Below are 86,564 nucleotides of genomic sequence, written 5' to 3'. Positions count from 1 at the left end.
GGAACACCCTTCGGGTATCCCTCTATGTCCAGAAATCGTGGACAATAATAAGGAACACCCTTCGGGTACCCCTTTATGTCCAAAAATCGTGGACAATAATAAGGAACACCCTTCGGGTACCCCTTTATGTCCAAAAATCGTGGACAATAATAAGGAAAGAGGAATGAGATGAGTAAAAATATTAAAGAACTGGAAGAGCGGATTGGCTACCATTTTTCAGACAAGCATCTTATAACACAAGCTATGACACACAGTTCCTACGCCAATGAACACCGTCTGAACAAAACCGAGTGCAATGAGAGACTTGAGTTCTTAGGTGATTCGGTACTGGAGGTTGTTTCCAGTGACTGCCTGTATCACAAGTACCCCCAAAAGCCGGAGGGCGATTTAACCAAGATACGCGCAAGCATTGTCTGTGAGCCCACGCTTGCTTATTGCGCAGAGGTGATTAAGCTTGGTGAATATCTGCTTTTGGGCAGAGGTGAAGAGTCGACCGGAGGCAGGGGGAGAGCTTCGATTGTTTCAGATGCGATGGAAGCGCTGATAGGGGCCATTTATCTGGATGGTGGTTTTGCTAATGCAAAAGAGTTTATCCTTCGTTTCATTATGAATGATCTGGAACATAAGCAGCTCTTTTTTGATAGCAAGACTATCTTACAGGAGATTGTACAGAGCCAGACGGAAGAGGCTCTGAGCTACGAACTCTTAAAAGAAGAAGGACCGGATCATAATAAGATATTCGAAACTCAGGTGAAAATTGGAGATACTCCCATCGGACAGGGGACAGGGAGAACCAAGAAGGCTGCGGAGCAGGTGGCGGCTTATCATGGGATTCTTAAGCTACGTGGAAAATAAGGAATATCCTTCGGGTATCCCTTTATGTCCAGAAAACAGGACAATAATAAGGTAACACCCTGCGGGTATCCCTTTATGTCCAAAGAGCAGGACAATAATAAGGTAACACCCTGCGGGTATCCCTTTATGTCCAAAGAGCAGGACAATAATAAGGTAAAGAAAGGGCAGCTGGTAATGGCTGTCAGCGTGGAGTATGTATTTAAAAAGTATAGAGATTCAGGGGTTTAAATCTTTTGCCAACAAAATAGTATTCGAATTTCATAACGGAATAACAGGCATTGTAGGCCCTAATGGAAGTGGTAAAAGCAATGTTGCTGATGCGGTGCGCTGGGTACTGGGAGAACAGAAAGTAAAGCAGCTGAGAAGCTCCAGTATGCAGGATGTCATTTTTTCAGGAACAGAGATGCGAAAGCCCCAGGGATTTGCCTATGTGGCCATAACGCTTGACAATTCAGACCACCATTTAGCCATTGACTACGATCAGGTGACTGTTTCGAGAAGAGTTTACCGTTCCGGTGAGAGTGAATACATGATTAATGGAAGTGCCTGCCGTTTAAAGGATATCAACGAGCTTTTTTATGATACCGGAATTGGTAAGGAAGGCTATTCCATTATCGGACAGGGTCAGATTGATAAGATTCTAAGCGGGAAACCCGAAGAACGCCGGGAACTTTTTGATGAAGCAGCTGGAATTGTCAAATTTAAACGCCGGAAATCCATCGCTCAGAAGAAGCTGGAAGATGAAAAGCAGAATCTGGTCCGTGTCAGTGATATTCTGACGGAACTGGAGAAACAGGTTGGCCCTTTGGCAAAGCAGTCCGAGGCAGCGAAAGAGTATTTGCGGTTAAAGGAAGAACTGAAAAAGTATGATGTAAATCAGTTTTTGATGGAGACGGAAGGATTGCGTTTCCAGTTAAAAGAAGTGGATGAGAAAGAGGTAATTGTCAACCGTGATCTGGAAGATGCAAAAAACATATCTGAAGGCATAAGAGAACAGTATGAGGCACTTGATACATATTTATCCCAGTTGGATGAATCTATTTTAGAAAGCCGTAATGAAAAAAATAATTCTGATATAGAGACTGGTAATTTACAGGGCCGCATTAACGTATTGAAAGAGCAGATTAACACAGAACAGATGAATGCGGAACATATTGCAGGCAGGGTGAGATCCATACACTCTGAGATAGATATGAAAAATTCTCAGGCAGCTTCCTATGAGGAGGAACGGTCTGTTATTGCCGAGTCAGTAAAAGCTGCGTTAGAACAGCTAAAGCAGGGAGAGGCGGTTCTTGCTGCAGAAGATGAAAAAATTCACAATCTGGAACAGCGGATTGAGTCAGGGAAAGGGAGTATTATTGAACTCCTGAATGAAAAGGCCACATTAAATGCGAAGCAGCAGCGTTATGAAACTATGCTTGAGCAGGTGAATGTGCGTAGGTCTGAAGTGCTTCAAAAGCTTCTTAAATATAAGAGCGATGAATCCGAGCAGGATCAGCAGCTTTTAGTGCTTCAAAAAGAAGCAGATGAGATCGATGCTGGTATTCATAAGTACAATGAACTTCAGGAGCAAAGCGAAAGCCGGGTAGAGGAATTAGAGCATGAAGTAAAGCGGCTTGGAAAAAACTTAAACGACAGACAGCAGGAATACCATACCAGTTACACAAAACTGGAATCACTCCGGAATCTGGCAGAGCGGTATGAAGGATATGGCGGCAGCATCCGCCGGATCATGGAAGTGAAGGACCGGGTAAGGGGAATTCATGGAGTTGTGGCAGATTTGATTACTGTTTCGAAAAAGTATGAGGTCGCCATCGAAACAGCTCTGGGAGGAAGCATTCAGAATGTTGTTACTGACTCAGACCAGACAGCCAAACAGCTGATTGAATACTTAAAGAAAAACAAGTACGGTAGAGCCACATTTCTCCCACTTACCAGCATTGGCAATAAAAATACTTTCAGTCAGGAGAAAGCGCTTAACGAGCCGGGAGTGCTGGGACTAGCCAATACTCTGGTTGAGGCAGACAGCCAGTATCAGGGATTGATGAATTATCTCCTTGGCAGAGTCGTAGTTGTAGATACCATTGACCATGCAATTGCACTGGCCAAAAAGTTTCAGTATTCTTTAAGAATCGTCACTCTGGAAGGGGAACTTTTAAGTGCAGGCGGTTCCATGACAGGCGGTGCTTTCAAAAATACCAGTAACCTGCTGGGACGTAAGCGTGAGATGGAGGAACTGGAAGCTCTCTGCGAAAAAGCAATAAAAGAAACGGGACAAATCGAAACTGAGCTGGTTATGAACGAAGGTCTTCTGAGTGAATGCAAAGAAGAACTGGAAAAAATCAGAACTGAGAAACAAAAGCTTTATTTAAGACAAAATACGGTTAAAATAAATCTGCACAGGATTGAAGATAAGAAGGCAGAGATTATAGAATCCTATGGAGACCTGGAACTGGAAAATTCTCAGCTTGAGGTCCAGAAAAAGGAAATCGGAGAAAACAGGCAGGATCTGATTCTTTCTATGGAGAAGCTGGTTTTGCGAAGCGGTGATATTGACGGTGAACTGGAGGAGTTCAATGCAGAACTTGAGTTGGCAAGATCCAACCGGGAAAAACTCTCAAAGGACTTATCCGAGGCACAGCTTAAAGCCTCCGGTCTGAAACAAAAGGATGATTTCGAGCTGGAAAATATCCGGCGGGTAAAAGAGGAAGTGAGCAGGCTGGAAGAAGAACTTGCAGCACTGACTCAGGGTTCAGGCAGCTCCGGTCTGATTATAGAAGAAAAACAAAAAGAAATTGAAGCATTAAAAACCAGAATTGCAGAAATCAGTACCGTTAAAGAAACACTGGATCAGGATATCAACAATAAACTGGCAAGAAAAGAAATGAAATCCAAAGAGCAGAAAGAACTGTTTCAGAAAAGGGAGGAGCTTACCCAGCGCATCAGTCTGCTGGATAAGGAATTATTCCGCCTTCAGAGCCAGAAGGAGAAGATGGAAGAACGTATGGACAACCACGTAAATTATATGTGGAATGAATATGAACTGACGTTTTCAAAAGCCGAGGCTTTAAGAAATGAGGAATGGACTTCTCTTCCGGATATCAAGAAAATGATTGCTTCCTTAAAGGATGAGATCCGTAAGCTGGGAAATGTCAATGTCAATGCCATTGAAGATTATAAAGAAGTATCTGAACGATATGAATTTATGAAAACTCAGCATGATGATCTGATTACCGCAGAAGAAACCCTGCTGAAAATCATTGACGAACTGGATAGCGGAATGCGTAAGCAGTTTGAGGAGAAATTCAGGGAAATCAGAGTGGAGTTTGACAAGGTTTTTAAGGAACTCTTCGGAGGAGGCAGGGGTGCACTGGAGCTTGTAGAAGATGAGGATATTCTGGAGGCAGGAATACAGATTGTTTCCCAGCCGCCTGGTAAAAAACTGCAGAATATGATGCAGCTATCCGGTGGGGAAAAAGCACTGACTGCAATTGCTCTGCTTTTTGCCATTCAGAATTTAAAGCCGTCCCCATTCTGTCTGTTAGATGAGATCGAGGCAGCGCTGGATGACTCTAATGTAGACCGTTTCGCAAAATATTTGCATAAGCTTACAAAATTTACACAATTTATTGTTATTACTCACAGACGCGGCACCATGGTGTCTGCGGACCGTCTGTATGGTATTACCATGCAGGAAAAAGGCGTTTCAACGCTTGTATCTGTTAATCTGATCGAAGATGATTTAGAAAGTTAAGGAGGCCGACTATGGGAGAAAAAAAGGGATTCTTTGGAAAACTGGTAGCTGGACTGCAGAAAACAAGAGACAACATTATCGCAGGTGTGGATTCCATTTTCAACGGATTTTCGGCCATTGATGACGAGTTTTATGAGGAAATTGAAGAAATTCTGATCATGGGTGATCTGGGTATCCAGACTACGATGTCCATTATGGAGGACTTAAGAAAAAAGGTTAAGGAAAATAACATCAAGGATCCAGCCGAATGCAAGCAGCTTCTTATGGATAGTATCATGGAACAGATGGATCTGGGAGAAAATGCTTATGAATTTGAAAAACGCCGTTCTGTTTTATTGATTATCGGAGTAAACGGAGTAGGAAAAACCACTTCTGTGGGAAAGCTGGCTGGACAGTTAAAGGATGATGGAAAAAAAGTAATTGTAGCTGCGGCAGATACATTCCGGGCAGCTGCGATTGAACAGCTGACCGAATGGGCAAGAAGAGCAAATGTGGATATAATCGCCCAGCAGGAAGGTTCAGACCCTGCAGCTGTTGTCTATGATGCAGTTGCTGCGGCAAAATCCAGACAGGCAGATGTCCTGATCTGTGATACGGCAGGACGTCTCCACAACAAAAAGAACCTGATGGAGGAATTGAAAAAAATCAATCGAATCATTGATAAAGAATATCCGGAAGCATACCGGGAAACGCTTGTGGTCTTAGATGGTACCACCGGTCAAAATGCTCTTGTACAGGCGAAACAATTCATGGAAGTGGCAGACATTACCGGAATTATTCTTACCAAACTGGATGGTACCGCGAAAGGAGGAATTGCAGTAGCAATACAGTCTGAACTTGGAATCCCGGTAAAATATATAGGTGTTGGAGAGAAGATTGATGACTTGCAGAAATTCAATGCAACTGAATTCGTAGATGCATTGTTCCACGTAGAAGAGAAAGATGAGGCGTAAATTATGTTGACATTGGAAAAGTTTGAGGAAGCATCAGAAGTCGTTGGTAAGGTTACTCTGGAAACAAAGCTTGTATACAGTGAGTATTTTTCCGGTCAGACTGGAAATAAAGTGTATTTTAAGCCGGAGAATATGCAATATACAGGGGCATACAAGGTGAGAGGTGCTTATTATAAGATCAGCACTCTGACAGAGGAAGAAAAATCCAAAGGGTTGATTACTGCCTCTGCCGGCAATCATGCACAGGGCGTTGCCTATGCGGCAAAGCTTGCCGGAATTCCCGCTACCATTGTCATGCCGACTACGACTCCTCTGATGAAGGTTAACCGGACAAAGGGATATGGAGCAGAAGTAATTCTGGAAGGAGATGTCTTTGACGAGGCCTGCAGTCATGCCTATAAGCTTGCAGAGGAGAGAGGACTTACCTTTGTCCATCCCTTTAATGATTTAGATGTGGCGACTGGACAAGGCACCATAGCCATGGAAATTATCAAAGAACTTCCCACTGTTGACTATATTCTTGTACCGATCGGCGGAGGCGGTCTTTGCACCGGCGTTTCCGTACTGGCAAAGATGTTAAATCCTAAGATTAAAGTAATTGGTGTGGAACCTGCAGGTGCAAACTGTATGCAGGAATCATTACGCCAGGGAAAAGTAGTATCTCTTCCCGGTGTCAATACCATTGCAGACGGTACTGCAGTGAAATGCCCCGGAGACAAGCTGTTTCCTTACATCCAGGAGAATGTTGACAGTATCATAACAATTGAAGATTCTGAACTGATTGTGGCGTTCTTAGATATGATGGAGAACCATAAAATGGTGGTTGAAAATTCCGGTCTGCTTACTGTTGCTGCCTTAAAACATCTTGATGTGGATAATAAAAAAATTGTATCAATTTTAAGCGGCGGTAACATGGATGTGATCACGATGGCGTCCATCGTACAGCTGGGACTGATTCAGAGAGACCGCATCTTTACTGTTTCTATTCTTCTCCCGGATAAGCCCGGTGAACTGGCGAAGGTATCGGCACTTCTTGCAAAAGAACAGGGCAATGTAATCCGTCTCGAACATAACCAGTTTATCAGCATTAACCGGAATACAGCAGTAGAATTAAGAATTACTCTGGAAGCATTTGGAACGGAACATAAGAATGCGATTATGGCTGCCCTTACTTCTGAAGGATATCGGCCGAAGCTTGTAAAATCCAAGGGAACTTATGGGGAATAAGAAAATAAAAAAGCCGGGATTAACCGGCTTTTTTATTAGTTAATATTATTTAAGGCTTTTTGCACTTTCCCCATCATACGAAAAGATACGGAATAAGTTTCTTTGTTATCCATAATTAGCAGAGCGTCCTCTCTGGAATATTTAATTACATGTTTCAGATTTACAATAGCAGAACGGCTGCATTGAAGAAAGGCAGAGTTTAGTATTGAGTTCAGTTCCTTTAAAGTTCCGGTTATTTGTTTTACACCTGTTTTTGTATGTATTATAATTTTATGATAGTCTTCTCCGGTTGTAACTGCAATTATATCGTTCTGATCAAGAATGAGAGAAGTTTTGTCAATTTTAACTGATAAAAAATGGTTTGATATGTTTAACTGGTTTTTATAGTTTGTTTCAGCGTTTCGTATACAGGCGCATATCTGGTCTGGTAAAGTTTTCGTCACATCTTTTATAATAAAATCCATAGCCTCCACTTTATATTGAAAAGTGAGAATTGCCATTTCGCTATGAGTAGTTACAAAAACAATGTATCCGCGTGGATCGTATTTACGAATTTCCTGAGCCAGTTCAATTCCGTTTAATTTAGCGTGTAAATCAATATCAAGAAAATAGAGCCCTGTAATGCTGGACTTTTTTCTCAAAGATAATAATTCTTCCGGATCAGAAGTGCTACAATAAAGGACAGATTCTGTGGAATTCATTAACAAATATTTATCGACAATGTCTTTCCATCTTAATAATTGTCTCTCATCGTCTTCACAAAGATATATATGAATCATCTATCACACCTGTTTTACACCTTTTCTTAAAATCAGTTTTTGAGTAAAGTAAGGTTCTTCGTAAGTCATATCCCAGATAATATTATCGTAATTTTGTAGTATGAGGGAAACGTTATAGAGTCCTACTCCACGATCTTCCCCTTTTGTGGATACTCCATGGCTGCTAAGCTGCGAGATTGCATGATTTAGAGGAGGAGAAGTATTTTTAATAACGATATAAAGGTCATCTTCCTTATAAAACATGCAGAAGTACAATTCTTTTTTTGCAGTATCCATAGCTGCTTCTATGGCATTATCCAAAAAGATTCCAATGATTCTTGACAGGTCCAGACAATCCAGGAATAGATTGTCAATTGTTTCTGTTAATTCAATTTTCAGATCTATTCCTATCTCCATTACATAAATAAATTTTGATGAAAGCAGGCTTTTTAAAGCTGTGTCTCTAATTTTTGACAGTGCACCTAATTTTGTGTCTGATTCTGAAAACTCATGACTGATTGGAAGGACCTTTTTCTCATAATATTCAATTAATCCATGCATATCATTTTCATCCATAAAACCACTCATAGTGCTTAATATGTTTAAGTAATCATGCTTGAATTTTCGCATTATACCGTAGGATTTTTCCAACCGTTCTGTATAAAGCTGTAGATTCTCATACTGCGCCATACGGAATTTATAGGCTTGTTCGCTCGCAGTCACTTTGTAAATTGAATACATAAGAAAAGCGGTGATAGAGAATAGCAGCAAAAAAATAATTCCATTAAGTCCAATTACGCCATAATTATAACCTAACCGTTCTCCATATGAAAAATTAAAGACGAAGAAAAAAACCAGTAAAGATAAATCAATTAATATTGCTTTCAACATATGCTGGTTAGTTAAATATTGAGTTATATTTAGTCTTTTGTGAATAAACCATCCGATTAACTTTGTTGTAACTCCGCAATATGTACAATATATAATAGAAAAAGCAATATTCAGCATATCATGTTTCAACATAGATACCATATCCATTTTAAGTACTTCACCGGCAATGTACATGAACAAATAATTGAATGCTATGATATATAAATATCCAAACATATAACATCCCAGGCTTAAATAATCGCTTCTTGTAAGTACATATACAATCAGCAATATACCTGAAAGAGTGATAAAAGTACCGGCCTGCCCATAAACATGGTTAAAAAGATAAAGAGAGCCAAACGCGTATAAGAACAAAAGTAATCTTTTTAACGCAGACGGTTTTTGGGGCAATAAATTAACACAGGAGAAATAATTACACAGGCCTCCTGTAAAAGTATAAATAAAATATGTCATGGTGTCTCACCTCGCTAGTAAATACTATTATTGTACCTTGTTAGATATAGAAAGTAAAGTTAATTGTGTGAAAAAACGACGTATTTGACGCTTAAGATAAAATATGCTACGAAAATTGCAAAAACATTTTTTATTTAAAAGTTATGGTAATATAGGCATAAATGGTGGTGGTAAAATGGGCATAAATAAAATGGCATTAATGCTGAATAATTGGATGAATCAAATAAGTCCCAAAAGCAAAGAAGAGAACGATGTAATACAATATGGAATTGAATTATTATTGGATAATATCGTTAAGTTTATCTTCATACAAATCATAGGAATTATGATTGGAAAAGGTCTGGAAACTCTTCTTATATTAACAGCTTTTTGCGGACTCAGATTGCAGGCTGGAGGTATACATGCAAAAACAGGGGCTGGCTGCGGGTTTAGTATGTTACTTATATGGGCTGTATCTTTAACCGGGCACATATATTTACCAATCAGGCTTTCCCTACTGCCATATATCTATATTATATCGGTGATTACTATTTTAATCTTTGCTCCCAGAACCATCAACATAGAATATTTTACACCAAAAGATATTCGTAAAAAGAAACTGTATTCTATTGCTGTTTTAACCATTATCATGACGGCTGCTTATTTAGATCCGTCGATGAGAGAACTACTTATTTATCCGGTTGTTTTGGAACTACTAACGTTGTTTCCTAAAAACAAAACAAATAAAAAGGAGATTGAGGATGATGAAGAAAGAAGTAGTAAAAGAATTGCAGAAAGCATTAGTGAAAGTATCTCTTAATTCTGTAGGGAGAAGCATTCCGGCTGGAGTTTATGAAAGAAAAATCCCAGAAGAAGTGTTAAAAATGCGCAATGCAAAGTAGATTAAGAAAAAAAGACATCATCAGAGATTCCGGTATGAGTAATGCAACAAGAGTTAAAAATGTTGTTTAATGAAAAAGCATATAGTGTAAGTAAACATTAGTTTCCTTGCACAAAAAAGGGGAGTATCTGCTGTCTTTGGCATAGTTTAAAAGACAGCAGATTTATGTATATTAGAATAGTTTTTTAGGTATGCATGTAGTTTTTTTTCCTACGTAAACAGATGAAATGTTAGGAGAAAGGTCTATGAGAGAAAACTTATTTGTTAAAATATTAAAGAAGGAAAACAATATTAAGAAATTGGATATTTTTCCAGAGCAAAATATGTGCAAGATTATTCCAGAGGAATACTGTATCGAGGTAATAACCACAATTCCGGAAAGAAAGAATATTATAGAAATGATAGAACTTTAAATAGAAAATAGGTGGAGTGTTATAAATAGATTGATAGATCTGTTTTGACACTCCTATTTTTATGAAAAAGCGGACTCTTATGAGCCCGCAATCATTTCAGTTCATTTTCTGGAATTTTTGGTTCTGCAACCATAGAATAATTTGTATGATAAATAACAAATCCAGGAGCTGCACCTGCCACTTTTTTGATCTGTTTTTTCTGTATATAATCTACTTCAACTTTATCATTTTGCCGGCCTTTGGAATAGTAGGCAGCCAGCGCCCCGGCTTCTTCAAACGTACGGTCAGGAAGTTCTTTTCCTTCGGATTTCACGATTACATGGGAACCTGGAATTCCTTTTGCATGAAACCACCAGTCATTGCCGTTTGCGACTTTAAAGGTCAGTTCTTCGTTTTGATAGTTATTTTTCCCTACATACATATGAAAACCATCGGATGAAACATAATGGAAAGGCTTACTGGTGACTTTTGGTTTCTTGTCTCCGGTCCTGCGGTGCTTGACATAGCCGTACTCCATCAGTTCTTCCTTAATCTGAACAAGATCTTCTTCTAACAAAGCGATATCCAGTGCTGCACTGATGGACTCTAAGTGGTCGATTTCCTGCCTGGTCTCACTGATTTGTCCGGTAACAGCTTCAAAGGTACGTTTCATCTTATTGTATTTATCAAAATATTTCTTGGAATTTTCTTTGGCGGAAAGCTGGCTGTCCAGTGGAATGGTGATGTCCTCGTTGGTGTAATAATTGAAACAGGTAAGCTGTTTCTCACCACCTGTCAGTTCATAACCGTAGGTATTTAAAAGTTCTCCATATACTTTGTATTTATCCTTTTTTTCCGTGTCTTTTAACTGTTTTTCCTGCAGATCGTATTTTTTATAATTACGTTCTAAAGCTGTCTGTACAATCTTCCTTAAATCAACAGATTTCTGACGGATTCTGGTTACCATATTTTTGGCAGCATAGTAGGTTTCTAACAGTGTGCTGATAGATTCAAATGACTTTGCTTCATAATCACTGCCTTCATAACAGGTTAAGGGGACAGCTGCGAATTCAACCGGCTCTTCATTTCTGTAGATAATATTGGGGTTAAATAAACCCTTTTTGATATCTTCAATCATAAAAGAGAACATGCGGTATAAATGCAAAAGTTCCGTTTCAGAAAGTTCATTGGCAGAGTGATCACCATCAATAGAAGCGAGATGGCACAGCTCATGGCCGATTACAGGACTCAGCCCTGTAAGATTTAAATAAAGACTCTTTTGAACCGGTGCGGCCGCATGTCCTACAGAAGCAATGAATTCTTCTTCTGTAACCGTCAGCGGATCCTTCTTCTCCATAGTTTGTGGAATAAAATATTTTCTGCCGGGCAGAACCTCGCGCACAGAACTGACCTGGGCAGAGATGTGCTTAATGCTGTCCAGAATCATATCATCTTCATTGCAAAAGATGATATTACTGTGCTTGCCCATGATTTCAATTATGAGCTTTTTGGTCCGCCTGTCCCCTAATTCATCCAAATGCTCAATTTCCATGCAGAGAATTCGTTCCAGACCTGGCTGGCTGACTTTTACGATCCGCCCGTTTCCAATATGTTTTCTTAAAAGCATGCAGAAATTAGGTGCGGTTAAGGGACTCTGCTTGTTGTTTTCCGTGAAATATACCAGTGGTAAGCTGGCACTGGCGGAAATTAAAAGCTTCCATGTATTTTTTTGATTTTTAACAGTAAACAGCAGTTCATCTTTTTCCGGCTGAGCGATTTTGGAGATCTTTCCGCCTTCCAGCCGGTCTTTCATTTCTGCCGTGAGATTTGCCATAACAATTCCATCAAATGCCATTGTTTGTGTCCTCCGGTAAGGTTTATAGATGGAGATAGTATATCACAGAAACATGGTTCTGTAAAATTTAAAACCATTTGACTTGTTTTTTATTATGACTTATAATGGTTTATATCTATGGCGAAAGAGAGGCATTTGTAATGATTAAGAGCATGACAGGTTTCGGCAGGTACGAAACCGTCACGGATGAATATAAAATTTCCGTCGAGATGAAGGCTGTAAATCACAGATATTTAGATTTAAGCATAAAGATGCCGAAAAAGTTTAATTTTTTTGAAGCAGGGATCAGGAATTTGTTGAAGAATTATATTCAGCGCGGAAAAGTAGACGTTTTTATCAGTTATGAAGATTATACGGAGAACAAGTTGTGTCTCAAGTATAACAGTGCGCTGGCTGCTGAATACATGGGCTATTTTACGAAAATGGAAGAGCAGTTTGGAATTCAGAATGATATCAAGGTTTCTGCACTCGCCAGATGTCCGGAAGTCCTTATTATGGAAGAAGTACCGGAAGATGAAGATCAGATGTGGAAGCTTCTGTCGCAAACAGTAGAGGAAGCTGCAAAGCGTTTTGTGGAAACAAGATTAACCGAAGGCGAAAATTTAAAGGCGGACCTTTTAGGCAAGCTCAGCCAGATGAACGATATTCTCGATTTTGTTGAAGAAAGAGCTCCAAAGATTCTGGCTGAATATCGGGCAAAACTGGAAGATAAGGTAAAAGAGCTTTTGGCTGGAGCTGCTATTGATGATAGCAGAATTGCCGCAGAGGTGACGATTTTTGCAGATAAGATCTGTGTTGATGAGGAAACTGTCCGGCTGAGAAGTCACATTGAACATACACGCTCGGAACTGGAGGCAGGAGGAATTGTGGGAAGGAAACTTGATTTCATCGCACAGGAGATGAACCGGGAAGCCAATACCATTCTTTCCAAGGCCAGTGATCTGGAAGTTTCAGACAGGGCTATTGTATTAAAGACTGAGATAGAGAAAGTACGGGAACAGATACAGAATATTGAGTAGGAGAATCGCAGGATGAACGAGAATGGTATGCTGGTAGTTGTATCCGGTTTTTCCGGTGCCGGAAAGGGCACACTTATGAAAGCGCTTCTGAACCGGTATGAGAATTATGCATTATCTATTTCCGCCACTACCAGAGCACCCAGAACGGGCGAAGTGGATGGAAAAGAATATTTTTTTGTTACTGAAGAACATTTTAAGGATATGATAGAAAAGGATGCATTGATTGAGTACGCACAATATGTCAATCATTCTTATGGAACTCCCAAGGAATATGTTTTAAACCAGATGAAAAAGGGGAAAGATGTTATTCTTGAAATAGAAATTCAGGGAGCGCTGAAAGTTAAGGAGCGGTTTCCGGAAGCGATTCTGCTGTTTGTTATGCCGCCCAATGCACAAGAGCTGAAACGCCGTTTGATCGGCAGAGGTACAGAAAGCATGGAGGTAATTAACGCCAGGCTGCGCAGAGCTTCAGAAGAAGCAGAGGGCATGGAAGCTTATGATTATATTCTGATTAACGATGAGATCGACAGATGTGTGGAAGAGATGCATCTTATGATTCAGGTACAGCATAAGCGTGCTTCCAATAATATGGCATTTTTATCCCAGATCCGGGAAGAATTAAAAAATATATAGATTCGGTTGAGAAAGGGGAATGGAAGATGTTACATCCATCTTATTCTGATTTGATTAATGTAGTAAACAGTGAGGTTGAGCCGGGAGATGCTCCGGTTGTACAGAGCCGTTATTCCATCGTGATTGCCGCAGCAAAGAGAGCTAGGCAGATCATCGGAGGTGCTGACACTGAGGTTCCGGGAGCCGGCAAGAAGCCGCTATCAGTTGCCGTAGAAGAGTTATATGAGGGCAAAGTGAAGATTTTAAGCGAAGCGGACGCAACAGAAGAAGACGATAATTAGGAAGAGGGCCGTCTCCGTTTTGGTAGATGGCCTTTTCTTTCAGGAAAACCAATGACAGGAGTTTAAACATGAAGTTATTATGCATTTCACTGGGCTGTGATAAGAATCTGGTAGATACTGAGATGATGTTAGGCCTTTTAAATAGAGACGGGTATACGTTTACAGATGACGAATACGAAGCAGACGTCATTGTCATCAATACCTGCTGCTTTATTGGCGATGCCAAAGAAGAAAGTGTAAACACCATTTTGGAGATGGCTCAGAGAAAGACAGATGCAAACTGTAAGGCTTTAATTGTAACCGGATGTCTCGCACAGCGCTATAAGCAGGAAATTATTGATGAGATACCTGAGGTAGATGGAATTCTGGGTACCTCAACCTATGATGAGATATCCAATGTTTTAAAGGCTGCACTGGGGGGTAAAGAACCGGTGACCTGTTTTCATGAACTGGACATACTTCCCCAGACAGAAACGGATAGAATTCTTACCACTGGCGGTCATTATGCATTTTTAAAGATTGCAGAAGGATGTGACAAGCATTGTACGTACTGCATCATTCCCACGCTAAGAGGGAATTACCGCAGTGTACCCATGGAAAATCTTATAAAGGAAGCTGAAAAGCTGGCCGAAAAAGGAGTGAAAGAGCTGATCTTAGTAGCTCAGGAGACGACACTATACGGCGTTGATCTCTATGGCAAAAAGTCACTGCCTGAATTATTGAAAAAGCTTTGCAGGGTTTCCGGTATTCAGTGGATCCGCATACAGTACTGCTATCCTGAGGAGATTACCGATGAGCTGATTGAAGTAATAAGGGAAGAGGAAAAAATCTGCCGCTATCTGGATATGCCGATTCAGCATGCAAGCGATCATATTTTAAAGCGCATGGGAAGAAGGACGTCCAAAGAGCAGCTGAAAGAAATTGTTAATAAGCTGCGAAGGGAGATTCCGGATATTGCACTGAGAACCACGCTTATTTCCGGGTTCCCCGGAGAGACGGAAGAAGACCATGAAGAACTGATGGAATTCGTGGATGAGATGGAGTTTGAACGTCTGGGGGTTTTTGCTTATTCTGCGGAAGAAGACACACCGGCAGCAGAATTTCCGGATCAGGTACCTCAGGAATTAAAAGAGGAACGAAGGGATGCGATTATGGAACTCCAGCAGGAGATTTCCATTGATCATTCCCAGTCCATGGTTGGAAAAACACTGGAAGTTATAATAGAAGGAAAAGTGGCTGATGAGAATGCTTATGTAGCCAGAACCTATATGGATGGTCCGGGAGTGGATGGAATGATTTTTGTCCAGACGGGTGAGGAACTAATGTCTGGTGATTTTGCTAAAATCCGTGTAACCGGAGCGATGGAGTATGATTTAATAGGAGAGTTGGAAGATGAATTTACCGAATAAACTGACTGTTTTAAGGGTTATCATGATTCCGTTTTTTGTTCTTTTTTTATTGCTTGACGGAGGTACCAATGTGACCTACCGTTATATCGCTGCAGCTGTATTCATTGTTGCCAGCTTTACAGACCTTCTGGATGGGAAGATTGCGAGAAAGTATGGTCTGGTTACGAACTTTGGAAAATTTATGGATCCACTTGCTGATAAACTTCTGGTATGCGCCGGTCTGATCTGTTTTACTGAACTGGGTCAGCTGCCTGCATGGATTGTTATAGTGATTATCAGCCGTGAATTTATTATCAGCGGCTTCCGCCTGGTTGCATCTGACAATGGTGTGGTCATAGCAGCAAGCTATTGGGGCAAATTTAAAACCGCTTCCCAGATGGTTATGTCTGTACTTCTGATTTTAAACATCCCTGTATTGACCATTGTAACCAATGCTTTTATCTGGATTGCGGCAATCCTCACTGTGGTTTCTCTTGTTGATTATATAGCAAAAAATTATCGCGTTCTTATGGAAGGGAGTATGTAATCATGGTTGTAGAACTGATTTCGGTTGGAACCGAGATTCTTCTGGGTAATATTGTGAATACCAACACCCAGTATCTCGCAGAAAAATGTGCTCTTTTAGGGCTTTCCATGTATTATCAGGTAACTGTAGGAGATAACAGGGACCGCCTTGCGTCGGCTTTTGAGACAGCACTTGGCCGCTCTGATGTGGTTATACTTACCGGAGGACTCGGTCCAACGGAAGATGATCTGACAAAGGAAGTCTGTTCAGAAGTGATGGGCTTTGAACTGGTAGAGGATGAGAATACCAGGGAGCGGATTTCGAAATATTTTAAAAACAGCATTTATAAAGAAATACCGGATAATAACTGGAAACAGGCTATGGTTCCCCAGGGAGCCACGGTTCTTGACAACAGCAATGGTACGGCTCCGGGTCTGATTATGGAGAAAAACGGCAAGACAGCAATTCTGCTTCCAGGTCCGCCCAATGAATTAAAACCTCTGTTTATAGAACAGGTTACTCCCTATTTAAAGAAACTCCAGCCGCAGGTCATACGCTCCCAGATGATTAAAATATGCGGTCACGGGGAAAGTCAGGTAGAAGATAAACTTATCGATTTAATCAACACCCAGACCAATCCTACCATTGCCACCTACGCCAAAACAGGGGAAGTCCATTTAAGAGTGACAGCGAAGGCAGACAGCGAAGAGGATGCAAAGAATCTTTTAAAACCAGTTGTAAAAGAGATTAAAAAGCGGTTTGACACAGATATCTATACAACCAAAGAAGAAGAAACTCTTGAGATGGCAGTAATAAAGCTTTTAAAGAAATACGAGCTGACAGTCACAACTGCGGAGTCCTGTACCGGAGGTCTGATTGCCGGCAGACTGGTTAATGTACCGGGAGCATCTGAGGTCTTTAGGGAAGGCTTTATCACATATTCCAACAAAGCGAAAAGAAAATATCTTGACGTAAGCAAGAGCACTTTGAAAAAATACGGGGCAGTCAGCGAACAGACAGCCAAGGAGATGGCGACCGGAGTTGTATTTGCTACAGATGCTGATGCATGCGTTGCTGTAACAGGAATTGCCGGACCGGATGCAGAAGGTGAAAAGCCGGTTGGCCTTGTGTATATTGCCTGTTATATGAAGGATAAAGTAAAAGTGGAGGAATACCATTTCAAAGGAAACCGTGAGAAGATCAGGGAACAGACAGTAGTGAAGGCTCTGGACTTCTTAAGACGGTCCATTTTATCCAATTATCATTAAAAGATCCCGAGAGGAGACGATACGTGGAAACCCGTTTAATAAAAAAGCAGATGACTGCTGCTTATCAGTATTCTTATGTAAGGCTTGTACTAAATTACTATACATTGTTGGAGACTGTTGCAGAAGAAACACCCAAATCCCAGAAAATTACTGCCTGTGTGAGACGGTTTAACAACCTTATGGGAGAATATTTTTCCGGTAATGAAATCAAAGCTGATCTGCTGGAACTGAGAAATGATATGACTCAGGAAGTGGAGGTGCTGACCTCCTATGCAGACTGCTTTCAGATTTACGAGTATATTCTAAACCGCATGGAGCGTAAGTTTGTACCTGCCGGTGTGCCAGGTACAACGGAAGACGAATTTTTAAAAAGGCTGTTGGAATTTATTACAGGTGCTGGTGATTCGGCTGTTATGAACGGCCGGATCAAACAGATTATCGGACAGCTTCCGGTAAGACTGACAAAACAGAAGTTTTACAGTCTTCTTATGGAGGGGCTTTCAATCTATATTGGTTCTCCAAGAGAAAATCTTCGGGATATGATGTATACGCTTAGGACGGAGTCCATGGTTTGTCTTCCCGAGGGTATGGAAAACGGTCACAAGGATATCTATGAAATTCTACAGCAGTTTAAGCACAGTGATTACCGGAATATGACGTTTGACAGCTATAATGAAGCTGCTGCCAAATTGTCCTATGCAAGCCGGGTACTTACGGATGAATCCGGTTATTACGTGATGATTCAGGATCTGATTAATGATCTGCTTGTGTTACTGTTTGCCCAGCCGGATGCAGTAATAGATGTGAGTGAGGAAGAGTTTTACCGTTCTGTGATAAATCATATTCTGGTTAAATTTGAACAGGAAGATCTTTCCATTTCAGAAGAGGAATTTCTTGATCAGCTGACCCAGATGGAGGGCAGGCAGGAAGCTTACTACGAACGTTATTTAAAAGTAGAAGTTGTAAAGGAAGACCAGCAGCCGGTCAATGATCCGGATTATATCCGTTCTATGAATGTGGACAGGCTGCTATCGGGCAGCAGTTTTGCACAACTTCTGATTCCGAAGGAAGTAACAGCTTTTACAGGTGATACAGAAGATATTGTGGACCGGTCTTATTTAGACAAAGAAGCGGAAGCTTACATTCATGAACTGGATGAGCTTTTTGCAGATGCTCCAAAACCGGTAGTCCGTGCAGTGATGGCTAAGGTTCTGTCAGACCTGCCTGTTTATTTTAACTCAATCGATGAAATAAAGGAATATATCAAAGGCAGTCTTGGCAGCTGCATGGATCAGGCTGAAAAAGAAACATGTATGGAATTATTGGAAGAGCTGATGGATTATGAAAATAAGCTGGTATAACCGTTTATACGTCGGAGAAAAAGCAAAGAAGAAACGTTACCGGATCATTCAGGGAATCAGGAAGGGAAAACCAGGATTGGAAATTTATGTGATTACTCCCGCTTCAAATGGGAATAATATACTTGATATCTATCCGGCTGCTGAACTGAAATCTCCGTTTTATAAGGAAAAAGAGTTCTTTATACTCGGCATTGCTGCTGATTACTGGGAGGCTCTGGAAGTAGCAGGACGTGTGATCCATGACTTGTACCGGAAAACAGAGGGATTTCATCTGTCTGATTTAATTGACTCCGGTAAGATGTGAGGTGTTCATGCTTCATATAATTTTATTTATTTTAAAACTGTTAGGGCTGCTGATCCTGATTCTGTCAGGACTTATTTTACTGGCAGTTCTGCTGGTACTTTTCGTTCCGGTCCGTTACCGTGGGGAAGGATCTTATTATAACCGAGTGAAGGGAAATATGAAGATTTCCTGGCTGCTACATATCCTTTCTGTCACGGTCCGGTATGAGAATGAAATTCTGATTGTTGTCCGTTTGTTTGGATTTCAAATTATGAAACCAAAAAAGATGGATGAGGAGATGAAGGAAGCTGAGGAAATTATGGTTCAGGCTATGGAGGTAAAGGAGCCGGAAACCGTAAAGGAAGCAAGACGATTGGGAGAGGATGTTAAAGATACAATCCTTAAAGATTCAGAGCCCCAAGAGCCTCAGCCGTCAGAACATGTTAAGAGAATGTCCTGGATTCGGACCTTATATTACAAGATAAAGAAGAAATTCATTCATATTCTAAACAAAATCAGGCATTTATACATGAGAATTTGTGACACTTGGAAGAACATGAAGAATAAGAAAGAGGAAATTCAGGCGTTTCTTACCAACACTCAGAATCAGAAGACAGCAAAACTGCTTTTCAGACAGGTAAAACGTCTGATTCATCATATTTTCCCTGTGAAGGGACATGGAACTGTGACCTTTGGTTTTGAGGACCCGGGTCTGACCGGACAGGTACTTATGGCGGCCAGCATGCTTTATCCGTTCTTTCATAAGAATTGGAATCTGTATCCGGTTTTTGACCAGCCCGTGTTTACCGCTGAGGGAACATTTCAGGGCAGGGTACGACTGGGAACAGTCCTTGTTATTGGTTTGCGGATGTTTCTTGATAAAAACTTCAGGGTTCTGTTGAAGAGATGGCTTCGATAAAGGAGGAATTGCGTTCAATGGCAGATAATTATTTTACGTCTACGGTAGAGGCACTGTTTAAAGGTATGGATGCCTTTGTTGCGACAAAGACGGTTGTGGGAGAAGCAGTAAAATTGGATGATACCATTATTCTGCCTTTGGTGGATGTGACCTGCGGAATGGCCGCCGGATCCTTTTCAGAAAATGCAAAAGAGAAGGGTGCCGGAGGAATGCATGCAAAGATGAGCCCCAGTGCCATACTGATTATACAAAATGGTGTGACAAAACTGGTTAATATCAAGCAGCAGGATGCGGTGACAAAGATTCTTGACATGGTTCCGGATTTTGTCAATAAATTTACGACAGGAAGTAAAGAGGTGTCGCCAGAGGCAATTAAGGTGGCAGAGGAAATGGCTGCTGCTGCAGAGAAAGAAAAAGCAGAAGAAGAATAAGAAAGGGATAAGCCGCATAGGATATTATATATAGCCTGAATGGATTGAGGGATGATATGAGAAGAGTATGCGGACTTATGCTGTTTTGCTTTGGAGCAGGTATGGCTATCCTACTGTTTATCCCGGCGACGATCGTTACAATTCTGTTTATAATTGGATGTCTGGTACTGGGATATAATCTGTTTTGTTGTTGACAGCTGATGTTATTATTGAGGCCCGATTGGATCAACCGGGTCTCATCATTATAAAAAAATACTCCTGACTGTCACCAGCCAGGAGTTTCCTACGATTAAGCTCTTTCAACTAATCCGGATCTTAAACAGGAAGTACATACGTACATCTTCTTAGCGCCGCCTGTTACTTTAACTTTAACGGACTTTACATTTGCTTTCCACATCTTATTGGATCTTCTATGGGAATGGCTCACTGCGTTGCCAAAGTGAGCAGCCTTTTCACAAATTGCACATTTAGCCATGATTGCACCTCCTTAAAAGTAACTTGGATTTTTATTGGTTGAAAAATCCACAACAAGTGTATGATAACAGAAATTACAACGATTTGCAAGTGAAAATTAAAAATTTGTTTCTTTTTTTGGAAAAATCATGTATAATCAAAACAGACAGAAAGAACGGAGGTAGAGACTATGAAGGGTTATATCAATAATAAACTGGGCGAAATCCAGGTAAGCCCCGATGTTATCGCTATGTACGCCGGAACAACTGCAGTTGAGTGCTTCGGTATTGTCGGTATGGCGGCTGTCAGCATGAAGGATGGACTCGTTAAGCTGTTAAAACGGGAAGGACTGACACATGGAATCAATGTTTTGATTCAGGACAACCATATCACTATTGATTTTCATGTGATCGTAGCATACGGAATCAGCATATCTGCAGTGGCGGATAATCTGATTGAAAATGTAAAATACAAAGTAGAAGAATTCACCGGTATGACGGTAGATAAGATTAACATCTTTGTCGAAGGCGTAAGAGTGATTGATTAAGGAGGAAACTACCTGTGGGTATGAAGTATATAGACGCAAAGATGCTGCAGAAGGCATTTTTAGCAGGTGCAAAAGAACTGGAAGCAAAAAAGGACTGGATTAATGAATTGAATGTATTTCCGGTACCAGATGGAGATACCGGAACAAACATGACAATGACCATTATGTCAGCTGCAAAAGAAGTGGCTGCTATTGAGAATCCGACTATGGAATCTCTGGCAAAAGCTATTTCTTCCGGTTCTTTAAGAGGCGCAAGAGGAAACTCCGGCGTAATCTTATCCCAGTTGTTCCGAGGTTTTACTAAAGAGATCGCAGCCGCTGACCAGGTGACCGTTACTATTATGGCTAATTCCTTTGTAAGAGCCACAGAGACAGCCTATAAGGCAGTTATGAAACCCAAAGAAGGAACCATTCTGACAGTTGCAAGAGGCATGGCAGAAAAAGCTGCTGAGCTGGTGACTGAGACAGAGGATATTATCGATTTCTGCCAACAGGTTATTGAACAGGGCGATTATGTGTTAAGCCAGACACCTGAGATGCTGCCTGTTTTAAAACAGGCAGGTGTTGTGGATTCCGGTGGTCAGGGACTGATGCAGGTAGTAAAAGGGGCATTTAATTTCCTTACAGGTAAGGAAGTTGATCTTACGGTAGAAACTGCCGGACGCAAGGAGACGGTATCAGGCTCCGAAGGTGTTGCTTTAAAAGAAGCAGATATTAAATTTGGATACTGTACAGAGTTTATTATTAATTTAGAAAAGCCTTATAACGAAAAGGCAGAGCTGGAATTTAAAGGTTATTTAGAATCCATAGGTGATTCTCTTGTCGTTGTATCAGATGATGATATTGTAAAGGTACATGTTCATACCAATGATCCGGGACTTGCTATTCAAAAGGCACTTACCTTTGGTTCCCTGTCCCGAATGAAGATTGACAACATGAGAGAAGAACACCAGGAAAGACTGATTAAAGAATCAGAAAAACTGGCAGCACAGCAGAAGGCAGAAGAAAAGAAATCTGAGCCAAGAAAGCCATATGGTTTTATCTCAGTATCTGCAGGAGAAGGGCTTGACGAGATCTTTAGAGGCATTGGAGCGGATTACTTAATTCAGGGCGGTCAGACCATGAATCCCAGTACAGAGGATATGTTAAACGCCATTGAACGGGTAAATGCGGACACAATCTACATTCTGCCAAATAATAAGAATATCATTCTGGCTGCGGAGCAGGCAAAAAGTCTGGTCGAGGGAAAGAAAGTAATCGTTATCCCCTCCAGGACGATTCCACAGGGTATCACTGCCATTATAAATTTTGCACCTGATTTATCCCCCGAAGAAAATGAAGCCAACATGACGGAAGAGATGTCACGTGTAAAGACCGGACAGATTACTTATGCAGTCCGCAATACCACCATCGATGACATTGAAATCGAAGAAGGTGATATTATGGCTCTGGGAGATCACGGCATTCTTTCAGTGGGAAAAGAGATTGAAACAACTGCTCTGAAATCACTGGAAGCCATGGTTGAAGAAGAATCGGAATTGATTACTATTTATTATGGTAAAGACGTGAGCGAAGAAGCTGCCAGTGCATTAAAGGAAAAAGCGGAAGAACAATTCATAAATTGTGAAGTGGAACTTCATTCCGGCAGTCAGCCAATTTATTATTATCTGATTTCCGTAGAATAAAAGGGGATCAGAGCATAGGATTCCGGGCAGACAAAACAACGGTCTGCCCGGTTTTTTTGAATTCTTCTAACTGAATTGAAAGGAGGCAGCTAAACGAATGAATCTAAAATCCATTGAAACACTAAAGGGAATTGGTGAAAAAACCAGCAGGCTCTTTCAAAAGATTGGAGTAGATACGATAGAAGATCTTCTGGAATATTATCCAAGGGCATATGATACGTATGAGGAACCCTCACCTATCGCCGAAATCAGACCGGATACCGTAATGACAGTGGCCGGAATGCTTGAGAGAACACCTGATGTGAAACGATACAGCCGTGTACAGGTTGTTACAGCCAGTTTAAGAGATGGATCCGGTACACTGCAGCTGATCTGGTACAATATGCCTTACCTGCATGCGACGCTGAAAGCGGGTATGCGGGCAGTACTGCGCGGCAGAATTATAAAGAAAAGCGGACGGCTTGTTATGGAACAGCCGGAGGTCTACACGCCGGAAGCCTATGGAGAAATACTTCATTCCATGCAGCCAGTTTACGGTCAGACGAAGGGACTAAGCAACAAAACTATTGTACGCGCTCAAAAACAGGCACTGGCTTCGCGCCGTATGATACGGGATTATCTGCCTGCAGATCTGCGAAAAAAGCATGAGCTTGCAGAATACAATTTTGCCATTGAACATATCCATTTTCCAGCCGACAGGAAGGAACTTTTGTTTGCAAGAAAAAGGCTGGTTTTTGATGAGTTCTTTCTCTTTTTAATGGCTGTCAGACGATTAAAGGATAAAAGAGTGAACAAGACCAGTCCCTTTGAAATTCAATTGTCAGAGGAAGTGAACTCCTTTCAGGCCAGTCTGCCTTATTCTTTAACAGGCGCACAGCAAAAGGTACTGGATGAAGTCTATGCGGATATCACCGGCGGCCAGGTTATGAATCGTCTGGTACAGGGGGATGTGGGGTCAGGAAAAACTATTATTGCCATACTCGCTTTGATGCAGGCCGCCTTTAACGGTTATCAGGGCGCGTTAATGGTTCCTACGGAAGTTCTTGCCAGACAGCATTATGAATCAATGATGGATCTGTTTGACAAATATCAGATCCCAAAGGTGCCTATTCTTGTTACCGGCTCCATGACTGCAAAGGAGAAGCGAATTGCTTATGAGAAAATAGCAGCCCATGAAGCGGATATTATAATAGGAACGCATGCGCTTATTCAGGAGAAGGTCATCTATGATAATCTTGCACTGGTTATTACCGATGAACAGCACCGGTTTGGTGTGGGACAGAGAGAACTTCTTGGAAAAAAAGGAAAAGAGCCTCACGTAATGGTTATGAGTGCAACTCCCATACCCCGAACTCTGGCTATTATTATTTACGGTGATCTGGATATCTCTGTAATTGATGAGCTTCCTGCCAATCGTCTTCCTATAAAGAACTGCGTGGTGGATACGGGATATCGGAAAAAAGCATATGATTTCATAAAAAAAGAAGTTTCAGCCGGTCGCCAGGCTTATGTGATCTGCCCCATGGTAGAGGCAAGTGAAATGATCGATGCGGAGAATGTTATTGATTATACAGCATCTTTAAAAAAGGCGCTTCCGCAAATCAGTATCGAATATCTTCACGGTAAGATGAAAGCAAAGGAAAAGAATTCTATTATGGAACGGTTTGCAGCCGGTGAAATTTCCGTTCTTGTTTCCACTACGGTAGTTGAGGTTGGAGTAAACGTACCCAATGCGACAGTCATGATGATTGAGAATGCAGAACGGTTCGGTCTTGCCCAGCTTCACCAGTTAAGAGGCAGGGTCGGTCGTGGCAGACATCAGTCTTACTGCATTCTGGTGAATGGTTCCGGTCAGGATGGGACGAAGGAGCGTCTGGATATCTTAAACAAGTCCAATGACGGTTTTTTCATTGCTTCGGAAGATTTAAAATTAAGAGGACCAGGCGATATATTCGGCATCCGGCAAAGCGGAGAGCTGGAATTTAAACTGGGTGATATTTTTACAGATGCAAATCTGTTAAAAACGGTATCAGACGAAGTAAAGCATATTTTTTCAGAAGATCCGGATCTTAAAAAAGAGGAAAATACAGAGCTGAACAGAAAGCTCAGTGAATATCTGGAGAAAAGTTACGACAGGCTGAATCTGTAAGTAAGAAAGCATGAAAAAGGAGGCGCAGTATGAATAGGGAAGCTTTAAAAACAGATGCGAAAGATGCTATGAGTCAGGCATTGGTAAGCCCATATCTGGTTACTGTTATTATGGGAGTAATCCTCACGGTTTTATCTGTAATCCAGCTTTTTCTGGATAAATGGGAGGAAATACTAGAAAATACCCATGCAGATCTGCACCAATGGCAGTCATTTATTATATTTAGTATTGCTTTCTTTGTAATATATTTTATTATAAGTACATTACTGGAATTTGGTTATTCCACTTACTGTTTAAAAGTGGCAAAACGTGATGAATCCATGTCCTATGGAGACTTGTTTTCCAGTGCATACTATTTACTAAAGGCACTGGGACTTTCCCTGATGATAGTGATATTTATTACGTTATGGACCCTTTTGCTGATCATACCGGGAATTATTGCTGCTTTGCGCTATTCCCAGGCTGTTTTTATTATGGTTGAAAATCCTGATAAAGGAATTTTCCAATGTATCAGGGAGAGCAAGGAAATCATGGACGGACATTTATGGGAATATTTTGTTTTAAATTTGTCTTTTATATTATGGATTTTACTTGCAGGAGTCACATGCGGTCTAGCATATATTTATGTATATCCCTACATGACTGTCACACTGGCAAATTATTATATTCAGATAAAAGATTAAATGCAGATACAGCCAGGAAAACCATTGAATTTGGCAGGGCTTTCTGTTAGAATAAATTTTGTGTGAACAGGACCAGATAAGTGGAGGATTGCGGAAGATGAATTGTGTTATAATAGGAATTGCCGGTGGCACCGGATCAGGAAAGTCAACATTTACCAACCGGTTGAAAGAAGCATTTTGTGATAATATAGCAGTTCTTTACCATGATAATTATTATAAACGTCAGGATGGGGTTCCTTTCGAAGAAAGAAAAAAGATGAATTATGATCACCCGGAAGCATTTGAGACAGAGCTTTTACTGGAACAGCTGGCTGCACTGCGAAACGGAGAATCGGTTGAGTGTCCGATATATGATTATTCCAAACACAACCGTTCTGACAAGTTCGTTAAGGTGGCGCCTAAAAAGGTTATTTTAGTTGAAGGTATTCTGGTATTTGCAGATGAACGATTAAGAAATATGTTTGATATTAAGATTTTTGTTGAGGCGGATGCAGATGAGAGGATCTTACGCCGCGTGATCCGTGATGTGAAGGAACGGGGAAGAGATATTGAAGGGGTTGTGGAGCAGTATCTGACTACGGTTAAGCCTATGCATTATCTCTATGTAGAACCTACCAAGCCAATGGCAGATGTAATTATTAACAGCGGCATGAATGAGGTGGCATTCCAGCTTGTTAAAACGAATATTGAAAAGATACTGAGCTAAGGCTGATTTGAAGTGTTTAATATTTTCCTTTAAATAACATTTTACGAAAAACCTTCTAGTGTATTTCACCTTATTAGAGACATAATAGGAGTGTAGCACAAAACACACCATGAAAAAAAGTTTTGACATGGTGAATAGATGAAAAGGAGGCATTTTATTATGTCAGGAAAATCTAACACTACAAATGTACCAGAAGCAAAAGAAGCAATGGATCGTTTCAAAATGGAAGTAGCAAACGAATTAGGAGTACCGTTAACCAATGGTTACAACGGCAACTTAACTTCCGCACAGAACGGTTCCGTAGGCGGATATATGGTTAAGAAAATGGTTGAAGCCTATGAAAGACAGGTTGCAGGTAAATAATCTGTAAACATCAAAAAGGAGCTACAGTCCGGTAATCATTCATTTGATTAAGAAAGGAGCTGCGGCTCCTTTCTTTTTGTGTTGTATAATTTCTATATTCATACTATAATAGTCTGGAAAAACAATGTGAGGAAACTATATATGAGAGTAATCGCCGGAAAAGCCAGAAGGCTTATTTTAAAAACAATAGAGGGTCTGGATACGAGACCAACAACTGACAGAATAAAAGAAACACTTTTTAATATGATTCATGACCAGATCCCGGACTGCTGTTTTCTGGATTTGTTCTCCGGAAGCGGAGCTATCGGAATTGAGGCCTTAAGCCGGAGTGCGAAACTGGCAGTAATGGTGGAACAAAACCAGAAAGCAGCGGAGTGTATCCGGGAGAATTTAAAGACAACACGTCTTCAGGATGATGCAGTCGTCATGAACTGTGATGTTTTAGCAGCCTTGAAGCGTCTGGAGGATAAAGATTATCTGTTTGATGTTATATTTATGGATCCTCCCTATCGTATGGAATGGGAAAAACGGGTTCTGGAATATCTCGCCGCTTCCTCCCTGATCAACGAAGACACTACCATAATTATCGAAGCTTCTCTGGATACGGATTTTGATTATCTGAAGTCCATGGGATATGAGATTACAAGAGAGAAGAATTACAAAACCAATAAGCATGTATTTGTAACAAGAACTGAAAAAGAATAGATAAAAGGAAGAGACAATATGAGAAAAGCAGTATATCCGGGAAGCTTTGATCCGGTGACCTATGGTCATCTAGATATTATTGAGCGCTCGGCAAGAATGTGTGACCATTTAATTATTGGAGTTTTAAATAATAATTCAAAAACTCCGTTGTTTTCTGTAGAAGAACGTGTTAATATGTTAAAGAGCCTGACGATTAATTTAGAGAATGTAGAAGTAAAATCTTTCGGAGGGCTGTTAATCGATTTTGTACGAGCCAATCAGGCGGAAGCGGTAATCCGCGGGCTTCGGGCTGTAACGGATTTTGAATACGAATTACAGATTGCACAGACAAACCGGGTGATTGCACCAGAGGTGGACACTGTGTTTTTAACAACGAATTTAAAGTATTCCTACTTAAGTTCCAGCATTGTGAAGGAAATTGCCTCTTATGGCGGTGAGATAAACGCGTTTGTGCCTCAGGAGATTGCAGAACGTGTAAGGAAGAAAATAGAAGATAGAACGAAATAAAGCAAGGAGTGTCCGTATTATGATGAGCAGAATTGAACAGTTAATCGGTGAAATAGAAGAATATATTGACAGTTGTAAGTACCAGCCCCTTTCTAACAGTAAGATTGTGGTGAACAGAGATGAACTGGAAGAGCTGCTGGTGGAACTGCGTCTTCGGATTCCCGATGAGATCAAACAGTATCAGAAGATTATCAGCAACAGGGATGCCATTATGGGCGAAGCCCGTCAGCAGGCTGATTCTATTCTGGCCCAGGCCAATGCCCAGACCAATGAACTGGTGAATGAGCATGAGATTATGCAGAAAGCATATGCCCAGGCCAATGAGATTATAGAACAGGCTCAGGTCCAGGCACAACAGATCGTGGAACAGGCTGTTGCTGATGCGAACGGGATCCGCCAAAGCTCCGTTCAATATACAGATGATATGTTAAAGAGTCTGCAGACGATCATCAGTCACTCCATGGAGGGTGCACAGGGGCGTTTTGACGCTTTTATGACTTCCATGCAGTCAAGCTATGATATTGTATCATCTAACCGTCAGGAGCTGACAGGAGCTGTTATACAGACGGCAGAAGTACCGCAAGACGGGTCAGCAGAATAAAAAGTAGGATTGTAAGGAGAGTATGTATTGCTTTCCATGCTACATAGTGCCGGATGGATAATCCGGCATTTTTTATGACACTCTTTGTCTGAAAGACACCGGAGAAGCCGCCGAATGCTGTAACTGCACTGATCCATAATCCGCCCCCCATTCCAGTAAATGCATGGGAAACTGCCTGGATCCCTGTAGTGATTTCCACAAATCCAAGAAGTACTGCCTTATATTCCGGTGAAAGGAAGCCAAGCTTCATGATATAAAAGACCACGATGGAAAAAAGCATGATATATCCGCCGATTTTCACCATTACCTCACAGGAATCCATAAGGCTTTCATCAAAAGATTTTACGGATTCTTTTGATACGGGTAAGGAACGAAACGGACGTTCCACCCGGTAACAGATGCGGGCTGCAAGGGATACCGGTATAACAGGGAGATAGATACAAAGCAGAAGAATCCAGACCGGTACAGTTTTTGGAAGTGCAGAGGCTGCATATCCCAGAAGAAACATGGGGCTGGGATGATTACAGACTGCTAATAAATATTTCCCCTCCTTTTGCGTAATCCTGTTTTCATCCATAAATTCGCTGCAGGTTTTGGCGCCCATGGGATAGCCGCAGAGCAGGCCGGAAACGAAGGTATAACACCCGGCATCAGACAGGCAGAAGAACCGGTGCAGAAGCTGTCTGACCGGAAATATCAGAATATGTATGGCATTTAAGGAAACAATTACATTGGAACAGATCATAAAAGGAAGAAGCGTGGGAACTACAACACTGCCCCAAAGAATCAGTCCGCTTTTGGCTCCTTCAAATGCGGTATCATGTAAAAAGAGCAGCAGAAACAGCGCAGCGACAGAAAGAAGACGGATGAAGGATTTTTTCATACCCACCTGAATAGATTGTTTTATACAATATATTGAGAAGGCAAGATTGATATGATGGTGATTGTTTTTTTAATCCTGATCCTTTCCGTATTTCATGTGACCATGATTGATTATCTCTATAATAATCCCACGTTTTATCAGCTGAATGCCTACACATGGGAGAGTGATGATTTCAGAAGTATGCAGCTTGGGAAAATAGTAGCAGGCTGGGAGGAGATCGACTATGATACCCTCACCTCCCTGATGGTAGAACACCAGTATGATTTAACAAAGGTGAAGGATGTAACCGTACATACAAACAGACTTTTAAAAGTAAAGCCTGCAGAATACCGAAAGTTAAAAAAGGCGTATGAAACCATACTGGGTGATCTTAAGTATTTTCCTGTTCCTGAAAATACTGATCCGGATTTTCCTCGTGTTAAATTTGAAGATGGCTGGATGGAAAGCCGCTCTTATGGCGGAGAACGGGGACATGAAGGCTGTGATGTAATGGGAAATGAAAAACCCAGAGGCACCTATCCCATCATCAGCATCAGTGACGGAGTCGTGGAAAAGGTGGGCTGGCTGGAAAAAGGCGGCTGGCGGCTGGGGATACGGACTCCGGGGGGAGCCTATTTGTATTATGCCCACCTCTATGGTTACAGCAGAGAGTGGAAAAAAGGAGATAAGGTGAATGCGGGTGAGCTGCTGGGGTTTATGGGGGATACCGGTTACAGTAAAGTGGAAGGAACCACCGGGAATTTTGATGTGCATCTGCACCTTGGAATTTATATCCGGACAGATCACAATGAGGAGATGAGTGTTAATCCTTACTGGATCCTTAAATATCTGGAGAAATACCGGTTGAAATATTCATATTAGTATATTAAGATTGCTTACATAGAGAAGAAATAGGAGTAAAAAAGTGAAGGAAATTAAAATTTCGGAAGAATTTTTAAGCAGGATGAAGGACTTGCTGGGGACGGTAGAATATGAAGCCTATCTAAAAAGCTTTGAAGAAGAACGGCTGTATGGCCTGCGTGTCAATACGTTAAAGATCTCCCCGGAAGAATTTCAGGATATAACAACATTAAAGCTTCATCCGGTTCCCTGGATCAGCAATGGTTATTATTATGAAGGTGTGGAGCGTCCGGCAAAAGATCCCTATTATTATGCCGGGCTTTACTATCTGCAGGAACCCAGCGCAATGACACCGGCCCATATGCTTCCGGTTGAACCGGGAGATAAGGTTCTGGATCTTTGTGCTGCACCAGGTGGAAAAAGCACGGAGCTTGGCACAAAACTGAACGGGAAAGGACTTTTGGTATCTAACGATATCAGCAATTCCAGGGCACGGGCACTATTAAAAAACCTGGAGCTATGGGGAATCGAAAATATCTGTGTTACCAGTGAGGAGCCGGAAAAATTAAAAACGGTATTTCCAGGCTTTTTTAATAAGATTCTGGTGGATGCACCCTGTTCGGGAGAAGGAATGTTCCGAAAAGATGCAGATATGGTGAAAAGCTATGAAGAGCATGGACCGGAATATTATGCGGCGATACAGACTGAAATCGTTGGACATGCGGTTGAGATGCTGGCACCAGGCGGTCTTTTGATGTATTCTACCTGTACCTTCTCCATCTGCGAAAATGAAGATATTATCCGCCATATCCTGAAAAACCATGAGGATATGGAACTGGTGAAGCTGCCGCTGTTTGAAGGAGCTTCAGACGGTATCGGACTGTCAGGCTGCTTTCGCCTGTTTCCCCATAAAATCAAGGGAGAAGGTCATTTCATGGCTCTCTTAAAGAAAAAGGGGGAACCGGTTTGGGGAGAGAAGGAAAAGCCAGAATGCAGAAAAGCAAAAGAATTGCCGGAAGAATTATCTCAGTTCCTCTCAATGATATCAAAGCCGTTTATCACCTCCCGAATCGAGATTAAGAATAACTGTGTCTATTACCTTCCGGAGTATTTTCCGGAAGCTGGACGGAAGCTCCGTTTTCTTCGTACAGGTCTTTTACTGGGTGAGATGAAAAAGGAACGTTTCGAACCATCCCAGGCACTGGCTCAGTCTCTCACATGTGAAGAATTTAAGCAGACAATCTCGTTTCAAAAGGAAGATGAGAGAGTGATACGGTACTTAAAAGGGGAAACTGTTTTTTTGACAGAATCAGATGGAAGAAAAAAAGGCTGGATCTTAATCTGTGTAGACGGATTTCCTCTGGGATTTGCCAAAGGAAATGGTGATACGCTGAAAAATAAATACAATCCGGGATGGCGGTGGCAGTAATGAAAGAAATCCGATTAGATAAATATTTAGCTGAAATGGGAGAAGGAACAAGAAGCCAGATTAAGGAAATGGCACGAAAAGGAAGGATTACCGTAGACGGCATTCCTGAGAAAAAGCCGGAACGCAAGCTGATTCCAGGGCAGAATGTAATCGCAGTTGACGGAAGAACAATCTCTTATGCAGAATTTGAATATTATATGCTGTGCAAACCTCAGGGGGTGGTGTCAGCCACAGAAGATAACCGGTACCAGACTGTCATTGATTTGATTACGGACCGGAAACGGGGAGATTTATTCCCGGTGGGAAGACTGGATATCGATACGGAGGGTCTTCTTCTCATTACCAATGATGGGGATCTGGCTCATCAGCTTTTGTCCCCTAAAAAGCATGTGGATAAGGTGTATTATGCCAGAATAGAAGGAGTAATTCCTGCAGATGCAGTCAAACGCATGGAAGAGGGAGTAGTTCTGGAAGACGGAACATTAACGATGCCTGCCGGTCTTGAAATTCTGGAATATGGAACTCCTTCCTCGATTCTCCTGACGATCAGGCAAGGGAAATTTCATCAGGTAAAACGAATGTTTGAAGCTTTGGGGTGCAGTGTGGTATACTTAAAGAGACTCTCTATGGGCAGCTTAAAGCTGGATGAAAATTTACAGCCTGGTGAGTACCGCCCCCTTACCGGGGAGGAAATTGATCTGTTAAAGCGTCACGGAAAGGAAGAAAGAACAAAAGATGTTAAATCAGAAAAAAGCGGTAATTTTTGATCTGGATGGAACCTTGGTGGATTCCATGTGGATGTGGAAATCCATTGATATAGAGTTTTTAGGCAGCAGAGGCATTGCCTGCCCCGATGATCTGGAACGGGAAATTGAAGGAATGAGCTTTACGGAAACTGCCTTTTATTTTAAAGAGCGGTTTCATCTGGAGGAATCTCTGGATGTGATCAAGGGAATCTGGACAGATATGTCCCTTGATAAGTATAAAAATGAAGTTCCCTTAAAACCGGGGGCAGGGGAGTTCCTCGCTTACCTTGCGTCACAGGGCATTCATACAGGAATTGCCACCAGCAACGGAAGAGAGATGGTGGATGCTGTGATTGAATCCTTAAAAATAGGGAAGTATTTTAAAATAGTGGTCACCTCCTGCGAAGTAGCGGCAGGAAAGCCTGCACCTGATATTTATTTAAAGGTGGCAAAGGAACTGGCTGTATTGCCGTCCCAGTGCCTTGTATTCGAGGATGTACCTGCAGGAATTATGGCAGGAAAAAGGGCAGGCATGACAGTCTGTGCGGTTGATGACGAATTTTCCAGGGGACTGGAAGACGAGAAACGGGAACTTGCGGATTATTTTATTTACGATTATTACCAGTTGTTAAAAAGAAATGGAGTTAACTCATGATGCACGACTATCTTCCAATCACCAGGGCGGATATGAATATCCGGGGGTGGAAACAATGTGACTTTGTCTATGTAACAGGAGATGCCTACGTAGACCACCCCTCTTTTGGACCCGCTATTATCAGCCGTCTGCTAGAAGCTCACGGCTACAAGGTAGGGATGATAGCCCAGCCCGACTGGAAGGATCCTTCCAGTATTTCTGTTCTCGGTGAACCACGGCTTGGATTTCTGGTTTCCGGCGGAAATATGGATTCTATGGTAAACCACTATTCTGTATCAAAAAAGAGACGACAACAGGATTCCTACACTCCGGGAGGCGTTATGGGAAAGCGCCCCGACTATGCAACTACCGTATACTGCAATCTGATCCGTTCCGTTTATAAAAAAGCACCGGTGATTATCGGTGGTATCGAAGCCAGTTTAAGGCGTCTGGCTCATTATGATTACTGGTCGGATCGTTTGAAGCACTCTATTTTAATCGACTCCCAGGCAGATTTAATCTCCTATGGAATGGGAGAAAAATCCATTGTGGAAATAGCAGATGCATTAAACAGCGGCATTGATATCCGGGATATAACTTTTGTGGAGGGAACTGTCTACAAAACAGACAGCCTGGAGTCTGTATATGATGCCCAGCTTCTTCCGTCTTATGACAGTATGAAAAAAGACAAACTGGAATATGCAAAAAGCTATTATATTCAGTATAGCAACACAGATCCTTTTATTGGGAAGCGTCTTGTGGAACCATACAAGGACAATTTATACGTGGTTCAGAATCCTCCGGCCAAGCCGTTGTCTACAGAAGAGATGGACCGGGTTTATTCGCTTCCTTATATGCGTAATTACCACCCGTCCTATGAAGAACTGGGCGGAGTTCCTGCTATCAGGGAGATTAAGTTCAGCCTTATAAGCAATCGCGGATGTTTCGGCGCATGCAGCTTCTGTGCACTCACATTCCATCAGGGAAGAATCATACAGGCCAGAAGCCATGAATCTCTCATTGAGGAAGCAAAGTGGCTGACTGATGAGCCTGATTTCAAAGGCTATATCCATGATGTTGGAGGCCCTACTGCGGATTTTCGGTATCCAGCCTGTGAAAAACAGATCGGGAAAGGTGCCTGTCCAAATAAACAATGCCTGTTTCCGGAACCATGTAAGAATTTAAGAGCGGACCATTCTGATTACATTGAACTTTTAAGAAAGTTAAGAAATCTGCCCAAGGTAAAAAAAGTATTTATCCGTTCTGGTATCCGTTTTGATTATGTGCTTGCGGACCCGGGTAAGAAATTCTTAAAAGAGCTTTGTGAATACCATGTCAGCGGTCAGTTAAAGGTAGCACCGGAACATGTGGCAGACAAGGTTCTAAATAAGATGGGCAAGCCGAAAAATGATGTCTACCGCCGGTTTGTAAAGGAATATAACGATATGAACGGACGGCTGGGATTAAAACAGTATCTGGTCCCTTATTTAATGTCCTCCCACCCGGGGTCTGGTCTTTCGGAGGCCATTGAGCTTGCCGAGTATTTAAGGGATCTGGGTTATATGCCGGAACAGGTACAGGATTTTTATCCTACGCCTTCAACAATATCCACCTGCATGTATTATACCGGCTATGATCCCAGAACGATGGAACCGGTATATGTCCCTACTAATCCTCATGAGAAGGCCATGCAGAGAGCATTGATCCAATACCGGAATCCGAAGAATTATGACCTTGTGGCAGAGGCACTTACGAAAGCAGGAAGAACTGATTTAATAGGATTTGACAAAAAATGTCTGATCCGTCCCAAATATGGACAAAAACCGGGTTTTTCCCAGGATAAAACCGGGAAAGATTATGGAAACAGGAAAAAGGGGGAGACAGCGGGAGGTCAGCGGGAACGCAAGAAAAAGACCATCCGTAATGTTCATAAAAAATCAACAAAGAAATAGAATAAATGTCTGATTGAAAGAAGGGATCATGATGAAGATTGCTATCGTAACTGGTGCGTCTTCCGGTATGGGAAGAGAGTTTATCATGCAGATTGCCGACCGCTTTGGCGGCATTGGGGAGATCTGGGCGATTGCCAGAAGGAAGGACCGGATAGAGGAATTATCCCCTCTCGTACCGGTAAAAGTAAGATCGTTTGCAATTGATTTAACTGATGACAATAAGCTGATGAGCCTGCAGGATGTATTATTTGAAGAAAAACCGGAAGTAAAATGGCTGATCAATGCGGCTGGCTATGGAAAAATCGGGGACGTTGGATCAGCCAGTTTAAATGATGAACTGGGAATGGCAGATTTAAATTGCAGAGCGCTTTGCGCAGTGACTCATATGGTTCTTCCCTATATGTCGGAAAACAGCAGAATCATACAATTTTCTTCTGCAGCAGCGTTTCTGCCACAGCCTGGTTTTGCTATCTATGCAGCGACGAAAGCATTTGTATTAAGTTACAGCAGAGCCTTAAATGAGGAATTAAAGCCAAAGAAAATCCTTGTGACGGCGGTTTGCCCAGGACCTGTCAGAACGGAATTCTTTGAAGTCGCTGAGACAACAGCCAGAATTCCTCTCTATAAAAAAGTTGTGATGGCTGATCCCAAAAAGGTCGTACGTCTGGCTTTGCGTGACAGTATGATGGGACGGCCGGTTTCCGTTTACGGCTCTACGATGAAAGCGTTCCGGCTTTTATGCAAATTGATTCCTCATTCCGCGATACTCCGGTTTATGAAAGGATTTATGCGGGTGGTGAATACCAGAAGATAAAAGAAAGAGGGTTACAAAAGTGAAACGATACAGCAAAGGACAGCCTGGTTACCGTGATTATCATAAAAAGAGAGAGCTGTTTAAGGTGCTGATTGGTGCAGCTGCGATTGTTATTCAGTTACTATTCCGGGAATTTGCTGCCAGCGACGCATTAAAGAATGTTTTAACCGTGATGTCAATCCTTTCTGTTCTGCCTACGGCCAATATAGCGGCTCCCCTGATTGCTTCTTTCAGGTACCGTTCTTTATCGCCGGTTTTTGGAGAAAAGGTCTCCGTATTTGAAGACAAAGGGATTGTCTTGTATGAACTTATCATTTCTTCAAAACAACAGCTTCTGCCAATGGATGTGCTTGTGATCCTTCCGGATGAAATCTATGCGTACTGTTCAGACGGAAAGACTGATGCCTCCAGTGCAGAACGGTATATAAAACAGATGTTAGGCCGGCATAAGCTGGATTACAATGTAAAGGTGAGCCTGGACGAAAGGGCGTTTCTTAAGCGCTTAGGGAGTCTGAAACCAAATGAAACGAATGAAGAGAATGACGGAGCTAATCAGGCAGCAGCTCTGTTAAAAAGTCTGTCTATGTAAATTTTATAAAAGAGGGAACCATTATGCAGTCTGTAATTGTATCGACAAATGAAGCAGGGCAGCGGCTCGATAAGCTGCTGTCCAAATATTTAAATCTGGCAGGAAAAAGTTTTCTTTATAAAATGATGCGCAAGAAGAACATCACTTTAAATGGAAAAAAATGCGACGGTTCTGAAAAGCTGTCCCAGGGAGATGAAATCAGACTTTTTCTTTCCGATGAGACCATTGAAAAATTCTCCCAGGTTAAGGTTCCCAGGGTAAGTAAAATTTCTTTAGATGTTATTTATGAAGATGAGCATATCATCCTTATTAATAAGCCTGCAGGAATGCTGTCGCAAAAAGCAAAAGATTCTGACGAATCTCTTGTGGAGTTTTTGATTGATTATCTGCTTTCAAAAGGCGAGTTGTCCACAGAGCAGTTAAAAAGTTTCCGCCCCGCAGTCTGCAACCGCTTAGACCGTAATACCAGCGGTCTTGTAGTTGGAGGAAAATCCCTGGCAGGTCTTCAGGTGATGTCAAAGGTGTTTAAGGACAGGACAATTCACAAGTATTATCAGTGTGTGGTGAAAGGGCATGTGCCCCGGAAACAGATGATTACCGGGTTTCTGGCAAAGGATGAGAAAACCAATCAGGTCACTGTCCGTCCCAGTGAATTTAAAGACAGTGTGCCGATTTCCACGGAATATTTGCCGTTAAATTATTTCGGCGGCTACACGCTTCTAAAGGTGACTCTGATCACTGGGCGTACGCATCAGATCCGGGCTCATTTATCTTCCATCGGGCATCCAATCGTGGGGGATTACAAATATGGAGATAAAAAGGTAAATGATGAGGCCAGGAGGCTTTACAAAGTCCAGTCACAGCTTCTTCATTCCTATCAGCTGGTACTGCCTCAGCTGCCGGAACCCCTTTCTTATCTCTCTGGTAAGGAATTTACGGCTCCCCTGCCTCCCATTTACGCTGCCATATGCAGGGAATGGAGGTAGATACGATGGGAACCTGGAAAACAAGAGGATTAAGAGGATCAACATTAGAAGAGCTGATTAATCGAAGCAATGACAGTTACCGGGATAAGGGACTGGCTCTGATTCAGAAAATCCCTACACCCATTACGCCTATTTCTATCGATAAGGAGAGCAGGCATATTACCCTTGCCTATTTTGATCAGAAAAGTACGGTGGATTATATCGGTGCTGTTCAGGGAATTCCCGTTTGCTTTGATGCAAAAGAATGTGCGTCTGATACGTTTCCGCTGCAGAACATTCATTCTCATCAGGTCACTTTTATGGAAGAATTTGAAAGGCAGGGAGGAATCGCCTTTATTATTGTATCCTATACTCAGAAGAATGAAGTTTATTATCTCCCCTTTGATCAGATAAAGTATTTTTTTCAAAGAATGGAGGCGGGGGGAAGAAAAAGTTTCACTTATGAGGAACTGGATAAAACCTGGAAAATAGCAAGCTGCAGGGATATCCTGATTCATTATCTGGAAATGATACAGAAAGATTTGGACAGAAGAGATTGACAAGAATATCTTTCTCGCCTATAATATACTACACGTTATTAAATTATCACTTTACTACATGAAAGTAAGAGAAAATGATATTCCATGAAAGAATTTTTCTTGAACGTTTGGAGGTTGTTATGGCGAATAAACTGTTACATACGCCGGATGGAGTCCGGGATATATATGGTATAGAGTGTACGAGAAAAGCAGTCATCCAGGAAAAGATGCTGAAAGAGTTTCACTTATGCGGTTATCAGGACATCGAAACGCCTACCTTTGAATTTTTTGATATCTTCAACGAGTCCAGAGGAAGTGTAAAAGCAAAAGAGATGTTTAAGTTTTTTGACCGGGATAATCATACGCTGGTGCTGCGTCCGGATGAGACGCCTGCAATCGCCAGATGTGCAGCCAAGTATTTTCTGGATGAGGATATGCCCATCCGGCTTTGCTATGTAGAACGTACCTTTATCAACAATTCCAGCTACCAGGGAAGGCTGAAAGAAGCCAGCCAGACAGGAGTTGAGTTAATTGGTGATGATTCACCGGATGCAGACGGTGAAATCCTGGCTATGGTAATTCAGGCACTGAGATCTACCGGACTGACTGAGTTTCAGGTGGAACTGGGAGAGGTAGATTTCTTTAAAGGGCTGTTAGAAGAAGCCGGTATGGATGAGGAGATGGAAGAAACTCTTCGGGAACTGATTGAAAACAAGAATTATTTTGGTGTGGAAGAGTTAGTCATGGCCCAGCCCATTTCCCAGGAGCTAAAACAGGTATTTTTAAAGCTTCCCGAGCTTTTTGGGTCTTTGGAGCAGATACAGGCTGCCAGGGAACTGACTGCCAATAAGCGGGCTTTAAGGGCAATCAGCCGTTTAGAAGAGGTGAACCGGATTCTGGAACATTACGGACTTTCTGACTATGTGTCTTATGACCTTGGAATGCTCAGCCAGTATCAGTATTATACCGGAATTATTTTTAAGGCCTATACCTATGGTACAGGGGATTACATTGTAAACGGAGGCCGGTATGACAGCCTTTTAAAGCAGTTTGGCAAGGATTCCCCGGCTGTGGGATTTGGTATCTCTGTGGATGAGCTTTTGCTGGCTCTAAGCAGGCAGAAGATTGAGACAGAGGTTTCCATGACCAATACCATGATTCTTTATGAACAGGAGTCAAGGGAGAATGCCATTTCTCTCGCCGGACATTTTCGGGATTTAAAGGTTCCGGTCCAGCTCCAGTGTAAGAAAACGGAACGGTCCATGGAGGCTTATAAAGAATATGCCATGCGCCGCGATTTAAAGAATGTATTGTATCTGGACCAGGAAGGAATATCGGTAACTGTAATCAATCTTGACTTAAAGCGCATGGATGTGGTTCCGCTTTCAGAATACTTAAAATAATGGGGGTACTTATGAGATATCTGACATTTGCCCTGGCAAAAGGGCGTCTGGCCAATCAGTCACTTGAAATGTTCGAACGGATCGGAATCACCTGCGAAGAGATGAAAGATAAGGACTCCCGAAAGCTGATCTTTACCAATGAAGAACTGAAAATCCGGTTTTTCCTGGCAAAGGCCAGTGATGTTCCAACCTATGTGGAATACGGTGCCGCAGACATCGGTATCGTTGGGAAGGATACGATTTTAGAAGAGGGAAGAAAGCTTTATGAGGTCATGAATCTGGGAATCGGAAACTGCCGTATGTGCGTCTGTGGCCCCCAGTCAGCCGGTGAACTTTTAAAGCACCATGAGCGGATCCGTGTAGCAACAAAATATCCGGCCATTGCCAAGGATTATTTTTACAATAAAAAACATCAGACTGTGGAAATCATTAAGCTGAACGGTTCCATAGAGCTGGCTCCCATCGTTGGTCTTTCTGAGGTCATCGTTGACATCGTGGAGACGGGAACAACCTTAAAGGAGAACGGGCTTACGGTACTGGAAGAAATCTGCCCCCTCTCTGCCCGTATGGTGGTGAACCAGGTGAGCATGAAACGGGAAAATGAAAGGATCACAAAGCTGATTCGGGATTTAAGACTATTGCTGCAGGAGGAAAACCAATGAAGATTGTAAAATTAGATGAAACATCCAAACAGAATATTCTTTCCGGATTGTTAAAGAGAGATCCCAATCAATACGATACGTATGCCAAAACCGTACAGGAGATTGTGGACCGTGTAAAGGAAGAGGGAGACAAGGCGGTTTTTGCCTTTACCAGAGAATTTGACAAAGCAGAAGTGAACGAGACCAATATCCGCGTAACAAAAGAGGAAATTGATGAAGCGGTGAAGTCAGTTGATCCTAAGCTTTTAGAAGTCATGGAAAAGTCTATGAATAATATACGGCTGTTTCATGAAAAACAGAGACAGTACAGCTGGTTTGACAGCAAGCCGGACGGAACAATACTCGGTCAGAAGATAACTGCGCTGGAGAGTGCAGGCGTGTATGTGCCGGGCGGAAAAGCCGCTTATCCTTCTTCTGTTCTGATGAACATTATACCTGCTATGGTGGCAGGAGTGGACAGGATCGTTATGGTAACGCCTCCCGGAAAGGATGGAAAGGTAAACCCGGTTACACTTACAGCCGCTCATCTTGCAGGGGCGACGGAAGTCTATAAGGTGGGGGGAGCCCAGGCAATTGCTGCTCTGGCTTTTGGTACGGAATCCATTCCAAGGGTTAATAAAATCGTAGGTCCCGGTAATATATTTGTGGCACTGGCTAAAAAAGCAGTTTACGGTCATGCCAGCATTGACAGCATTGCAGGCCCCAGCGAGATTTTAGTGCTCGCAGATGAAAGTGCAAATCCAAGGTTTGTAGCTGCGGATCTGCTGTCCCAGGCGGAGCATGATGAGCTTGCTTCTGCAATTCTTGTAACGACCAGTATGGAGCTGGCGGAAAAGGTATCAAAAGAAGCGAGATTACAGGCTTCTAAACTTTCCAGATCCGAGATCATAAATAAATCTCTGGATAATTACGGCTGCATTCTTGTTGCGGATGATATGAAGGATGCGGTTTCAGCGGTCAATGAGATTGCACCAGAGCATCTTGAGATTGTTACGAAAAATCCCTTTGAAGACATGACAAGGATTCATAATGCAGGCGCCATTTTCATTGGTGAATACAGCTCTGAGCCTTTGGGCGATTATTTTGCAGGACCCAATCATGTTCTCCCTACCAATGGAACGGCAAGATTCTTTTCTGCTCTCAGTGTAGACGACTTTATTAAGAAATCAAGCATTATTTACTATTCCAAAGAGGCACTGGCAGATGTGTACAAAGAGATTGACTATTTTGCCCAGGCTGAGCAGCTGACAGCCCATGCCAATTCGGTAAAAATACGGTTTGAAGAGGACGAAATCCAGGAATAAAGGGGAAAAATATGGAACGAAGTGCAGTGATATCCCGAATAACCAGGGAAACTGATATTCAGATGAAGCTCAATATTGATGGAAGCGGAATTGCCAATATTCATACAGGGATCGGTTTTTTTGACCACATGTTAAACAGCTTTGCACGTCATGGATTTTTTGATCTGGAGGTGACGGTGAAGGGAGATCTGGAAGTAGATACCCACCATACCATTGAAGATACGGGAATTGTACTGGGTACTGCCATCAAGGAAGCGCTGGGTGATAAAAAATCCATAAAGCGTTACGGAAATATGATACTGCCCATGGATGAGACTTTAATATTGTGTGCTGTAGATTTATCCGGGCGCCCTTATCTAGGCTTTGATGTTTCCTTAACAGCGGAACGGGTAGGTGATTTTGAGACAGAGATGGTGAAGGAATTTTTCTACGCCGTATCTTATTCTGCAGAGATGAATCTTCACATCAGAAAGCTTTCAGGGGATAACAATCATCATATAATTGAAGGGGTATTTAAGGCATTTGCCAAGGCACTGGATGATGCCACTTTGCCGGATCCCCGGATTACCGGAGTTCTATCTACAAAAGGCACATTATAAGGAGAATCCATATGCAGCTTTATCCAGCAATCGATTTAAAGAACGGACAATGTGTCCGTTTAAAGCAAGGTGAATTTAAAGAGATTACCGTATATTCTGATAAACCGGAAGAGATAGCGGCACTCTGGCAGGCGCAGGGAGCAACTTATCTTCATCTGGTTGATTTGGACGGTGCACTGGCCGGACATTCGGTTAATGAGGAAGTAATACGAAGAATTGTCGATACGGTTTCAATCCCTGTTGAGATCGGCGGTGGAATCCGCAGTGAAGAGGCCATTGCTTCCATGCTTTCTTTGGGAGTTGCCCGGGTAATTATCGGGACCAAAGCGGTGAAGCAGCCGGAGTTTATCAGGGATATGATTCATAAGTTTGGAGCACACCGGATCGTGTTAGGCGTGGATGCAAAAGACGGAATGGTGGCGGTAGAAGGCTGGGAAACAGTAAGCGAAATTACCGCCTCCCGACTTTGCTCCCAAATGAAGGAATACGGAATCCGCCATATTGTGTATACGGATATCTCCAGGGACGGAATGCTTTCCGGTCCCAATGTGGAATATACAAAAAAACTGACGGACGAAACAGGTTTGGATGTGATCGCATCCGGCGGCATGTCTTCCATGGAAGATTTAAAAGAATTATACGAAGCAGGCGTCCGGGGCGCGATTATCGGAAAAGCATTGTATGAGAAGCGGATAGATCTTTCGGAAGCGGTAAAGACCTTTGAATTGCAGGACCATCAAGGGAGGAAAGTATGATGGAATGTAAAAAATTAATTGCAGGTTTCGGAATACGTGAAGGGAAAGCTTGGAGACTTGATGATTTATCAGCCTGTTATGGGGAACGTCCTCTTTCTCTGGCTTGTTTTTTCGGAGACAATGGTGCAGATGAGCTGTTTCTCTATGACATTTCAGAAACAGAAGCAGATCATGAGCGCACCATCGGTCTGATGAAAGAGATTGGAAGAGTTTCGGATATTCCTGTTCTTGCGGGCGGAAGGGTAAAACGTCTGGAAGATGTAAAAAAATATCTGTATGCCGGTGCCAAAGCAGCCTTTCTCGATGTAAGTATAGAAGAAAATGTGGATATGATGAAGGAAGCTTCAGACCGGTTTGGAGACGATAAAATTTATGCCTATTTACCGGATATTTCCTATCTGTCTCATACGGAAGAATATGCACAGCTGGGAGCCTCTGTTATGATCTTAGGAGATACCTCCCTCACAGAAGAAGGACTGGATGCAGTTACTGACCGGGAAGAAGTATTTATGGTTACAGGACTTAGAGATGATCCGTTTTTTCTGTCAGATGCTTTAAAAAGAGAAAACATTATGGGGATTATTGACATTTCAGATGGAAAAACCGGCTGTATGGAGCTGAAGCAGGAATTGAAAATGCAGGGAATTGCAGTGGAGACTTTTGAAAGTGCGATACAATTCTCTGAGTTTAAATTAAACGGAGATGGCCTGATTCCTGTTATTACCCAGGATTACCGCACTGGGGAAGTTCTCATGCTTGCATATATGAATGAGGAATCGTTTAATAAAACATTAAAAACCGGACTGATGACCTATTATAGCAGAAGTCGTCAGAGCCTTTGGTTAAAAGGTGAGACTTCCGGTCATTATCAGTATGTAAAATCACTGTCTCTGGATTGCGACAATGATACCCTTCTTGCCAAGGTAAATCAGATTGGTGCTGCCTGTCACACAGGTGCCAGAAGCTGTTTTTATCAGGAACTGGTAAAAAAGGAGTATCAGGATTCCAATCCCCTTAAAGTGTTTGAGGAAGTATTTGAAGTGATTCTTGATCGAAGAGAAAATCCAAAGGAAGGCTCCTATACCAATTATCTTTTTGATAAAGGAATTGATAAGATTCTTAAGAAATTGGGGGAAGAGGCGACAGAGATTATTATTGCTGCGAAAAACCCTGATTCCGAAGAAGTGAAATATGAGATTTCTGATTTTCTTTACCATATGATGGTTCTGATGGCGCAGAAAGGTGTGACCTGGGAGGATATTACCAGGGAACTGGCAAATCGTTAGATGTCGTTAAGAGTAAACGGTACCTTGATAAGTTACCTGTTAAGGTACCGTTTACCTGTTTTTATTTCAACACATTTAATTGTTATCCACGACTGGCAGAATATAATCAATAATAACCTTTTCGCCCCGGCTTAAAGGCTCACAATAACGTTCGTTTGTGTATACTTCACACCAGTAAAAATGTTCGTGATCAATTTGTTTACCAGTCTTCTCAATTGCTTCCGTGATTAATAAATATGCGGAATCAATTATTTCTGCTACATTACTTCCTTCAATCTGAATATGGGCAGCTAACCCAGCAGGAACATGTTTCGCAGTCAGACCTTCCGGAATCTGAGTACCAGTATTTATAAAATCTCCAATAATGAATTCAAAATTATTCATATCTTTAAAATCATACATCATACCTATACCCGCATTGGGGTCGATATCTTCACAACATGTTGAATCGGAGAGAGAACCCAGTTTATCAATGGCATCCCCTTCAAAAAATTCTCTCCATACATTCCCCGCTTCAAAAAATGATGTTTCACGGCCCAGACCTACCATAAGGCGTTCTTTTGTTTCTTTGTAAATAATCTTTTTCATATCTGCCATGATCCGTTTCCCTCCTATAAATCTCATTTCCAGGTAATTAATCGGAAGATAATTATTGAGCTTCGCAGTTTCAGACTTCGCTTCGGATGGAGTAATTCCATGGTGCTCTTTAAATGCCCGCGAAAAGGCAGAATGGGAGTGAAATCCGTACTTTATAGCTACATCCAAAACAGTAATATCACTGTTTTTCAAATCATATCCAGCTAATGTTAATCTTCGCTTTCTTACATAATCGGCAATACTGATACCTGATACAAATATAAATATGCGCTGGAACAAAGCTGCCGGACTCAGGGCTATTTTGGATATCTCGTTATAATCGATTTCAGAACCGTCAATTATGCTTTTCTCAAGGTATTGTATTACATCATCAAAAGTTTTACTGCTGTTCATATATCGTTCCTCCGTAATTCCTATTATAAGGGATTGAAGCGTAGTTTGCTGTACAATGTGTGTACAGATTTTGTACATTCATTATAAACGTATATGAAAAGAATTACAATGAGCATAATTCCAGGGTTGTTTCAAGTTTACAAATATGATTAATTTTTCTTTCTTATTATTGAATTTGCAAATTCAAAAAATAATAGAAGGAGAATTATTATGGAATTAAATTATTGGAGTAATGGAAAAAAAATACCTTTAAAAATATCTGAATCATATCGAGCATTTAAAGATAATGGTTATATGGAAAGTAAATACAAATCTTCAACTTCTAACCTGAATTCAAAAATGACTGATTTGGAAAATGGTATTATTTTAGAAAGAATAAGTGAGAATCAAGTTTATAAAACTAATTCATTTTCAAGCAAAAACCAGCCGGAAGAAGATGATTTTCTGGTATTAGAAGCAAAAGATAAAACACCAATGATACTTACAAATCAGTTTATTATCCAATTCAAACCAGATGTAACAAGAGAAGAAATTAATAAGATTAATGATTCTAATAATGTTAAAATTATCGAAAATATTAATTGGGAAGAGAATTCTTATCTTGTGGAAACCACAGAAGGGAAAGCAGTAAGTGCATTGGAGATGGCAAATACTTATCATGAAAATGATAAGGTAATATATGCACAACCTAATTTTGTTCGGTTGCTAAAGCCTATGGCAGCAATAAGTAATGATACATATGTAAATAAGCAGTGGGCTCTTAACAATACTGGGCAAACTGGAGGAATTGCAGGCGAAGACATCCATATTTCAGAAGCATGGGAAATTACGAAAGGAAATAAAGATATTATTATTGCTATCATTGATGAAGGTGTGGATTACAAACATGAAGATTTAAATGTATCTGATAAACTGGTAACCGGGTATGATGCATGTTACAAGCGTAATGATCCAACTCCTAAAAGTGCTGATGCGCATGGAACGGCTTGTGCAGGCATAGCGGCCGCAAAATGTGATAATAATAAAGGAATAGCCGGCGTGGCTCCGGAATGTAAAATAATGGGAGTAAGAATTGCATATGGAGTTAATTATGGATCCGGAACCATATGGGTTACTGATGATGCAAAAATTGCAGATGGAATTGCTAAATCTGTGGAAAGAGGAGCGGATGTCCTTAGTAACAGCTGGGGAGGCGGAGAAGACAGCCAAACAATTACAAATGCAATAAATAATGCCAAACGAAATGGCCGAAACGGAAAAGGATGCGTTGTTTGTTTTGCAGCTGGCAATGAAGATGGCAGTGTTTCTTATCCTGGTAGTCTGGATAATGTTATAACTGTTGCAGCATGTAATGAGTATGGTGAAAGAAAAAGTAAGACAAGTAGAGACGGCGAATATTGGTGGGGTAGTAATTATGGTCCGGAAGTTGATGTAGCAGCCCCGGGTGTTCATATTTTCACAACTGATATTATGAATAAGAGCGGCTATAGTTCTAATAATTACGTAGAAGATTTTAACGGTACATCTGCAGCGACACCGCATGTTGCAGGAGTTGCAGCACTTGTGCTTTCCGTTGCTCCAGAACTAAAAGCAAGTCAAGTCGAAGATATAATCCGAACTACTGCAGATGACATTGGCGCGAAAGGTTTTGATAATTATACCGGTCATGGAAGAATAAATGCATTTAAAGCTGTTTCAAAAGCATATGAAATGCATATGCGATCCGGCAGGAGCTGATGACGGTCCAATGCGAATTCAGAAACTATATCGAAAGAGTCAACCTTTCATCATAATGGAAGGTTGGCTCTTTCAATATACACAATTAAACTAATATTTAAAAATTCAATCTGATATTTCCAGCATTTCTTGAGGTCATAAGAAACTGTTATATAAACAATAGAAGACTTATAGCCATTACAGCCATTCCTGCGATCAATCCATAAATAGAAAGATGATGTTCTCCATATTCTCTCGCAGATGGAAGTAATTCATCAAGACTTATATATACCATAATTCCTGCAACAGAAGCAAAGATAAACCCAAACATGGTATCATTAAAAAACTTGAATAATAGTAAATACCCAATTAATGCACCTATCGGTTCTGACAATCCGGATAAGAAAGACAATTTGAAAGCTTGTTTTCTGCTTCCTGTCGCATAAAATATGGGTACTGCTACAGCAATTCCTTCCGGAATATTATGAATTGCAATCGCAATAGCGATTGGTATTCCAAGATTTGGATCACTTAATGCTGCGGTGAATGTAGCTAATCCTTCTGGAAAATTATGAATTCCTATAGCTAAAGCCGTGAATAATCCCATTCTCATTAAACTGGATTTATGGGCTTCACTATTTCCATCCATCTCTTCTACCGTATGTATCTCATGGGGGTTTTCAGTAGAGGGAATCAGTTTATCGATTATTGCTATAATTAATATACCAAAAAAGAATCCGCCAACGACAGCCCAGGAACCGACTTTAACCCCTAGAGCAGAAGTCAGGGCATCTTTTGCTTTTACAAGAATTTCAACAAAAGAAACATAAATCATTACTCCCGCTGAAAAACCCAAGGCAATAGATAAAAACTTAGTACTAGTCCTCTTTGTAAGTAATGAAAGAGCGCTACCTATTCCTGTTGAAAGACCGGCAAAAAGTGTTAATGAAAATGCAAAAATTATACTGGAAAATTCCATTAGTCTCCTCCTTAGAATATTAAACTTATTATTATATTATATAAAGGATATACCTTAAATGACAAGATAATTATTCTTGAGTTTTCGCAGATTTATCTCAGACCTCATGTTCCTGACATCGTAATAAATAATTTTCAAAAAAAGATCCCTGTTTACATGATAAATCAGATGTAATGTGCAATTTCGGAAGCTAACGTGTACAATTTTGGCATATGGGTTGAAAATAATGTCATAAAATAGTAAATTTTATTAGATACATATCGTTTAAAAACAAATAATTTAGAAAATTTCAGTAACAGATCTGAGGGAGGCAGGATATTGATTGGGATTAGTATGGATAAGATTTTTGTGACAGGTGCAATAGAATTGAATCAGGTGTTACATTTCGAAATGATAGCAGAAATGAATGAACACGCTATTCTTAAATTAGATGGGTTGATGAATAACATAAGTGATGAAAGCCACAGTGATTTAATTGGGAAAAAAATGTTCCTTATCTGTGAAGAAGATGAGGTAAATATCCCTGTGTTCACTGGAATAATACTAGAATCGAAACTCATATTTAAAGGAGAAGAATGTCATATAAAGTTGAAATGTATATCATCAAGCTACGAATTTGATAAAGTAAAAAAATGTAATTTTTATCAAAATAAACATATGACCTATCGGCAAATGCTTAATCTTGTTTCCGGAAAAGGACGCAATATTTTATTTACATGTGGGAGCGGATTAGAAATAAATAACCCATTATTGCAATATGAGGAAACCGATTGGGAATTTTGTAAAAGAATTGCCAGCCAGTTTGGTTCCGTTGTTATACCTGAGATTACCGGCGAGTATCCCCAGATATCAGTTGGGGTTATCGGAGGAAAGCAATATCAGTTAGATGACACTAATGACTATAAATGTCAAATGGAGTGGGGGGAATATAGAAAGAAGAGATTACTCTTTCAATGTAATTCAGAAGATTTTTGTGTATATACTGTTTCCGGAAGCCTGAACTATATGCTGGGAGATAAAGTATGGTTTAAGGATTCAAAAAAAATAGTAGTTTCAAAACACGTAAGTTTTAAAAATGGTTTAATTCAAGTAGAATATAAACTTGGTTCAGAAGCGGTAGCAGGGATGCCCCCTTTTTATAACCATAAAATATGCGGATTGTGTCTGGGAGGTACTGTTAAATGGACATCCAAGGAGAAAATAAAAGTGAAACTGGATTTAGATCAAAATAAGAATCCTCTTGATGAGGAATTATTTGCATTCGAATATGTTCCGGTATCAGGCAATATTATGTATGCGATGCCGGAAAAAGGGACAAGAGTTCAATTGTATTTTTCAAATGAAAAGGAAAACAGCGGGATTGTGATAGGAAGTGTAAATGAGAAGATCGATTATCCGGAAGCCTCTGTAAAAACTTTTCAAACAAAAGAAGGAAAAAGATTAGATATCCAATCACCTCAAATAGAGTTAACAAGCGAAGTCAGTCAGATAAGTATGGCATTATCGGATCAACTGGGAATTAATCTGTTTTCCCAAAAGGATATTTGCATTAATGCTAAAGATAATATTAAGATACGAACAGGTGGTAACGTAACAATGGATACTCCATTGGGATACCATTTTGAAAATAAGAAATCAGGAGATAGTATTGATTTATCAGGAAATGAAATGCGAATGACAACCGAAAAAGCGGTTATCAGCGGACTTCCTCACAAGCTAGGGCATAAACCGGAACAGGGATGTAAGGACTTTGGCATCAGCAATTCATACCAATATGCAACGAATATTATAGCCGGTATTCCCCAGGGAGTTGTTGATTCAGCTGTTTCATCAGCTATACTAGGCGGATTACCTTCATTTCAAAATCCCAGTAAAGAGCATCAAGTATCTGATTTGATATTTTTAGGGAGAAATTAGTGAATTTTTTAATTGGGAGGTACCATGAAATATAAGGACGAACAAATTGCATTCATGCGAAATGAGCAAAAGAGAAGTAAGTATATAAACAGCGAAACAGGAATGTATGTCGGCGACAGGCTGATAAAATTTCATCAAATAGAGCTGCTTTCCTTTTTTAGAATTATGATGCCAGAAGAGTTTACTCAGATGGACCCGGAACTGGCATCAAAAAAGTACCCGTCAGTTGACAGACCACAGATCATTATGACAGATGAGGCAGGTGAGGTTAACTTTACCTTTAGCCTGTTTGAGCAGGAGATTGAAGCTGAAAAGATTGATGGTACATTAAATCAATTTCAAATTATGATTACAACTGCCCAGCCTGCAAATAAATTCATGGGTAAAGGGCATGTTGAAAACGATGAATACCGGTGTGGCTGGATGGAATTTAAGAGCCATACTCTGGACGGAGCTGTATATAATCTTTTATCCATAACAGTAATAAATCAAAGATTTTTTTTAGGTCTTTTTAATTGTCCTTATGAAGCATGGTTGGAATGGAAACCGGTTATGCTGGAGCTGCTAAATACAATTCACGGAAAGGAAAAAGTATAATGAAAGCGATAAGTATCAATGTGAAACCATTTTCTATGATAGAAATTTTAGACTGCCAGATAAAAAAAGAGGTAAATGAACATATGCTGGCCTATATATCAGGTTATATTAGCGAAAAGGATGTTTTGGGCAAATTTACACCTGATACAGAAATTACAATTGAGATTACAGACGAAGATGGAGAGATACATACAATTTTTCGAGGGCTACCTGATAAAATATCCAATACGGAAGAAGGTTATTTAACTAAACTGGAAATACATGCAATTTCTAAAACAACTTTATTAGACACAGAAGAAAAAGTGCGGTTTTTTTATAATAAGAATCAGACATATAAAGAAATTGTACGTTACATTGTTTCTGAGAATGAAAATGCCAGTGTTATTATGAACCATGTTAGCGAACAATCTTGCAATATTATAGCGCAATACGGGGAGACAGACTGGTTTTTTTTAAAGAGACTGGCAAGCTGCTTAAATACGGTATTGGTTCCAGATTGTACGAACAGCCATATCTGCTTCTTTTTTGGATTACCCACAAAAGATGATGCAGAACTGGATGTGGAATTTTATGAAGTAAATATTACGGATCATGTACGGGAATATATTGTGGAATCCCGTGAGATACTTAATTTGTGCACACCTGTGGAGTTTCACGGTCACAGATTATATGTACATGGAATTGAGAGCAGACTTTATAAGCAGGAATTAATACATAAATATTGTTTACGAGAAAAACAAGGCTTTCAGGTAAAACCCTATGGAAATGAAAAAATAATAGGGGCGTCTTTTATGGGGGAAGTTTCAAAAGTAAAAAATGATGTTGTACGAATTAATTGTAACTATGGTTGCAAAGTTAATAATGAGGATACTGTTTGGTTTCCATTTGCCTCCGTTTATTCATCGCCAGAAGGCACCGGCTGGTATTGTATGCCGGAGAAGGGAGACAGAATCCGAATACATTTTCCTGATGAAAACGCAAATCAGTCATACGTAATAAATGCAGTTCATACGGAAAGTGATGGTGATATGCGTAAAAATCCTGAAGAAAAATCCATAAGAACAAAACACGACAAAGAAATACGTTTCACCCCTGAAAAAATAATGATTACAAACCATAAAGGATTATCAATTGTACTGGATGATGAAAAAGGGATTATGATTAATAGTAACAGGGTAGTAAAAATAACAGCATCAGAATCCGTAGAGTTTGCCAGTGGAGGGGAAACCAGCATTGTTGCAGGAAGAGGAATCATTTTCCGGGAGAATAATAATTCATTGATGATCTCTGATGGAATCAGCCATACAGGACTCACGATTCAGTATCAATAGGAGGTTTCATGGATTACTTTTGGATAAAAGAAGATAAGACTTACATGCACACTCCAGTTATAACAAACTTAAATGATATTGTTAATCGCAGAGCAGCCATGTCATTAGAGAATGCTATCAATATACCTGATATTAATGTGGGTTTTGCAAGATCCGAACGGCCGCTTGATTATATTGATGTATTGGATGGTCAATTGTTCCTGGTTAATGAGGGTGTAAAAAAGGTGTTTTCCATCTATGTGCGTTCATTGCAATTTAAGACGGTGTGTATTTTAAATAATTTGGATGGGAGCAGCTGCAATTACTATGCGCCTTTATTTGTTAATGTAGACTGTCTGCCTGACGAGTACAAGGCTGTAAGAAATAGAAATAAACTGGAAAAGCTGATTATTAAAGCAAGTTCTGTCGAGGATTACAGTGTATTTAAGATTGCTGGTATTGATACAGATATTGTTATTATTCGCCTGGATGTGGCGGAGAGTCTTCTTAGAAGAGATATCAGAAAACTGACACTGGAGCGTGTTCAGTTGGTATATTAATACATATAATTGATAGGGTAAGTGATTATGAAAAATTTGAGTGGAAAGATGAAGCCTAATTATCTTTTAGATTCGTCATACGTTATGTGTTCCTGTGCAAAACAGGCTCCGGCAAAATGTAAAAAGCTGGATACAGAATGTTTTGAGTATTACAGACTTTTAAGAGCAACCGATAAGAATAATGGTGTATTTGGTAAGGACAGTCCGTTTATCAGGGATATTGACTGCGAGCCTTTTATAAATCTGGATAAATTCGGGTGCTGTCAGGCAGATAATTATGTCAATGCAATGAACGACATTGTTTGTAATTTAAACAAGACTATGAAGCTTTACCCAGTGGACAGTCCTCAGTATCAGGCATTACAGAATAAATTTTTGTATTATTCCGATTGTGTAACAGCTGCTATGAATCAACAGGGTATTCCAAAACTGGGGCGTAATTATCCTTGTGTACTGGAATTAATAGACAGTTGGTTTAATACAGATGATAAGACCAGAATGAGCAATAAACTGGAAGTAATAGCACAAATGAAAAAATTGCAAGTAAGTTATATGAAACAAATCAGGGAATCGCTTGCAAAATTGAAACAGGGCTCTAATAAATATATAAAGGATGAAGGCTTTGCTCCAGAACTTGCATATGCATTACCAATGGGCAAAGAAGGACAGGGAAATTTAAGTTTACCGAATTGGAATGATACAAAGCCGGAGGTCTCTAAGAACTTATTAAACTATTTTGATGAAAATGAAAAGAAAAAAAGAGAAAGAGAAGAAGAAAAAAGAAAAATTCTCAGTAAGGAATTGAATGCACAGTCTGACATGATCAAGCATGTGAATGATTATTTAAAAGTTGTTAGTGAATGGGCAAATTCAAATAATACAACAGTATATAACGCAGATGAAGATAATGATTCAGATCTTGTTTATATCGATGACTTAGATGCTGTCTTGTCAGAGATTAGTAAATTAAAAAGTAAATCCTCCGTTGCCTTAACAAGTATCAAAGGTTTTGAAACTATTGCCAGAAAACACGGAATTGAAGATAAAAGAAGTAAGTTGGAGCAGGAGATACAGAATATTAGTACTAATTTTAATACACTAAGTACAGAGATAGGTAAGTTAAGAAGTAATATTTATGAGCGGCCTATTGTGACTGAGGATTCCTTTTTGGTCTGCAGATGTGGCGGTATTATTAAGGTAGTACAGAATGGAAGTTGGGTGAATATTAGTAAAGGCAGGATAGAGGGGAATATTATAGATCTGCTTAAGTTTGCTGAGGATCGTATATATAAGGATTATATAAAAAGTTCCTATGGGGATCAGCGGTTTTCTAAAATTAAAGCGTATAATATAGTTCACGGGATTATTTTATATGCAACAGGATTAGAAGAAGCAAAGCCTTATTATATTATTGATGAGGAATGTGAAAAGGCAAGAAAGCCTGCTGCACATGTAGAGATTAATATAAGACCTGCTAAGGATGTCTTAAAACAGGCAAAATATGGGGAAGCAGCTGCTAATGCGATGTCTTTGATGTCGGGTCCTTATTCATGGGTTGGAGTCGGTGTAACTATGGTTTTATCAGTTGCTGATATAATCGAATCAGAAGACTTTTTAACATGGGACAATTTTAATTCTTTTGAAGCAATTGGTAGTACTTTATTCGAGACTATTCCGATAATTAAGAAAACTATGGATAACGTGGTTCATAAAGTATTTGTTGATTTGCTTGGATATTATGCTAAAATTGCAACAGTTTTCACTATATTTGAGGATCTTTTTTATAATTCACATGCTTATTTTGCTGGCGAGATCAAAATTACAATTAGTACGTATTGCGAAGAATATCAATTTAAAGGTACATATAATATTATGGGAGATAAAGAAGGAGTTTATTCGGGTAGTTGTAAGCCTATAGAAAAATCTAAATTTTTACTACAAGTACCCGAAGATAATAGGACAGCCATAAAGTATAAGATCTATGAAGATGGTATATTTCAAAAAGGTGAATTTAACGATATAATGTATTAACTTATAAAAAGGAGTATGAATGTATGATTATTATTTGTTTAATTTTTATGGGGTGCTTTTTATTATTTATAGTATCTTTAATTAATAATGCAAAAACACGTAAATATAAAGGACGTGCAGAGGGTGAAATAGTTAGTATAAATAAAACTATTAGCAACGGAAAAAATATGAAAATTTATACTTATTATCCTATTTACAAATATGTTGTAGATGGTATTACATACCAAAGAGAATTTCCATTTGGTGAAGAATCACCAAATGATATTCCTATAGGCAGTAAAGTGATTTTAAAATATGATATGAAAGAACCGGAAAAATTTATTGTTTCTGGTAAAGAGAATGTTTGGTTAGGTCAAGCTATTATTGGATTAATAATAGCACTTATTATGCTAGCTATGTTAATCGGCAAATATTTAGGTAATTAATCAACAATTTACATAAGAACTAAACATAAGATTGAGATATGTAAAGCCGGGAAATATTTATCAATAATTATTGTAAGGTAGTGTAAAAATGTTTGGAGTTATTTTAAATTGTATCATATTCCTAATTGGATTTACCGATACATTTATTGAATGTACAATAATGATAATTAGAACAAAAAACTTTAAAGTTTTGCTGACGAGTCAAAACAAGATGTGTTTATAGGTAAAAAAGTAACACTTCAATATGATAAGAATAATCCTTTTAAATATGTACCAATAAATAAAGAAAAATTTTGGAAACATAAGGCAATTGGAGCATTTATGGAAATGATTTCTGTTCTTATTGTTATGATTTGATATTATTCAAACAATTGATGCTACTTCTTGATATGATTTGTGTAAATAATTTTAGTTTCTGTTAGATCAGGGAATGGATATAGTAATTTGGGGAGTATTCTATAGAGATAAGTGGATTAAAAATATAAGGAGAAAGCCCAGTGTTTATTATATATGTTTTACTTTTATGTTCTATTTTATTATTTTTAATATCATTTATTAATAATATAAAATCTCATCAATATGATGGAAGATCAGAAGGAAAGATAATTTCCCTAAATATAGTTTGTCATAATGAGAGAAATAGTAAGGTTTATATATATTATCCAGTTTATGAATATACTGTGGCTGGAATCACTTATTAGGAAGAATTTCCTTTTGGTGACAAATGTCCGAATAATTTAGTAATAGGAGAAGAAACAATTATAAAATATGATAAAAATAATCCAGAAAAATTTATTGTTTCTGGAAAAGAGAATGTTTATTTAGGTCAAGCTATTTTCGGCTTGGTTATGTCAATTATTATACTTGCAGTAATAATTGCTAAGCATTTAGGTTTATAATAAAATATTTATTTGAAGAATGCATAGGAGATATGATGAGAAAATGTTTTAAATATTTAGTTTTTATTCTCATTATCAGTATCCTACTTACAGGCTGTCATAAAAGAACGCTAACGCTAGCAGATGATACCTGGTATATCGTGGATAATAACTGGATTTTAATGCTTTGTGAGGAGGCGGAATAGGAAAACTACAAGAGCCTTGTCATACAGTTGAAAGAAAATGGAGATGTACTGAATTCTGTAATAGAACAATTGCAGGAAATAGAGCGCGACGCAAAAACAGAAAATGCGTTAGGTGTTGCTTATTTGCGGCTCAGAAAAATTGATGATGCAGAACGCCACTTAAAAACAGCTCTAGATCTGTCGGTTACGGAAGAAGAAAAAGCCTGTGCATTAACAAATTTATCAGAGTGCTGCCTATATCAAGATAAAAGAGATGAAGTTGATCGCTATGCAGAAGAAGCTTATGAAATAGATATCTCAGATCCAGTAAAACGCCTGATTCTGGATACCAATATGTTAAAAAAGAAATACCTGAATAGTGAATTAAGTTATAAGCAGGTGATTAAAACCGCAAAAAAACTAATAAAACGAGAAAGAAAATTATTAGGATCAAATCAGGCAATCGGGGCCTACACTTATTATATGATTGCACTTGCCAATTTTAACTATGTTGGTAATGACGTAGGTATCCATTATATGAAAAAAGCATTACAATTAAATCAGAATACTCATCAGTATAAATCTGTAGAGGCAAATCTCTATCTTGAATTGGGAAATTATTATTATAATAATTCAGAAGATTTTGATAAAGCATTGAATTGTTATAATAAATGCATAGAAATTTTGGAGAACTGGCAGGCAAGAGATCATTACGATTTACTATTTGCTTATGGCAGAAGAGGTGCTCTCTACTCCTTTATAAGACAGGATCAATATAAAGCAATTGAGGATTATGAGAAAGCTATAGCTCATTGTTCATCGTACCCAGAGTTGGCATATTCAACCTATATTGAGTTAGCATGGGCATATGAAAACTTAAAACAACCTGAGCAAGAGGTTAAGTGTTATGCCAGAGCATACTATCTTTGGCAGCACGAAGGATTTAATGATCCATTTGGCAGGTATAAAGACATACTAATATATGCGTACAAAAATCTTGTACAAACAGATTTGGATTATGAAACTTGGTCACAGGAACAGCTTAAACAGGCAGAGGCAGATTTAAAAGAAAAATGGGGAGAAGTGAGGAGTGACGAAAATGGACTATGATGAAAGCCAGATAGGCGGATATTCAATATCAGAGATAAGAGAATATCTGGAAAAAAATCAAGAAGAGTACTTAAATAGATTCAGACAAATTGATAGAAAGAAAAAATTCAATGGAGCCGCTGCATTTTTTGGCCCATTATGGTTTGCTTATCGAATGATGTGGATAGAAGGATTCTTATTATGGTTCATTTCTTCTGTAATAACATTATTTGCTTCGTTTATTATTTATATGTTAGTTTTAGCAAATATAATTTATACGAAAGATTCTGTGGGGGTGTTGTTATTTTTACTTTGGATTGTAAAATTTCTGATATTAGGAAAGCTGGCTGATTCCATCTATTGGTGGAAGATAAAAAAAAGAATAGATGCTTCTCATTGGGAAGATGGGAAAAAACGAAGTATCATTCAAAAGTTAGCGAATTCTGTAGAGTGTAAAGGGGCATCTATATGGTGTGCAATTGTTTTTTTCTTTTTATTAGATTTTGGAAACGTTGTCGTAGGAGCAATTGGAATTTCAATGGCTTCAGTAATGGCTCATTTCTAGACGGGTTTATTAAAAGGAGGAAGCTTGATCATTGATTAATGAAGTAAATTTAAAAAATAAAGTTATAAATGAGCTGCAGACTATTGCAGATGATCGTTATCTTTGGTATTCACAGAAGATAGAAAAAGAAATTGATACTTATATTGCTGAGATTACTGAAGGTCTGAAAATTGTACTTAAGAATATTTACAGCCAATACATAAAATTACAGGATTTTGGCGAGGTAGGGACTCTGAACTGGATATATTTATCGTTTTTGCATACAAGCTTTTTAGATCATTCCCCATGCTATAAAATCGATTTCTACGATAAAAGAGACTGCATTTCAGAAATTGAGTGTACAGAATTATGGGATTTTAAATATATATTTGATTGCTATTATAACATTGAAAATCAGATTATTGAAAAATTGAATAAACAGACCCGCGTTATAAGGCATGAAATAAATGATATGCTAATACAGCTGCAGCAAAAGTTTCACAGTTTAGCAAATGCGTGGATTATCACTATTATAAATAATATTTTAAAAGAGGATGATGTGTTTATCTTAAGGGAGTCTAATGTGAAATTTATGCTGGGTGATTATTTAGATAATTCTGAATTGATTGCGGTATACGGCGATGAAACAGAATAGAAACCCGAGAGAATAATATTCAGATATGGTTTTTCAAGCTTAATAGACATTAAAAGCGCATTATGGTATAATAAGGAAATCCAATTGGTCCTTTCTGGTAATTTTTCCGGATGATCCGGAGAATACTACCTGAATATACAGAACCTTCAGGAGAACTGGACCCGGCTGAATTCCTACATGCCGTTACCAGAAATATATTGAAAAAGAGGCGATTAACAATGTCAGAAGTGATCAATCATTTTTTAAAATATGTATCCTATGATACCCAGTCAAAGGATGAGGTTGACGCTGTTCCAAGTACTTCAAAACAGCGGATCCTTGCGGAAGAACTGGTGAAAGAGCTACAGGCTATGAAGGCTGCAGATGTAAGAATTGACGAGCACAGCTATGTGTATGCTACCATTCCGGCTACCATGGAGAAAGCGGTTCCTGTACTGGGATTTATCGCTCACATGGATACCTCTCCAGCCTACTCTGGCGCTGATGTAAAACCACAGATCGTAAAGAATTACGACGGTAAAGATATTCTGATGAATGCGGATACAGGACTTACCATGAGCCCGGAAGATTTTCCGGATTTATTAAAATATATTGGACAGGATATTATAACTACAGATGGAACAACCCTTTTAGGAGCTGATGACAAGGCCGGCGTGGCTGAAATCATGACTATGGCAGAGTACTTACTTGCCCATCCGGAGATTCCTCATGGAACCATCCGAATCGGATTCACACCGGATGAAGAAGTGGGAAGAGGAGCAGATTTCTTTGATGTGAAAGGATTTGCCGCTGATGTTGCTTATACCGTGGATGGCGGTGGGTTAGGAGAGCTGGAGTATGAAAATTTCAATGCAGCTTCTGCCAGAGTTTTAATCCATGGCTCCAGCATTCATCCCGGTTCTTCCAAAGGAAGGATGAGAAATGCACTTTTAATGGGAATGGAATTTCATAACATGTTACCGTCAGCAGAAAATCCAATGTATACGGAAGGATATGAAGGATTCTTCCATCTGGATTCCATGAGCGGAAGTGTGGAGGAAGCCAGACTGGATTATATTATCCGTGATCACAGCAAGAAGAAATTTGAAGATAAAAAAGTATTTATGACCCGTGTGGCAGATTATTTAAACCAAAGATATCAAAGCGGGACAGTAGAACTTATCTTAAAAGACAGCTATTTTAACATGAAGGAAAAGATTGAACCCCATATGTATCTGATTGATATTGCAAAAACAGCGATGGAAGATCTGGGAATTGAGCCGTTAGTAACTCCGATCAGAGGCGGTACAGACGGAGCACGCTTATCCTACGAGGGACTTCCCTGTCCCAACCTTTGTACCGGGGGATATAATTATCATGGAAAATTCGAATTTATCCCGGTACAGTCCATGGAAAAGGTTGTAAAGCTGCTTCTTAAAATTGTTGAAAAGTTTGCTGAAAAGTAATTGTTAAAAATAAGTAATTGTTAGTATAAGTAAATGTTAAATAAAAATCAAAGCGTCCGGAATCGGTTTCAGGATACACTTCCAAAACCAGATCCGGACGTTTTTTGCTGTTATTATTTATTCTCTGTTTCTTTTTCATCAAGGATTCCCATTAATGTATGCCATGGAAGGACAGCACATTTCACTCTGCCCGGCATATGGGAGATTCCCTTGAGAGCAATTGCATCCTCCAGGAATTCCAACTGCTCCTCATCTGATATTTCTCCTTTTATCATTCCAAGAAAGGTCTGAAGCAGCTTCTGAGCCTCCTCTACCGGCTTTCCAAGAATGAGATCAATCATGAGAGAAGCGGAAGCCTGGGAAATGGCACAGCCTTCTCCGGTAAATCCGGCGTCTTCAATGATTCCATCCTTCACCCGAAGTTCCAGAATTATGTCATCGCCGCAGCTGGGATTGACTCCTTCCAGGCTGGCTGTCGCCTCTGCTACCTTGTGACGGTTTTGACCGGAACGGCTGTTTTCCACAATAATCTGATTATATAAAGCGTTAAGCTCCATACCCCATCCACCTCCTTACCTGTTTTAAGCTGTTTAAGAATACCGAAATATCTTCTTCTGTATTATAGATGGCGATGCTTGCCCGGACGCAGGAGCCAATCCCCATATATTCCATTAATGGCTGGGCGCAGTGATGACCGGCACGGACTGCGATTCCTTCTGAATCCAGAATGGTTGCAGTATCGTGGGGATGAACCCCCTCTACATTAAAGGAGATAACCCCAAACCGGTCACGGCTGTCTGTACTGCCGTATACAGTGACATAGGGCAGAGCATTAAGCCCACTAAGCATCTGATCCATCAGTACATGCTCATGGTTGCGGATTGAATCCCAGCCTATGGAAGTAATATATTCCATGGCCGCCGCTAGACCTGCTTCACCGCCTACATTTCTCGTTCCCGCCTCGAAGCGGCGTGGTACTTCTGCATAAGAAACGGTTTGTTCATGAACGCTTGCAATCATATCACCTCCACTTAAAAAAGGGGGCATTTCCTCAAGCAGTTCTTTTTTACCATATAAAACGCCAATACCCATGGGAGCGTACATCTTGTGACCGGAAAATGCTGCAAAATCCACTCCAAGTTCTTTGACGTCAATCGGCATATGGGATACACTCTGAGCGCAGTCTAAAACCACTGCAGCACCGCATTGACGGGCGCGTGCCACAATGGATTTCACCGGAGCTTCCGTTCCCAGTACATTTGATACGTGAGCTATAGCAATCAGCTTTGTACGCGTGTTTATTTTTTGATCCAGTTCCTCCTCTGTAATCCCCCCGTCAGATCCCGGATACAGATAAACCAGCTTAGAACCAGTCAGCCTTGCAACTCTCTGCCAGGGAACCAGGTTGCTGTGGTGTTCCGCCACGGAGATAAGAATTTCATCCCCTTTTCTTAAGAACTCCATACCGTAGCTGTAAGCGATCAGATTAAGAGCTTCTGTAGCATTCTGGGTGAAAATAATTTCCTCCGGGTCTGCATTTATAAAGCGGGCCGCTGTCTGCCTGGCGTTTTCATGAATATCTGTAGAACGGACGCCCAGGGTGTAAACACCTCTGTGAGGATTGGCATTATCCATGCGGTAGTAATCATCAACTGCCTTTAAAACAGACAGAGGCTTGAAGGAAGTCGCTGCATTGTCTAAGTATATCAGTCTCTTTCCATTTTCCGGTACGGAAAGTATGGGAAACTGATCAAGAATCACATTCATGTTCATCGAGCCTCCTTTCAATGACATTTAGTATCTCCATGCGCAGATCATCCGGAGTTATTTTATTAAGAACAGGCATAAATCGGGCTTCTACCAGCATACGCTTTGCCTCCGCCAGGCTGAGCCCTCTGGAGCACAGATAATAAAGCTGTTTTTCATCAAACTGGCCCAGAGTGGCTGCATGCTGTCCTTCCACAGCCTCTTCACCGCAAAGGATTAATGGGACGGTCCTGTTTCTGGCGCTGGGGCTTAACAGAAGAACGGTTTCATTTTCGTGCCCTACTGAGTGTGCGGATCCTGCCTGAAAGTCAATGGTTCCTCTTAAAATCTTGCTGCTGGTGCCTGCAAGAACCCCGGCTGTATGCATTTCGCTAACCGTTTCTCTGCCGGTGTGGCGGGCAATGTCATTAAAGTCAAAAATCTGTTCTTTATCAGCAAAGTATGCAGTATCCTGCTGGTAGTCGCCTCCCTGACCCTCCAGATAGGCCGCAGAACCACACGCTGCTGTTTTTCCTCCCAGAACGGCACGAATGATTTCAACCCTGGCACCTTTTCCAATGCGTGCACCTACTGTGTCAAAGCTATGGCTGTTTTGCCCTAACAGCTGGATCGAAATCAGACGGATAACAGAATTCTCCTGCGCATCAATTTGTGTCAGGCTTCCAATCATACCGTCTTTTGCATCCCCGCGGTTTATCTGAACTACCGTGAGATTACTTCCTGGATTCGCATTTATGGCATAATGAGCTCTGATAACTGGCTTCGCACTATCCAGAGTCTGGGTGATAATAACAGGCTCACTTAAGGAGCCATCCACCAATAAATAGCAGGTTTTGTCTGCGTCTTTCCTGATAAACTCATTCATCCATTCACCCATCCCACCTGGGATTGAGGCGATTTCTTCCGGAAGATCATCCATCAGACTGATTCCGTGAGGAAGAAAACCGTCATAAGGAAGGTGGTCGCCCGGTAAATATTCTCTGTCCGGAGGCAGCGCTTTTTTATCCAGCCAGTTTACCCCTGTCCGGTTCCAGGTAGGAACCGGGAGCCGATTGATTTGTGTATTCATATTTGTGTTCCTCCTTTCAGCCGATGCTTCCCTTCATTTCAAGATGTATGAGATTGTTCATTTCCACCGCATATTCTAACGGCAGCTCCTTGGCAATAGGTTCTGCAAACCCGCCTACAATTAAAGCTCTGGCATCATCCTCGGACAGACCGCGGCTCATTAAGTAGAAGATTGCCGATTCACTGATTCTGCCGATTTTTGCCTCATGACCGATATCTGCCTGATTGCAGGAGATATCCATCACCGGTATGGTGTCAGAACGGGAAATACTGTCAAGCATCAGTGATTCACAGGAAACGGCTGATTTGCTTCCCTGTGCCTTTTCCGTAACAGTTACCAGGCTTCGAAATGTGGAGTTGCCTCCATCCCTGGATATGGATTTCGTTGAAATATGAGAGGTGGTATCCGGTGCAGCGTGAAGAACCTTTGCGCCGGTATCCAGATTCTGGCCTTCTCCGGCAAATGTGATGCCAGTGAACTCCATACGCGCCTTTTTCCCTTTTAAAATGCTCATGGGATAAAGATAGGAGATATGGGATCCGAACGATCCGGAGATCCATTCCACAGTTCCTCCTTCCTCCACGGAGGCACGCTTTGTATTTAAATTGTACATATTCTTTGACCAGTTTTCGATGGTGGAATAGCGGAGCCTTGCATTTTTACCCACATACAGTTCCACACAGCCGGCGTGAAGGTTTGCAACGTAGTATCTGGGAGCAGAGCAGCCTTCTATGAAATGCAGATAGGCACCTTCCTCCACGATAATGAGCGTATGTTCAAACTGGCCCGCGCCTGGTGCATTCAGCCGGAAATAAGACTGAAGGGGAATTTCAACCGAAACTCCTGCCGGCACATAAACAAAAGAACCTCCGGACCAGACTGCTCCGTGAAGAGCCGCAAACTTGTGGTCGGACGGAGGTACCAATTTCATAAAATGCTTTCGTATCATTTCACTGTAAGGGCCTGTAAGAGCGCTCTCTATATCCGTGTAGACCACGCCTTTTGACGCAACCTCTGCCCTGACATTGTGGTAAACCACTTCTGAGTCATACTGTGCCCCTACACCTGCCAGTGATTTCCGCTCCGCTTTGGGAATTCCAAGACGTTCAAAGGTATCCTTGATATCGTCTGGGACATCGGACCACTTGGCTTTCATGGTTGATTTGGGTCGGACATAAGTGACAATCTGATCCATATTCAGCTCGTCAAGAGATGGTCCCCAGGAGGGAATCGGTATCTCATTATACAATTTCAATGATTTAAGTCGGAACAGACGCATCCATTCCGGTTCATTTTTTTCCTTTGATATCTGGTTCACAATCTCAGGAGTAATGCCGGAGTCCATAAGGAAGGCCGGGTCCAGCTTGTCTTTCACATCATAAATGGTGCGGTCAGCCTGGTCGACTCTTGTTTTTTCCTGTTTAAAGTCTTTCATAGAAGCCAGCCTCCTTTCCCAAAACGCCGAATCCTTCCTGCGTAATTTTTGAGATCAGTTCCCGGCCGCCTGTATATGCGATTTTGCCTCCTTCCAGTACATGTACCACATCCACATCCAGACCTTCCAGAATACTGGCATTATGTGTAATGATAAAAAGCCCGTTTTTACGGTTTTTAAAAGCACGGATTCCCTTTGTAACGGTACGGACCGCATCTACATCAAGACCGGAATCCGTCTCGTCTAAAAGAGCCAGCTTTGGCTGAAGCATAAGAAGCTGGAGAATTTCCGTTTTCTTTTTCTCTCCACCGGAAAAGCCAACATTTAAGTACCTTTCCCCATAGCTGGGATCCATATCCAAAGCTTTCATCTGTTCTTTCAGTTCCTTTTTAAACTGCAGGATCTTTGGAGGACGTTTTTCCAGAGCACCTTTCGCTGTGCGAAGAAAGTCCTCCAGAGTAACTCCGGGGATTTCCTCCGGAGCCTGGAAAGAGAGGAATACACCTGCTCTGGCTCTTTCATCTGCTTTCATTTCCGTTATATCTTTCCCATCTAAAAGAATCTGCCCGCTTTCAATCTGATAACGGGGATCTCCCATAATGGCGGATACCAGTGTGGATTTTCCTGTTCCATTTGGTCCCATGAGGACGTGAAGCTCCCCTGATTTTATGGTGAGATTAATCCCATTTAAAATGATCTTATCCTCCACAGAAACAGTAAGATCCTTAATTTCCAGTAATGTATGACTCATATATCAATCAACCTCCTTTATTCCCTGTATGGGAATTTAATGGTTAGTTTTTACTAACATATCTTTGTGCTTTCATACTATACCAAATTAGTATGAAATGCAAGTATATTTTATTTTTTTATAATCATAGTGAAGATTTTGGGATTTCAGAACTGTCTGAAGAAATAAGTGAAGGCAGTAAGCAGAAGAAATTTCACTTTATTCTTGACATTTCTTTATGAAGGGAGTATTATTACCCCAATTGAACAACAATCTTCAGGGCAGGGTGTAATTCCCTACCGGTGGTATAGCCCACGAGCCGCAAGGCATGATTCGGTGTAACTCCGAAGCCGACAGTAAAGTCTGGATGAAAGAAGATGATGCAGTTTTTTCATATTTATGATATATCTGCTGATTAACACGCTCTGGAATGATCATTCATTTCAGAGCTTTTTGTGTTAAAAGCCATAAATAACGGATGATTGCCCAAAATGCCCTGAGCCTTGTGTTCAAGGCATTTTTCTTTGAAAGGTGGTCCGATATGAACGATATGGAAGGTATGAGTCTGGCGTTGCAGCTGGCTAAAAAAGGGTGGGGGTTTGCGAATCCGAATCCCATGGTTGGTGCTGTAATTGTAAAGGAGGGAAGGGTAATTGGAACTGGATACCATGAGCGGTTTGGTGGTCCCCATGCTGAAATTAATGCACTCGCTGACTGTAATGAATCTCCAGAGGGAGCGACTCTCTATGTAACTCTGGAGCCCTGTTGCCACTATGGGAAGACACCTCCCTGTACTAAAGCTATTTTAAATGCAGGAATACAAAGAGTGGTGGTGGGCAGTCAGGACCCTAACCCTCTGGTCAAAGGAAAAGGGATCAGATTCCTTAAGGAAAAAGGAATTGCAGTCACGCAGGGAATATTAAAACAGGAGTGTGACAGGCTCAATGAAGTTTTTTTCCATTTTATTCAGACAGGAAAACCATATGTTGTCATGAAATACGCCATGACAATGGATGGGAAAACAGCAGCTTATACCGGTGACTCCAAATGGATTACCGGTGAAGCTGCAAGGGAAAACGTTCATAGAGACCGGCTCCGCTACAGCGCCGTGATGGTGGGAATTGGTACAGTTATTGCAGATGATCCCCTTTTAACCTGCCGGATAGAGGGGGGACGTAATCCGCTCCGCATTATCTGTGATACAGCCCTGCGGCTTCCCCTTGCATCCCGGATTATGGCGACTGCAAATGAGATTCCGACTCTGATCGCAACATCTTGTACGGATCTGCAGGCACAACAGCCTTATTTAAAAGCCGGATGCCAGATTTTATCACTGAACCAAAAAGATGGACATCTGGATTTAACAGAACTTATGACAAAACTTGGCGAAGACAAAATTGACAGCATATTGCTGGAGGGCGGCGGTATTTTAAACTGGTCGGCACTTCAGGCAGGAATCGTAAACAAAGTGCAGACATACATTGCGCCAAAGCTTTTTGGAGGCTCCAACGGAAAAACACCGGTAGCAGGCTTAGGCGTATCCAGCCCGGAGGATGGTTACCTTCTTACAAACACGTCAGTGACATATCTGGGGGAAGATATTCTGATTGAAAGCGAGGTGAAGCCATATGTTTACAGGAATCATTGAAGAAACAGGCGTACTGAAAAAAGTACACAAGGGAGCACATTCCGCTTTGCTGACCCTGCAGGGCGATGTGATATTTGATGATCTTGAAATTGGAGACAGTGTTTCGGTAAATGGTGTATGTTTAACGGTTTCTGGACTTTCTTCCCATACCTTTCAGGCAGATGTGATGCATGAAACATTAAACCGCTCTTGTCTTGGCAGGCTGCATTCCGGAGATTTTGTTAATCTGGAACGTGCAATGGCGGCAGACGGACGTTTTGGCGGGCACATTGTTTCGGGACATATTGATGGTATCGGTACGATAACTTCTGTTCGAAGGGATGACAATGCCATCTGGTACACCATTGCCGCGGAGGAGAGGATACTTCGTTATATTGTGGAAAAAGGCTCAATTGCACTGGATGGCATCAGCCTGACAGTGGCTTCGGTAAACAATACGGAGTTTCGGATTTCTGCCATACCCCACACAGTAAAATCCACCACCCTGTCATACAAAAAAGCAGGAGATCCGGTTAATCTGGAAAATGACCTTATTGGAAAATACATGGAAAAACTTTTATTACCGGTTCCGGATAAGCCGCAATCGGGCGGTATCACAAGAGAATTCTTAGCAAAATCTGGCTATTAGGAGGAAAAAGATGTTTGAGTACAACACCATAGAAGAAGCACTTAAAACGCTTCGGCAGGGGAAAATTATTCTTGTAACAGACGATGAGGGACGGGAAAATGAAGGTGATTTCATCTGCGCCGCCCAGTTTGCCACCACTGAAAATGTCAACTTTATGGCGACACATGGAAAAGGGCTGATCTGCATGCCCATGAACGAGGAGTTATGCCGGCGCCTGGATTTGCCGCAAATGATTTCAGAAAACACAGACAATCATTCCACCGCCTTTACTGTTTCTGTGGATCATGTGAATACCGCAACCGGAATCTCAGCAGCAGAGCGGTCATTAACTGCAATGAAATGCGTAGATGACAATGCAATTGCCGCAGATTTCCGCCGGCCAGGACATATGTTTCCTCTTCTTGCAAAAAGAAACGGAGTGCTGGAACGGGGCGGACACACGGAAGCTACAGTGGATCTTATGCGTCTGGCTGGACTGAAGGAATGTGGTCTTTGCTGTGAAATCATGGGAGAGGATGGTACCATGATGCGGACTCCTGAACTGATAGAGCTGGCTAAGAAGTGGAAGATTCCTTTTATCACAATTGATGCATTGAAGGAATACCGTAAAAAACACGACAGGCTGGTGGAGCAGACATCAATCAGCGACATGCCTACAAAATACGGGGATTTTAAAGCCTTCTGTTTTGTTAACAAACTAAACGGGGAGCATCATGTCGCTCTTGTGAAAGGCGAAATCGGTGATGGGGAAAATCTTTTATGCAGAGTTCATTCTGAGTGTCTGACCGGGGATGCATTCGGCTCCATGCGCTGCGACTGCGGCCAGCAGCTTGCTGCGGCCATGACACAGATTGAACAGGAAGGAAGGGGCATTCTCCTTTATATGCGTCAGGAAGGACGAGGTATCGGACTGGTTAATAAACTGCGTGCTTACGCATTGCAGGACAAAGGCATGGACACACTGGAAGCCAATCTTGCATTAGGCTTTGAAGGAGATCCCAGAGAATATTACATCGGTGCTCAGATTTTGCGGGAATTGGGGGTTAAAACCCTGCGTCTGCTCACCAATAATCCGGATAAAGTATATGGACTGTCTGGATTTGGCATGGAAATTATTGAACGGGTTCCCATACAGATTCCGGCAAATGACCATGATCTGTTTTATTTAAAGACAAAGCAGAACAAAATGGGACACATTTTACATTATTAAAACAGAAAAGGAGAATTAAAAATGAAGGTTTTTGAAGGAACACTGGTACCAAAGGACGTCAGGATCGGCATTGTGGCAGCACGATTTAATGAATTTATAACATCAAAGCTTCTTGGCGGAGCATTGGATTGCTTAAAGCGTCACGGCATCGGTGAGGAGAACATTGAAGTAGCATGGGTGCCCGGAGCTTTTGAAATTCCGTTAATTGCTTCCAAGATGGCAGACTGCGGCAAATATGATGCTGTCATCTGTCTCGGTGCAGTCATCCGGGGCAGCACCACTCACTACGATTACGTTTGCAGCGAAGTATCTAAGGGAATTGCACAGGTATCACTAAGCAGCGGCATTCCTGTTATGTTTGGTGTTCTGACGACAGAAAATATTGAACAGGCGATTGAACGCGCCGGAACAAAAGCGGGCAACAAGGGGTTTGACTGTGCAGCCGCAGCAATTGAGATGGTTAGTTTAATCCGTGGCATACAGGCTTAAATCAAAGAAAATCCTCCAATTAAGGCTGTTTACAACTTAATTGGAGGACTGATAGAATTCTATTTTAATCTGCCAGCAGGTCAGGAGAAAGTGTATTTCCTGACCGAAGCTCCTGGCGTGCGGTCTGGATAAGAGAATCCATGCTTTCTAACTTTTCTAACAGCTGTTTTTCTTCTTCGTTCGTATCAATCACATGATTGATACCGCCGTTTTTAATGACAATCCGTTTATCTGCCATTAATGCAAGAAGGGGATCGTGAGTTGCCATTAAAACGATTTTATCTGATGTTACAAGAAGCTTTAATGCCTTTTTCCGATCGATTCCGGCATTTTCGATTTCATCAATCAAAACGATGGGAGAGGAACTTAATATGGCTGTATCTGCAATCATAAGCGCTCTGGACTGCCCGCCGCTTAAGCTGGTAACGGGAGTGGTAAGTTCAAATTTTTCTCCCGCTAAGTCATTGGCAGCGGCTATAATTCGGTCTATCACAGACTGAGGGTCCAAAACCATGCGGCTATCCGCATGCATCCGTAAAAAGTCCAGTACCGTTAAATCCATAACAAAGTTCATGTTCTGGGAAAGCTGGGCTACCAGCTTATTATTTGAGGAATAACGCCATTTCATATCAGGTACTTCGCCGTTTATTAATATGCTGCGCCCGGTAGGCGTGTCATTTTGAGCCGTCCATTCAATATCTGCCAGAAGACGGCTTTTTCCGGAACCGGTAGGTCCTACTATGGATATGATCTGGGATGTCTCTACGGTCAGCTCCTTAAAACCTTCGGCAATTCCTGATTTATCGTGACCTGGCAAAATAGTCAGTGACTGTACCTTCCGGTCATTCTCCATTCCTAAAAACTGACGCATCTGCTCCAGATAGACAGGCAGGTCCGACAAAAGCTTTGCTTTATCAATCGCCTGGTCTTCCAGTTCTTCTTCTGAGAAATGATTTAAATATTCCTCAAATGTCTGATCCTCAAACCCAGCGACACTAAGCTTATTCTGCTCAAAATATGCGGCAGCAAAAGGATATTCCTCCAACAGCTTTTTTATGCTCATATTTATCATTTTTTATCACCGCCTAAATCAATTTTCTTTACATTACCCATCTGATACGCTTCCCCGATTCTTGTTTCTCCCAGACAGTAGGAACACAAAGCGGAGGGCATGGGGAAACGAAGCTGCATACCCTGAACGGACTTAATATTCTGGTTTTCATCGTATAGAATACTGGCCAGTTCGTAAGCCCCCTGTCCGGTCAGCCCATTTACATGCATGGTAATGGCTCTTGGATTTACAGAGCTTACGCAGGAAGCAAATACCTCCCGTTCCGCCTGGGAAACAATATCGCCTTTTGTAATTACCACAAAGTCGGCAGATTTTAGCATAGGACCGATTTTTTTAGGGGTGTTGATTCCGGATAAATTATCAATGACACAGACACCTTTTACTTCTTTTAAATAAGGGGAACAGCGGTTGCACAGACCTGCTGATTCCGTGATAAGCAGATCAAGCTTATTTTCATTTCCCCAGTTAACCACCTCTTCAATATTAGAAGCGAAGAAGTGATCCGGACATAAAGCGCCGGATAAGCCCTTTTTTACAGGGATTCCCGCCTTTTCATAGGCAATATCATCATCTGTGTAAAGACAGTCAAATTTTACCACGCCCACTTTAATGTTTTTTGAATGAAACGATGAAATTGTTTTTAATATTACCGATGTTTTACCGGAAGAGGGCGGGCCTGAAAAAATAATCAGATTCATAAGAACTCCTTCTGTGCAGCTGCAAAAAACTGCTTTTCTATTGTTTTGATTAACTCACCGATATCATTGCTGTGAATAAAATCCCAGCCAATCCACATAAACTTCTGGTCTGGTGTTAAATGATTGTCTACCAGAGGATTGGTGGAAGGGAATTTCCCGTTTGAGGAAAGAATGTCTCCAATCTCTTTTGAATATAAAAGATCAACGAAAGGTTTTACTTTATCCTTATTTTTTGATTTTGCCAGCAGGAAAATCGGACTGATAATGGCTCCGTCTTTTGGCCATACCGGACGTATCGGGCTTTTCTCATCTGTCATGCTGGCAAAGAAATAGGGGGCAACCGTAATGGCCGGAACTTTATTTCCATCCTTTAACTTATGAGACTTAATCATCTGAGCGGGATGCATGCTCCGTAAGAGAGCTTTGCCCATCTTTTCAACTCCTTCCTGCCCATAAAAACGGTAGATATGAAGTAAAAATGCATTAAACATATCCAAATCCTTCATGGGAAGGCTGATGCTGTTTTCAAACTCCGGCCTCATTAAATCGGACCAGCTCTCAGGGAAGGGGCGGTCTCCTAAAACGCTTGTATTAACCATGAAAACTGCAGGCACAATCCCGATGATTGCATACTGGTTCTTGGGATCTTTTAGCGACAAGTTTTCATTGTCAAGATCAGGATTTAAATGATCCATACCGGAAAGATCTTCAAATACACCCAGATCCTGATAACCTCCGATCATTTTTTTATCAAAGAATAAATCAAAACCTGCGGAGAGATAAAGGTCTGACAGACCGTCAGGATTACCATCTGCTGTAATAACCCTGTCCTTTACATCATCAAGACCCAGATTTGCTGATTTTAAATGATATTCCACCTCATATCCCAGGGAACTTTTATTTTCCCCGAGCCAGGATTCAAATTTTTCTAAAAGAGGAATACGAACCGGGCAGGGAAGGACACCTTCAATCCGGATATCCCCTTTTTTTTCTGATTGTGCAGGGGTAAGTCCGTCTGTCAGGCTGGGAGATTTCTGAATAATTACTTCCTCCAGCTTCTTAATAAAAAGGTCCTGGTTAACCTTTTTCATAGCCAATGCTGTTTCTAATGAAATGGTTTTTCCAAGCGTTCTGCGCATAACAGGATTGCTTAAATTCTCAAAACCATTGGCAATAAATACTTCAATGGTTTCCGGATAGGTTTCTGTAATATGAAAGATCGTATCAGAAGCTCTAAAATAATTTGACATAATGATTCCTTTCTCTATGTTAATTGTAAGTTGGTTTCTGAAATTACGTTTATCATATCATAGTTTTTCTGTTTTGTTTGTTGTAAAAACAACTAATTTGAAATACTTATGATATTATTTCCTGTTAAGACACTATCTTTTCCATCAAGGAGATAGTATGATGAAATCATATAAATTTGATTCGCAGAGGGGGAATTACATTGTTAAAACCAAAAAAAATCACCCTGGCATATTTTACAGGGACTGGTTGTACAAAAGAAGTCTGTCTGTGTTTCGCACAGCAGCTGGCAAAGAATGGACTGGAAAGCAAAACCATTAATCTGGAAAGCCATGATCCGGGTAAATTAAAACAGCCTGATCTCCTGGTGATATTTTCGCCTGTATATGCGTTCCGCCTGGCTTCTATTACCGAAAAATGGGTCAAAGGCCTTCCGAAATCCAGCCGCACTATGACAGCTATCGTTCCGGTATCCGGCGGGGGAGATATCTCACCCAATACAGCCTGTACCATCGCCTGCAGGCGGATATTAAAGAGAAAGGGATATCATGTGATTTACGAACGAATGGCCGTAATGCCATCTAATTTCGGTATCAATGCAGGCAGGGAAATTGATCAGCAGCTGATACATATATTACCGGAAAAAACAAAAGAAATGGTTGAAGATATTATGGCTGGAAAACACCATTTTCTTCTGGCAAAACCCTGGGATCGTTTTCTTTCAATGTTGGGGAAAGGAGAGCATCTGGGAGCAAGATTTTTTGGTGCTTCCATTCACCCCTCTTTAAAGTGCACTCACTGCGGATTATGTTCGCAAAAGTGCCCGGTTCACAACATCAAGATGGAAGGGGGAAAGCCGAAATTCGGTTTTCGCTGTATCTGGTGCTTAAGATGCATTTATGCATGTCCGGTTCATGCACTGAATGCCGGAATCTTGTCCTCTGTAGTTTTAAAGGAAGGTTTTCGTTTGCAGGAATTGAAAAAACAGGAATATAAAGAGTTTGATACGGATCAGACGAATTTAAAACCGAAGGGAGCCTGGAAGGGCGTCGGTGAATATTTAAAATAGATAATGAGTGGGGCATATATTCTTACCTAAGAATATATGCCCCGCCTTATGCTTATAATTTTAAATCAATTCCGCTGGTTTTCGCTTCCATCATTGCATCCACAATGGAAATAATCTGTGCACCGGCTTCTACCGGAGGCATTCCATTCTTATGGATATTGGAAACCACCGTCCTCTGGGATTCCGGTTTCTTTGTGCTTGATTCATATGCCATATATGCACTTAAGCTTTCTCCGGTTGCAAGACCCGGTCTTTCTCCTATGAGAATAATTGTAACTTTTGCATTTAACACTTCACTGATTTTGTCCATAGTCGCGACCCTGGCATATTTTACAAAGATTGGATCACCTGTAGTATAGCCTTTTTCCTTCAGCCCGTCTATCAGCATGGGATAGATATCAGGAAGATTACTGGTAATCGCAGGGGAGCTAAGTCCATCACCGGCTATGATCTGTACATCGGCATCGTGTCTGCAGCTTTCACTGATTTTTTTTATTGTTTCATCGGAAAAACGTCTTCCAAGGTCCGGTCTTGTGATATACTCATCTTTATTTTTGCACAAGCTCTGAACATTTAAAAATCCCAGCTGATCCACCACTTTTTCATCCACCTCTGACCAGACTGCATCCATGGCAACTGCATGGTCGGCACGAAAGCGCAGATAAGTTTCTGTTTTCAATCTGGTTCCTGCCTTTCCGACACAGATTCTTGCAGCCGAAGTTTTCTTTAAACTGACGCAGGACTGATAGTCAACTGGCTGGTCAATTGTTACCCGATCTGTTATATCCAGGGAAGAGATATCCCTTACAAGGTCCTGGTCCATTTACTTTACCTCCTGTGTGAAGACAGATGGATCACCGGCCCGCTCCGTTAAATGTCCGTCTTCCATAATTCCCAGTTCTTCCATACGCTTTTCAAATTCCCGAATGGGTCGTTTCCTGCTGGTTTCCCGAAATGCCGCAGTATCATGATAGCTGGAGGACTGATACATCAGCATAATGTCATCCCCGGCTGGTATTCCCATCACATAATTGACACCAGCACTGGCAAGGAGAACGCCTAAGTTTTCAAGATCATTCTGACTTGCTTTCATATGATTGGTATAACAGACATCACAGCCCATGGGAATTCCAGTGAGTTTTCCCATAAAATGATCTTCCAGTCCAGCTCGGATTACCTGGGCTCCGTCATATAAATACTCCGGTCCGATAAATCCCACCACGGTATTGACACAGTACGGGTGATAACGTTTGGCAAATCCATAGCACCGAGCCTCCATCACCAGCTGGTCCGCATCATGATGGCCTTCGGATGAAAGTTCGGAGCCCTGGCCTGTTTCAAAATACATGAAGTTAGGACCTTTGGAACTTCTTTTTTCCATCATCAGTTCATACGCCTCATCCATTAATGCAGTGCTGATCCCAAAAGAGGTATTGGAGATCTGAGATCCGGCAATGGATTGGAACATTAAATCCATAGGACTGCCTTTTTTTAAAGCTTCCATCTGGGTGGTGACATGGGAGAGCACGCAGTTTTGGGTCGGGATCTTCCATTTATCCATAAAATCACGGAATGCCCGGAGGATTTTATCCGTTTGTTCCACTGTATCGATGGCAGGATTTAAACCAATTAATGCATCCCCGTTTGCATAGGAAATCCCCTCGAATACAGATGCCATAACCCCATTAAGGCTGTCGGTGGGGTGATTGGGCTGCAGCCTGGAAGCAAGAGTTCCGGGAAGGCCGATTGTTGTATTGCACGTTGCAGGAACAATCAGCTTTTTTGAAGCCACAATGATATCCAGATTGCTCATTAGTTTTGTTACACCTGCAATCACCTCAGCAGTAAGACCATCCCGGATTTCTTCAATGGCAGCGGCAGGAGATGCCAGTATAAATTCCCGTAGTTCTCCAAGCGTTATGGATTTGATTTTTTTATAAGCTTCCTCATCCACTCCATCCTGAATGACTCTGGTCACTTCATCCGTTTCATAATCGACAACCGGATGGTTGCGTAAATCGGAAACGGTAAAATCGGCAAGAACTACTTTGGCAGCAATACGTTCTGCCGCATCTGCTGCTGCAATTCCCGCCAGCATGTCACCGGATTTCTCCTCATTGGCCTTTGCAAGGACTTCTTTCACTGATCGGAATTCGTAGGTTTTTCCGAATAATCTTGTCTTTAATTTCACGTTTTAACCCCCTAAGCTTCCAGTTCATTTTCTGCATTTGAAAATCCGTTAGCAAAAAGTCTTTCTTTTACGAGATAATAAAGAACAGCGGCTGCATAAACAATGGCAGCCAGGAATAATAAAGATGCCTGTGAGACCACAATGGCAACCACAACAATGGCACAGGTAACTGCAGCAATGCCAGGAATAATGGCTGATTTTAACCGGTAAGGGCGTGCCAGCTCCGGCTCGTTTTTCCTGAGAACAAACCAGGAGGCGATGGATAAGACTGCCATTACAGATGAACCGATGCAGGAGAATACCACCAGACTGCCTACATTTCCAGTGATTACAAAGAAGAGACCGATCAGGCTGGTGCTTACAAGAGCAAATACAGGCGTGCCTTGTTTATCAAGCTTTGAAAGAACCTTTGGCAGATAGCCGCTTCGTGACATGGCATATGCCTGTCTGGAATATCCAATCATAATTCCATGAAGGCTGGCCGCCAGACCAAATAATCCAAAAAATCCCACCAATTTAACCAGGAAAGAATTCTCCCCATAAACTTTTGATAAAATCGCCGGAAGCGGATTATCGGTTGAAGCCACTGCGGACAAATCGGAAGCGGAGTTCCCGGCGGTAACAACCAGAGCGGCAACTGCCATAACAACCAGAGCTCCAATGCCTGAGATAAACGCCTTTGGGATGTCTTTTTGCGGATTCTTGCATTCCTCTGCGCCCATTGCACCTGATTCCACAGCTAAATAAAACCAGACTACAAATGGAATGGCGGCAAAAATACCGTGCATGCCGTTCAAGGAAGCCCCGGAAGAAAACAGACCCTGTACGTCCACGGTAGGAATTCCAACTACAAAATAAACAGCAACTCCAAGAATTGCAACGGCTGTAACAATTACGCTGACAATAGCTGCTGATTCAATTCCCCTGATATTAATAAACACAAAGATACAAAATGCTGTAATAGCGGCGATATTAGCCGGAATAACAGGAAACAGTCCATGAACATATGCGCCGATGGAAAGCGCAATTCCAGGCGTTGCAAAGATATATTCCACGAGTATTGAGAAGCCGGCTATAAAACCGGCAAACTTACCGAATGATTTTTCTGCATATGCCGTAGGACCGGCCGCGGAAGGGATGGCAGTTGCCAGTTCAGAGTAACAGAATACAAAAGAAACATAGAAAAGAGTGACAATCAAGGTAGCAATTAACGCTCCTGTAAAATTCGTCTTTTCGAACAAATAATTCCAGCCAAAATACATACCTGAAACAACTGCACCAACAATAATTGCCCACAGCTTAACAGGTGTAAGCGCTTTGTTCAAATTTTTTTCTTCCATAATGGAATCCTCCTGATTTTTCATAGTTTTATTTTATTAAATCCTGATTTTACATTTCGTCAGGACTGATAAACTAAAGTTTTAATAATAACGGGAACGGCACTTCCAACCGGTGATCCGATATCAATGTAGTCACCATTTTCGATCTGAATCTGATCCAGACAGATAACAGGTTTCCTGCATGGTGTATGAATCCGGATCATCTGACTCAGTGCTTTTGCAAAGTCTTCTTTCAGGAGTACAATCACAGGACTTTTTAATCCCTCATAAAGACTGGCAATCTGGTGTGCAAGAGTTTTAAGCTCCCCATATCCAGGGCTTTTTCTGCCTTTGATACTCACTGCAAGAACATCTTCCTCATATAGTTCCATAAGCGGTCTGGTACTTCGAAATACAGTTTCCCACTGGTCCGGTTCTGCCGGGCATTTTATGATTGGAATATTGCGTATGGGCAAAATGGATTCGTCAACCCCGATGGTGTTTCCGCTGACTGACAGAGAATGGCTTCCTGCTCCAATTACTGTTGCACTTATTTTTTCTCCCGGAGAGATAAGTCTGCTTTGCCAGGGGGCAAGGGCCTGTGTTAATTTAGTCCCAAGCAAAGGACCGATATCTCCGTACCGGAACCATTGCTCCAGGTCTGGAATTTCATTTAATACCCCCACATATTCGCCCACACCGCCGGATATGGATATTAAATCAATATCTTTTGGAATGGTGAAATCAGTGATGTATAAGAGGCGGGTATCTTCACTCATTTCCTGTAACCCAAGTGCCTGCAGGCAGCAGTCCGCCAGATAACTGCAGAAACGCTCCAACACTTTGATATCTGCAGTTTCTCCTGGCGTGATGGATAGTTTATGATTCTCAAGAATATGGACTATCCGGTCTGAAATGTAGGTTACGGTGCGAGAGTCATTCAGCCGGATCAGCCTTCCGCCGATGTCCATTGCAAATGTCTCCGTACAGTCACCACAATCAAACACTGCGGCATTTAAGGTACCTCCGCCAATATCCAGGTTGATAATTCTTTTGCTTCGTTTTTTTGATTCCTCACTGATACCGGCCCCTCTTCCTGCTAAAACCGATTCAAGCTTAGGACCCGCAGCAGCAACAACAAAATCACCCAGGTATTCTGATAACCAGATATTCACCTGTCTGGCATTGTCTTTTCTGGCAGTTTCCCCTGTTATGATAACTGCGCCGGTCTCTATTTGATCTTTCCTGATACCGCTTTCTTTAAAGGCCGCCTTTATCCGTTCCCGGATTTGTTCAAAATCTATAGCAGTTTTTGAAATCAGTGGTGTGAAGATGACCGGACTTCGATAGATAACCTCAGTCTCATCGATTTTAGTGGCAGGCAGAAGGGAAAGACCCAGTCTGGTGGAGAATTTGATATTGCTGATAATAATTTCTGTTGTACTGGTACCAATATCCACGCCAATGCTGTACAACCATATACCCCCTTCCGGCAGCTTCAAAAACATAAGAGCAAATAAAAAAGACGAAGGGAATTTCCAAGCAGGAAACGTCTTCGTCTTTGTGATCTCGTATGAAGTTAATATATTAACAATTAATATAAGGACTTTGTTATCATTTGTCAACTGGTAAATGAAAAAGATTCTTTTTCCATTCGATATCGGTGTGAAAACAAAAAAATGTATTGTGCATTATGCCTATGACAATTGTCATATAAACAACATGAATAGTAATAATGCATAATTATTGTTGACTTTCCTCCTGCGGTTGCTATGATAAAGGCAGAAAGGGGGAGTTTATATGCCATATGAAAGGGGTAATAGAAAAATAATCGTCGCCGGACACATTTCCCTGGATATTACACCGGTCTTTACAGGCAGTGACGGTAAGAAACTTCTTAAATCCTTCCAGCCTGGAAAACTTTTAGAAGTGGGAAAGGCCAATGTAGCGGGAGGCGGAGCGGTTTTTAACACAGGGCTTGGGCTTCATGCACTGGGAGCAGATGTCCTTTTAATGGCAAATACGGGGGACGATGATTTCGGACGAATACTAAAAGAAAAGATCCGGGACAGAGGGTGTGAAAGCTGCATCACCGTTTTGCCGGGAGAGGATACGTCCTACACAATTGTCCTGGCGCCTAAGGGTGTTGACCGGTTATTTCTACATAATCCAGGGTGCAACGATACCTTTGGTTCTGAGCATGTGGACTTTAGTAAAGCAGCGAAGGCGGCTCATTTCCATTTCGGATATCCCACACTGATGAAGCGTTTTTATGAGAATGACGGTATGGAATTAAAAGAGCTTTTTTGCAGAATAAAACAGCTCGGGCTTACTACTTCCCTGGATCTGGCGGCATTGGACCCGGACTCCGAAGCAGCCAGGTGCCGATGGGACATTATTCTTAGCTCAGTGCTTCCCTATGTAGATTTTTTTGTTCCAAGCATCGAAGAACTGGGATTTTTACTGAACCGTCCCCTTTATGAGAAATGGCAGGAAATTGCTGACGGCGATGATATTATCTCGATTTTATCTTTACAGAGAGATGTGGAACCCATTGCAAATCAGGCTCTGCTGCTGGGTGCAAAGGCGGTGCTTTTAAAATGCGGTGCAGCCGGAATGTTCTTAAAAACGGCATCAAAACAGGCATTTGCTGCCGGACCGGATATCTTAAAGGGGTGGGGGGATATTTCGTATTTCCAGAACAGCTTTCTGCCAGACCGCATCCTGTCTGCCACAGGCGCCGGAGATACCAGCATCGCTGCTTTTATTAAGGCTATGCTGGAGGGACGCCCTCCGGCAGAATGTGTAAAGCTTGCTGCGGCAACAGGCGCCTCCTGTGTAACTGCCTATGATACAGTAAGCGGTCTGCTGCCTTTTGAAAAGCTGGAAGAAAAAATAATTAACGGGTGGGAAGAACAAAATCGTATCCTGCCATAAAAAGAAGGAGGAAATCACTTATGTTAGTTACCATGAAATCAATTCTCAAACTGGCAGAAGCCAGAAAAATTGCAGTTGGTGCCTTTAATATTACTTCTCTGGAGGGAATCCAGGCAGTACTGGGAGCGGCAGAAGAAACCGGACAGCCGGTCATTCTTCAGTTTGCGCCTGTGCATGAATCGATTATTCCCATCACAGTAATTGGTCCCATCATGGTCCTGATGGCGGAGAATGCAGCAGTTCCCGTAGCCGTACATTTAGATCATGGAGATGATTTTAACAAATTAAAACAGGCTCTGGACATGGGGTTTACTTCTGTTATGTACGATGGTTCCGCCCTTCCTTTTGAAGAAAATGCGGCAGGTACGAAGATTGCAGTGGAACTTGCCGCTGCATATGGGGCCTCTGTTGAAGGGGAAATCGGTGCCATGGGAAGAGAAGAATTTCTAAGTGTGGGCGAGGAGGAGGAAAATGAAGCAGAAGAAAGCTGCTACACAGACCCGGATCAGGCTGAAACCTTTGTTTCAATCACAGGAATTGACGCATTAGCCTGCTCCTTTGGTACTGTACATGGTCTTTATCTGAAAAAGCCCAGTCTAGACCTAGATAGGATCAGCCGCATTCGGAAAAAAGTCGCACTCCCCATTGTCATGCACGGAGGTTCCGGAATCAGTGACGAAGATTTCCGTCAGTGCATTAATCGGGGGGTCCGCAAGATCAATTACTATACCTATCTTGCAAAGGCAGGCGGCATGTATGTAAAGGAAAAAGCCGCAAAAGCAGAAGATATGGTATTTTATCATGATGTGACGTTATGGGGAGTGGAAGCAATGAAAAATGACGTACTCCATACCATTAAAGTGTTCTCTGGTCTTAAACAGTAAGGAGCTGAAAATTATGAAACGTTCTGAAATTAACAAAGCATTAAAGAATATGGAACAGATGATTAAAACCTGCGGATTTTTCCTTCCGCCATTTTGTAGTTTTACCCCTGAGCAATGGCGGGAAAAAGGACATGAATACGATGAGATCCGTGACAATATGCTAGGTTATGATATTACTGATTTCGGACTTGGCGATTTTGACCGGACCGGTTTTTCACTCATTACTCTTCGCAATGGAAATAGAAAGCAAAAGAAATATACAAAAAACTATGCGGAAAAACTTCTCTTCTTAAAAGAGGGACAGTCCGCTGCCATGCATTTTCACTGGATCAAAATGGAAGACATTATAAACAGAGGGGGCGGCAATGTGCAGATCCGTGTTTATGAATCCGATGCAGACGGCTGTTTTTCTGATTCTGACGTGACAATAAACAGTGATGGAAGAAGTTATAAGGTTCCTGCCGGAACAGTGATAACGCTCCGCCCTGGCGAGAGTATTACCATTCCCCCTTACCTCTACCATGATTTTCATGTGGAACCCGGTACCGGACCTGTACTGCTTGGTGAAGTTTCCATGTGCAATGACGATCAGGAAGACAACCGCTTTTATCAGCCAATCGGCCGATTCCCCGAAATCGAAGAAGACGAGCTGCCTTACCGCCTACTGTGTAACGAATACCCAGTGGCAGAGTGATTGTGCATTGTGATGAAAATTCAGGCAGGGACAACCTGAATATATGAAATGCAACAAATTAAATATGACAAATGTAATGAAAAACTAATTACATTGTGCACATGTTTTAAAATAAATAGAGTGGTATGATTATTATGCAGCATATAACACAATTATATAATGTATAAGGAGGACTTACCATGAAAAAAAGCACAAAAAAGCTTGCCGCAATTCTGATGTGTGCAGCACTTGCCGGAATGTCTGTGGCAGGCTGCAGCAATGGGGAACCAGAAACAAAAGCACCGGAGACAACTAAAGCTGCTGAGGAAACAAAAGCAGAAACAAAAGCGGAAACGAAAGCGGAGGAAAAATCAGAAACAACGGCTGCAGTAAAATCAGAATCTGCCGTAAACATGGCAGATGCAGACGTAAAAAAGAAAGATCCAAACAAGCACTATAAATTCGGATATACCTGTATGGACGGAACCAACCCGTTCTTTGTTACAATTGAAAAAACCATGCGGGAAATGATTGAAGCCCAGGGAGACGAACTGGTTTCCGTGGATCCGGCCAATGATGTAACACTCCAGATCACCCAGGTAGAGGATTTAATCTCACAGAAAATTGATGCCATGTTCATGAATCCGGCAGAAGCAGAAGGCATTCTTCCGGCACTGGACCAGTTAAAAGAAGCAAAGATTCCTACCGTAGGCTTTGATACGGAAGTGGCGGATATGTCCTATCTGATCTCTTATACCGGCTCAGATAACTACAATGCAGGTTTCGTATGCGGAGAAGATTTAGTAAAGAAATGTCCGGATGGCGGAGATATCATCGTACTTGATTCTCCGACCATGAATTCAGTCACTGACAGAACCAACGGATTTTTGGATGCGATTAAAGGCCACAAATTCAACATCGTTGCCCAGCAGGATGCAAAAGGAAATTTAGAGGTCTCCATGGGGATTGCAGAAGACTTACTTCAGGCGCACGGTGATGTAGTTGCCATATTCGGAGGAAATGATCCCACAGCCCTTGGAGCACTGGCAGCAGCAAATGCAGCAGGCATAAAAGACTGTAAGATCTACGGCGTAGACGGTTCTCCTGATATTAAGGCAGAAATGGCTTCCGGGGAATCCCTCATCGAAGGAAGCGGCGCCCAGTCACCAGTTAAAATCGCACGTTCTGCAGTCAACATTATGTACTCTTACTTAAATGGGGAAGAAGTCGCTGACCGGTATCCCGTAGAAACATTCCTGATTACATCTGATAATGTGAAGGATTATGGCACAGACGGCTGGCAGTAAATACAGATAAGAGGAACCGTTCCTCCTGGTACAGGCGTGTCTTAATGCACCGGGAGGCGGTACCTTTTTTAACTGGACCCATAAATGGATCACGCAGTGTAAGAACAGGCAGGTGAATATATGAGTGAGAAAATTCTGCTCCAAATGAAAAACATCCATAAATCCTTTCCCGGTGTCAAAGCACTGCAGGGGGTGGATTTTGAGCTTTTCCCTGGAGAAGTGCATGCGCTTCTTGGTGAAAACGGGGCTGGAAAATCCACATTAATTAAGGTATTAGGCGGAATTTATATTGCAGAAGAAGGAGACATTTTCATTGAAGGAAAGAAAGTGGCCATTGACGGAGTAAATGCTTCTCATGACAATGGAATTTCCATCATCCATCAGGAACTGGTTCTGGTCCCCCATATGACTGTGGCAGAAAATATTTTTCTGGGGCGGGAACCTTTAAAAGGCGGTTTTATTGACCATGAGACAATGGAACGGGAGGCAGAAAAGCTCTTAAATGATTATCATATGAGCATCTCTCCGGCTGCTTTTATCAAGGACTTAACCATTGCACAGCAGCAGATGGTAGAGATCGTCAAAGCCATTTCCTACCGTTCAAAGATTCTTGTCATGGATGAACCAACCTCCTCCATATCAGACAAAGAAGTGGAATTCCTTTTTGAGACTATGCGTATTCTGGTCAAAAAGGGAGTGGGAATTATTTATATCTCCCATAAGATGGATGAGCTGGAGCAGATCTGCGACAGAGTGACCGTTCTAAGAGACGGAACCTATGTAGGAACAAAGGTTGTAAAGAACACGTCAAGAGACCAGCTGATCTCCATGATGGTAGGACGGGAGCTGACAAAGTATTATACAAGAGATTTTAAGGAACCGGGTGAAGTTGTATTAAAATGTGAAAACATATCAGACGGGAAGATGGTAAAAGGAGCCAGTTTTGAATTGCGCCAGGGAGAAATCATCGGCTTTGCAGGGTTAGTGGGCGCAGGCAGAAGTGAAACCATGAAGTGCATTTTCGGTCTTACGCCATGCCTGTCCGGAGAAATATATGTAAATGGAAAGCAGGCAAAAATCAGATCCCCCCTAGATGCCATGAAATATAAAATTGCGCTGGTGCCGGAGGACCGGAAGCAGGAAGGCCTTTATCCGGTGCAGAGCGTCCGCTTTAATTCCACAATTGAAGTTTTAAAATCCTTTATCAAAGGCATTTTAGTCGATCAAAAAAAAGAAGAAGAAATAGCCGGAAAATATATTGAAATGATGGATACAAAGACTCCATCCCAGGACCAGCTGATCGGTAATTTATCAGGTGGAAACCAGCAAAAAGTCATGATCAGCAGATGGCTTGCCACTTCTCCTGACATCCTGATTCTTGATGAGCCGACCAGAGGCGTGGATGTAGGGGCAAAATCAGAAATTTATGCAGCCATGAATGATCTGGTAAAGGAAGGGATGTCGATTATCATGATATCTTCCGAATTGCCGGAAATTCTTAATATGAGCGACAGGGTATATGTTATGTGTGACGGAAAAACCACCGGCTGTTTCCACCATAGAGAAAACATTACCCAGGAACAGATTATGAAACTGGCAGCCAAGTAGGAAAGAGGGAGCGATCAGATGACAACCAGAATTCAAAAAAATGTAAAACAATATTTCATAGATAACATCGGAATTATCGGTGCACTGCTGATTCTGTGTATATTCCTGTCTGTATTTCCAAAGACCAGCGGTGTATTTCTGACAAATAAAAATATATTTAATGTACTGAGGCAGATTTCTTCAAACTTATTCCTTGCATGCGGAATGACCATGGTAATTATTTTAGGAGGAATTGACCTTTCCGTAGGTTCCATTATAGCCCTTTCCGGCTGTGTTGCGGCAGGCTGTGTGGCGCGTTATAATCTTCCCATACCTGTCGCTGTATTAATCGGCGTTTTGGTAGGTATGGCAGTTGGAATGGCAAACGGTGTGGTAATTTCCAAAACAACCATCCCACCATTTATAGTCACCCTGGCCACCATGAATGTGGCGAAAGGTCTGGCGTACGTTTATACCGGTGGTTCACCCGTAAGAGTTGTAACAAAGAAATGGCAGTTTCTCGGTGCCGGCTATATCGGAGGTGTTCCCACACCTGTCATTATCCTGGTGTTTGTATTAATCATTACCGCAATTATTATGAATAAGACAAAGCTGGGGCGCCACATCTATGCAGTGGGAGGAAATGCACAGGCTGCCAGATTTTCCGGGATCAGTACGGCAAGAGTGAAATTACTGGTACATACATATTCCGGAATTATGGCAGGTCTTGCAGGCGTTGTCCTGGCATCACGTATGTATTCCGGTCAGCCTACTGCAGGAGACGGGGCTGAAATGGATGCCATTGCAGCAGTTGTGGTAGGCGGAACCTCCATGGCGGGCGGTTCCGGTAAGATCGGAGGAACCATTATCGGAGGACTGATTATTGGTGTATTAAACAACGGTCTGAATCTTTTAAATGTCAACTCATTCTGGCAGTATGTGGTAAAAGGCATTGTGATTCTTCTGGCAGTTTTTGTAGACTACTTAAGAAACAAGAAAAAGGGTTAAAAATCTCCACAGGCAGGGAGCGTTTCCATAACAAGAGAAACGCTTTTTGTGGTATAATAAATAAAAAATGCGGGGGTGTTAAAAACATGAAGAGAAAGGCGGGGGTATTTCTCTTAATTACACTGATTGCAGCTTTGCTGGCTGGTTGCAGCAAGAGGAAGGACGAAGCACCTCCTCACGAAGCGCTCATATTCGGAGCCACTTATATGACACGGAATAATCCCTATTTTAATGTTCTGGGACAGGGGATTGAAGAAGTGGTGGAGGCCAACGGAGATATACTTTTAACCAGAGATCCTTTACAGGACCAGGAAAAACAGAATGAACAGATTCAGGAACTCATCGACGAAGGAATCCGTATGCTATTCCTTAATCCGGTGGACTGGGAAGCGGTCCGCCCTGCATTAATTGCCTGTAAAAAGGCAGGTGTGGCGGTGATTAACGTGGATACCGTGGTAAAAGACCGGGATCTGGTCATATCCGTGATTGAAACAGACAACTACCAGGCAGGCCAGCTTTGTGCCCTGGATATGATGAAGCGAAAGAAATCGGCGGATATTGTAATACTGGATAATCCCATTCAGATGTCCATTACCTACCGGGCACAGGGATTTACCGATGCCATTGCAGGCAATCCCAATTACCGGGTGGTATACCGGCATGCGGCAGCTGGAGAAATCGAAGTGTCTTCCAAAGTAATGGAAGATTTCTTAAATCAGAATAAAGACTTTGATGTGGTTCTGGGGGGCAATGATCCCACGGCTCTTGGTGCACTTGCAGCACTTCAGCAGGCAAGAAGGGAGGAAGGAGTTCTTATCTACGGCGTAGACGGATCTCCTGATTTTAAGGCCATTCTGGATATGGGATATGTGACCGGAACCAGTGCCCAGAGTCCTAAATCCATTGGCAGAGTTGCTGCAGAAACCGCTTACCGGTATTTAAGCGGAGAACCGGTGGACCCATATATCAGTCTTTCCAGTACCCTGATCACAAAGGACAATCTGGCGGACTATGAAATCGATGGATGGCAGTAAGGTGAGAGATGGAAGAGAATAAATCTAACGCAAGGATGAGAATTCTTCAGACCGGAATCCTTATCCTCAACATAATATCAGTAATGGGAATCAGCATTTTTATATACATTACAATCGAAAAAATTCGCAGATCATACGGTGCAAGAGAATTCTTAAATGAAATTCAGGCCATTGTCTGGTATCCTTATGCTAAAATATGGCTCTGTGCCCTGCTGTTAGGTTTTCTAACCTTAAGTATGGTAATCAGAGACCGCCTTTTTCCCAATAACAGTAAGGTGATTTTAACCAGTCTGGTAGCAGATTTTATCGTATGTTTTGCGATTATCATTGAACTGAATTTCAACTACAACGGAATTCTTCTGCTGGTATTTTCCAATGTAATTCTATATGTTAAAAATGGAAAATCCAGATACATACTGGCAGCTGTTGCCATTGGCAGCTTTATTCTGGCAGATTATGAACTGTTGTCCATTTCCTACAGACTGTATTCCATCCAGGATTATATTGCTTTTTACAGCGCATCTAAACAGCAGTATTTTCTGAGTATTTATAACATCTTTATATCCTTAAATGTAATCTTATTTGTGACTTACTGTGTTAATATTATCAACGAGCAGCAGGGAAACATCGATGAGATACACGGGTTAAATGAAAAGCTGCATGATGTGAACGAACAGCTGCAAAAATATTCTCTTATGGCGGAAAAAATGGCAGAAACCAGAGAACGAAACCGTCTTGCAAGGGAAATCCATGATACACTGGGACATACACTTACCGGGATTTCAGCGGGAATTGATGCTTGCATTGCAATCATTGGAACTTCGCCCGAACAGACAAGAAAGCAGCTGGAGCTGATATCTAAAGTTACAAGAGACGGAATTAAAGACATCCGCCGTTCTGTCAGTGAATTAAGACCGGACGCCTTAGAACGTTTCAGTCTGGAAATGGCCATTAATAAAATGGTAACCGACTTAAATGCCGTTTCGGATACCAGGGTCTATTTCGACTGCAGGGTAAGTAATTTAAAATTCGGTGAAGATGAAGAGAATGCAATTTACCGCGTAGTTCAGGAAGGAATTACCAATGCCATACGTCACGGGCTGGCCAAAGAAATATGGGTAACTATGAAAATGGAAGAGGACGATATCCTGATTCAGATTAAAGATAATGGGATTGGATGTAAGGAGATGAAAAGCGGTTTCGGTACCAAGCATATGAAAGAGAGGATTCGTATGTTAAACGGAGCCGTGACGTTTGACGGGAGCAATGGTTTTATCGTAAATGCAAGAATACCAATCCGGAGGGGAGAATCCT

The 86,564-nt window shown here is 41.4% G+C and carries 84 protein-coding genes and 1 riboswitch (1 of these 85 only partly in view); of the genes, 65 read left to right on the top strand and 19 right to left on the bottom strand.

Features of this window, described 5'->3' with window-relative positions:
* The first annotated feature begins 168 nt into the window (after window positions 1-168).
* Genes rnc through ilvA form a run of 5 tightly spaced genes read left to right on the top strand, consistent with a single transcriptional unit; the run spans window position 169 to window position 6,789 of the window.
* On the top strand, window positions 169-855 hold the full coding sequence (rnc, locus tag CRO04_RS11110; protein ID WP_097004312.1) for a ribonuclease III: 687 nt from the start codon (window positions 169-171) through the stop codon (window positions 853-855).
* Between the two features lie 24 nt (window positions 856-879).
* Window positions 880-1,083 carry a hypothetical protein gene (locus CRO04_RS11105; RefSeq protein ID WP_097004311.1) on the top strand — a complete coding sequence of 68 codons (204 nt, stop codon included), beginning with the start codon at window positions 880-882 and terminating at the stop codon, window positions 1,081-1,083.
* Window positions 1,049-4,609, top strand: coding sequence for a chromosome segregation protein SMC (gene smc / locus CRO04_RS11100; protein ID WP_097004310.1), 3,561 nt, complete (start codon window positions 1,049-1,051; stop codon window positions 4,607-4,609). The genes CRO04_RS11105 and smc overlap by 35 nt, the downstream gene beginning before the upstream one ends.
* An 11-nt stretch (window positions 4,610-4,620) precedes the next feature.
* Entirely contained in the window at window positions 4,621-5,562 is a 942-nt protein-coding gene (gene ftsY / locus CRO04_RS26590; RefSeq protein ID WP_207654435.1) for a signal recognition particle-docking protein FtsY, read from the top strand.
* Window positions 5,563-5,565: 3 nt separating this feature from the next.
* Entirely contained in the window at window positions 5,566-6,789 is a 1,224-nt protein-coding gene (gene ilvA, locus CRO04_RS26585; protein ID WP_207654434.1) for a threonine ammonia-lyase, read from the top strand.
* A 35-nt stretch (window positions 6,790-6,824) separates the two neighbouring features.
* Here the strand turns inward: ilvA and CRO04_RS11090 are convergent, their stop codons facing one another.
* Both CRO04_RS11090 and CRO04_RS26220 read right to left on the bottom strand, forming a co-directional pair.
* Window positions 6,825-7,568 (bottom strand): LytR/AlgR family response regulator transcription factor, encoded by a 744-nt coding sequence (locus tag CRO04_RS11090; protein ID WP_097004309.1) that lies wholly within the window; start codon window positions 7,566-7,568, stop codon window positions 6,825-6,827.
* Between the two features lie 3 nt (window positions 7,569-7,571).
* Window positions 7,572-8,123: an ATP-binding protein gene (locus CRO04_RS26220; RefSeq protein ID WP_166432527.1), complete on the bottom strand. Its 552-nt coding sequence runs from the start codon at window positions 8,121-8,123 to the stop codon at window positions 7,572-7,574.
* A 943-nt stretch (window positions 8,124-9,066) separates the two neighbouring features.
* On the opposite strand from CRO04_RS26220, the gene CRO04_RS11080 reads away from it, so the two are divergent.
* Window positions 9,067-9,690 carry an accessory gene regulator B family protein gene (locus CRO04_RS11080; protein ID WP_166432526.1) on the top strand — a complete coding sequence of 208 codons (624 nt, stop codon included), beginning with the start codon at window positions 9,067-9,069 and terminating at the stop codon, window positions 9,688-9,690.
* Window positions 9,691-10,016: 326 nt separating this feature from the next.
* Entirely contained in the window at window positions 10,017-10,184 is a 168-nt protein-coding gene (locus CRO04_RS26215) for a hypothetical protein (RefSeq protein ID WP_166432525.1), read from the top strand.
* 91 nt (window positions 10,185-10,275) lie between these two features.
* Here CRO04_RS26215 and CRO04_RS11070 read toward each other — a convergent pair whose 3' ends face one another.
* A complete protein-coding gene (locus tag CRO04_RS11070; RefSeq protein WP_097004305.1) occupies window positions 10,276-12,018 on the bottom strand; it encodes an Rqc2 family fibronectin-binding protein in 1,743 nt (580 codons plus the stop codon).
* A gap of 140 nt (window positions 12,019-12,158) precedes the next feature.
* Here CRO04_RS11070 and CRO04_RS11065 point away from each other — a divergent pair, with 140 nt between their 5' ends.
* The 10 genes from CRO04_RS11065 (at window position 12,159) to CRO04_RS11020 (ending at window position 20,127) form a co-directional block, all read left to right on the top strand.
* Window positions 12,159-13,037 (top strand): YicC/YloC family endoribonuclease, encoded by an 879-nt coding sequence (locus tag CRO04_RS11065; RefSeq protein ID WP_097004304.1) that lies wholly within the window; start codon window positions 12,159-12,161, stop codon window positions 13,035-13,037.
* 12 nt (window positions 13,038-13,049) lie between these two features.
* Window positions 13,050-13,670 carry a guanylate kinase gene (gene gmk / locus CRO04_RS11060; protein ID WP_097004303.1) on the top strand — a complete coding sequence of 207 codons (621 nt, stop codon included), beginning with the start codon at window positions 13,050-13,052 and terminating at the stop codon, window positions 13,668-13,670.
* A gap of 26 nt (window positions 13,671-13,696) precedes the next feature.
* Window positions 13,697-13,951 (top strand): DNA-directed RNA polymerase subunit omega, encoded by a 255-nt coding sequence (rpoZ, locus tag CRO04_RS11055; RefSeq protein WP_097004302.1) that lies wholly within the window; start codon window positions 13,697-13,699, stop codon window positions 13,949-13,951.
* A gap of 68 nt (window positions 13,952-14,019) precedes the next feature.
* On the top strand, window positions 14,020-15,360 hold the full coding sequence (gene rimO, locus CRO04_RS11050; RefSeq protein ID WP_097004301.1) for a 30S ribosomal protein S12 methylthiotransferase RimO: 1,341 nt from the start codon (window positions 14,020-14,022) through the stop codon (window positions 15,358-15,360).
* Window positions 15,344-15,886, top strand: coding sequence for a CDP-diacylglycerol--glycerol-3-phosphate 3-phosphatidyltransferase (pgsA, locus tag CRO04_RS11045; protein WP_097004300.1), 543 nt, complete (start codon window positions 15,344-15,346; stop codon window positions 15,884-15,886). Before rimO ends, pgsA begins: the two co-directional genes overlap by 17 nt.
* A 2-nt stretch (window positions 15,887-15,888) precedes the next feature.
* Window positions 15,889-17,133 carry a competence/damage-inducible protein A gene (locus CRO04_RS11040; RefSeq protein ID WP_097004299.1) on the top strand — a complete coding sequence of 415 codons (1,245 nt, stop codon included), beginning with the start codon at window positions 15,889-15,891 and terminating at the stop codon, window positions 17,131-17,133.
* Window positions 17,134-17,156: 23 nt separating this feature from the next.
* On the top strand, window positions 17,157-18,494 hold the full coding sequence (locus tag CRO04_RS11035) for a hypothetical protein (RefSeq protein ID WP_097004298.1): 1,338 nt from the start codon (window positions 17,157-17,159) through the stop codon (window positions 18,492-18,494).
* Window positions 18,475-18,798, top strand: a complete 324-nt coding sequence (locus CRO04_RS11030; RefSeq protein ID WP_097004297.1) for a hypothetical protein — start codon at window positions 18,475-18,477, stop codon at window positions 18,796-18,798. The genes CRO04_RS11035 and CRO04_RS11030 overlap by 20 nt, the downstream gene beginning before the upstream one ends.
* A gap of 7 nt (window positions 18,799-18,805) precedes the next feature.
* Complete coding sequence (locus CRO04_RS11025) at window positions 18,806-19,696, top strand: DUF2953 domain-containing protein (RefSeq protein WP_097004296.1); 891 nt, start codon at window positions 18,806-18,808, stop codon at window positions 19,694-19,696.
* 17 nt (window positions 19,697-19,713) lie between these two features.
* A complete protein-coding gene (locus tag CRO04_RS11020; RefSeq protein ID WP_097004295.1) occupies window positions 19,714-20,127 on the top strand; it encodes a GerW family sporulation protein in 414 nt (137 codons plus the stop codon).
* Between the two features lie 289 nt (window positions 20,128-20,416).
* On the opposite strand, the gene rpmB is transcribed toward CRO04_RS11020, so the two are convergent.
* Window positions 20,417-20,602, bottom strand: a complete 186-nt coding sequence (gene rpmB, locus CRO04_RS11015) for a 50S ribosomal protein L28 (RefSeq protein ID WP_097004294.1) — start codon at window positions 20,600-20,602, stop codon at window positions 20,417-20,419.
* A gap of 168 nt (window positions 20,603-20,770) precedes the next feature.
* Here rpmB and CRO04_RS11010 point away from each other — a divergent pair, with 168 nt between their 5' ends.
* The 9 genes from CRO04_RS11010 to CRO04_RS10970 all read left to right on the top strand — a co-directional run bounded on the left by CRO04_RS11010 (window position 20,771) and on the right by CRO04_RS10970 (window position 28,526).
* The gene (locus CRO04_RS11010) at window positions 20,771-21,127 is read left to right on the top strand and encodes an Asp23/Gls24 family envelope stress response protein (protein WP_097004293.1); all 357 of its coding nucleotides are present in this window, start codon (window positions 20,771-20,773) and stop codon (window positions 21,125-21,127) included.
* Between the two features lie 14 nt (window positions 21,128-21,141).
* On the top strand, window positions 21,142-22,812 hold the full coding sequence (locus CRO04_RS11005; RefSeq protein WP_097004292.1) for a DAK2 domain-containing protein: 1,671 nt from the start codon (window positions 21,142-21,144) through the stop codon (window positions 22,810-22,812).
* Window positions 22,813-22,909: 97 nt separating this feature from the next.
* Window positions 22,910-24,961 carry an ATP-dependent DNA helicase RecG gene (recG, locus tag CRO04_RS11000; protein ID WP_097004291.1) on the top strand — a complete coding sequence of 684 codons (2,052 nt, stop codon included), beginning with the start codon at window positions 22,910-22,912 and terminating at the stop codon, window positions 24,959-24,961.
* 29 nt (window positions 24,962-24,990) lie between these two features.
* Window positions 24,991-25,644 (top strand): DUF975 family protein, encoded by a 654-nt coding sequence (locus tag CRO04_RS10995; protein ID WP_097004290.1) that lies wholly within the window; start codon window positions 24,991-24,993, stop codon window positions 25,642-25,644.
* A gap of 97 nt (window positions 25,645-25,741) precedes the next feature.
* On the top strand, window positions 25,742-26,350 hold the full coding sequence (gene udk, locus CRO04_RS10990; protein WP_097004289.1) for a uridine kinase: 609 nt from the start codon (window positions 25,742-25,744) through the stop codon (window positions 26,348-26,350).
* Window positions 26,351-26,509: 159 nt separating this feature from the next.
* Entirely contained in the window at window positions 26,510-26,713 is a 204-nt protein-coding gene (locus tag CRO04_RS10985) for an alpha/beta-type small acid-soluble spore protein (RefSeq protein ID WP_097004288.1), read from the top strand.
* A gap of 141 nt (window positions 26,714-26,854) precedes the next feature.
* Complete coding sequence (gene rsmD, locus CRO04_RS10980) at window positions 26,855-27,418, top strand: 16S rRNA (guanine(966)-N(2))-methyltransferase RsmD (protein WP_097004287.1); 564 nt, start codon at window positions 26,855-26,857, stop codon at window positions 27,416-27,418.
* Window positions 27,419-27,436: 18 nt separating this feature from the next.
* Complete coding sequence (coaD, locus tag CRO04_RS10975; protein WP_097004286.1) at window positions 27,437-27,925, top strand: pantetheine-phosphate adenylyltransferase; 489 nt, start codon at window positions 27,437-27,439, stop codon at window positions 27,923-27,925.
* Between the two features lie 19 nt (window positions 27,926-27,944).
* On the top strand, window positions 27,945-28,526 hold the full coding sequence (locus CRO04_RS10970; RefSeq protein ID WP_207654433.1) for an HrpE/YscL family type III secretion apparatus protein: 582 nt from the start codon (window positions 27,945-27,947) through the stop codon (window positions 28,524-28,526).
* Here CRO04_RS10970 and CRO04_RS10965 read toward each other — a convergent pair.
* Complete coding sequence (locus CRO04_RS10965) at window positions 28,483-29,409, bottom strand: nucleoside recognition protein (protein ID WP_097004285.1); 927 nt, start codon at window positions 29,407-29,409, stop codon at window positions 28,483-28,485. The genes CRO04_RS10970 and CRO04_RS10965 overlap by 44 nt on opposite strands.
* Before the next feature lie 51 nt (window positions 29,410-29,460).
* Between CRO04_RS10965 and CRO04_RS10960 the strand changes: the two genes are divergently transcribed.
* The 15 genes from CRO04_RS10960 (at window position 29,461) to hisIE (ending at window position 43,926) form a co-directional block, all read left to right on the top strand.
* On the top strand, window positions 29,461-30,270 hold the full coding sequence (locus CRO04_RS10960) for a M23 family metallopeptidase (protein ID WP_097004284.1): 810 nt from the start codon (window positions 29,461-29,463) through the stop codon (window positions 30,268-30,270).
* A 43-nt stretch (window positions 30,271-30,313) separates the two neighbouring features.
* On the top strand, window positions 30,314-31,678 hold the full coding sequence (locus tag CRO04_RS10955) for an RsmF rRNA methyltransferase first C-terminal domain-containing protein (protein WP_097004283.1): 1,365 nt from the start codon (window positions 30,314-30,316) through the stop codon (window positions 31,676-31,678).
* Window positions 31,678-32,445, top strand: a complete 768-nt coding sequence (locus tag CRO04_RS10950; protein ID WP_097004282.1) for a pseudouridine synthase — start codon at window positions 31,678-31,680, stop codon at window positions 32,443-32,445. The genes CRO04_RS10955 and CRO04_RS10950 overlap by 1 nt, the downstream gene beginning before the upstream one ends.
* Entirely contained in the window at window positions 32,414-33,079 is a 666-nt protein-coding gene (locus CRO04_RS10945) for an HAD family hydrolase (protein ID WP_097004281.1), read from the top strand. Before CRO04_RS10950 ends, CRO04_RS10945 begins: the two co-directional genes overlap by 32 nt.
* Window positions 33,076-35,010 carry a YgiQ family radical SAM protein gene (locus CRO04_RS10940; RefSeq protein WP_097004280.1) on the top strand — a complete coding sequence of 645 codons (1,935 nt, stop codon included), beginning with the start codon at window positions 33,076-33,078 and terminating at the stop codon, window positions 35,008-35,010. Before CRO04_RS10945 ends, CRO04_RS10940 begins: the two co-directional genes overlap by 4 nt.
* 31 nt (window positions 35,011-35,041) lie before the next feature.
* Window positions 35,042-35,824 carry an SDR family NAD(P)-dependent oxidoreductase gene (locus tag CRO04_RS10935; RefSeq protein ID WP_097004279.1) on the top strand — a complete coding sequence of 261 codons (783 nt, stop codon included), beginning with the start codon at window positions 35,042-35,044 and terminating at the stop codon, window positions 35,822-35,824.
* A gap of 19 nt (window positions 35,825-35,843) precedes the next feature.
* Window positions 35,844-36,413, top strand: coding sequence for an O-linked GlcNAc transferase-like protein (locus tag CRO04_RS10930; protein ID WP_097004278.1), 570 nt, complete (start codon window positions 35,844-35,846; stop codon window positions 36,411-36,413).
* A gap of 23 nt (window positions 36,414-36,436) precedes the next feature.
* Complete coding sequence (locus tag CRO04_RS10925; protein ID WP_097004277.1) at window positions 36,437-37,399, top strand: RluA family pseudouridine synthase; 963 nt, start codon at window positions 36,437-36,439, stop codon at window positions 37,397-37,399.
* Window positions 37,400-37,404: 5 nt separating this feature from the next.
* The gene (locus CRO04_RS10920; RefSeq protein WP_097004276.1) at window positions 37,405-37,938 is read left to right on the top strand and encodes a Holliday junction resolvase RecU; all 534 of its coding nucleotides are present in this window, start codon (window positions 37,405-37,407) and stop codon (window positions 37,936-37,938) included.
* A gap of 119 nt (window positions 37,939-38,057) precedes the next feature.
* Window positions 38,058-39,320, top strand: coding sequence for an ATP phosphoribosyltransferase regulatory subunit (hisZ, locus tag CRO04_RS10915; RefSeq protein ID WP_097004275.1), 1,263 nt, complete (start codon window positions 38,058-38,060; stop codon window positions 39,318-39,320).
* Between the two features lie 11 nt (window positions 39,321-39,331).
* On the top strand, window positions 39,332-39,982 hold the full coding sequence (gene hisG, locus CRO04_RS10910; RefSeq protein ID WP_097004274.1) for an ATP phosphoribosyltransferase: 651 nt from the start codon (window positions 39,332-39,334) through the stop codon (window positions 39,980-39,982).
* Complete coding sequence (hisD, locus tag CRO04_RS10905) at window positions 39,979-41,286, top strand: histidinol dehydrogenase (RefSeq protein ID WP_097004273.1); 1,308 nt, start codon at window positions 39,979-39,981, stop codon at window positions 41,284-41,286. Before hisG ends, hisD begins: the two co-directional genes overlap by 4 nt.
* Before the next feature lie 11 nt (window positions 41,287-41,297).
* Window positions 41,298-41,885: an imidazoleglycerol-phosphate dehydratase HisB gene (gene hisB / locus CRO04_RS10900; protein ID WP_097004272.1), complete on the top strand. Its 588-nt coding sequence runs from the start codon at window positions 41,298-41,300 to the stop codon at window positions 41,883-41,885.
* An 11-nt stretch (window positions 41,886-41,896) separates the two neighbouring features.
* Entirely contained in the window at window positions 41,897-42,640 is a 744-nt protein-coding gene (hisA, locus tag CRO04_RS10895; RefSeq protein ID WP_097004271.1) for a 1-(5-phosphoribosyl)-5-[(5-phosphoribosylamino)methylideneamino]imidazole-4-carboxamide isomerase, read from the top strand.
* A complete protein-coding gene (hisIE, locus tag CRO04_RS10890; RefSeq protein WP_097004270.1) occupies window positions 42,637-43,926 on the top strand; it encodes a bifunctional phosphoribosyl-AMP cyclohydrolase/phosphoribosyl-ATP diphosphatase HisIE in 1,290 nt (429 codons plus the stop codon). Before hisA ends, hisIE begins: the two co-directional genes overlap by 4 nt.
* A gap of 75 nt (window positions 43,927-44,001) precedes the next feature.
* Here the strand turns inward: hisIE and CRO04_RS10885 are convergent, their stop codons facing one another.
* Window positions 44,002-44,916, bottom strand: coding sequence for a helix-turn-helix domain-containing protein (locus CRO04_RS10885; protein ID WP_097004269.1), 915 nt, complete (start codon window positions 44,914-44,916; stop codon window positions 44,002-44,004).
* Between the two features lie 210 nt (window positions 44,917-45,126).
* On the opposite strand from CRO04_RS10885, the gene CRO04_RS10880 reads away from it, so the two are divergent.
* Window positions 45,127-46,653 carry a S8 family peptidase gene (locus CRO04_RS10880; RefSeq protein WP_097004268.1) on the top strand — a complete coding sequence of 509 codons (1,527 nt, stop codon included), beginning with the start codon at window positions 45,127-45,129 and terminating at the stop codon, window positions 46,651-46,653.
* 148 nt (window positions 46,654-46,801) lie between these two features.
* On the opposite strand, the gene zupT is transcribed toward CRO04_RS10880, so the two are convergent.
* Window positions 46,802-47,611, bottom strand: coding sequence for a zinc transporter ZupT (zupT, locus tag CRO04_RS10875; RefSeq protein WP_097004267.1), 810 nt, complete (start codon window positions 47,609-47,611; stop codon window positions 46,802-46,804).
* 318 nt (window positions 47,612-47,929) lie between these two features.
* Here zupT and CRO04_RS10870 point away from each other — a divergent pair, with 318 nt between their 5' ends.
* The 10 genes from CRO04_RS10870 (at window position 47,930) to pepT (ending at window position 59,247) form a co-directional block, all read left to right on the top strand.
* Window positions 47,930-49,528: a hypothetical protein gene (locus CRO04_RS10870; protein ID WP_097004266.1), complete on the top strand. Its 1,599-nt coding sequence runs from the start codon at window positions 47,930-47,932 to the stop codon at window positions 49,526-49,528.
* A 24-nt stretch (window positions 49,529-49,552) separates the two neighbouring features.
* On the top strand, window positions 49,553-50,125 hold the full coding sequence (locus tag CRO04_RS10865; protein WP_097004265.1) for a hypothetical protein: 573 nt from the start codon (window positions 49,553-49,555) through the stop codon (window positions 50,123-50,125).
* The gene (locus CRO04_RS10860) at window positions 50,125-51,456 is read left to right on the top strand and encodes a phage baseplate assembly protein V (protein WP_097004264.1); all 1,332 of its coding nucleotides are present in this window, start codon (window positions 50,125-50,127) and stop codon (window positions 51,454-51,456) included. Before CRO04_RS10865 ends, CRO04_RS10860 begins: the two co-directional genes overlap by 1 nt.
* 8 nt (window positions 51,457-51,464) lie before the next feature.
* Window positions 51,465-51,995, top strand: coding sequence for a hypothetical protein (locus tag CRO04_RS10855; RefSeq protein WP_097004263.1), 531 nt, complete (start codon window positions 51,465-51,467; stop codon window positions 51,993-51,995).
* A 27-nt stretch (window positions 51,996-52,022) separates the two neighbouring features.
* The gene (locus tag CRO04_RS10850) at window positions 52,023-54,026 is read left to right on the top strand and encodes a hypothetical protein (protein ID WP_097004262.1); all 2,004 of its coding nucleotides are present in this window, start codon (window positions 52,023-52,025) and stop codon (window positions 54,024-54,026) included.
* Window positions 54,027-54,049: 23 nt separating this feature from the next.
* The gene (locus tag CRO04_RS10845) at window positions 54,050-54,451 is read left to right on the top strand and encodes a DUF3592 domain-containing protein (protein ID WP_097004261.1); all 402 of its coding nucleotides are present in this window, start codon (window positions 54,050-54,052) and stop codon (window positions 54,449-54,451) included.
* A 1,111-nt stretch (window positions 54,452-55,562) separates the two neighbouring features.
* A complete protein-coding gene (locus CRO04_RS10835; protein ID WP_097004259.1) occupies window positions 55,563-56,624 on the top strand; it encodes a tetratricopeptide repeat protein in 1,062 nt (353 codons plus the stop codon).
* Window positions 56,614-57,168 carry a DUF2628 domain-containing protein gene (locus CRO04_RS10830; protein ID WP_097004258.1) on the top strand — a complete coding sequence of 185 codons (555 nt, stop codon included), beginning with the start codon at window positions 56,614-56,616 and terminating at the stop codon, window positions 57,166-57,168. The genes CRO04_RS10835 and CRO04_RS10830 overlap by 11 nt, the downstream gene beginning before the upstream one ends.
* A gap of 31 nt (window positions 57,169-57,199) precedes the next feature.
* A complete protein-coding gene (locus CRO04_RS10825) occupies window positions 57,200-57,802 on the top strand; it encodes a hypothetical protein (protein WP_097004257.1) in 603 nt (200 codons plus the stop codon).
* A 218-nt stretch (window positions 57,803-58,020) separates the two neighbouring features.
* Window positions 58,021-59,247, top strand: coding sequence for a peptidase T (gene pepT, locus CRO04_RS10820; RefSeq protein WP_097004256.1), 1,227 nt, complete (start codon window positions 58,021-58,023; stop codon window positions 59,245-59,247).
* Window positions 59,248-59,360: 113 nt separating this feature from the next.
* Here the strand turns inward: pepT and sufU are convergent, their stop codons facing one another.
* From sufU to sufC, 5 genes are read right to left on the bottom strand one after another with little or no spacing between them, the layout of a single operon-like run.
* Complete coding sequence (sufU, locus tag CRO04_RS10815) at window positions 59,361-59,804, bottom strand: Fe-S cluster assembly sulfur transfer protein SufU (protein ID WP_097004255.1); 444 nt, start codon at window positions 59,802-59,804, stop codon at window positions 59,361-59,363.
* Window positions 59,794-61,020, bottom strand: a complete 1,227-nt coding sequence (locus CRO04_RS10810) for a cysteine desulfurase (RefSeq protein ID WP_097004254.1) — start codon at window positions 61,018-61,020, stop codon at window positions 59,794-59,796. The genes sufU and CRO04_RS10810 overlap by 11 nt, the downstream gene beginning before the upstream one ends.
* Entirely contained in the window at window positions 60,998-62,083 is a 1,086-nt protein-coding gene (locus CRO04_RS10805; RefSeq protein WP_097004253.1) for a SufB/SufD family protein, read from the bottom strand. Before CRO04_RS10805 ends, CRO04_RS10810 begins: the two co-directional genes overlap by 23 nt.
* A gap of 16 nt (window positions 62,084-62,099) precedes the next feature.
* Entirely contained in the window at window positions 62,100-63,518 is a 1,419-nt protein-coding gene (gene sufB / locus CRO04_RS10800; RefSeq protein ID WP_097004252.1) for a Fe-S cluster assembly protein SufB, read from the bottom strand.
* The gene (gene sufC / locus CRO04_RS10795; RefSeq protein ID WP_097004251.1) at window positions 63,505-64,269 is read right to left on the bottom strand and encodes a Fe-S cluster assembly ATPase SufC; all 765 of its coding nucleotides are present in this window, start codon (window positions 64,267-64,269) and stop codon (window positions 63,505-63,507) included. Before sufC ends, sufB begins: the two co-directional genes overlap by 14 nt.
* Before the next feature lie 247 nt (window positions 64,270-64,516).
* Window positions 64,517-64,631, top strand: a riboswitch (FMN riboswitch).
* A 158-nt stretch (window positions 64,632-64,789) separates the two neighbouring features.
* On the opposite strand from sufC, the gene ribD reads away from it, so the two are divergent.
* From ribD to ribE, 4 genes are read left to right on the top strand one after another with little or no spacing between them, the layout of a single operon-like run.
* Window positions 64,790-65,896: a bifunctional diaminohydroxyphosphoribosylaminopyrimidine deaminase/5-amino-6-(5-phosphoribosylamino)uracil reductase RibD gene (gene ribD / locus CRO04_RS10790; protein WP_097004250.1), complete on the top strand. Its 1,107-nt coding sequence runs from the start codon at window positions 64,790-64,792 to the stop codon at window positions 65,894-65,896.
* Window positions 65,877-66,524, top strand: a complete 648-nt coding sequence (locus CRO04_RS10785) for a riboflavin synthase (RefSeq protein WP_097004249.1) — start codon at window positions 65,877-65,879, stop codon at window positions 66,522-66,524. The genes ribD and CRO04_RS10785 overlap by 20 nt, the downstream gene beginning before the upstream one ends.
* 10 nt (window positions 66,525-66,534) lie before the next feature.
* Complete coding sequence (locus CRO04_RS10780; RefSeq protein WP_097004248.1) at window positions 66,535-67,734, top strand: bifunctional 3,4-dihydroxy-2-butanone-4-phosphate synthase/GTP cyclohydrolase II; 1,200 nt, start codon at window positions 66,535-66,537, stop codon at window positions 67,732-67,734.
* Window positions 67,735-67,755: 21 nt separating this feature from the next.
* Window positions 67,756-68,223, top strand: coding sequence for a 6,7-dimethyl-8-ribityllumazine synthase (ribE, locus tag CRO04_RS10775; RefSeq protein ID WP_097004247.1), 468 nt, complete (start codon window positions 67,756-67,758; stop codon window positions 68,221-68,223).
* Between the two features lie 64 nt (window positions 68,224-68,287).
* On the opposite strand, the gene CRO04_RS10770 is transcribed toward ribE, so the two are convergent.
* From CRO04_RS10770 to CRO04_RS10760, 3 genes are read right to left on the bottom strand one after another with little or no spacing between them, the layout of a single operon-like run.
* A complete protein-coding gene (locus tag CRO04_RS10770) occupies window positions 68,288-69,295 on the bottom strand; it encodes an ATP-binding cassette domain-containing protein (RefSeq protein ID WP_097004246.1) in 1,008 nt (335 codons plus the stop codon).
* Window positions 69,292-69,993, bottom strand: a complete 702-nt coding sequence (locus CRO04_RS10765) for a GTP-binding protein (protein ID WP_097004245.1) — start codon at window positions 69,991-69,993, stop codon at window positions 69,292-69,294. Before CRO04_RS10765 ends, CRO04_RS10770 begins: the two co-directional genes overlap by 4 nt.
* A complete protein-coding gene (locus CRO04_RS10760) occupies window positions 69,990-71,243 on the bottom strand; it encodes an ABC transporter substrate-binding protein (protein ID WP_097004244.1) in 1,254 nt (417 codons plus the stop codon). Before CRO04_RS10760 ends, CRO04_RS10765 begins: the two co-directional genes overlap by 4 nt.
* Window positions 71,244-71,443: 200 nt before the next feature.
* Between CRO04_RS10760 and CRO04_RS10755 the strand changes: the two genes are divergently transcribed.
* Window positions 71,444-72,310 (top strand): EFR1 family ferrodoxin, encoded by an 867-nt coding sequence (locus CRO04_RS10755; protein ID WP_097004243.1) that lies wholly within the window; start codon window positions 71,444-71,446, stop codon window positions 72,308-72,310.
* A gap of 52 nt (window positions 72,311-72,362) precedes the next feature.
* On the opposite strand, the gene eutC is transcribed toward CRO04_RS10755, so the two are convergent.
* Genes eutC through CRO04_RS10735 form a run of 4 tightly spaced genes read right to left on the bottom strand, consistent with a single transcriptional unit; the run spans window position 72,363 to window position 77,295 of the window.
* A complete protein-coding gene (gene eutC / locus CRO04_RS10750; protein ID WP_097004242.1) occupies window positions 72,363-73,133 on the bottom strand; it encodes an ethanolamine ammonia-lyase subunit EutC in 771 nt (256 codons plus the stop codon).
* Window positions 73,134-74,501, bottom strand: coding sequence for an ethanolamine ammonia-lyase subunit EutB (locus CRO04_RS10745; protein ID WP_097004241.1), 1,368 nt, complete (start codon window positions 74,499-74,501; stop codon window positions 73,134-73,136).
* An 11-nt stretch (window positions 74,502-74,512) separates the two neighbouring features.
* Window positions 74,513-75,841 (bottom strand): ethanolamine permease, encoded by a 1,329-nt coding sequence (gene eat / locus CRO04_RS10740; protein WP_097004240.1) that lies wholly within the window; start codon window positions 75,839-75,841, stop codon window positions 74,513-74,515.
* A gap of 59 nt (window positions 75,842-75,900) precedes the next feature.
* Window positions 75,901-77,295 carry an ethanolamine ammonia-lyase reactivating factor EutA gene (locus CRO04_RS10735; RefSeq protein ID WP_242974423.1) on the bottom strand — a complete coding sequence of 465 codons (1,395 nt, stop codon included), beginning with the start codon at window positions 77,293-77,295 and terminating at the stop codon, window positions 75,901-75,903.
* A gap of 325 nt (window positions 77,296-77,620) precedes the next feature.
* Here CRO04_RS10735 and CRO04_RS10730 point away from each other — a divergent pair, with 325 nt between their 5' ends.
* The 8 genes from CRO04_RS10730 to CRO04_RS10695 form a co-directional block, all read left to right on the top strand.
* Window positions 77,621-78,757, top strand: a complete 1,137-nt coding sequence (locus CRO04_RS10730; protein ID WP_097004238.1) for a carbohydrate kinase family protein — start codon at window positions 77,621-77,623, stop codon at window positions 78,755-78,757.
* A gap of 20 nt (window positions 78,758-78,777) precedes the next feature.
* On the top strand, window positions 78,778-79,641 hold the full coding sequence (locus tag CRO04_RS10725) for a class II fructose-bisphosphate aldolase (RefSeq protein ID WP_097004237.1): 864 nt from the start codon (window positions 78,778-78,780) through the stop codon (window positions 79,639-79,641).
* 13 nt (window positions 79,642-79,654) lie between these two features.
* The gene (locus CRO04_RS10720) at window positions 79,655-80,335 is read left to right on the top strand and encodes a D-lyxose/D-mannose family sugar isomerase (RefSeq protein WP_097004236.1); all 681 of its coding nucleotides are present in this window, start codon (window positions 79,655-79,657) and stop codon (window positions 80,333-80,335) included.
* 179 nt (window positions 80,336-80,514) lie between these two features.
* Window positions 80,515-81,621, top strand: a complete 1,107-nt coding sequence (locus CRO04_RS10715) for a sugar ABC transporter substrate-binding protein (protein WP_097004235.1) — start codon at window positions 80,515-80,517, stop codon at window positions 81,619-81,621.
* Between the two features lie 120 nt (window positions 81,622-81,741).
* Window positions 81,742-83,229, top strand: coding sequence for a sugar ABC transporter ATP-binding protein (locus tag CRO04_RS10710; RefSeq protein ID WP_097004234.1), 1,488 nt, complete (start codon window positions 81,742-81,744; stop codon window positions 83,227-83,229).
* Window positions 83,230-83,247: 18 nt separating this feature from the next.
* Entirely contained in the window at window positions 83,248-84,216 is a 969-nt protein-coding gene (locus CRO04_RS10705) for an ABC transporter permease (RefSeq protein ID WP_097004233.1), read from the top strand.
* An 86-nt stretch (window positions 84,217-84,302) separates the two neighbouring features.
* Window positions 84,303-85,250, top strand: a complete 948-nt coding sequence (locus CRO04_RS10700; RefSeq protein WP_097004232.1) for a sugar ABC transporter substrate-binding protein — start codon at window positions 84,303-84,305, stop codon at window positions 85,248-85,250.
* Window positions 85,251-85,258: 8 nt separating this feature from the next.
* Window positions 85,259-86,564: the 5' portion of a sensor histidine kinase gene (locus CRO04_RS10695; protein WP_097004231.1), read on the top strand. Its footprint extends 8 nt past the window's final position; only the first 1,306 of its 1,314 coding nucleotides appear in the window; its start codon is at window positions 85,259-85,261; its stop codon lies beyond the right edge, outside the window.

The organism is Lacrimispora amygdalina (assembly GCF_900205965.1).
Classification (GTDB): Bacteria; Bacillota; Clostridia; order Lachnospirales; family Lachnospiraceae; genus Lacrimispora; species Lacrimispora amygdalina_A.
The sequence above is the reverse complement of the archived record's forward strand: the minus strand, read 5'-3'. Positions and strand labels throughout refer to the sequence as shown.

Bases quoted from the DNA above. Each gene is read 5' to 3' on its own strand.
- hisD (WP_097004273.1), top strand. From the start codon at position 39,979: ATGAAGATTGTAAAATTAGATGAAACATCCAAACAGAATATTCTTTCC.
- CRO04_RS11040 (WP_097004299.1), top strand. From the start codon at position 15,889: ATGGTTGTAGAACTGATTTCGGTTGGAACCGAGATTCTTCTGGGTAAT.
- rnc (WP_097004312.1), top strand. From the start codon at position 169: ATGAGTAAAAATATTAAAGAACTGGAAGAGCGGATTGGCTACCATTTT.
- CRO04_RS10830 (WP_097004258.1), top strand. From the start codon at position 56,614: ATGGACTATGATGAAAGCCAGATAGGCGGATATTCAATATCAGAGATA.
- CRO04_RS11090 (WP_097004309.1), bottom strand. From the start codon at position 7,568: ATGATTCATATATATCTTTGTGAAGACGATGAGAGACAATTATTAAGA.
- pepT (WP_097004256.1), top strand. From the start codon at position 58,021: ATGTCAGAAGTGATCAATCATTTTTTAAAATATGTATCCTATGATACC.
- sufB (WP_097004252.1), bottom strand. From the start codon at position 63,518: ATGAAAGACTTTAAACAGGAAAAAACAAGAGTCGACCAGGCTGACCGC.
- rimO (WP_097004301.1), top strand. From the start codon at position 14,020: ATGAAGTTATTATGCATTTCACTGGGCTGTGATAAGAATCTGGTAGAT.
- eat (WP_097004240.1), bottom strand. From the start codon at position 75,841: ATGGAAGAAAAAAATTTGAACAAAGCGCTTACACCTGTTAAGCTGTGG.
- coaD (WP_097004286.1), top strand. From the start codon at position 27,437: ATGAGAAAAGCAGTATATCCGGGAAGCTTTGATCCGGTGACCTATGGT.
- CRO04_RS10940 (WP_097004280.1), top strand. From the start codon at position 33,076: ATGATGCACGACTATCTTCCAATCACCAGGGCGGATATGAATATCCGG.
- recG (WP_097004291.1), top strand. From the start codon at position 22,910: ATGAATCTAAAATCCATTGAAACACTAAAGGGAATTGGTGAAAAAACC.
- CRO04_RS10995 (WP_097004290.1), top strand. From the start codon at position 24,991: ATGAATAGGGAAGCTTTAAAAACAGATGCGAAAGATGCTATGAGTCAG.
- hisA (WP_097004271.1), top strand. From the start codon at position 41,897: ATGCAGCTTTATCCAGCAATCGATTTAAAGAACGGACAATGTGTCCGT.
- gmk (WP_097004303.1), top strand. From the start codon at position 13,050: ATGAACGAGAATGGTATGCTGGTAGTTGTATCCGGTTTTTCCGGTGCC.
- pgsA (WP_097004300.1), top strand. From the start codon at position 15,344: ATGAATTTACCGAATAAACTGACTGTTTTAAGGGTTATCATGATTCCG.
- CRO04_RS10965 (WP_097004285.1), bottom strand. From the start codon at position 29,409: ATGAAAAAATCCTTCATCCGTCTTCTTTCTGTCGCTGCGCTGTTTCTG.
- CRO04_RS10760 (WP_097004244.1), bottom strand. From the start codon at position 71,243: ATGTCAAATTATTTTAGAGCTTCTGATACGATCTTTCATATTACAGAA.
- CRO04_RS10810 (WP_097004254.1), bottom strand. From the start codon at position 61,020: ATGAACATGAATGTGATTCTTGATCAGTTTCCCATACTTTCCGTACCG.
- rpmB (WP_097004294.1), bottom strand. From the start codon at position 20,602: ATGGCTAAATGTGCAATTTGTGAAAAGGCTGCTCACTTTGGCAACGCA.
- hisG (WP_097004274.1), top strand. From the start codon at position 39,332: ATGAGATATCTGACATTTGCCCTGGCAAAAGGGCGTCTGGCCAATCAG.
- CRO04_RS10865 (WP_097004265.1), top strand. From the start codon at position 49,553: ATGAAATATAAGGACGAACAAATTGCATTCATGCGAAATGAGCAAAAG.
- hisB (WP_097004272.1), top strand. From the start codon at position 41,298: ATGGAACGAAGTGCAGTGATATCCCGAATAACCAGGGAAACTGATATT.
- CRO04_RS10945 (WP_097004281.1), top strand. From the start codon at position 32,414: ATGTTAAATCAGAAAAAAGCGGTAATTTTTGATCTGGATGGAACCTTG.
- rpoZ (WP_097004302.1), top strand. From the start codon at position 13,697: ATGTTACATCCATCTTATTCTGATTTGATTAATGTAGTAAACAGTGAG.
- CRO04_RS26220 (WP_166432527.1), bottom strand. From the start codon at position 8,123: ATGGATGAAAATGATATGCATGGATTAATTGAATATTATGAGAAAAAG.
- CRO04_RS11030 (WP_097004297.1), top strand. From the start codon at position 18,475: ATGAAAATAAGCTGGTATAACCGTTTATACGTCGGAGAAAAAGCAAAG.
- CRO04_RS10845 (WP_097004261.1), top strand. From the start codon at position 54,050: ATGATTATTATTTGTTTAATTTTTATGGGGTGCTTTTTATTATTTATA.
- CRO04_RS26215 (WP_166432525.1), top strand. From the start codon at position 10,017: ATGAGAGAAAACTTATTTGTTAAAATATTAAAGAAGGAAAACAATATT.
- CRO04_RS10925 (WP_097004277.1), top strand. From the start codon at position 36,437: ATGCAGTCTGTAATTGTATCGACAAATGAAGCAGGGCAGCGGCTCGAT.
- CRO04_RS11020 (WP_097004295.1), top strand. From the start codon at position 19,714: ATGGCAGATAATTATTTTACGTCTACGGTAGAGGCACTGTTTAAAGGT.
- CRO04_RS10730 (WP_097004238.1), top strand. From the start codon at position 77,621: ATGCCATATGAAAGGGGTAATAGAAAAATAATCGTCGCCGGACACATT.
- CRO04_RS11065 (WP_097004304.1), top strand. From the start codon at position 12,159: ATGATTAAGAGCATGACAGGTTTCGGCAGGTACGAAACCGTCACGGAT.
- CRO04_RS10705 (WP_097004233.1), top strand. From the start codon at position 83,248: ATGACAACCAGAATTCAAAAAAATGTAAAACAATATTTCATAGATAAC.
- CRO04_RS10950 (WP_097004282.1), top strand. From the start codon at position 31,678: ATGAAAGAAATCCGATTAGATAAATATTTAGCTGAAATGGGAGAAGGA.
- CRO04_RS10920 (WP_097004276.1), top strand. From the start codon at position 37,405: ATGGGAACCTGGAAAACAAGAGGATTAAGAGGATCAACATTAGAAGAG.
- ilvA (WP_207654434.1), top strand. From the start codon at position 5,566: ATGTTGACATTGGAAAAGTTTGAGGAAGCATCAGAAGTCGTTGGTAAG.
- CRO04_RS11010 (WP_097004293.1), top strand. From the start codon at position 20,771: ATGAAGGGTTATATCAATAATAAACTGGGCGAAATCCAGGTAAGCCCC.
- CRO04_RS10785 (WP_097004249.1), top strand. From the start codon at position 65,877: ATGTTTACAGGAATCATTGAAGAAACAGGCGTACTGAAAAAAGTACAC.
- CRO04_RS10715 (WP_097004235.1), top strand. From the start codon at position 80,515: ATGAAAAAAAGCACAAAAAAGCTTGCCGCAATTCTGATGTGTGCAGCA.
- CRO04_RS10855 (WP_097004263.1), top strand. From the start codon at position 51,465: ATGGATTACTTTTGGATAAAAGAAGATAAGACTTACATGCACACTCCA.
- CRO04_RS10770 (WP_097004246.1), bottom strand. From the start codon at position 69,295: ATGATAAATATGAGCATAAAAAAGCTGTTGGAGGAATATCCTTTTGCT.
- hisIE (WP_097004270.1), top strand. From the start codon at position 42,637: ATGATGGAATGTAAAAAATTAATTGCAGGTTTCGGAATACGTGAAGGG.
- zupT (WP_097004267.1), bottom strand. From the start codon at position 47,611: ATGGAATTTTCCAGTATAATTTTTGCATTTTCATTAACACTTTTTGCC.
- ribE (WP_097004247.1), top strand. From the start codon at position 67,756: ATGAAGGTTTTTGAAGGAACACTGGTACCAAAGGACGTCAGGATCGGC.
- CRO04_RS10725 (WP_097004237.1), top strand. From the start codon at position 78,778: ATGTTAGTTACCATGAAATCAATTCTCAAACTGGCAGAAGCCAGAAAA.
- ribD (WP_097004250.1), top strand. From the start codon at position 64,790: ATGAACGATATGGAAGGTATGAGTCTGGCGTTGCAGCTGGCTAAAAAA.
- udk (WP_097004289.1), top strand. From the start codon at position 25,742: ATGAATTGTGTTATAATAGGAATTGCCGGTGGCACCGGATCAGGAAAG.
- CRO04_RS10885 (WP_097004269.1), bottom strand. From the start codon at position 44,916: ATGAACAGCAGTAAAACTTTTGATGATGTAATACAATACCTTGAGAAA.
- ftsY (WP_207654435.1), top strand. From the start codon at position 4,621: ATGGGAGAAAAAAAGGGATTCTTTGGAAAACTGGTAGCTGGACTGCAG.
- CRO04_RS10880 (WP_097004268.1), top strand. From the start codon at position 45,127: ATGGAATTAAATTATTGGAGTAATGGAAAAAAAATACCTTTAAAAATA.
- sufC (WP_097004251.1), bottom strand. From the start codon at position 64,269: ATGAGTCATACATTACTGGAAATTAAGGATCTTACTGTTTCTGTGGAG.
- CRO04_RS10710 (WP_097004234.1), top strand. From the start codon at position 81,742: ATGAGTGAGAAAATTCTGCTCCAAATGAAAAACATCCATAAATCCTTT.
- CRO04_RS10960 (WP_097004284.1), top strand. From the start codon at position 29,461: ATGATGGTGATTGTTTTTTTAATCCTGATCCTTTCCGTATTTCATGTG.
- CRO04_RS10985 (WP_097004288.1), top strand. From the start codon at position 26,510: ATGTCAGGAAAATCTAACACTACAAATGTACCAGAAGCAAAAGAAGCA.
- CRO04_RS10850 (WP_097004262.1), top strand. From the start codon at position 52,023: ATGAAAAATTTGAGTGGAAAGATGAAGCCTAATTATCTTTTAGATTCG.
- CRO04_RS10805 (WP_097004253.1), bottom strand. From the start codon at position 62,083: ATGAATACACAAATCAATCGGCTCCCGGTTCCTACCTGGAACCGGACA.
- CRO04_RS10935 (WP_097004279.1), top strand. From the start codon at position 35,042: ATGAAGATTGCTATCGTAACTGGTGCGTCTTCCGGTATGGGAAGAGAG.
- CRO04_RS10970 (WP_207654433.1), top strand. From the start codon at position 27,945: ATGATGAGCAGAATTGAACAGTTAATCGGTGAAATAGAAGAATATATT.
- CRO04_RS11070 (WP_097004305.1), bottom strand. From the start codon at position 12,018: ATGGCATTTGATGGAATTGTTATGGCAAATCTCACGGCAGAAATGAAA.
- CRO04_RS10700 (WP_097004232.1), top strand. From the start codon at position 84,303: ATGAAGAGAAAGGCGGGGGTATTTCTCTTAATTACACTGATTGCAGCT.
- sufU (WP_097004255.1), bottom strand. From the start codon at position 59,804: ATGGAGCTTAACGCTTTATATAATCAGATTATTGTGGAAAACAGCCGT.
- CRO04_RS10780 (WP_097004248.1), top strand. From the start codon at position 66,535: ATGTTTGAGTACAACACCATAGAAGAAGCACTTAAAACGCTTCGGCAG.
- eutC (WP_097004242.1), bottom strand. From the start codon at position 73,133: ATGGACCAGGACCTTGTAAGGGATATCTCTTCCCTGGATATAACAGAT.
- rsmD (WP_097004287.1), top strand. From the start codon at position 26,855: ATGAGAGTAATCGCCGGAAAAGCCAGAAGGCTTATTTTAAAAACAATA.
- smc (WP_097004310.1), top strand. From the start codon at position 1,049: ATGTATTTAAAAAGTATAGAGATTCAGGGGTTTAAATCTTTTGCCAAC.
- CRO04_RS10860 (WP_097004264.1), top strand. From the start codon at position 50,125: ATGAAAGCGATAAGTATCAATGTGAAACCATTTTCTATGATAGAAATT.
- CRO04_RS11105 (WP_097004311.1), top strand. From the start codon at position 880: ATGTCCAGAAAACAGGACAATAATAAGGTAACACCCTGCGGGTATCCC.
- CRO04_RS11025 (WP_097004296.1), top strand. From the start codon at position 18,806: ATGCTTCATATAATTTTATTTATTTTAAAACTGTTAGGGCTGCTGATC.
- CRO04_RS11080 (WP_166432526.1), top strand. From the start codon at position 9,067: ATGGGCATAAATAAAATGGCATTAATGCTGAATAATTGGATGAATCAA.
- CRO04_RS10720 (WP_097004236.1), top strand. From the start codon at position 79,655: ATGAAACGTTCTGAAATTAACAAAGCATTAAAGAATATGGAACAGATG.
- CRO04_RS10765 (WP_097004245.1), bottom strand. From the start codon at position 69,993: ATGAATCTGATTATTTTTTCAGGCCCGCCCTCTTCCGGTAAAACATCG.
- hisZ (WP_097004275.1), top strand. From the start codon at position 38,058: ATGGCGAATAAACTGTTACATACGCCGGATGGAGTCCGGGATATATAT.